General features: G+C 64.4%; 101 protein-coding genes (2 of these 101 cut by a window edge). 45 read left to right on the forward strand and 56 right to left on the reverse strand.

Annotated elements, in window-relative coordinates; translation table 11 throughout:
• Positions 1–150: the 5' end (the start) of a sugar phosphate isomerase/epimerase family protein gene (locus tag AC1DB0_RS18320; protein WP_476757941.1), read on the reverse strand. It extends 906 nt beyond the left edge of the window; only the first 150 of its 1,056 coding nucleotides appear in the window; it begins with the start codon at positions 148–150; its stop codon lies off the left edge, out of view.
• Positions 151–260: 110 nt separating this feature from the next.
• On the opposite strand from AC1DB0_RS18320, the gene AC1DB0_RS18325 reads away from it, so the two are divergent.
• Positions 261–857, forward strand: coding sequence for a TetR/AcrR family transcriptional regulator (locus AC1DB0_RS18325; protein ID WP_175170107.1), 597 nt, complete (start codon positions 261–263; stop codon positions 855–857).
• Between the two features lie 65 nt (positions 858–922).
• Here the strand turns inward: AC1DB0_RS18325 and AC1DB0_RS18330 are convergent, their stop codons facing one another.
• Positions 923–1,867: a Bug family tripartite tricarboxylate transporter substrate binding protein gene (locus AC1DB0_RS18330; RefSeq protein ID WP_245636305.1), complete on the reverse strand. Its 945-nt coding sequence runs from the start codon at positions 1,865–1,867 to the stop codon at positions 923–925.
• 201 nt (positions 1,868–2,068) lie between these two features.
• Here AC1DB0_RS18330 and acnA point away from each other — a divergent pair, with 201 nt between their 5' ends.
• Genes acnA through AC1DB0_RS18345 form a run of 3 tightly spaced genes read left to right on the forward strand, consistent with a single transcriptional unit; the run spans position 2,069 to position 6,682 of the window.
• Positions 2,069–4,729, forward strand: coding sequence for an aconitate hydratase AcnA (gene acnA / locus AC1DB0_RS18335; RefSeq protein ID WP_054422699.1), 2,661 nt, complete (start codon positions 2,069–2,071; stop codon positions 4,727–4,729).
• Positions 4,726–5,622: a GntR family transcriptional regulator gene (locus AC1DB0_RS18340; RefSeq protein ID WP_476757940.1), complete on the forward strand. Its 897-nt coding sequence runs from the start codon at positions 4,726–4,728 to the stop codon at positions 5,620–5,622. Before acnA ends, AC1DB0_RS18340 begins: the two co-directional genes overlap by 4 nt.
• 4 nt (positions 5,623–5,626) lie before the next feature.
• Complete coding sequence (locus AC1DB0_RS18345) at positions 5,627–6,682, forward strand: lactonase family protein (RefSeq protein ID WP_476757939.1); 1,056 nt, start codon at positions 5,627–5,629, stop codon at positions 6,680–6,682.
• A 66-nt stretch (positions 6,683–6,748) separates the two neighbouring features.
• Here AC1DB0_RS18345 and AC1DB0_RS18350 read toward each other — a convergent pair whose 3' ends face one another.
• The 3 genes from AC1DB0_RS18350 to AC1DB0_RS18360 form a co-directional block, all read right to left on the reverse strand.
• On the reverse strand, positions 6,749–9,403 hold the full coding sequence (locus AC1DB0_RS18350) for a TonB-dependent siderophore receptor (protein ID WP_476757938.1): 2,655 nt from the start codon (positions 9,401–9,403) through the stop codon (positions 6,749–6,751).
• A 96-nt stretch (positions 9,404–9,499) separates the two neighbouring features.
• Positions 9,500–10,471: a FecR domain-containing protein gene (locus AC1DB0_RS18355; RefSeq protein WP_441372672.1), complete on the reverse strand. Its 972-nt coding sequence runs from the start codon at positions 10,469–10,471 to the stop codon at positions 9,500–9,502.
• On the reverse strand, positions 10,468–10,989 hold the full coding sequence (locus tag AC1DB0_RS18360) for a sigma-70 family RNA polymerase sigma factor (protein ID WP_175170114.1): 522 nt from the start codon (positions 10,987–10,989) through the stop codon (positions 10,468–10,470). The genes AC1DB0_RS18355 and AC1DB0_RS18360 overlap by 4 nt, the downstream gene beginning before the upstream one ends.
• A 140-nt stretch (positions 10,990–11,129) precedes the next feature.
• Between AC1DB0_RS18360 and AC1DB0_RS18365 the strand changes: the two genes are divergently transcribed.
• Positions 11,130–12,779, forward strand: a complete 1,650-nt coding sequence (locus AC1DB0_RS18365) for an ATP-binding protein (protein WP_476757937.1) — start codon at positions 11,130–11,132, stop codon at positions 12,777–12,779.
• An 87-nt stretch (positions 12,780–12,866) separates the two neighbouring features.
• Here the strand turns inward: AC1DB0_RS18365 and AC1DB0_RS18370 are convergent, their stop codons facing one another.
• The 9 genes from AC1DB0_RS18370 to AC1DB0_RS18410 form a co-directional block, all read right to left on the reverse strand.
• Positions 12,867–15,380 (reverse strand): TonB-dependent siderophore receptor, encoded by a 2,514-nt coding sequence (locus AC1DB0_RS18370; protein ID WP_476757936.1) that lies wholly within the window; start codon positions 15,378–15,380, stop codon positions 12,867–12,869.
• Between the two features lie 141 nt (positions 15,381–15,521).
• Positions 15,522–16,541 (reverse strand): FecR domain-containing protein, encoded by a 1,020-nt coding sequence (locus AC1DB0_RS18375; RefSeq protein ID WP_476757935.1) that lies wholly within the window; start codon positions 16,539–16,541, stop codon positions 15,522–15,524.
• Positions 16,538–17,047, reverse strand: a complete 510-nt coding sequence (locus AC1DB0_RS18380) for a sigma-70 family RNA polymerase sigma factor (RefSeq protein ID WP_054422713.1) — start codon at positions 17,045–17,047, stop codon at positions 16,538–16,540. The genes AC1DB0_RS18375 and AC1DB0_RS18380 overlap by 4 nt, the downstream gene beginning before the upstream one ends.
• 182 nt (positions 17,048–17,229) lie before the next feature.
• Complete coding sequence (gene fhuE, locus AC1DB0_RS18385) at positions 17,230–19,581, reverse strand: ferric-rhodotorulic acid/ferric-coprogen receptor FhuE (RefSeq protein WP_447982933.1); 2,352 nt, start codon at positions 19,579–19,581, stop codon at positions 17,230–17,232.
• Between the two features lie 185 nt (positions 19,582–19,766).
• A complete protein-coding gene (locus AC1DB0_RS18390) occupies positions 19,767–20,843 on the reverse strand; it encodes a FecR family protein (protein WP_476758716.1) in 1,077 nt (358 codons plus the stop codon).
• Positions 20,840–21,343: an RNA polymerase sigma factor gene (locus tag AC1DB0_RS18395; RefSeq protein ID WP_054422716.1), complete on the reverse strand. Its 504-nt coding sequence runs from the start codon at positions 21,341–21,343 to the stop codon at positions 20,840–20,842. Before AC1DB0_RS18395 ends, AC1DB0_RS18390 begins: the two co-directional genes overlap by 4 nt.
• Positions 21,344–21,436: 93 nt before the next feature.
• Positions 21,437–21,679, reverse strand: coding sequence for a hypothetical protein (locus AC1DB0_RS18400; RefSeq protein WP_054422718.1), 243 nt, complete (start codon positions 21,677–21,679; stop codon positions 21,437–21,439).
• 261 nt (positions 21,680–21,940) lie between these two features.
• Complete coding sequence (locus AC1DB0_RS18405) at positions 21,941–22,822, reverse strand: prohibitin family protein (protein WP_156336569.1); 882 nt, start codon at positions 22,820–22,822, stop codon at positions 21,941–21,943.
• Between the two features lie 260 nt (positions 22,823–23,082).
• On the reverse strand, positions 23,083–23,718 hold the full coding sequence (locus AC1DB0_RS18410) for a DMP19 family protein (RefSeq protein ID WP_441372675.1): 636 nt from the start codon (positions 23,716–23,718) through the stop codon (positions 23,083–23,085).
• A 173-nt stretch (positions 23,719–23,891) separates the two neighbouring features.
• On the opposite strand from AC1DB0_RS18410, the gene AC1DB0_RS18415 reads away from it, so the two are divergent.
• On the forward strand, positions 23,892–24,956 hold the full coding sequence (locus AC1DB0_RS18415) for a M4 family metallopeptidase (RefSeq protein ID WP_427946347.1): 1,065 nt from the start codon (positions 23,892–23,894) through the stop codon (positions 24,954–24,956).
• Positions 24,953–25,285 carry a protealysin inhibitor emfourin gene (locus AC1DB0_RS18420; protein ID WP_054422724.1) on the forward strand — a complete coding sequence of 111 codons (333 nt, stop codon included), beginning with the start codon at positions 24,953–24,955 and terminating at the stop codon, positions 25,283–25,285. Before AC1DB0_RS18415 ends, AC1DB0_RS18420 begins: the two co-directional genes overlap by 4 nt.
• A 12-nt stretch (positions 25,286–25,297) precedes the next feature.
• Here the strand turns inward: AC1DB0_RS18420 and AC1DB0_RS18425 are convergent, their stop codons facing one another.
• Positions 25,298–26,506: an MFS transporter gene (locus AC1DB0_RS18425; RefSeq protein WP_054422726.1), complete on the reverse strand. Its 1,209-nt coding sequence runs from the start codon at positions 26,504–26,506 to the stop codon at positions 25,298–25,300.
• 104 nt (positions 26,507–26,610) lie between these two features.
• Here AC1DB0_RS18425 and AC1DB0_RS18430 point away from each other — a divergent pair, with 104 nt between their 5' ends.
• Complete coding sequence (locus AC1DB0_RS18430; RefSeq protein WP_346551233.1) at positions 26,611–27,414, forward strand: AraC family transcriptional regulator; 804 nt, start codon at positions 26,611–26,613, stop codon at positions 27,412–27,414.
• Positions 27,415–27,438: 24 nt separating this feature from the next.
• Here the strand turns inward: AC1DB0_RS18430 and AC1DB0_RS18435 are convergent, their stop codons facing one another.
• The 5 genes from AC1DB0_RS18435 to AC1DB0_RS18455 all read right to left on the reverse strand — a co-directional run bounded on the left by AC1DB0_RS18435 (position 27,439) and on the right by AC1DB0_RS18455 (position 33,465).
• Positions 27,439–29,823 (reverse strand): TonB-dependent siderophore receptor, encoded by a 2,385-nt coding sequence (locus AC1DB0_RS18435; protein WP_476757932.1) that lies wholly within the window; start codon positions 29,821–29,823, stop codon positions 27,439–27,441.
• Positions 29,824–29,882: 59 nt separating this feature from the next.
• The gene (locus AC1DB0_RS18440) at positions 29,883–30,881 is read right to left on the reverse strand and encodes a FecR family protein (RefSeq protein WP_447578580.1); all 999 of its coding nucleotides are present in this window, start codon (positions 30,879–30,881) and stop codon (positions 29,883–29,885) included.
• Positions 30,868–31,419, reverse strand: a complete 552-nt coding sequence (locus AC1DB0_RS18445; RefSeq protein ID WP_476757931.1) for an RNA polymerase sigma factor — start codon at positions 31,417–31,419, stop codon at positions 30,868–30,870. The genes AC1DB0_RS18440 and AC1DB0_RS18445 overlap by 14 nt, the downstream gene beginning before the upstream one ends.
• A 110-nt stretch (positions 31,420–31,529) precedes the next feature.
• Positions 31,530–32,309, reverse strand: a complete 780-nt coding sequence (gene tam / locus AC1DB0_RS18450; protein WP_427946340.1) for a trans-aconitate 2-methyltransferase — start codon at positions 32,307–32,309, stop codon at positions 31,530–31,532.
• 169 nt (positions 32,310–32,478) lie between these two features.
• Entirely contained in the window at positions 32,479–33,465 is a 987-nt protein-coding gene (locus tag AC1DB0_RS18455; RefSeq protein WP_175170124.1) for a TerC family protein, read from the reverse strand.
• Between the two features lie 106 nt (positions 33,466–33,571).
• On the opposite strand from AC1DB0_RS18455, the gene AC1DB0_RS18460 reads away from it, so the two are divergent.
• The 3 genes from AC1DB0_RS18460 (at position 33,572) to AC1DB0_RS18470 (ending at position 35,610) form a co-directional block, all read left to right on the forward strand.
• A complete protein-coding gene (locus AC1DB0_RS18460; protein WP_054423316.1) occupies positions 33,572–34,465 on the forward strand; it encodes a LysR family transcriptional regulator in 894 nt (297 codons plus the stop codon).
• A gap of 83 nt (positions 34,466–34,548) precedes the next feature.
• Positions 34,549–34,950 carry a hypothetical protein gene (locus tag AC1DB0_RS18465; protein WP_054422735.1) on the forward strand — a complete coding sequence of 134 codons (402 nt, stop codon included), beginning with the start codon at positions 34,549–34,551 and terminating at the stop codon, positions 34,948–34,950.
• 51 nt (positions 34,951–35,001) lie between these two features.
• Positions 35,002–35,610, forward strand: a complete 609-nt coding sequence (locus tag AC1DB0_RS18470; RefSeq protein ID WP_054422736.1) for a hypothetical protein — start codon at positions 35,002–35,004, stop codon at positions 35,608–35,610.
• Here AC1DB0_RS18470 and AC1DB0_RS18475 read toward each other — a convergent pair whose 3' ends face one another.
• A complete protein-coding gene (locus tag AC1DB0_RS18475; protein WP_054423317.1) occupies positions 35,611–36,012 on the reverse strand; it encodes a hypothetical protein in 402 nt (133 codons plus the stop codon).
• A 165-nt stretch (positions 36,013–36,177) separates the two neighbouring features.
• On the opposite strand from AC1DB0_RS18475, the gene AC1DB0_RS18480 reads away from it, so the two are divergent.
• The 7 genes from AC1DB0_RS18480 (at position 36,178) to AC1DB0_RS18510 (ending at position 43,096) form a co-directional block, all read left to right on the forward strand.
• Complete coding sequence (locus AC1DB0_RS18480) at positions 36,178–37,461, forward strand: XAC2610-related protein (RefSeq protein WP_476757930.1); 1,284 nt, start codon at positions 36,178–36,180, stop codon at positions 37,459–37,461.
• A 31-nt stretch (positions 37,462–37,492) separates the two neighbouring features.
• Entirely contained in the window at positions 37,493–38,392 is a 900-nt protein-coding gene (locus AC1DB0_RS18485) for a helix-turn-helix domain-containing protein (RefSeq protein ID WP_054422738.1), read from the forward strand.
• A 128-nt stretch (positions 38,393–38,520) separates the two neighbouring features.
• Complete coding sequence (locus tag AC1DB0_RS18490; RefSeq protein WP_441372678.1) at positions 38,521–40,206, forward strand: thiamine pyrophosphate-binding protein; 1,686 nt, start codon at positions 38,521–38,523, stop codon at positions 40,204–40,206.
• 85 nt (positions 40,207–40,291) lie between these two features.
• Positions 40,292–41,293 (forward strand): tripartite tricarboxylate transporter substrate binding protein, encoded by a 1,002-nt coding sequence (locus AC1DB0_RS18495; RefSeq protein ID WP_427946328.1) that lies wholly within the window; start codon positions 40,292–40,294, stop codon positions 41,291–41,293.
• A gap of 35 nt (positions 41,294–41,328) precedes the next feature.
• Positions 41,329–41,646 carry an NIPSNAP family protein gene (locus tag AC1DB0_RS18500; protein ID WP_476757929.1) on the forward strand — a complete coding sequence of 106 codons (318 nt, stop codon included), beginning with the start codon at positions 41,329–41,331 and terminating at the stop codon, positions 41,644–41,646.
• A gap of 205 nt (positions 41,647–41,851) precedes the next feature.
• On the forward strand, positions 41,852–42,331 hold the full coding sequence (locus AC1DB0_RS18505) for a carboxymuconolactone decarboxylase family protein (protein ID WP_054422746.1): 480 nt from the start codon (positions 41,852–41,854) through the stop codon (positions 42,329–42,331).
• A gap of 9 nt (positions 42,332–42,340) precedes the next feature.
• Positions 42,341–43,096: an SDR family oxidoreductase gene (locus AC1DB0_RS18510; RefSeq protein ID WP_476757928.1), complete on the forward strand. Its 756-nt coding sequence runs from the start codon at positions 42,341–42,343 to the stop codon at positions 43,094–43,096.
• Here AC1DB0_RS18510 and AC1DB0_RS18515 read toward each other — a convergent pair.
• From AC1DB0_RS18515 to AC1DB0_RS18525, 3 genes are all read right to left on the reverse strand, one after another.
• Positions 43,071–44,126: a LysR family transcriptional regulator gene (locus tag AC1DB0_RS18515; RefSeq protein ID WP_476757927.1), complete on the reverse strand. Its 1,056-nt coding sequence runs from the start codon at positions 44,124–44,126 to the stop codon at positions 43,071–43,073. The genes AC1DB0_RS18510 and AC1DB0_RS18515 overlap by 26 nt on opposite strands.
• Before the next feature lie 323 nt (positions 44,127–44,449).
• Positions 44,450–44,869 carry a cupin domain-containing protein gene (locus AC1DB0_RS18520; RefSeq protein WP_447982486.1) on the reverse strand — a complete coding sequence of 140 codons (420 nt, stop codon included), beginning with the start codon at positions 44,867–44,869 and terminating at the stop codon, positions 44,450–44,452.
• Between the two features lie 152 nt (positions 44,870–45,021).
• On the reverse strand, positions 45,022–45,900 hold the full coding sequence (locus AC1DB0_RS18525; protein WP_476758443.1) for an RNA polymerase sigma-70 factor: 879 nt from the start codon (positions 45,898–45,900) through the stop codon (positions 45,022–45,024).
• Between the two features lie 220 nt (positions 45,901–46,120).
• On the opposite strand from AC1DB0_RS18525, the gene AC1DB0_RS18530 reads away from it, so the two are divergent.
• Positions 46,121–47,038, forward strand: coding sequence for an MBL fold metallo-hydrolase (locus AC1DB0_RS18530; protein WP_476758444.1), 918 nt, complete (start codon positions 46,121–46,123; stop codon positions 47,036–47,038).
• Here AC1DB0_RS18530 and AC1DB0_RS18535 read toward each other — a convergent pair.
• The gene (locus AC1DB0_RS18535; protein WP_476758445.1) at positions 47,032–47,346 is read right to left on the reverse strand and encodes a hypothetical protein; all 315 of its coding nucleotides are present in this window, start codon (positions 47,344–47,346) and stop codon (positions 47,032–47,034) included. The genes AC1DB0_RS18530 and AC1DB0_RS18535 overlap by 7 nt on opposite strands.
• A complete protein-coding gene (locus tag AC1DB0_RS18540) occupies positions 47,347–48,297 on the reverse strand; it encodes a hypothetical protein (protein WP_476758446.1) in 951 nt (316 codons plus the stop codon).
• 440 nt (positions 48,298–48,737) lie between these two features.
• Between AC1DB0_RS18540 and AC1DB0_RS18545 the strand changes: the two genes are divergently transcribed.
• Entirely contained in the window at positions 48,738–49,325 is a 588-nt protein-coding gene (locus tag AC1DB0_RS18545; RefSeq protein WP_441371919.1) for a YdcF family protein, read from the forward strand.
• A 137-nt stretch (positions 49,326–49,462) separates the two neighbouring features.
• Positions 49,463–50,506, forward strand: a complete 1,044-nt coding sequence (locus tag AC1DB0_RS18550; protein ID WP_054422755.1) for a histone deacetylase family protein — start codon at positions 49,463–49,465, stop codon at positions 50,504–50,506.
• A gap of 68 nt (positions 50,507–50,574) precedes the next feature.
• On the opposite strand, the gene AC1DB0_RS18555 is transcribed toward AC1DB0_RS18550, so the two are convergent.
• A complete protein-coding gene (locus tag AC1DB0_RS18555; RefSeq protein ID WP_054422757.1) occupies positions 50,575–51,909 on the reverse strand; it encodes an MFS transporter in 1,335 nt (444 codons plus the stop codon).
• Positions 51,910–52,041: 132 nt separating this feature from the next.
• Here AC1DB0_RS18555 and cyoA point away from each other — a divergent pair, with 132 nt between their 5' ends.
• From cyoA to AC1DB0_RS18580, 5 genes are all read left to right on the forward strand, one after another.
• A complete protein-coding gene (gene cyoA / locus AC1DB0_RS18560; protein ID WP_054423320.1) occupies positions 52,042–53,085 on the forward strand; it encodes a ubiquinol oxidase subunit II in 1,044 nt (347 codons plus the stop codon).
• Between the two features lie 73 nt (positions 53,086–53,158).
• The gene (gene cyoB, locus AC1DB0_RS18565) at positions 53,159–55,162 is read left to right on the forward strand and encodes a cytochrome o ubiquinol oxidase subunit I (RefSeq protein ID WP_054422758.1); all 2,004 of its coding nucleotides are present in this window, start codon (positions 53,159–53,161) and stop codon (positions 55,160–55,162) included.
• Complete coding sequence (cyoC, locus tag AC1DB0_RS18570) at positions 55,155–55,796, forward strand: cytochrome o ubiquinol oxidase subunit III (RefSeq protein WP_054422759.1); 642 nt, start codon at positions 55,155–55,157, stop codon at positions 55,794–55,796. Before cyoB ends, cyoC begins: the two co-directional genes overlap by 8 nt.
• A complete protein-coding gene (cyoD, locus tag AC1DB0_RS18575) occupies positions 55,793–56,203 on the forward strand; it encodes a cytochrome o ubiquinol oxidase subunit IV (protein ID WP_476758448.1) in 411 nt (136 codons plus the stop codon). The genes cyoC and cyoD overlap by 4 nt, the downstream gene beginning before the upstream one ends.
• Positions 56,203–56,988, forward strand: a complete 786-nt coding sequence (locus tag AC1DB0_RS18580; protein ID WP_346551280.1) for an SURF1 family protein — start codon at positions 56,203–56,205, stop codon at positions 56,986–56,988. Before cyoD ends, AC1DB0_RS18580 begins: the two co-directional genes overlap by 1 nt.
• Here the strand turns inward: AC1DB0_RS18580 and AC1DB0_RS18585 are convergent.
• From AC1DB0_RS18585 to AC1DB0_RS18595, 3 genes are all read right to left on the reverse strand, one after another.
• On the reverse strand, positions 56,985–58,676 hold the full coding sequence (locus AC1DB0_RS18585) for a nicotinate phosphoribosyltransferase (RefSeq protein ID WP_175170141.1): 1,692 nt from the start codon (positions 58,674–58,676) through the stop codon (positions 56,985–56,987). The genes AC1DB0_RS18580 and AC1DB0_RS18585 overlap by 4 nt on opposite strands.
• A gap of 22 nt (positions 58,677–58,698) precedes the next feature.
• Positions 58,699–59,541 (reverse strand): ribose-phosphate diphosphokinase, encoded by an 843-nt coding sequence (gene prs, locus AC1DB0_RS18590; protein ID WP_175170142.1) that lies wholly within the window; start codon positions 59,539–59,541, stop codon positions 58,699–58,701.
• A gap of 96 nt (positions 59,542–59,637) precedes the next feature.
• Positions 59,638–60,318, reverse strand: a complete 681-nt coding sequence (locus AC1DB0_RS18595) for an NUDIX hydrolase (RefSeq protein ID WP_447982491.1) — start codon at positions 60,316–60,318, stop codon at positions 59,638–59,640.
• Between the two features lie 312 nt (positions 60,319–60,630).
• Between AC1DB0_RS18595 and AC1DB0_RS18600 the strand changes: the two genes are divergently transcribed.
• Positions 60,631–61,740 carry a porin gene (locus tag AC1DB0_RS18600; protein WP_175170144.1) on the forward strand — a complete coding sequence of 370 codons (1,110 nt, stop codon included), beginning with the start codon at positions 60,631–60,633 and terminating at the stop codon, positions 61,738–61,740.
• A gap of 121 nt (positions 61,741–61,861) precedes the next feature.
• Here the strand turns inward: AC1DB0_RS18600 and AC1DB0_RS18605 are convergent, their stop codons facing one another.
• Positions 61,862–62,533, reverse strand: a complete 672-nt coding sequence (locus AC1DB0_RS18605) for an ankyrin repeat domain-containing protein (protein ID WP_175170145.1) — start codon at positions 62,531–62,533, stop codon at positions 61,862–61,864.
• Positions 62,534–62,816: 283 nt separating this feature from the next.
• On the opposite strand from AC1DB0_RS18605, the gene AC1DB0_RS18610 reads away from it, so the two are divergent.
• Together AC1DB0_RS18610 and AC1DB0_RS18615 are read left to right on the forward strand one after the other, a co-directional pair.
• Positions 62,817–64,100 (forward strand): ParB/Srx family N-terminal domain-containing protein, encoded by a 1,284-nt coding sequence (locus AC1DB0_RS18610; protein WP_245636311.1) that lies wholly within the window; start codon positions 62,817–62,819, stop codon positions 64,098–64,100.
• Between the two features lie 47 nt (positions 64,101–64,147).
• Positions 64,148–64,594 (forward strand): gas vesicle protein, encoded by a 447-nt coding sequence (locus AC1DB0_RS18615; RefSeq protein WP_175170146.1) that lies wholly within the window; start codon positions 64,148–64,150, stop codon positions 64,592–64,594.
• Between the two features lie 99 nt (positions 64,595–64,693).
• On the opposite strand, the gene AC1DB0_RS18620 is transcribed toward AC1DB0_RS18615, so the two are convergent.
• Positions 64,694–65,503, reverse strand: coding sequence for a hypothetical protein (locus AC1DB0_RS18620; protein ID WP_054422773.1), 810 nt, complete (start codon positions 65,501–65,503; stop codon positions 64,694–64,696).
• A gap of 296 nt (positions 65,504–65,799) precedes the next feature.
• Between AC1DB0_RS18620 and AC1DB0_RS18625 the strand changes: the two genes are divergently transcribed.
• Genes AC1DB0_RS18625 through AC1DB0_RS18640 form a run of 4 tightly spaced genes read left to right on the forward strand, consistent with a single transcriptional unit; the run spans position 65,800 to position 73,874 of the window.
• Positions 65,800–68,625 carry an ATP-binding protein gene (locus AC1DB0_RS18625; protein ID WP_082387029.1) on the forward strand — a complete coding sequence of 942 codons (2,826 nt, stop codon included), beginning with the start codon at positions 65,800–65,802 and terminating at the stop codon, positions 68,623–68,625.
• 2 nt (positions 68,626–68,627) lie between these two features.
• Positions 68,628–69,845, forward strand: coding sequence for an EAL domain-containing response regulator (locus AC1DB0_RS18630; protein WP_054422775.1), 1,218 nt, complete (start codon positions 68,628–68,630; stop codon positions 69,843–69,845).
• 14 nt (positions 69,846–69,859) lie between these two features.
• A complete protein-coding gene (locus AC1DB0_RS18635; protein ID WP_476758717.1) occupies positions 69,860–73,168 on the forward strand; it encodes a hybrid sensor histidine kinase/response regulator in 3,309 nt (1,102 codons plus the stop codon).
• 55 nt (positions 73,169–73,223) lie between these two features.
• Positions 73,224–73,874 carry a response regulator gene (locus AC1DB0_RS18640; protein WP_054422778.1) on the forward strand — a complete coding sequence of 217 codons (651 nt, stop codon included), beginning with the start codon at positions 73,224–73,226 and terminating at the stop codon, positions 73,872–73,874.
• Between the two features lie 18 nt (positions 73,875–73,892).
• Here the strand turns inward: AC1DB0_RS18640 and AC1DB0_RS18645 are convergent, their stop codons facing one another.
• Complete coding sequence (locus tag AC1DB0_RS18645; RefSeq protein ID WP_447578595.1) at positions 73,893–75,038, reverse strand: BamA/TamA family outer membrane protein; 1,146 nt, start codon at positions 75,036–75,038, stop codon at positions 73,893–73,895.
• A gap of 270 nt (positions 75,039–75,308) precedes the next feature.
• On the opposite strand from AC1DB0_RS18645, the gene AC1DB0_RS18650 reads away from it, so the two are divergent.
• On the forward strand, positions 75,309–76,004 hold the full coding sequence (locus AC1DB0_RS18650) for a pentapeptide repeat-containing protein (protein ID WP_175170149.1): 696 nt from the start codon (positions 75,309–75,311) through the stop codon (positions 76,002–76,004).
• 12 nt (positions 76,005–76,016) lie between these two features.
• Here AC1DB0_RS18650 and AC1DB0_RS18655 read toward each other — a convergent pair whose 3' ends face one another.
• The 8 genes from AC1DB0_RS18655 to AC1DB0_RS18690 all read right to left on the reverse strand — a co-directional run bounded on the left by AC1DB0_RS18655 (position 76,017) and on the right by AC1DB0_RS18690 (position 84,095).
• Positions 76,017–78,254 carry a phosphocholine-specific phospholipase C gene (locus tag AC1DB0_RS18655; RefSeq protein WP_476758450.1) on the reverse strand — a complete coding sequence of 746 codons (2,238 nt, stop codon included), beginning with the start codon at positions 78,252–78,254 and terminating at the stop codon, positions 76,017–76,019.
• 49 nt (positions 78,255–78,303) lie between these two features.
• The gene (locus AC1DB0_RS18660) at positions 78,304–78,483 is read right to left on the reverse strand and encodes a hypothetical protein (RefSeq protein WP_082387030.1); all 180 of its coding nucleotides are present in this window, start codon (positions 78,481–78,483) and stop codon (positions 78,304–78,306) included.
• Between the two features lie 172 nt (positions 78,484–78,655).
• Positions 78,656–79,621, reverse strand: a complete 966-nt coding sequence (locus AC1DB0_RS18665; RefSeq protein WP_441371910.1) for a bifunctional helix-turn-helix transcriptional regulator/GNAT family N-acetyltransferase — start codon at positions 79,619–79,621, stop codon at positions 78,656–78,658.
• A 159-nt stretch (positions 79,622–79,780) separates the two neighbouring features.
• A complete protein-coding gene (locus AC1DB0_RS18670; protein ID WP_156336512.1) occupies positions 79,781–80,203 on the reverse strand; it encodes a nuclear transport factor 2 family protein in 423 nt (140 codons plus the stop codon).
• Entirely contained in the window at positions 80,200–81,429 is a 1,230-nt protein-coding gene (locus AC1DB0_RS18675; RefSeq protein ID WP_254600579.1) for an SAM-dependent methyltransferase, read from the reverse strand. The genes AC1DB0_RS18670 and AC1DB0_RS18675 overlap by 4 nt, the downstream gene beginning before the upstream one ends.
• Complete coding sequence (locus tag AC1DB0_RS18680; protein WP_476758451.1) at positions 81,419–82,237, reverse strand: DUF1365 domain-containing protein; 819 nt, start codon at positions 82,235–82,237, stop codon at positions 81,419–81,421. Before AC1DB0_RS18680 ends, AC1DB0_RS18675 begins: the two co-directional genes overlap by 11 nt.
• Complete coding sequence (locus AC1DB0_RS18685; protein ID WP_054422790.1) at positions 82,234–83,523, reverse strand: NAD(P)/FAD-dependent oxidoreductase; 1,290 nt, start codon at positions 83,521–83,523, stop codon at positions 82,234–82,236. The genes AC1DB0_RS18680 and AC1DB0_RS18685 overlap by 4 nt, the downstream gene beginning before the upstream one ends.
• A complete protein-coding gene (locus AC1DB0_RS18690) occupies positions 83,520–84,095 on the reverse strand; it encodes a chalcone isomerase family protein (protein ID WP_476758452.1) in 576 nt (191 codons plus the stop codon). Before AC1DB0_RS18690 ends, AC1DB0_RS18685 begins: the two co-directional genes overlap by 4 nt.
• Positions 84,096–84,211: 116 nt before the next feature.
• On the opposite strand from AC1DB0_RS18690, the gene AC1DB0_RS18695 reads away from it, so the two are divergent.
• The gene (locus AC1DB0_RS18695) at positions 84,212–84,832 is read left to right on the forward strand and encodes a TetR/AcrR family transcriptional regulator (RefSeq protein ID WP_054422794.1); all 621 of its coding nucleotides are present in this window, start codon (positions 84,212–84,214) and stop codon (positions 84,830–84,832) included.
• Positions 84,833–84,962: 130 nt separating this feature from the next.
• On the opposite strand, the gene AC1DB0_RS18700 is transcribed toward AC1DB0_RS18695, so the two are convergent.
• Complete coding sequence (locus AC1DB0_RS18700) at positions 84,963–85,631, reverse strand: DNA-3-methyladenine glycosylase I (RefSeq protein ID WP_476758453.1); 669 nt, start codon at positions 85,629–85,631, stop codon at positions 84,963–84,965.
• On the reverse strand, positions 85,628–86,038 hold the full coding sequence (locus AC1DB0_RS18705; RefSeq protein ID WP_054422797.1) for a lysozyme inhibitor LprI family protein: 411 nt from the start codon (positions 86,036–86,038) through the stop codon (positions 85,628–85,630). Before AC1DB0_RS18705 ends, AC1DB0_RS18700 begins: the two co-directional genes overlap by 4 nt.
• A gap of 163 nt (positions 86,039–86,201) precedes the next feature.
• Here AC1DB0_RS18705 and AC1DB0_RS18710 point away from each other — a divergent pair, with 163 nt between their 5' ends.
• Positions 86,202–87,011, forward strand: coding sequence for a metallophosphoesterase (locus AC1DB0_RS18710; protein WP_447982499.1), 810 nt, complete (start codon positions 86,202–86,204; stop codon positions 87,009–87,011).
• Here AC1DB0_RS18710 and AC1DB0_RS18715 read toward each other — a convergent pair.
• From AC1DB0_RS18715 to AC1DB0_RS18725, 3 genes are all read right to left on the reverse strand, one after another.
• Positions 87,008–89,173 (reverse strand): TonB-dependent siderophore receptor, encoded by a 2,166-nt coding sequence (locus AC1DB0_RS18715; RefSeq protein WP_476758718.1) that lies wholly within the window; start codon positions 89,171–89,173, stop codon positions 87,008–87,010. The genes AC1DB0_RS18710 and AC1DB0_RS18715 overlap by 4 nt on opposite strands.
• A 222-nt stretch (positions 89,174–89,395) precedes the next feature.
• The gene (locus AC1DB0_RS18720; protein ID WP_476758454.1) at positions 89,396–90,004 is read right to left on the reverse strand and encodes a hypothetical protein; all 609 of its coding nucleotides are present in this window, start codon (positions 90,002–90,004) and stop codon (positions 89,396–89,398) included.
• 14 nt (positions 90,005–90,018) lie between these two features.
• Complete coding sequence (locus tag AC1DB0_RS18725; protein WP_175170159.1) at positions 90,019–91,068, reverse strand: NADP(H)-dependent aldo-keto reductase; 1,050 nt, start codon at positions 91,066–91,068, stop codon at positions 90,019–90,021.
• 144 nt (positions 91,069–91,212) lie between these two features.
• On the opposite strand from AC1DB0_RS18725, the gene AC1DB0_RS18730 reads away from it, so the two are divergent.
• Positions 91,213–91,989 (forward strand): bestrophin-like domain, encoded by a 777-nt coding sequence (locus AC1DB0_RS18730; protein ID WP_054422804.1) that lies wholly within the window; start codon positions 91,213–91,215, stop codon positions 91,987–91,989.
• Positions 91,990–92,055: 66 nt separating this feature from the next.
• Here AC1DB0_RS18730 and AC1DB0_RS18735 read toward each other — a convergent pair whose 3' ends face one another.
• From AC1DB0_RS18735 to AC1DB0_RS18755, 5 genes are all read right to left on the reverse strand, one after another.
• Positions 92,056–92,505, reverse strand: coding sequence for a GNAT family N-acetyltransferase (locus AC1DB0_RS18735; RefSeq protein WP_054423325.1), 450 nt, complete (start codon positions 92,503–92,505; stop codon positions 92,056–92,058).
• Between the two features lie 31 nt (positions 92,506–92,536).
• Positions 92,537–95,065: an excinuclease ABC subunit UvrA gene (uvrA, locus tag AC1DB0_RS18740; protein WP_476758455.1), complete on the reverse strand. Its 2,529-nt coding sequence runs from the start codon at positions 95,063–95,065 to the stop codon at positions 92,537–92,539.
• Between the two features lie 52 nt (positions 95,066–95,117).
• Positions 95,118–96,662, reverse strand: coding sequence for a hypothetical protein (locus AC1DB0_RS18745; protein WP_175170162.1), 1,545 nt, complete (start codon positions 96,660–96,662; stop codon positions 95,118–95,120).
• A gap of 92 nt (positions 96,663–96,754) precedes the next feature.
• Positions 96,755–97,561, reverse strand: coding sequence for an alpha/beta fold hydrolase (locus tag AC1DB0_RS18750; RefSeq protein ID WP_476758456.1), 807 nt, complete (start codon positions 97,559–97,561; stop codon positions 96,755–96,757).
• Positions 97,562–97,653: 92 nt separating this feature from the next.
• Entirely contained in the window at positions 97,654–99,513 is a 1,860-nt protein-coding gene (locus tag AC1DB0_RS18755) for a methyl-accepting chemotaxis protein (protein ID WP_054422813.1), read from the reverse strand.
• Between the two features lie 233 nt (positions 99,514–99,746).
• Here AC1DB0_RS18755 and AC1DB0_RS18760 point away from each other — a divergent pair, with 233 nt between their 5' ends.
• From AC1DB0_RS18760 to AC1DB0_RS18770, 3 genes are all read left to right on the forward strand, one after another.
• Complete coding sequence (locus AC1DB0_RS18760; RefSeq protein WP_054422817.1) at positions 99,747–100,430, forward strand: LuxR C-terminal-related transcriptional regulator; 684 nt, start codon at positions 99,747–99,749, stop codon at positions 100,428–100,430.
• 167 nt (positions 100,431–100,597) lie between these two features.
• Complete coding sequence (locus tag AC1DB0_RS18765; protein ID WP_342067732.1) at positions 100,598–102,385, forward strand: sensor histidine kinase; 1,788 nt, start codon at positions 100,598–100,600, stop codon at positions 102,383–102,385.
• Positions 102,386–102,403: 18 nt separating this feature from the next.
• Positions 102,404–104,209, forward strand: coding sequence for an ATP-binding response regulator (locus AC1DB0_RS18770; protein ID WP_476758457.1), 1,806 nt, complete (start codon positions 102,404–102,406; stop codon positions 104,207–104,209).
• A 49-nt stretch (positions 104,210–104,258) separates the two neighbouring features.
• Here AC1DB0_RS18770 and AC1DB0_RS18775 read toward each other — a convergent pair whose 3' ends face one another.
• Positions 104,259–105,287, reverse strand: a complete 1,029-nt coding sequence (locus AC1DB0_RS18775) for a hypothetical protein (protein WP_476758458.1) — start codon at positions 105,285–105,287, stop codon at positions 104,259–104,261.
• A 109-nt stretch (positions 105,288–105,396) separates the two neighbouring features.
• Here AC1DB0_RS18775 and AC1DB0_RS18780 point away from each other — a divergent pair, with 109 nt between their 5' ends.
• Entirely contained in the window at positions 105,397–105,936 is a 540-nt protein-coding gene (locus AC1DB0_RS18780; protein ID WP_245636314.1) for a hypothetical protein, read from the forward strand.
• Positions 105,926–106,573 carry a hypothetical protein gene (locus tag AC1DB0_RS18785; RefSeq protein WP_254600581.1) on the forward strand — a complete coding sequence of 216 codons (648 nt, stop codon included), beginning with the start codon at positions 105,926–105,928 and terminating at the stop codon, positions 106,571–106,573. The genes AC1DB0_RS18780 and AC1DB0_RS18785 overlap by 11 nt, the downstream gene beginning before the upstream one ends.
• A 204-nt stretch (positions 106,574–106,777) precedes the next feature.
• Here the strand turns inward: AC1DB0_RS18785 and AC1DB0_RS18790 are convergent, their stop codons facing one another.
• From AC1DB0_RS18790 to AC1DB0_RS18805, 4 genes are all read right to left on the reverse strand, one after another.
• Positions 106,778–108,109, reverse strand: a complete 1,332-nt coding sequence (locus AC1DB0_RS18790) for an AAA family ATPase (RefSeq protein ID WP_476758460.1) — start codon at positions 108,107–108,109, stop codon at positions 106,778–106,780.
• A 3-nt stretch (positions 108,110–108,112) separates the two neighbouring features.
• Positions 108,113–109,081 carry a reverse transcriptase family protein gene (locus tag AC1DB0_RS18795; protein WP_476758461.1) on the reverse strand — a complete coding sequence of 323 codons (969 nt, stop codon included), beginning with the start codon at positions 109,079–109,081 and terminating at the stop codon, positions 108,113–108,115.
• 305 nt (positions 109,082–109,386) lie between these two features.
• Positions 109,387–110,391, reverse strand: a complete 1,005-nt coding sequence (locus AC1DB0_RS18800; protein ID WP_454669711.1) for a Dyp-type peroxidase — start codon at positions 110,389–110,391, stop codon at positions 109,387–109,389.
• A 100-nt stretch (positions 110,392–110,491) separates the two neighbouring features.
• Complete coding sequence (locus AC1DB0_RS18805; protein WP_175170167.1) at positions 110,492–111,256, reverse strand: MipA/OmpV family protein; 765 nt, start codon at positions 111,254–111,256, stop codon at positions 110,492–110,494.
• Between the two features lie 132 nt (positions 111,257–111,388).
• Here AC1DB0_RS18805 and AC1DB0_RS18810 point away from each other — a divergent pair, with 132 nt between their 5' ends.
• The 3 genes from AC1DB0_RS18810 to AC1DB0_RS18820 form a co-directional block, all read left to right on the forward strand.
• A complete protein-coding gene (locus AC1DB0_RS18810) occupies positions 111,389–112,057 on the forward strand; it encodes a response regulator transcription factor (protein ID WP_082387035.1) in 669 nt (222 codons plus the stop codon).
• Complete coding sequence (locus AC1DB0_RS18815; protein WP_476758462.1) at positions 112,054–113,409, forward strand: ATP-binding protein; 1,356 nt, start codon at positions 112,054–112,056, stop codon at positions 113,407–113,409. Before AC1DB0_RS18810 ends, AC1DB0_RS18815 begins: the two co-directional genes overlap by 4 nt.
• A 101-nt stretch (positions 113,410–113,510) precedes the next feature.
• A protein-coding gene (locus AC1DB0_RS18820; protein WP_476758463.1) for a GntR family transcriptional regulator crosses the window boundary here: on the forward strand, positions 113,511–113,940 show its 5' portion. The gene runs 236 nt beyond the window's last position; 430 of the gene's 666 nt are visible here — the first part of the coding sequence; its start codon is at positions 113,511–113,513; its stop codon lies beyond the right edge, outside the window.

Genomic DNA, 113,940 nt, shown 5'->3' on the forward strand with positions numbered 1-113,940 from the left:
GTCGAAAAAGCGCTTGTCCCACGCGGGAATCTGCAACGCCTTGAAGCCCACGCCCGCCGCCCATTCGGCAATGGCCGGCAGGCTGTTGAACGGCGCGACGGCGTCGCTGAATTGCGCAAGATGCAGGCTGGGTCCTTTGATCGTCTTCACATCGATTCCTTAATTGTTTGTTGATCAACAAAGAATAGGCGATAAATTGCGGCGATGCAAATGCGCGGGCCGGCGTTACACTGCGTGCAGTTCATTTCACCGAGACCGTGATGGCAGGCAGACCCAGGGAATTCGACCGCGACCTCGCACTTCAGCAGGCCATGCTGGCGTTCTGGAAACAGGGATACGAAGGCACGTCGATGGCGGACCTGGTGGCGGCCACGGGCCTGGCCTCGGCGCGGCTATATGCGGCCTTTGGGTCCAAGCAGGAACTGTTTCGCGAAGCGGTGGCGCGCTATGAAGCGGGCGACGGATCGTTCGCGGAAGTGGCGCTGGAAGCGCAGGCGGACGTGCGCGGCGCCATCGAGAAATTGTTGACGGACGCGGTATTGACCTACACCCGCCGCGGCCGGCCCCAAGGATGCATGGTGGTCAGCGCCGCGACCAACTACGCCGCCGAAAATGAAGCCGTGATGGCCTGGCTGACCACACATCGCAAAGCCCGCACGCAAGGCATCATTGACCGCTTGGACACCGCCCTGCAACAGGGAGAACTCAAGCCCGGCACCGATGTGCAGGCCTTGGGCGATTACTACGCCGTCGTGTTGCACGGCCTGTCGGTGCAGGCCCGCGACGGCGTAGGCAAGGCGCGCCTGCTGGCGATGATTCCCCCCGCACTCAGCGCACTGGATGCGGTGTTGCGCTAGGCGCGCTGGGTGCGGTGTTGCGTTGAGCGCACTGGATGCCGTGTTGCGCTAAGCGTGCAGTGTGTTCAGTTCTCGGCCGTGATGTGGCCGTCGGCCACCACTTTCGCAAACACCCCCGTCTGCGCCTTGATGAACGCGCTGAACTCAGCCTGGCTCATCGGCTGCACTTCCCCGCCCAGGTCGCGAATGCTGGCCACGAACTTCTCGTCGCGCAAGGCGCGGTTGATGGCGTCGGCCAGCTTTTGCTGCGCGGCAGGCGGCGTGCCGGCGGCGACGAAGACGCCAAACCAGTTTTCCAGCGCATAGTCCTTCAGCCCTGCGGTTTCGGCGATGGCGGGGATGTCCGGCGCGAATGACGCGCGCTTGGCCGACGTGACCGCCAAGGGTTTGACCTTGCCGCTCTGGATGAAGGGCAACGCGCCCGCCAGGCTCACAAACGTCAGGTCGACGCTGCCCGAGGCCACGTCCACCAACTGCGCCGACGCGCCCTTGTACGGCACATGCACCATCTTGATTCCCGCCAGCGATTGCAGCAATTCGCCGTTCAGATGCTGCGGATTGCCCACGCCGCTGGTCGCGTACGTCAGCTTGTCGGGATGCGCGCGCCCATAGGCCAGCAGTTGCTCCACGTTGGCCACCGGCAGTTTGGGGTTGGCGACCAGCACGTTCGGCACGCGGGCAATCAGCGCTATCGGCACCAGGTCCTTGTCCGGCTGGTACTGCATTTTCCCCTTGAAGACGAGCGGATTGATGGCGGTTTCGCCGGCTGAACCCAGCAGCAGCGTCGTGCCGTCGGGCGCTGACCGCAGCACCGCCTGCGCGCCCAGCATACCGCTGGCGCCGGGCTTGTTTTCAACGACCACGCCTTGCGGCATGTCGGCACGCAAGCGTTCGGCCAGCAAGCGGCCCATGCCGTCCACGCCGCCGCCCGCGGCAAAGGGCACGATGAGCGTGACGGGGCGTCCAGCGTCAGCGGCATGGGCGGGCGACAAGGCCCCAAGCGCCGCCAAGGACAGCGCCGCGGCGGCGGCCAGGGGCCGAAGAAGGGATCGACTAAGAGGCCGCAGAAGGGGCGGAAAAAGAGGCGAAAAAAGAGGCCGAGTGCGGGGTCGGATCTGGGGCATGGTTTGTCTCCTGTGCGGCCTGTTCGAATGACGGCCGGGTTTTTACTTAATTGCATTTTATAGACTCAATATGCAAAACTGGCAGTTATGGAAAACACCAATGCTGGCCTGCGCCCCGCGTTTCAGCCTCTGCCCCAGACCGTTTTGACGCTGGACGGCGATGCTTTCAAGGACGCCCGCTACACCTTTATCGATCTGCCCACGCTGTTCGGCGCCGATTACTTTCGCCTGCCCGTCGTGCTGCGCCTGCTGCTGGAAAACGCGCTGCGCAACATGCAGGGAGATGAACGCGACGCCGCCGTCGCCGCGCTGTTTGCATGGCTGGATCACGGCACCAGTGACGCCGAGATCGCCTTCCAACCCGGGCGCGTGCTGATGCACGACACCACCAGCACGCCCGCGCTGGTCGACATCGCCGCCATGCGTGACGCGTTGGCCGAGGCCGGCATGGACCCCGCCGTCCTCAACCCCGTGCTGCCGGTGGATGTATCGGTAGACCATTCCCTGGCCGTCGAGGCGTATGCGCAGCCCGACGCGGCCACGCTGAACCTGGACCTGGAATTGCGCCGCAACGCCGAGCGCTACCGCTTTCTGCGCTGGGCATCCAAGGCGCTGTCCAATGTGCGCATTCATCCGCCCGGCACCGGCATCATGCACACCATCAACCTGGAGCAGCTGGCCACGGTGGTCTGTGATGACGGCAACGGTGCGCTGCATCCCGACATGATGATCGGCACCGACAGCCACACCCCCATGATCAACGGCATTGGCGTGCTGGGCTGGGGCGTGGGCGGGCTGGAAGCGCAGACGGTGATGTTCGGCATGCCCACCCTGCTGCGCATTCCCGACGTGATCGGCGTGCGGCTGACCGGCGCGCTTGCGCCCGGCGTCACGGCGACCGATCTGGCGCTGACCGTCACGCAACGGCTGCGCGCCATTGGGGTGTCGGGCGAGTTCGTGGAATTCTTCGGCCCCGGCGTCAGCACGCTATCGGCCGGCAGCCGCTGCGTGGTGGCGAACATGGCGCCCGAATACGGCGCCACCACCGGCTACTTTCCCATCGACGGCGAAACGCTGGCCTACCTGCGCCAAACGGGCCGAAGCGAATCCCATATCGCGCGCATTGGCGCGTATGCCAAACGCATCGGCATTGCGCTGGACCCGGACGCATCGCCGCGCTACACCCGCGTCATCGAGATTGCGCTGGATCAGGTGCGGATGCATGTCGCCGGCCCCAAGCGCCCGCAAGACCTGCACCCTTACGCCGACACCAAGGCGATCCTGGCGGCGTTGAACTTCACACCCGCCGGGCAATCCACGCCCGGGCTGCCGCGCCACCCCGTCGCCATCGCCGCCATCACCAGTTGCACCAACACGTCCGACCCGCGCCTGCTGATGGCCGCCGGCCTCCTGGCCCGCAAGGCCCGGCAGGCGGGCTTGCGTGTGCCGGCCTGGGTCAAGACGTCGCTCGGCCCCGGCTCGCCCGCGGCGGCCGGCTACCTGGCCCGCGCCGGTCTGCTGGAAGATTTGGCCGCCGTCGGCTTTGACATCGTGGGCTACGGCTGCACCACCTGCATCGGCAACTCCGGCCCCTTGCCCGCGCCGGTGCGCGCCGCCATGGAGGCAGGCGCGATTCATCCGGTGGCCGTGCTGTCGGGCAATCGCAATTTCACGGGCCGCATTCATCCCGACCTGGACCTGGGCTTTTTGATGTCGCCGCCGCTGGTCATCGCGTTCGCCTTGGCAGGCGATGCCGAGCGCGACCTGAGCCAAGAGCCCGTCCAAATCAACGCCAGCGGCCAGCCCGTTTACCTGCGTGACCTGTGGCCGGATGACGCCGACATCACCGCTGCGCTGACGCAAGGCTTGCAGCCCGGCGACTTCCGCGCGGCGTTCAAAATCGCCAGCGCGAATCCGGCATGGCAAGCCCTGCAATCACCGGACACGCCGCGCTTTCCGTGGGACCCGGCTTCGACCGCGCTGCGCCGTCCGCCTTTTGCATCCACGGATGCCGGCAGCCAACTCGGCCATTACGTGGCGCATCCGCTGCTGGTGCTGGGCGACGACGTCACGACGGATCACCTGTCGCCCGCCAGCGCCATTGCGCCGGACAGTCTTATCGCCGACTTCCTCGTCGCGCGTGGCGACGACCGCAACGATCTGAATGTGTTCGCATCGCGCCGGGGCAATTGGGAAGTGATGATGCGCGCCGCGTTCTACAGCAAGAGCCTGAAGAATCTGCTGTGCCCGGACGCGCCCGTGGGCCACACCCGGCATGCGCCCAGCGGCCGCGTCGAACCCATCTGGGAAGCCGCCGAGCACTATCGGCAAGACGCGCAGCCGGTCGTCTTGCTGGCCGGTGCGCGCTTTGGCACCGGCTCGTCGCGTGATTGGGCCGCCAAGGGCCAACGGCTGCTGGGCATACGCGCCGTGCTGGCCGTGAGCTTCGAACGCATCCATCGGTCGAACCTGATCGGCATGGGCATCTTGCCGTTGCGCCTGCCCGAAGGCGTGACGCCCGACACGCTCAACGTACAGTCAGGCGACCGCATCGAGATCGACGCCCCGGCCGCGACGATGGCGCCGCGCCTGCCTGTCGCGGTGCGAATTTTGCGCGCGGAGGGCACCGTGGAGACCTTGCAAGCCACTGCCGCCGTCGAGACCCAGCTTGAGGTTCGCTTGTTGCGGATGGGCGGCGTCATTCCCGCTATCCTATCGGATACCCTCCGGCCGGCCACGACCCCATGAACGCGCAAACCAATACCGTCACCAAAATTCTGGAACTGATCCGGCAAGACCGCCTGCCAGAAGGCGCGCACCTGACTGCGCAAAAGCTGGCAGACCGCTTGCGGCTGTCGCGCTCGCCCGTCAACGATGCGCTGGGCATTCTGGAGCAGCACGGCATTGTGGCGCGCAAACCCAACCGCGGCTATTTTCTGCAACAGGATTTCGACGCCCTGCCCGGCGCGCCGGCCGAACTGGCCGCGCCGTCCGTGGACGACATCGTCACGCAAAGCTATTTCAAGCTGGCCGATGAATTGCTGCGGGGGGAACTGCCCATGCAATGCAGCGAGGCCCAGTTGCGTGTGCGCTATGCCTTGACCCATGCGCAGACGCAGGCCTTGCTGGCGCGCATTTCGCAGGAAGGCTGGGCGCAGCGCCGCCCAGGGTATGGCTGGGAATTCTCATCGATGATGACCACGCCCGACAGCCTGTTGCAGTCGTACCGGCTGCGCCTGGCGCTGGAACCTGCCGCCTTGCTGGAGCCGACTTTTCGTATTGAAAAGAGCGTGATCGAACGTTGCCGCGCAGCAGAAAAACACTTGCTGGATGGCGGCATCGCCACCGACACGGCCGACCAGCTGCACGATCGCGGCGTGCGGTTTCATGAATCGCTGGTGGAGGCCTCGGGCAACCCGTTTTTCATCGACACGATCAAGCGCGTGAACCGCGTGCGCCGGCTGCTGTCGTACCGCTCCATGCAAGACCGCAGCCGCTATCGCCAGCATTGCGACCAGCACCTGGCCATTCTGGATTTGCTGGAACGTGAACGCAACGAGGACGCGGCCGCCGCGCTGTCCAGCCATCTGCGCAGCACGCTGGATAACCTGGCCCGCATCAGCGGCATCCTGAAAGGCTAGCGTCATGCACGTCTATATCGGTTCGCGCACCACCCGCGAACGCCATGCCAGAGGGGATGGCATCAGCGTTTTCAACTACGCGCCCGACACCGGCGCGCTGACCTTGACGCAAGTCGTCGGCGGCTTGCTGAACCCGTCGTACCTGTTGCCGCATCCCACGCTGCCCGTGCTGTACACCGTGCATGGCGACAGCCATGAAGTCAGCGCCTTGCATCGCGACACGCACAGCGGCGCATTGACGCCGTGGCATCAGCAGCCGTGCGAAGGCCGCAACCCGGTGCATCTGGCGCTGGCGCCGTCGGGCCGCTATCTGATGGTGTCGAACCACCTGACCGGCACGCTCGCCGTGCTGCCCGTTGCCGCCGACGGCGCGCTCGGCCCCGTCACGCAAGCGTTGCCCATGACGGGTGAACCCGGCCCGCACCGCAAGGAGCAGCCTTTCGCCAAGCCGCACTACAACCTGGTGGACCCGTCGGGCCGCTATGTGGTGGTGCCGGACAAGGGCTTGGACCGCGTGTTTCTCTTTGCGCTAAACGCGCATGGGGCGGGCGCAGAACCCGTCAGCGTGGCCGGCACGCGCGAAGGCGCCGGCCCGCGCCATGCGGTGTTTCATCCGGCCGGCCGCTGGTTGTATGTGGTCAATGAGCTGGACAACACCGTGGCCGCGTACACGCTGCAAGACAATGCGTTGCGGCCGTTCCAGGTGCTGCCGACGCTGCCCGACACCTGTACGGGCAACAGCCGCGCAGCCAGCATCACGACGGACGCGCATGGCCGCCACCTGTATGTGTCGAACCGGGGCGATGACAGCATCGCGGTGTTCGGCGTAGACCCCGTCAGCGGCCGCCTGACGCCGGTGCAACACGCCGCCAGCGGCGGCAAGACCCCACGCTTTTTCACGCTATCGCCTGACGGCCGATTCCTGTTCGCGTTGAACGAAGACAGCGACACGCTCGTACGCTTTCGCGTCAATGCGCAAGACGGCACGTTGATGCGCGATGGCTATGAACTGCGCGTGGGCAGCCCCGTCTGCATGGTGTTCGCCCGCCGCCGCGCCTGATGGCGTTGCGGCGGCCGGCGTGCGGCTAGCGGCGTGCGGCTAGCGGCGCGCGGCCAGCGGCCGCGATCAGAAGTCCATCGACGCCGACAGCATCAACGTGCGCGGTACGCCCTGCGATACCGTGCCGTACGACGCCACGCCGGACCAGTACGCGCGGTTGGTCACGTTGACCACATTCGCGCGGAAAGTCACGTCCTTGCCCTGGATCTTGGTGGCGTAGCGTGCGCCCACATCAAACGTCGTCCACGACGGCACTGATTGCGTGTTGGCCTGGTTCACGTATTCGCGGCCGGTGTACATCATGCCGCCCGTCAGCGTCAGGCCTGCCACCCACGGCGTGTCCCATTCCGCGCCGAGATTGGCCGAGAACTTCGGCACGCCCACCGGCTGGTTACCGACGGTGGCGGCGCTGTTGGTGCGCGTGAGTTCGGCGTTCAGATACGTCACGCCGCCCAGCAAGCGCAGCCCGCGCACGGGTTCGCCAGACAGGTTCAATTCCAGGCCGCGGTTGCGCTGTTCGCTGTCGGCGCCGTACACGCCGTTGGTCAGCTGGCCGCTGGGCTTGGTGATTTCAAAGGCGCTGAACGTCAGCATCGCGTCGTCCAGGTCTACCTTGATGCCCACTTCCTTCTGCTTGGCCTTGTAGGGCTTGAACACCTGACCCGCGTTGGACGCCGTTGCCGGGGCCACGTCACCCTTGCTCAAGCCTTCGATGTAGTTCGCGTACAGCGACACATTGCTCCACGGCTTGATGACCAGCCCCGCCAGCGGCGTGGTCGCGCTTTCGTCATAGCTGACGGTGCGCACACCGGTCGTGGCGTTGAAGTTGCGCGACTCGATGCGTTGCTGGCGCACGCCCACAGTCAGCTGCGCGCGTTCATCCAGAATGCTCATCGTGTCCGCCAGCGCCAGGCCGGACAGGTCCGACGACGAGACCTTGGGCACATTGGCCGGCGCCGGAATGTTCTGCTCGGGGCGCGCGATGGGGTGATAGATGTTGGACGTGAGCGGCGTACCGGACACGCTGGCTTGCAGGTTGCGGTCGCTATACATGCTGCCCATGAAACTGATCGCGTGACGCACCGGCCCCGTGTCCAGCTTGGCGCGCAGGCCTGCGTTATAGGTGCTGCGGTTCACCTGAAAGCGGAAGTTGTTGGGCGTGACCACCGTATCGCCCGCGCTGTTGACGATGGTGGGCGTCTGGTCTGACAGGCGCGACACCCTCGTGTCCGATCCGCCCGCGTCGGCGAATACGGTCAGGCGGTCACTGATGTCGTATTCCACGCGCAGCAGCGCCGATTCACCTTCGGACTTCCACCAGCCCCACGCCTGCGTTGCGTTGCGGCGGCCATCGGCCGCGCGTGGCACGTCGATGCCGGAGGCCACCAGGAACGGCCGAGTCGGCGCATCCACCTTTTCGTTCTGCACCAGCAGGTCCAGCGACGCGCGCAGGCGCTCGCCCTGATAGTCCAGCGACAAGGCGCCGATGTCGGTGCGGGAATACAGGTTGTCCAGCGGCGTGTCGCCTTGGCGATGCATGCCGTTCACTCGCACGCCCCATTCGCCGTCGTTGCCAAATCGGCGGCTCAGGTCAACGCGTCCGCCGAATTGCGAATCGCCCACGTAGTCGGCGGACAGGCGCGTCAGGTCTTGCGGCAGCGAACGCTTGGGCACCATGTTGATGACGCCGCCCACGCCGCTGTTGGGCGACATGCCGTAGAGCAATGCCGCCGGCCCTTTCAGCACTTCGACGCGTTCGATGTAGTCGGTGAAGACGTGATAGTTCGGCGCGACGCCGTACACGCCGTCAAACGCGATTTCGCCCAGATTGCCTTCGCCGATGGGAAAGCCGCGGATGTAGAACGAATCGGTCACGCCGCCGATCTGGCCGGTAAAGCGCACCGAGGGTTCGGCGTTCAACGCGTCAGCCAAGGTCACGGCCTGGCGGTTCGCCAGCAATTCCGACGTGTAGCTGGTGATGTTGAACGGCGTGTCCATGACGTCGCGATTACCCAGCAGGCCCAGACGGCCGCCGCGCGCGACCTGGCCGCCTGCGTATTCAGAAGGCAATGCCGACGGGCTGACCCCCGCGCCCGCCACGGTGATGCTGGGCAGCAGGGTCGCGGCATCGCCCTCGCCTGCCGGCAGTTTGCGCAGCGAATATGCGCCCGCGCCCTGCTCGGCCAAGGCGTAGCCCGACCCGGCCAAGAGGCGCGCGAAGCCTTCGCGCACGGTGTAGGCGCCCGACAAGCCCGCGCTGTGTCGCCCCGCCACCAGCGCCGGGTCGAACGACAGCGGCACGCCGGCCGCGGCTGCAAACTGCGCCAGCACGTCACCCAGCGGGCCACCGGCAATGGTGTATGTCTGGCGAGCCGCAGCCGATGGCGCATCCGCCGCAGCACCGGCTGTCGCACCGGCTGCCGCGGCATCGGCCGCAGCACCGGCTGCCGCGGCATCGGCCGCAGCACCGGCTGCCGCGGCATCGGCCGCAGCACCGGCTGCCGCGGCATCGGCCGCAGCACCGGCTGCCGCGGCATCGGCCGCCGCAACATCGGCTGCCGCAGCATCGGCTGCCGGCTTCGCCGCCTCCGCCGTCGCTGGCGCGCCTGCCACCGCCAGCAGTATCAGCCCCATTCCGGTGGCCTGGGTCATCGCCGCTAGCGGCGACAGAATGGCCTTGCTACGGGGCAGGCGCGGCAAATGGGAAAGTCGGGAAACCATGAAACGATCCTTCGTTGATGACGGGGTGACTCGCGTGTTGCGACGATTCACCCGGTACACCGGACGAAGCGAAAAAAAGTATCAGCCAATGGGCAATTAATGTGTAACGGCGGCGCGTGGCGCCACCGTCGTCCAGAACGGCGTGACCCGGCTGATCCGCACCGGCAGCGTTTTTTCCAGCAGGCGCAGGCTGCCATCGATGTCGGCCAGCGGGAACGCGCCCGATACGCGCAGGTCGGCCACCGCCGGATCGCAACGCAAGACGCCCCGGCGATACCGCGCCAACTCGTCCACCAGGTCGGCCAGCCGCCCGTTGCGCACGGCCAGCATGCCTTGCTCCCACGACGCCGCGCCCGCGTCCACCGCCGCCTGCGGCTCCACGGCGTGCGCGTTGAACACCGTCTGCTGCCCGGCCGGCAGCACAACCGCCGCAGCGCCCGCGTCCTGCGGGCGAATCTCTACCGCGCCGTCAAACACCGCCACGCGTATGCTGGCGCTTTCGTCGCGCACCATGAAGCGCGTGCCCAGCGCGCGGATGGTGCCTTGCGTGGTGCGCACGATGAAGGGGCGATAGGTGGGCGACGGGTCGTTGCCTGTCGTCAACAGGATTTCTCCTGCGCGCAGCCACAGCACGCGCTGCTCGGGGGTGAATTGAATGTCGACCGCGCTGGCCGTGTTCAACACCAGCCGCGTGCCGTCGGCCAGCGCCAGGTGGCGCTGTTGCCCGGTGGCCGTGCGCACGTCCGCCGCCCATTCACGCCACGGCAGCGCGCGCCATCCCAGCCAGCCCGCCGGCCCCAGCACCAGCAACGCCCCCAGCGCACGCATGGCTTGCCGGCGGCCCGGGCGGTCCAGCCGGCGCAAGGTATCGCGGCCAATGCCGGGCGGCACCTGCCCGAAGCCGCGCAGCATGGCTTCCACGCGCTGCCAGGCGGCGCCATGTGCGGCGCTGCGATGCCGCCATCGCTCAAACGCCGCTTGGTCGGACGCGGACAGGGTTTCGGACTGGAAGCGCACGAGCCAGCCCGCCGCTTCTTCCAGGATCGCCGGGTCAATGACGCCGCTCATGCATGCACCTGATAGGCGATCAGGCAAGCGGTCAGCGCCTTCTGCATGTGGCGCTTGACGGTAGCCAGCGACACGCGTTGATGCGCCGCGATGTCGGCATAGGCCATGCCGTCGAATTGCGACAGCAGAAAAATCTCGCGGGTCTTGGCGGGCAAGGTGCGCAAGGTCGCGTCAATGGCGTGCAGCGTTTCAAGGATCAGCGCCCGGACTTCGGGCGACGGCGCCTCGGGCGCGGGCAGTTGGGAAACGACGGCCAGATAGGCGTCTTCCACCGCGCGGCGGCGCCAATGGTCTACCACCAGGCCTTTCGCAATATGGGTCAGCAGCGCGCGCGGCTCGGCACCCGCGCCGGCCTTGCGGCGGCCGGTCATCAGGCGGACAAAGGTGTCGTGGGCCAGGTCGGCGGCGTCGAACGAGTTGCCCAATTTCTTGCGCAGCCAGGTCGACAGCCAGCCATGGTGGTCACGATAGAGCGTCGTGACGGTTTCGGCGGGCAGGGAGGAGTCGGGCGGAGACACGGCGCACCAGGCGGGTATTTGTAAATGGGAACGATTTTTATTTTATATGATCGACGGCCTAGCGCCTATCCACGCTACGCGCCCCTTTGCGAACCGCGCTCGGATAAAATCAGTGCCCCCTTTCCCGCCTTGATGACGTCATGCAGAACGAATCCTCGGAGCTTTCCTTTCTCGCTGGCGGCGGCGAGATGGGACGCCGGGTCGCCACCTTTGATTGGGCCTGTACGCCGCTTGGGCCAATCGCCGAATGGTCCAGCGCCTTGCGCGTGGCGACCGGTATGGTGCTGTCGTCCCGTTTCCCCTGTTGCCTGGTCTGGGGCAAGGAACTGATCACGCTGTACAACGACGCGTTCAGGCCCATTCTCGGTACGAAACCCGAGGCGTTGGGCCGGCCCTTCAGCGACGTCTGGAGCGAAGCGTGGCCCATGATCGGCCCCATCGCCGACCGCGCTTTCGCGGGCGAAGCGACGTTCATCGAAGACTATTCGCTGGTCCTCCAGCGGTCGGGCCAGGCCGAGGAAGCCACCTTCACGTTCTGCTACAGCCCCGTGCGCGATGAGCATGGCGTCGTGGTCGGCATGATCGACACCGTCATTGAAACCACGTCGCGCATCCTGGCCGAACGCGCGCAGGCCGAAGCGCTTCGCCAGACCGAAGACAACCTGCGGCAGAGCCAGAAAATGGAAGCCATCGGGCAACTGGCGGGCGGGCTGGCGCACGACTTCAACAACCTGCTGATGGGAATCGCCGGCAGCCTTGAGCTGCTAAACCTGCGGCTGTCCCAGCACCGGCTGGGGGAACTGGAACGGCACATCGACACCGCCCGGCGCAATACCGACCGCGCCGCGGCGCTGACGCAGCGCCTGCTGGTATTTGCGCGCAACCAGCCGCTGAATCCCCAGGCGGTGGACATCAATCAGCTGGTGCGCGGCATGGACGATCTGGTGCGCCGAAGCGTCGGCCCGCGCATCATCGTCGACCTGGACTGCGAGCCCAACCTATGGCCCGCCTGGGTCGACCCCCATCAGGTTGAAAACGCGCTGCTCAACCTGTGCCTGAACGCGCGTGACGCGATGGCCGGCCAAGGCAGGCTGGGCATCGAAACCGCCAAGGTCACGCTGGCCGACGCCCAGGCGCACGAGCGCGGGCTGCCGGCGGGCGACTATCTGCGCCTGACCGTGACGGACACGGGTTGCGGCATGACGCCGCAGACCGTGGATCGTATTTTCGAACCCTTCTTCACCACCAAGTCGGCGGGGCAAGGCACCGGGCTGGGCCTGTCATTGCTATACGGATTCGTGCGGCAATCGGGCGGCCAGGTGCAGGTGACGTCGCGCCCGGGCATGGGAACGGCGATGAGCCTGTACTTTCCGCGGGGGGAATCCGCGTTAGCGCCCATCGAGCCCGGCGTACCACGCCAAACTCCGCGCGCCGCATCCGGCTTGACGGTGCTGGTGGCGGAAGACGATGTGGCGGTGATGGCCGTCGTCAGCGAAACGTTGAGCGAACTGGGCTACATCGTCTTAAGCGCCGTGGATGGGGCCAGCGCGCTGCGCCTGCTATCCGCGCCCGCCCCGATCCATCTGCTGATTTGCGACATTGGCCTGCCCGGTGGCATGGACGGCCGCCAGGTCGCCGACGCGGGGCGCATGCTGCGTCCGGATCTGAAGGTGCTCTTCATCACCGGATCGGGCGCCCGCGCAGGCGACGAGCCCGGCGCGCCGACGCTGCCCAAGCCTTTCTCTCTGGACGAGCTGGCGCGCCAGGTGCACGCGCTGATCCCCGCCTGACCCGTCCGCAGGGTCACGGCTGCGTTTGCGTTTGCCTCTGCGTTTGCCTCTGCGTCGGCGTCTGCCCCCCCGCGGCGGCCACCGCGTTCACAGCTTCGGCGCGTAGCGGAACGTCAGCATGAAGTTGCGCGGCTGGCCGTAGTAGTTATTGCTGCTCAACGTGTTGTAGGACGGCACGTAGTACTTTTTGTCGAACACGTTGTTGACGTTCAGGCCGATGCTCAGTTCCGGCGTAGCCTGATAGCCCACGCGCGCATTCCAGATCGTGAAGCCCGCCAGCTTGAACTCGCGGTCCGAGCTGATCGTGTCGGTCTGCGTGTTGACGCCCGCGCCCACGCTCAGGCGGTTCATCATGCCCGGCAACTTGTAGTTGGCCCACAGGCGCAGCATGTGCTTGGGCGTCCAGGTGTTGAAGACCTTGCCCTGGTTGTCGGGGTCGCTCAGATACTTGGTGGTGTTGTAGGTGTAGCCCGCGTACAGCTCCAGGCCCTTGACCACTTCACCCGACACTTCGGCTTCCACGCCCTGGCTGCGCACCTTGCCCGATGCGCGTGAGCAGTACCAGCCGTCGCACGCAAAGCCGGCGGCGTAGTCGTTGACCGCACGGTTCTTGTGGTCGTAGCGGAACAGCGCCAGCATCGTGTTGATGCGGCCATCGGCCAGTTCACCCTTGATGCCGACTTCGTAGTTGTTGCCTTCGATGGGCTTGAGCAGGCTGCCGTCCAGGCTGCGTTCGGTCTGCGGCTCAAACACGGTGGTGTAGCTGGTGTAGGCGGACCAGTTATCGGTCAGCGCATACACGATGCCGGCGTAGGGAATGAACTTGCCCGACGTGCTGGACGTCGTGGAGCTGCCGCCGCCGGTGTACGTGTAGTCGAACCAGCCGACGCGGCCGCCCGCGATCAGCGCCAGGGACTCGGTGGGCTTGACGCGCCACGTGCCGTAGATGCCCTTCTGGCGGATGTCGTAGCTGCTGCGCGAGTCATAGCCGCTGGCGGCGGCGATGGAGTCGATGTCCTGCCACGGGCGATGGTGATCCAGGTCGAAGATGTTGCCACCGTCTTCCCACGCCCGCGTGAAGCGGTCGTTCGTGGTCAGCTTCGAATAGTTGGCGCCCAGCACCACTTCCTGCTGCATGCCCAGCGCGGTGAAGTTGCCGTTTACCGACATGTCCAGCCCGCGCTGCTTGCTGTTGAAGTCCACCCCGAAATTGCCGTACGACAAACCACTGCCGTCCGGCTCCACTTCTCCGGCCACGCGCTGGTGCACCGTCGTGTTCTTTTCGTTCATGGCCACGCCAGCCAGCTTGAAGCGCCACGCGTCGTTGAAGCGGTGCGTGACGTCGGCGTTGAAGATGGTCTGATCGTTCTTCGCGCGGTTCCAGGTGGAGCCGGTGAAGGTGGAGCGCGGCAGGTCGATGTCGCCGCCATCCGCATAGCGCGGGTAGCCCACGAACATCGGACGCGAGCGGCTGTACCGGTTGCTGATGCCGATGCCCACCGTCGTGTCTTCGGTAACGTCAAAGTCCAGCGCGGCGTACAGGTTGCGCGTCTTGTCCCACACGTAGTCAACGAAGGAATGGCTTTGGTCTTCGTCCACCACGACGCGGCCGCGCAAGGTGCCCGCCGCGTTCAGCGGGCCGCCCGCATCCAGCGTCAAGCCGTAGTGGTCCCACGAACCGGCCTTGCCCGACAGCACTACCGACGGTTCCGCGCCGCCGCGCTTGCGCACCAGGTTGATTGCGCCGCCAGGGCTGCCCGCGCCTTGCAGCAGGCCGGCCGCGCCGCGCAGAATTTCCACGCGGTCATAGAACACCAGCGAGTCCTGCTCCCAGTTGCCCAGGCTGTAGCTGTTGCGCAGCAAGGCCACGCCGTCGTATTGCAGCAGGTCCACCGGGAAGCCGCGCGCATTGATCGCCACCCCCGGCCCCACGCCCTGCACGCCCACCATGCCGGCCGTGTTGTTCACGGCGTCCGGCAGGCTCGTCATGATCTGGTCGTCCATGCGCTGGCGCGTCAACACGGTGATCGACTGCGGAATGTCCTTCAGCGCCTGCGTGCTCTTGCCAATGGTGACGGCGGGCGTCGTGTACGAACCCGTGCCATCAGTGGTGGCGTTGTAGCTGCCCGTCACCGTCACGGGCGCCAGCGTGGCCGCCTGGCCCGGCGTGGACGCTTGCCGCAAGCGATACCCGCCATCGGGCCGCGCCACGGCTTGCAGGCCGGTGCCGACCAGCAAACGCTCAAGCGCCGCGTCCACCGCATACGTGCCCGACACGCCTTCGGTGCGCGCGTTGGCCGTCAACGCCGGGTCGGACGCCACCATGACGCCCGCCTGCACACCAAACGCGCCCAGCGCGGCGCTGAGCGGGCCGGCCGGAATGTTGAAGCTCACCGATTGCCGAAGCGCCCCGGCTGCCTGCGCGTGCACGGCGGACGGCCACGGCGCCGCCAGCACAACGGCGGGCAGCGCCAGATGCAGCGCAATGCTCAACCGGGTACGCGGCAACATGCGGGCAGGCAACATGCGGGCAGGCAAAAAACGGACAGGCGATGAAGGCAGGCGGGCAAGCGACGCCGCGCGTACAGGGCGAGAAGACATCAAGGGATTCCTGGCTCAAGAAGGAGGGGCGCAGGCTCGGGTGTTGGGAGGCATCCGGGCTGCTTTCCTTACATGAAGCGCGAGATCGGGAGTTCCGCCGTTTCGGTTACACATTCATTGCTTGCGGGCGGGGCCGCCGGGTCAGGCCAGGCCCACCCGCACCCAATAGCGGGTGATTTGGCGCACACGCACGGGCAGCACGTCTTGCAGCATGGCCAGCACCTTGTCGCTGTCCGCCAATGGGAACGCGCCCACCACGCGCAACGCCCCCGCCTCGTCCGAACAGCTCAGCCGGCCCGGCCGATAGCGCGAGAGGTCTTGCAGGAACGATGCCAGCGGCATTTCATTGGCGATCAACATGCCGGTGATCCACGCGGACGTGGCGGGCTCCAGCGCTTGCAACGCAAAGCCGCCTGCCGCCGAGTAGTCGGCCTGCTCGCCGGCCCGCACGCGCCGGAGCGCATCAGCGGCGTCCAGGCCGCGCACATCCACCGCGCCTTCCAGCACCGCCACGCGCACGGCGCGGCCGTCGTCCAGATCCCGCACCACAAACCGCGTGCCCACCGGCGTCAGGATGCCGCTGCGCGTGCGCACCGTGAAGGGCCGGCCCTGCCGGTCTTGCGCGGTGGTGACAAGAATTTCACCTTCGCGCAGCACCACTTCGCGCTGGCTGGCGGTGTAGCGAAAGTCAACGGCGCTGGCGGTGTTCAGTTCCAGCCGCGTGCCGTCTGGCAAGGTCAACGCCCGCCGTTCGCCGGTGCCCGTGCGCAAGTCGGCCGACAGGCGGCGGATCGTGCCGCGTTCGCCCACCGCCCAGGCGCCCAAGCCCAGACCGGCCGCCGACACCATCCAGCGGATGGCGTTGCGGCGCGACTGGATCAGCGGCGCCTGCCGCAAGGTGCGGCCCGCGACGTCTTGGCCCGCTTCGGCCACGCCCGCATCCACATCGCGCGTCAATGCCACCAGCCGCAGCCAGGCCAGCTCGTGCGCCGGCTGCGCGTGCCGCCAGCGTTCGAAATTTGCGCGGTCGTCGTCGCTGGCATCTTCGCGCAGACGCGCCCACCAGTCGGCGGCCTGACGCACGATCTTGGGATCAATCCGGCCGGCTTCCGGCGCATGTGGGCGCAGCAGCTTGGCGCCTTCCATCAAACCGTGGCTCACCCGTACACCGCCGTGTAGCAATGCACCAGCGCGCGCGCCAGCGACTTCTGCACCGCGTTGGGCGTCAGGCCCAATTGCTGGCCGATTTCGGCATAAGACATGCCATCCACCTGCGCCATCAGGAAGATGCGGCGGCTGGTCATGGGCAGGGTGTCGAGCAATTCGCAGACTTGTTCCAGCGCTTCCAGGATCAAGGCGCGCGCTTCAACAGAAGGTTCCACCGCCACCGGTTGCAACGCCAGGGATTCCGCATAGGCGGTTTCCAGCGCGGCGCGGCGGGCGCGGCCTATCAGGAGACGCGTGGCGATGGTGCGCAGATAGGCGCGCGGTTCGGCGAGCGGTTCGCGCACATTGGCGCGGATCAGCCGTTCGAACGTGTCGTGCGCCACGTCAGCCGCATCGGACGCATTACCCAGCTTGCGTTGCAGCATGCCGCGCAGCCACTGGTGATGCGCCTGATAGACGGTTTGCACCTCGGCATGCGGGGCGTAGGAAGGAGAAGACATGGCGGGTGCGCCCCCGGCGTCGCCGCCAGATGCTCAAACAAAATGAAAATGATTCGCAATTATAGATATCTTCGAATCGTTTTCAAGGGCAGGATTTCGTGCCCGCCGTAGCCGCCTGACGCCCGCCCCCTCCCGCTGACGGCGGCGTGATCCGGCCCCGAATCACGCCGCCCCGCGCATCGTCAGAACTTCGCGGTCAGGTTCACGAACACGCTGCGGGGTTCGCCGTAGTAGACCTGGTTGGCCACGCCGCCCAGGTAGTACTTCTTGTCGAACAGGTTGTTCAGGTTCACCTGCGCGGACAAGGTCGAGTTGAAGTCGTAGCGCGCCATCAGGTTGTAGATGGCGTAGGCCTTTTGCTTGGCGGTGACGGTGCCGCCGGCCGCGCTGACTTCGCTGTAGGTCGATATCTGCCAGTTCACGCCGCCGCCCACGGTCAGCTTGTTCCAGTCGCCCGGCAAGCGGTAAGTGGTGAACAGCTTGGCCATGGCGCGCGGGCGCTCGGTGTTGACCGACACGCCGTCGGCATCGCGGCTGGTGTAGTACGTGCCGCCCGCGTAGGCGTTCCAGCCCGGCGCCAACTGCCCGCTCACTTCCAGCTCGACGCCTTTGGTCGTGACGCCATCGGCGGTGGTGTAGGCCTGTTCGAACGAGCCAGGCACCAGCGCATCGCCATCCAGCACCGCGACCTTGCTCTGTTTGACCTTGAACAGCGCGATGGACGTGTTCAACCTGCCGTCCAGGTATTCGCCCTTGACGCCGATTTCATAGTTCTTGCCTTGCACCGGGTCCAGGTACGTGCCGTTGCGGTCGCGGTTGTCTTGCGGCTGGAAGATGTCGGTGTAGCTGACGTAGGTGGAGTACGTGTCGTTGATGTCGTAGACCACGCCCGCGTAGGGAATGAACTGCGAGTCTTTCTGGTCGCGCGTGTCCGACTTGGACTTCCACGTGGCGTACCGGCCGCCCGTGATCGCCGTCAGGTTATCCGTCAGCGACCAGCGCACCGCGCCATAGGTGCCCGTTTGATGCGTGACCGTGTCGCGCAGCGTAGAGGCCGTCCATGTGGGCTGCGCGAACGAGCCGTCCCATTGGTAGAAGTTGCCGGTGCTGGCCAGTGTGGAGCTATCGAAACCGTAGCGGTAGAAGTCTTCGCCGTAGCGGCTGCGCATCGCGCCCACCACCACTTCGTGCTTACGGCCCAGCAGATTGAACGGGCCCTTCACCTGAAGGTCCAGCGACGTTTGCTGCGCGTAGGAATTCCAGTAGCCCGGCAGCGCACGCAGGCCCGTGCCGGTCTCGCGGTCCAGCGCGCCGTACAGGTACAAGAGCTTGGCGTCGTACTTGCTCTTGCGTTGCGACCAGTCGGCCTTCACTTCCCAATCGTTTTCAAAGCGGTGCGACAGCGTGGCGAACATCGTCTGGTTGGTGGTGTGCCAATAGGTCCAGTCGGCCGCCGTGGTCTTTGACCGGCGCCAGTCCGTCTGCGTGCCGTCGCTGAACACCACAGGCAAGCTGCCCCAGGTGGACCCGCGCGGGCGCTTGTCTTGGTAGTCTGCACCCACGCTCAGCCGCGTGTTCGGCGTCAGGTCGGCGTCGATCACGCCGTAGAACACTTTCTTGTTGGCGTGATACAGGTCGATGTAGGAATCGCGGCCCTGGTACAGCGCCACCATGCGCGCGCGCACCGTGCCTTCCTCGTTTAACGGCGTCGACATATCGACCGTGCCGCGGTACTGATTCCACGAGCCAAAGCCGGCGCTGACCGAGCCCGTGAACGTCTTGCTGTTGGCGTGTTTGCGCACCAGGTTGATCGACGCGCCGGGGTTGCCTGCGCCGGTCATCAGGCCCGTTGCGCCGCGCACGACTTCGATGCGGTCGTAGATGAAGGAATCGTTGTCCGACTCGCCATACATCGACAGGCCAATGGTGGTGGGCACGCCGTCGTATTGCAGGCTGTCGATGTAGAAGCCGCGCGACCAGAAGTCGGTGCGGTCCGAGTCTTCACTGACCACCTGCACGCCCACCACGTTGCCCATCACTTCGTCGAGCGAACGCAGGTTCTGGTCTTCGATGCGCTGGCGCGTCACCACGCTGACCGACTGCGGCGTTTCGCGCAGCGACAGCGTCAGCCCGGTGGCCGCCGACGATGCGGGCGTGGTGTACGAGCCCGTGCCTTCGGTCACCGACGGATCGGAATTGCCCAGCACCGTCACGGGCGCCAGGCTGGTGACGCCGCCGTCGCGCGTCAGGATGATGCTGTCGCCCTGCCAGCGGTACGCCACGCCCGTGCCTTGCAGCAGGCCGCGCAAGGCTTCCTCGGGGGCCAGGCTGCCGCGCAGGCCGCGCGTGCTCAAGCCCGCGACCACGTCGGGCGCATAGAAGACGCGCACCTTGGTCTGCGCCGCCCATTGCATCAGCGCATCGCCCAGCGGCTGCGCGCCGATGTTGATCGACACGGCAGCGCTTTGCGCAATGGCCGCATCGGGGGCCGCGCTCAAGGCGCACGCCAGCGCCAACGCCAGCGAAGAGAGCATGAAGCGCGGGGCTGCGCTGGCGCGGCGGGTCACCGCCTGGGGGGTCTTGTCTGCTGAGAGAGTCACAACTACCTGCTGTTTGGGTTCGACGTTGGGAGCGGCGCGGGCCAATCAATCACATACGGCGCCAGGGCCTTCCTTCGTAGAACGCTTCAAACGCAGATAAACCTGAATCTCATTTTCATTTATTTTGTAACAGCGCTGGGGTCGTCCTGACGCCGCTGGATGTCGATCGGGCCGCCAGGGTGCGGCGTCAGGCGCACCGGGGCAATCGACGGCAAGGCGTCGACCAGCGCCTCGGGGCKGTCCAGCGTAAAGGAGGCCGACACCCGCAAGCGGCCGGCCTTGTCATCGGCCAGACGCAGCGGCGTGGCCAGATAGCGGTTCATCTCGGACACGACTTCCGTCAGCGTGGCGTTCTTGAACACCACGCGGCCGTCGCGCCAGGCGGTGGCGGTTTGCACATCGGCGGGCGCCGGCACGCCGATTGCCCCGCTGCCCGGCACGCGGATGCCATGCCCCGCGCGCAGCACCGCGTGGCCCAGGTTCCACCAATGCCCGCCCGACACCTGCACGGTGCCAGACTCCACCAGCACCGCCACTTGATTCGCATCGCGGCGCACGTCGAACACCGTGCCCGTCACGCGCACCACGCCGCTGCCGGCATCAACAATGAAGGGGCGCGCCGCATCGGGGCTGACGGTGAAGTTGATTTCGCCGCTGTCCAGCACCACGTCGCGGCGGGCGGCGTACAGCAAGACCCGCGCCTGCGTGCCGCCATTGATGTCCAGCACGGAGCCGTCGGGCAAGGTCAGCTGGCGGCGTTCACCCCGCTCGGTGCTGATCGCGGCGGTGAAGGTTGGCGCTTCCACCGGCAGGCTCCACCACACGCCTAACCCCACGGCGGCCAAGCCCGCACAGGCGAACGCGGCGCGCAGGGCGAACTGACGCTGGCTGCGCCTGACGCCTGCGCGCAACCCCTCGCGAGCCCCCGATCGCCAGCCCGACCGCAACCCCGGCCGCGCCGGCACCGGGCCGCCCAGCAAAGATTCGACCTGATCGCGCGGCAAACCGGCAGCCGCCGCCCCCAACTGCTGCATGCGGTCGAACTCACGCGCGCGCTCGGGATGGTCGCGACGCCACCGGGCAAACGCGCGCCGGTCGCGGCGCGTCAGTTCACCCGAATGCCAGCGCGCAAACCACCACGCGGCGGTGGCGGGGTCGCGCGGATCATCGCGGTCGTTGAAGGAAGACATCGTCATGGAGTGTATTCACGCAGCCGGTCGCGCACATGTTCAATGGCGCGCATGACGTAGCGCTCGATCATATTTTTGGACAGGCCCATATGCACCGCCACCTCGGCCTGCGTCCAGCCTTCGATGCGGTTCAGCACAAAGGCCTCGCGGCACTTGGGGGGCAATTCTGCCAGGACTTTGGCCAGGTCGTCGGCCAGCCGCGCCGCGCGTACGGGCGCATCGGGGTCATCCACGATCAATTGATCGGCGTCGTTCAGCTCGTCCAGCGGCACGTGTTCGGCGCGGTCCTGCCGCCGCCAGCGGTCAATCAAGCGATGCCCGGCCGCCTGGAATAAATAGCCGCGCGCCTTGAGCGCCACGCTGGCGTCCGCCTTCAGCAGGCGTTCAATGGCGTCATGCGCGGCGTCTTCGGCGTCGTGCCGGTTGCCCGTGCGGCGGCTCCATACGCCCACCAGCTCGTCGTAATAGGCGAGCCAGCCACTGCGAGGCGAGGAAGAGCGGGACATGTTCCGGACGGAGGGCGCGAAAGGACAGGGTTGCGAATTTTACAAATAATTCTCATTATCGCAACTGCTGTTTTCCAGCCCCGGTGGGTCCGGCTAGTAATCCATCGGGATATGGCTCTGCGCCGCGCGCAGTTCCTGGATATGGCGCTCGGCCTCTTCCCTCTCGGCCGCGGGCGGCAACGGCCGCCATCCCACCATGTTGCCGGGCGTCTTCACCGGCATCCAGCCCAGCACGCTGTATAGCGTGATGGCCGTGCGTCCCGTATCGAAGCGTGTTTCGTAGTAGCCCTGCCGATCCGGCGCGGTATCGCCAGACGTCCAATCCAACTGAGACATCCATGTCTCCCTATGCTGAAGCTTATTGGCAAGCGCGCCAGCCCCGCGATATCGTCCGGCGCTGCTTGATCGTAAAGCGTGCTCCGTGTGCTTATGCATTCACCATGCTCCCGCTTTGCGATTCTTGACAGAGGGAAATCCCTAGGGTGATCGCGCCGGGCGCGAATCAGGCCGGGAAAGCAAGGCAAAAGCAGCGGGAAAGCAACGGCGGGCAGATAGGGATGCGGCAAGACGGGACCAGGTCCCGTCTGCGCGAATGGCTTACTTGATGCCGATGAACGGCAGCGCGGCGCCCGGCACTTGCGTGGCTGGCAGCACGCCGTCCCACTTCTCAACGGCGTTCAGGCTCACCAGATTGGTGTTGGCGGCCAGCGCTTCGGCCTTGGCGCGAATCGAGGCTGCTTCGGCTTCACCGCGCATGCGGATGCCATCGGCTTCGGCCGTGAATTGCTGGCGGCGCGCATCGGCTTCGGCCTTCGCCTTCACCACCTGGATCTCGGCGGTGATCATCGCCGTTTCTTTTTGCTGGCGCGTGGTTTCAATCTGCACCTGGGCCAGCATGCGCTGTTCAATCGAATGCTCATAGGCTTGCGAGAAACCCACTTCTTCGATCTGCACGCCCACCACTTGCACGGGCGCGCCGTCCATGGCCTTGAGCACCGCGCTGTTCACATCCAGGCCCAGCTTCTGGCGTTCCTGAATGGCGCGCACGGCGGTGTACTGGCCGAACACGTTCTTCACGGCGTCGGGCGTCTTGCGTTCCAGCACGCGCATTTGCAGATTGTCGATGGTGCCGTATTCCGAATAGAGCTCGGCCACGTGCTCCGGCGGCACGCGGTACGTGACCGACACGCGCAGGTGCGCGGGCTGTTGGTCATAGCTATAGGCTTCGAGCTTTTCGAACACAAAGGTGTGGTCGCGCACCGATACCGTGCGCACGTCATCGATGAAGGGCGTCTTGAAATCCAGGCCCGGGTCCGACACGCGCACGAGCTTGCCATTGCGCAGCACCACGCCGCGCTCGCCCTGGTCCACCTGGAACCACGAACCGAACGCCATGAACAAGATCAGGAAAAACAGAATGACGGCCACAATGGCGACCTTCACGTTGCGCGGTTTGACCGCGCCGATCGTCTTGACCATCTGGATATCTGTCGGCTTCACTTTGAGTCCCTGTCTGATTTTGTACGTTTACGGTCCGAGAACACGGCCGCGATGCCACGAGCGAGCAAATAGGCGACCACGGCCGCCCCCACCAAGATCAGGAAATAACGCATCGCGAGTCCCCCCCGGGAAAGAAGCACCGGATTCTATCCCGTGATCGGGACGGAATCCGCATTGAAAACGCCACCATTGTTGCCAGACTTTTCCGAACGTTGCGAGGCATGCAAAAAGCGGTGTTTTCAGGCTCCGTAATGCCGCAACCCCAGGCGCGACAAGGCGTCGGGATAGTCCCAAAACGCGTGGTCCAACGTCTCCATTTCCTCTTGCTCCGCCTCGGTCATGGCGCCGTAGATATCGTTCAATTCGATGACGTCGGGCGAGGCTTCAAAGCGGTCGATCAGCCCGCGCATGCGTGACAGCACGGCCAGCATATGCGTGGCGCCGATCTTCGTTAATGCCTGCAACGCCAGTTGGCACGTCGGGTCGCCCCAGTTGCACAGAAACTGCATGAAGCCGCCATTGTTGATGTCGGCCTCCATGCGCCACAGCGCCACCAGCTCCTGCTCGATCAAGGGCAGGCGGTCGAGCTTCCAGTCGGCCGCCTGCAATGCGGCCATCGCTTTTTCATAGCGCTGGTCCCATAAGATGTCGAGCACATTCAGCATGCCCTGGGGCGACGGTTCCCACAGCGCGGGCCACACCACGCCATGGCCGTCATCCACCAACTGCCATTGCTCGCGTTCGGCGGGCGTGGCTTTCTCAAGGCGGATGTAGCGCTGGATGGGCTCTGACAAGGTCTGGCCATTAGCCAGCGTCAATTGCAGATGCGTGGGCGTCAGCGTGATGGTGTGGATGCGGTAATCAGGGGTTTGCATGGGTAGGGCCGGCATGGGAACGCCCGCGAAAGTACCGGAAGGCGGCCCCGCTGTCGAGGCGCACGCTTTGCTCGCATCAGGCCGCAGACTGTTACGTCATCGCCCTTCTTTGATCTGCTACCGTCAAGTTTCGCGCGCCGGCATGGCGCCGGCGCTGAAAGACGGAGACCCGAATGCCACGTCCTTCCGAGTCCACCCCCTTGATCGGCGTGATCCCCCCGTATGTGCTGGACCGCCTGGCGCAGCATACCGACGCCCGTGTCAGCATGCCCGCCGTCAAGACCCTGATCATTGACCAGCAACAGCGCGGCTTGCGCGAAATGGCCACGCAGCCGCCGCGTGCAACGCTCGCGCCCACGACTCCGCCCTCGCCCCCAGGCACGCCGCAGCGCGCCGTCCACGATGCAAACAACAGCACCACGCTGCCCGGCACACTGATCCGCGCCGAAGGCCGCCCCGCCAGCGGCGACGTCGCGGTAGACGAGGCCTATGCGCATCTGGGCGCTACCTACAAGCTTTTCTGGGACATCTACAAACGCCATTCCATCGACGGCCACGGCCTGCCGCTGGTGGGCACCGTGCATTACGGCGATGACTACGACAACGCGTTCTGGAACGGCGCGCAGATGGTGTTTGGCGATGGCGACGGTGAAGTGTTCAACCGCTTCACCGTTGCGGTGGACATCATCGGCCACGAACTCACGCACGGCGTCATCGACGCCGAAGCCGCCTTGCTCTATCAAGGCCAGTCTGGCGCGCTGAACGAATCGCTGTGCGATGTCTTCGGCGCACTGGTCAAGCAATATTCCCTGGGGCAATCCGCGCGCCAGGCAGACTGGCTGGTGGGCGCGGGGCTCTTCACAGAAAAAGTCAGCGCCCGCGCGCTGCGCTCCATGTCAGAACCCGGCAGCGCGTATGACGACCCGGTGCTGGGTAAAGACCCGCAGCCCGCGCACATGCGCGACTACGTCGACACGCCACGCGATAACGGCGGCGTCCACATCAATTCCGGCATCCCCAACCGCGCGTTTTTCCTGGCCGCCACAACGCTGGACGGCCCCGCGTGGAAAAGCGCGGGGCGCGTCTGGTACGACACCTTGTGCGACAAGCGGTTGCGTCACGACGCCGACTTCAAGACCTTCGCCGCGCTGACCGTCACCGTGGCCACCGAACGCTTTGACGCCGCCATGCAGCGCGCGGTCAAACAAGCCTGGGCCGCCGTAGGAGTCCTGACATGATCGAACTGCCCTCCTTGGATCTTGCGCTGCTGGTGCGGCTGACACGCGAAGGCGGCGTGGCGTATCTGCCTGGCCTGACGCAGCCGCGCAGCATCAATCTGGCCACCTGCCCGCCCGGCGTGCGCCAGGAAGTGTGCGATGTGCTGCAACGCGCGGCCCCGTTGGCGGTGCCTGAATGCGGGCAGGCTGGCGGCGACCAGCGCTACTTTCATATCGAGATCGTGATGGACCGCGACGAAGGAACGGCCATCAGTTTCGATGTACCTGAAGCCGTTGCGCCCGACACGCTGGTACAGCTATGGAAGGCGCATGCGGAGCCGGGGCCGTAATCACCGCCCGCATCAATGCGCGCGGAACCCGCCGATCTGAATCGCGCGGCCCGCGTACAGGCCGATGATGGCCATCGCCACGCACAAGGCCGCGCACACGCCCAACGCCACGCCCCATCCGCCCAGGCGGTCATGCATGGCCCCCACCAGCGCGGGGCCCGTGGCGGCGAACAGATAGCCGACACATTGCGCCATCCCCGACAACGCGGCCGCCTGCTGCGCATGGCTGGCGCGCAGGCCCACAAACGCCAAGCCCAGAATGATGCCGCCGCCCGTGCCCAAGCCCAGCAGCACGATCCACAACGTGGCCCAGCCGGGCGCGACGATCAAGCCGGTGAATGCAACGACTGACGCCGCGGCCGAGCAGAACGCCGCACCGCGCTGATCCTTCATGCGGCGCACCACGGGCGCCATAAACAGCGCCGGACCCGCCGACATCAATTGCAGCAGCCCATGCAGCGACCCCGCGCGTTCCGCCGAATAGCCCGCGTCGCGCAAGATGGCGGGCAGCCAGCTCACGCCCACATAGAACACAAACGAGTTGATGCCCAGGTACAAGGTCACCTGCCACGCCAGCGGCGAATGCCACAGACGGCCGCCGTGCGGCGCGTGCGTGGTGGTGGACGCAGGCGCCGTGTGCTGCGCCAGCTGCGGCAGCCACAGCAGCATGCTTACTACCGGCACCACCAACAAGCACAGCGTTGAAAAGCGCCAGCCGTCCGCCGACAAATTGGCCAGCGGAATCGCGATAGCCGACGCCACGCCCGCCGCGATGCCCATCGTCAACACATAGGCCGACGTCATGCCGGCCACGCGTTGCGGAAAATCGCGCTTGACCAGGCTGGGCAGCAACACGTTGCCAATGGCGATGCCCGCACCGATGATCGCCGTGCCCGCATACAAGCCCCACGCCGCGCCCTGTATGCGCACAACGATGCCGGCGGCAATCAGCAGCAGCGCGCCGAACAAGGTGCGCTCCAGCCCGAAGCGGCGCGCAAGCCCCGCAGCAAACAGCGAGACCACCGCAAACGCCAACAGCGGCAAGGTAATCAACATGCCTGCCGCCGTCGAAGACAGGCCGAGCTGTTCGCGGATCATGCTGATCAGCGGCGCCACGCCTGTCACCGGCGCGCGCAACGCCATCGCGATGCAAAGAATGCCCAGCAGGAGCCACACCAGCCGGCTGCCGGAACGTAAAGAGGGAGAGGGATTTCGAGTCATGCCGCCGAGCTTACCCACGCGCGGCTTTACCGAATTTCGAGACAATGACAAACTATCCTTAAATCCTGCCAACCCTAAGCGTGGCTCACTACGCGCGGCTTCCGATGCGCCTGAACCCCATCCCGTCCACTCCTTTCAATACCGATTCCCCCACGCAGCGCACCTTCGCCATGCCGGTGAATGCGGCGGATCGGGACAACGAATCCCCCACGCATCACCACAACATGGGTCAGCTGGTGCTGGCGCTGCGCGGCGGCGTGACGTGCTCGGTGCCGCAAGGGTTGTGGATGGTGCCGCCGCAATGTGGCGTGTGGATTCCGGGCGGCATGCCGCACAGCAATCGCGTCACCGCCAATGCCAGCGTGTGCTTTCTGTTTGTGCCGGCCGACGTGGCCGGCCTGCCGGACCACTGCTGCACGCTGACGATCACGCCGCTGGTGCGCGAGCTGATCGTGCACTTGTCCGCGCTGTCTGAACCCGACATGGAAACGCCCGCCAACCGCCAGCTGGCCGATGTGCTGATCGAACAATTGCGGCGCATGCCCGCAGAACATCTGCATCTGCCGCTTTCCGATCACCCCCGCCTGCGCGAAATCGCCAGCGCGTTGAACGCCGACCCCGCCGACCGCAGCACGGTGGCGCAATGGGGCAAGCGCGTCGCAATGAGCGAACGCACGCTGGCGCGGCTGGTGCAGCAGGAAGTCGGCATGAGCTTCGGACGCTGGCGCCAGCAGTTGCACCTGATCCTGGCCTTGCAGCGCTTGTCGGCGGGCGTGTCGGTGCAGCGCACCGCCGACGACCTGGGCTATGAATCCGTCAGCGCCTTCATCACGATGTTCAAGAAGACGCTGGGCAAGACACCCGCGCGATACTTCGCGGACAAGTCCGAAGGGCCGGCAGCCGCCTGACAGCGCCGCCCCTTCGGCCCCGCGTTACCAGCGATACGTCAGCGTTGCCATGACCGTGCGCGGCGCGCCGAAGTAGCAGCGCGTGTTGCTCAGGCAAACGCCGACGTAATCCTTGTCGAACAGGTTGTTCACATTCAGCGCCACGGACGCGTTGCGCCACTGGCCGCCGAAGGTGCGCAGGTCATAGCGCAAGGCGGCGTCCACCAGCGTGTAGGACGACAGTTCGATGGTGTTGGATGCGTTGCCGTAGCGCTTGCCCACATAGCGCACGCCTGCGCCCGCGGACAGGCCCGCCAGCGCATCCGTGAACGCGTAGTCCACCCACGCAGACGCTTGCTGGCGCGGCGTGATGCTGACCTGGTTGCCCTCGTAGCCATCGTTGCTGCGCTTGTATTCGGCATCGGTGTAGGTGTAGGACGCCAGCACGCTCAGTTGGCGGCTGAGCGCAAGCTTGCCTTCCAGCTCGACGCCCCGCACGCGGGTTTCGGCGGACTGCACGATGTAGCCCGGATTCACCGGATCGGTCGTCGCCATGTTCCGTTGCGCCACGTCAAACAGCGCGATGCCGACAAAGCTGTTGTGGCCAGCCGGTTCGTATTTGATGCCCACTTCGTACTGGCGGCCAGTCGTCGGCTTGGCGGGCGAGCTGGGATAGATCAGGCCCGATGTCGGCTGGAATGATTCCGTATAGCTGGCGTAAGGCGTGACGCCGTTGTCGAACAGGTACGCCGCCCCCACGCGCGCCGTGAATGCGTGATCGGCGCTACGCGTGTTGGTGTCGGACAAGCGGTCCATCATGCTTTGGCGCACGCGGTCCCAGCGCCCGCCCAGCGTGTACGCCCAACGGCCCAGACGGATCTGGTCTTGCGCATAGACGCCAAAGCGTTCCTGATGCTGCAAGGCGTCGGTCACGGGCAAGTCGGGGCGTTGGATGGTCTGCCCGTAAACCGGGTTGAACAGGTCGATGGGCGGCGCGCATTCGGCGGTGCCGCAAATCCAGTTCAAGCTGTCATAGCGTTGACGCGAATAATCGACGCCGGTCAGCAGCGTGTGCGTGAGCGGGCCGGTGGCAAAACGCGAGGTCAGCATCGTGTCGAGGGTGATGTCGTAAGACGTCTGGTCGGCATCGAACAGCCGGCGGCGCAGCGTGCGGCGGTCGGCCAGCAAGCCGTTGCCGGTGACGGTATCGAACTCCTGATGCACCCGCGCATAACGCGCGTTCTGCGTGAACGCGAACGTGTCGTTGAACGTGTGCTCAAGCGTGTAGCCCACCGCCGTCTGGTCACGCAGATAGTGTTCGCGGTCGGGCTCGCCCACATAGCGGTTGCGCGGCACGCTGCCATGGGGGTTGTCGCGCAGCGTGCCATCGGCCGGCAGGTACTGCGGCAAGAATCCGATCTTGTCGCGCTGGTACTGCGTCAGCAAGGTCAGGCGCGTGGCGGCGCTGGGCTGCCACGTCAAAGACGGCGCGATGAACACGCGGTCGTTCTTCACGTAGTCCACGGCGGTATTGCTGTCGCGCTGCAAGGCCACCACGCGATACAGCCATTCATCGGTTTCGCCGATCGGGCCCGTCAGGTCCACCGCGCCTTGAAAGCGGTCTTGATTGCCGGCCTGCAATTGCACTTCGCCCGCGCGCTCGGCGGATGGCCGCTTGCTGACCATGCCCGTCAGGCCACCCGGGCCGCTTTCGCCGTACAGCACGGACGCCGGCCCGCGCAGCACTTCCACCCGTTCCAGCCCGAAGGGTTCGCTTTGCCAGATGGGCCCCAGACGCAGCCCATCCAGATACGACGACGGCGAACTGAAGCCGCGCAGCGAGATCCATTCGATCTGGTTGTCCATGCCCAGTTGGTCCACCGAGACGCCCGGCGTGTACTGGATGGCTTCGGTCACCGTCTGCACATTGCGCGCGTCCATTTCCTTGCGCGTGATGACGCTGACCGATTGCGGGTTCTCAAGAATCGAGGTGTCGGTCTTGGTGCCGGTGGCGCTGCGCGAGGCCACCAGCCCCGGCGCCGGTCCCCAGGCGTTTTCGCCCAAGCCCGCGCCCGTGACCGTCACGGGTTCCAAGGTGGCGGCCTCATCGGCGGCGGGCCGGACCACAATGGCGCCGCTCTGCTCCAGCGCGTTCAGGCGGGTGCCGGCCAGCAAGGCCTGAACCGCTTGCAGCGCGGTCATGCGGCCGGAGACAGCGCCCGCCGTCTTGCCGGCCACGGCGCTGGCATCCACCAGAATCGGCGTGCCCGACTGCCGGGCCAAGGTGTTCAGCGATTGCGATAACGCCCCTGCCGGCAGGTTCACGTCAACCGCTGCGCCCTGGGCGGCCGCGGCGGCGCTGGCCACGCCGATGGCCGCAGCGAACAGCGTGCGGATCAAGGCGTGGGAAGGGGAATGAAGGTGGCTCATGGTCAGTCCTAGGGAAGGTTCTGACCATGAAAACGAACGAGCCGCGCGCAACCGGACAATTATTTTTCGCCGGCGCGAATACGGCGAACGATGCGCGTGCCGCCTTCGGCGAGCGCCTGCACGGACACCGGCAACACACTGGGCAGCACGGCCAGGAATTGGCCCGGTTCGCGCGCGGGGAAACTGCCCGTCACGCGCATCGTTTGCAATGCCGGGTCGGCGGCCAGCACGATCGGCTCATCGCGCCACGCGTTCCACTGCGCCACGGCCTCGGGTAGCGGCGTGGCGTCGAACATCAGCCAGCCCTGCCGCCAGGCGTCATGCGTGCCGTCCGGCACATTTCGCACCGGTTCCAGACCGGCTGGCGACGTGCGCACCGTCTGGCCGGGCTGCAACAGCACGCCATCGCCCGAACCGTCGCGCCCCCACACCCGCACCAGCCCGCGTTCCACCTGCACGCGCATGACGCCCGCGCGCGCGCTGACGCTGAACGCGGTGCCCACCACCCTGACCGTGCCCCACGGCGTGCGCGCCACGAACGGCCGGCCGGCATCGTTGCGCACGTCCAGATAGACCTGCCCCTGCGTCAGCATCAATTCGCGCGCGTCGGGGTAGTAAGCGACGTTGGCATGCGTGCCGGCGTCCACGTCCACCCGCGTGCCATCCGGCAAGCCCAACGAGCGCACTTCGCGCCGCGCAGTCTGAATGCCCAGCCGATACAGCGGCTGCGGCTCTTGCCAGCGCAGCAACGCGCCCAGCCCCACGGCCAGCCCACCGCCCACAAAGGCGCGCAGCACGGCGCGGCGGCCGGGTGACACTGCATCGGGCTTCGGCAGCAAGGCTTGCAACGCATCCCGAACGGCGCCATCGGCGGCCCACAATCGTTCGGCGCGTACCCAGGCGGCTTGATGGCGGACGTCTTGCGTCAACCAGGCATCCCGATGCCGGCGCGCCTTGTCGGCCGTGGCCGCATCGCCACCCGCCATGCGGGTGAGATAGATCACGGCCCGTTCGACCATTGCCGGCGTGGGGTCTAGCAAGCTGTCAGGACGATGCATGGCCCGCCCCGTCGTGCTGGCTTCGCGCTTCCTGCGTATGCGGCACGGGCGGCTTGTTGCGCCCTTCCTGCTTTTCCTGCCACCCCGCGCAGCCCATCACCGCGCGCACCACGTGCTTTTCGACGGCGGCAATGCTCAAGTCCAGATGCTGGGCGGTTTCGGCGTGCGTGTGGCCATAAACGCGGACCATCAGAAAAACCTCGCGCCGCTTGCGGGGCATGACGGCCAGGCGCGCCAACAAGCGTTCGGCTTCCTGGCGCGCGCTGACGACGCGGTCGGCGCCCGGCGCGATGGCCGGCGCCACCACCGCCAGCGTGTCCAACATGGCTTGTTCGGCGCGCTTGCGGCGCGCGTCATCGATGATCAGGTTCTTGCCCACCCGGTACAACAACGCCCGAGGCTCGGCCAGCAGGCCCGCCCGCAGTTGCAGGCCCAGCACGCGGGCATAGCTTTCCTGGACCACATCGGACGCATTGTCGCGGCAGCGCAAGGCACGCGTGAAAAAGCCGATCAACTCTTGGTAGTAGCGTTCAAGCACGGGGGCACGGCTCAGTCGGGGCGTGCGCGGGGCACTGGCTAATTATTAATGGTTCGCATTATCACACAAGCCAAACGCCCCTGCCCCGCGCCCGTCCCCCCACTGCGCACTTACGCCTGCTTCGGCCCCGCCACGATGAAAAGGCGCGGGAATGGCAGCAGCACCGTGCCGTCGGCCAACGCGGGATAGGCCTCGGCGATCAACGCCTGATAGCGCGCCAGAAAGCTGGCCTGCTCGGCGGTGTCCAGCGTGTCCAGGTATGGCCGCAGGGCGGTGCCCTTGAACCATTCAACGACGGCCGCAGCGCCCGCCAGCGGGTGGTGATACGTGGTGCGCCACACGTCCAGCACGCCGCAATGCGGCTTCAGCAGCTCGTAGTACCAGGCGGCGCTGTGGCGCGGCGGGTGCTTCACGCCGCCCGTTTTCGCGGCCCACGGCGCTTCACCCGCCACCTGGCGTGCGAGGCGATGCGCGGGTTCTTCCATGTTGTCGGGCGTTTGTACGGCCAGGATGCCGCCCGGCGTCAGCTTGCTGACCAGCCGGGGATACAGCGTGGCGTGGTCAGGCACCCATTGCAACGCGGCGTTCGCCAGAATCACGTCGTATTGTTGCGGCGGATTCCAGGTGGCGATATCGGCCAGTTCGAACTCCAGCGCGGGCAGGCGCTTGCGGGCGGCCAGGACCATGTCTTCCGAGCTGTCCATACCCGTGACCTTCGCGTCCGGGTAGCGGCTGGCCAGCACCTCAGTGGAATTGCCCGGGCCACACCCCAGGTCCACCGCAACCTTGACCGCGTCATTCGGCACGGCCGCCACCAGATCGCGCACCGGCCGGGTGCGTTCGTTTTCAAAAGCGGAGTACTGCTTGGCGGACCAACTGTTGTTGCTCATGACGGCTCCTTGCCGGACGACGATGTACGGCTGAACTCTACGCCTGGCTTATCCATATTACAAATATAGAAATAGGTGCCTATTCATATTCAATAAATATGTCTTTCACAGAAAGAAAAAACCCGCCGGGGCCAAGCCGGCGGGTTTCGGGTTGCAGGTTCAAGCAGGATTACTGGGTCTTCAGTTCCGCCGAGCGGGTTTTCCACAGCGAGAACAACACCCCGCCCAGGATCAGGCTGAACGTCACGCCCAGAGAGATCACGGCAGGCACCTTGCCGATAAAGCCCACCAGGAAAATCTTCGTACCGATGAACACCAGGACAAGCGCCAGGGCGTACTTCAGGTAATGGAAGCGGTGAATCATGGCAGCCAGGGCAAAGTACAGCGCACGCAAACCCAGGATGGCGAAGATGTTGCTGGTGTAGACGATGAACGGGTCGGTCGTGATGGCGAAGATGGCCGGCACGGAGTCCACCGCAAACACCAGGTCCACAAACTCGATCAGCACCAGGGCCAGCAGCAGCGGCGTCGCAAAACGCACCTTCTTCGACGTGGCCGGGTCGGTCTCGGTCACTACGAACGCGTTACCGCGCAGGCCTTCCGTCACACGCATATGGCGCTTCAGGAACTTCAGGATCGGGTTGGTGGCGATGTCGGGCGTTTGGTCGGCAATCATCCACATCTTGATGCCCGTGAACACCAGGAACGCGCCAAACAGATACAGCAGCCAGCCGAAGTTGCTAACCAGCGCAGCGCCCAAACCAATCATGATGGCGCGCAGCACGATCACGCCCAGGATGCCCCAGAACAACACGCGATGCTGGTACTGACGCGGAATCGCGAAGAAGCTGAAGATCAGCGCAATCACGAAAACGTTGTCCATCGACAGCGATTTTTCAATCATGAAGCCGGTGTAGTACGCCATGCCGCTCGTGGCGCCCAGCTGCCACCAGACCCAGGCGCCGAACAACAGCGCGGCGCTGATGTAACCGGCAGACAGCAGCAGGCTTTCGCGCACGCCGATTTCGCGGTCTTCCTTGTGCAGCACGCCCAGGTCAAAGACCAGCAAGCTCACGACGATGCCGATGAATAGCAGCCAACTCCAGGTCGGTGTCCCCAGAAAATCGGCCATGAAGAAGGTGATCAAAGTGTCCATGAATGCCCCGCTGTGTTCGAAGGTGCCCATCATCCGGATCTTGGACTAACCGAAAAATCAGCCTGAAAGTGAGTTAAGGTTCGGAAAAACCGAAGTGAGCCCCATCGTGCTGAACTACCGACACCTGTATTACTTCTGGATGGTCGCCAAGGAAGGCGGCTTTTCCCGGGCCGCTGAACGGCTGGACATGGCCATCCAGACCATCAGCGCGCAAGTGCGTGAATTGGAAAAAAACCTGGGCCATCAACTGCTCAAGCCGGCGGGCCGGGGCGTGGCGCTGACGGATGCCGGCAAGGCGGCCTTTGCGCGCGCCGAAGAAATATTTCAGATCGGCCACACGCTGCCGCAGGAAGTGCGCGCGGCGGCCACGAAACCGGTCATCCGGCTGTCGGTGGGCTTGTCGGACGGGATATCCAAGCTGGCCGCGCACGCGCTGCTGGGGCCGGTGCTCGACACGCCCGACCTGCGCCTGACCTGCCATGAAGGCGAAGTGGAAGAACTGCTGGGCGAATTGGCCCAGCACCACCTGGACTTGGTGCTGGCTGGCCAGGGCGCGCCCGCCAACCCCAACCTGCGCTTAACCAGCGACCGGCTGGTGTCGTCCCCCGTGGACTGGTACGGCCCGGCCAAGCTCGTGCGCAAGTCCGACACGCAGGACTTCCCGCGCTGCCTGGAGCGCCTGCCCGTGTTGTTGCCCACCGGGCACTCGGTGCTGCGCCAGACGCTGGACCGCTGGTTCAACGAACGCGGCGTGCTGCCCAATGTGGTGGGAGAATTCGAAGACAGCGCGCTGATGTCGGTATTTGCCGCGCGCGGACTGGGCGTTTTCCCGCTTAGCCGGCTGGGCGGCGACGATATCGGCCTGCTGCGCGGTTTGCGTCCGCTGGCCCGGTGCGACGACGTGCAGGAAGAGATTCACGCCATCCGCAACCGCCGCGGCCAGCACCATCCCTTGGTCCAAACCATCCTCGCCCACGCTAAGACTTCGGTTTTTTCTTAATGTTTGTCACACCCACTCTGGTTTTTCGGAAATAGAATCCGCTTTATCGTGGACCCTCTTTTGAATCTCGGAGTACCACTGCAATGAAAAAATTCATCTGGCTCGCTTTCGCCGTGCTTGCTGCACTCTGGACCGGGCTGGTGGCGCTGACGCTGCAACTGACCAACTGGGTCCTGTCAACCATCTCCACGGCGCAGGTGCCGGGCGCTGCGCTGGACACGTCCCAATGGGTCGCGCCCGCGTGGGCCGCAGGCTGGTTCGACCCGGCCTGGCTGCAAGGTTTGCAAGGCGCTCTGGTGTGGGCCGCCCAAAGCCTGAACCAAGTCCTGCCGTTCGCGGGTGGCCTGGGCACACTGATCTCGGTGCTGGGCTGGATCGTCTGGGGCTTTGTCATCGCTGGCCTGCTGGTGCTGGCGCTGATCCTGAGCTGGCTGAACGGCAAGCGCGAGCAGGCCGCTGCGGCCCAATCCCGCCAAGTGGTGTAATAACGCAGGCAACGCGCCACCCGGCACGCTGCCTCCCAAGAGGAGCGTGCCGTGCCCACCCGAACTGTCCCTGCCCTGACCTTGTCTTTGGCGGCCCTGCTATCCGCAGGGCCTGCGCAGGCTTCCCCCAGCGCTTCCGGCGTGGAAGTCTGCACCGTCACGGGCACATCGGGGCAGTACAGCGTGCGGGTGCGCAACACGGGCGAGGCCACACTTGCCCGCGTCGACGTCATGGGTGTCCGCCTGGACACCGCAGGCCAGGCGACCGATACGCTAACCGTCAGCCTGACGGACATCCCCCACGGCAAATACAAAACCGCCATCCTGGCGCGGCACGAGGAATCGGCCGCGTTGGACCGCATCGTCACCTACGCCGTCGTGGACGGCACGGAAACCCCGCAGCAGGAACTGTTCGCCGGCAAGGTCGCGCATGTGACGCACGGCACGACCCTGCAATACACGCTGGCGCCGCTGGCTGTGCGCGGCTGGACGGTGGCTTATGGATCGGCCACGTCTCCCAAGCTGGAAACCGGCGCCGCCGTCTTGCTGAGCTACCCCGTGCGCGGGGCCAAAAAACTGGCGACCCGGCCCGAAGCGGGCCGCACACCCACCGCCGTCACACCGCTTGTGCCGTGCCGGGAACCTGGCAAGACGTCCTGATCAGGTACCGCTCAGCAGGTCGCGTTCGTTCAGCAGCGCGTAGACAATTTCCGGGGTGTTATCGAAGCCGCGCCGAATGGCGGCGGGCAGCGCGGTGCGCGTCTTGCGGCATAGGCCGGGCGCCTCTTCCAGCTGAATTGAAATGCCGCGCGACGTGCGCACCTCGTTGTCGCTGGGCGTAATCACAATCACGATACCCAGCTGATCTTGAATACGGCCCTGCATGGCGCGCAGGTCTTCCAGGCTGCGGATGTTTTCCAGCCGCGCAACCAGGCGCTTTTCCTCTTCCTTCGTCAGCCGCAGGATGCGCACGTCGGCCGCCGGATCAGCCAGCAGCCGGTCGCGGTCGCACAGACAGGCGCCCGGCGGACATTCTTGGCGAATAGGAAAGGGAAGGTTCATGGCGGACTGACGCGCCAAGGCTCGGCGCAAATTCGATAAGCGTGGACAACAGCCAACGATCAATTCTACTCAGGATGCCGGCCCGCCCCGCGCCAAGCACTACTCGTTTTCCCGCAATGGGCTGCGGTATATTGCCCCACTCAAATCGAAGCGTGGGAGAAGCGGGTGAAACGAATTTTGCTTGCGGCCGCTCTGGCCGCGCTGGGCGCAGCAAGCCAGGTCGCGCTTGCCCAATCAGCCCCGCGCGAGTTTCCCTACCCCATCAAGGCCGGCCTGTCGGCGGTCGTCAAGATCAGCGGCGGCGACGCGCCACACGCCACCGTGCGCGTGGGCAATGGCCCCGATCAAACGCTGGGCAGCTTCGACGAGGCCGTCGACCAGATGCAATCCGTGGACATCAACCACGACGGTTACCGCGACCTGGTGCTGGGGCAAAGCGGCGGCAGCACGCAAATCTTCGCCCGCCTGTTCCTGTATCGGCCCGACAGCGGCACCTTCCAGGAAATTGCGCATCCCGACCCGACGAGCCCTTGCCGGGGCTTCGTGAACCCGGTGATCGACGACAAGCAGGCCGTGATCCACGTGGCGTGCCGCTATGGAGCCGCCAGCAATGGCTTCGAGGAATACGTGTTGCGTCCTAACGGCACGGTGCGCGCCACGTCATGGACCACCCAAGCGCTGTTCGGTCTGGAGAGCGAAGCCGCCGAACTCACTTACCGCTTCAATGAAGACGGTTCCACCGCGCGCATCGAGATCGAAGGCGAAGGCTCGCCGCTGGAAGGCGGCACCGTGCCGGTCAGCAAGCTGGACTTGTACGACACGCCCGACGTCAACGCCCGGCCCGCCATGACTGCCGCCGAAGGCGAACACCTGGACGTCGTGGCCATCCGTGCGCCCGACTGGCTGCAAGTGCGCTACGCCACCAAGACGGCGGGCGACGTACTGAAATGGGTGCGCTACAGCGACCTGCGCGTGGACAAGCATACGCTTGCCGCGCCATCATCCCCAGGCGGCCTGGCGCTGGATCTTGCCGACACGCTGGCCGACTGGAAGGGCGAAGACGGCGGCCTGTTCATGGTGAGCGTGGCCAACAACGGTGACGCCCCCGTCGCCCTGAACGCGCCACGCATCTGGCTGCTGCTGACCAATGCGCAGGGCGACCGCATCGTGCACCCGCTCTACCAACGCGAGGGCGACACCCTGCACCCGGCCAACCCGCTGGGCTTTGCCCGCGACCCGATCGTCTGGGCCACGGGCGAAGACGGCAAGCCGGCCTACCTGGTGAACGACAACGGCTACAGCAACGTTCCGTTCCTGCCTGCGCTTGCGCCCGGCAAGTACCGCGCGGCGGCCGTGCTGACCGACCCCGGCAATCTTGCCCAGCCGATCGTCTCGAACGACATCACGTTCGACTATCCGCTGCCGAAACGGCCGCCTGCGCCGCAATAAGCGCCCCGCGCGCCGTCAAGGAGACTCCAGCTTGTCCGCAGGCACGCATACGTCCTACCCGGAACCGTTTCCCACCTTGGAATCAACCGATTTTTCGGGCGAGGGTTCGTTCTATTTCGATCTCGTGCGCCTGCAGGATCGCGACGATATTCCGCGCGGCTTTCTACACCGGCACAGCTACTACCACCTGCTCTGGATGAGCGAGGCCAGCGGCACCCACATGCTGGATTTCGAGCAGCACGAGGTGCGCGACCACTCAGTCTTCTTCCTGTCGCCCGGCCAGATCCACGCCTGGACGTCTTCCGTGAAGCCGCGCGGCTATGTGCTGAACATCAGCACGGATTTCTTCGCGCATATGTTCCCGCGCGCAGACGACATCGCCAAGTTTCCCTTCTTCCACCTGGCGGGCGGCACGCCCGCCATTTATCTGTCACGCGAGCAGCACGACGGCATGCTGCCGCTGCTTAATGAAATCGAACGCGAAACGCGCCACCGCCAGACCGGGCGCTTCGACGTGGTTCGCTCTTACCTGCTGATCCTGCTGACGCAGCTACGGCGCCTTTACCCGGCCGACGAGCGCGAGACCGCCGCCGGCCCCAGCTATTCGCTGGCCAAGCGGTTCACCATGCTGATCGAGGAACACTACCTGACGTTCGGCGCCATCCGCCAATACGCCGACGCGCTATGCGTAAGCGAACGCCAGCTCAACGAGGCCGTCAAGCGCAGCATGGGGCGCACCGCCAGCCAGCTGGTGCAAGAGCGCATAGCGCTCGAGGCCAAACGCCTGCTGAGCAATACGGGCTTGAGCATCGCCGAAATCGCATTCCAACTGAACTTCGAAGACCCCTCCTACTTTGCTCGCTTCTTCAAGAAGCACACCGGCTGCACCGCCGGCGATTTCCGCAAGAAGTACGACCGGCCCATCGGCTGACGGCCGCACCGTGCGTATCCGCGGAAAAGTGCAAGACAAGCTCTGATCTGTCCTAACGTGCCCGGCATTGGGCTGCGTAAAGTTCATCCAGACCCAACCCGCCGCTTTGCGGCCTGATTGAAACTGCGATGAACGACACTCCAACATTGATGACGGGCGGCCAACATGTGGTGCGCGCGCTGCTGGAACACGGCGTGGACACCGTATTCGGCGTTCCTGGCGAAAGCTATCTGGACGTGCTGAACGCGCTGTACACGGAACGCGAGCGAATCCGCCTGGTGTCCTGCCGCCACGAGGGCGCAGCGTCATTCATGGCCGAAGCGCACGGCAAGCTGACGGGCCGGCCTGGCATCTGCATGGTCACGCGCGGCCCCGGCGCCACCAATGCCAGCATCGGCGTACAGACGGCTTTTCAAGATTCCACGCCGCTGATCGTGCTGGTGGGCCAGGTGGGCAACGACATGGTGGAGCGCGAGGCGTTCCAGGAAATCGACTACCGGCGCATGTTTGGGCAGTTCACGAAATGGGTGGCGCAGATCGACAGCGCCGCGCGTGTCACCGAATACATGAACCGCGCCTTCTCGGTGGCGATGTCAGGCCGGCCCGGTCCGGTGGTGCTGGCGCTGCCCGAAGACATGCTGACCGAATTGGCCGCGTCCCAGGACTGCGGGACGATCCAGTTTCCGCAGGCGCACCCGGCGCCCGATGCCATGGCCAGCATGCGCGCCCTGCTGGCCGGCGCGCGGCGGCCGCTGATGATCGTGGGCGGTTCGGGCTGGACTGGCGCGGGTCTGGACAGCTTGGCCCGCTTTGCCAATTTGAACGGCTTGCCCGTGGCGTGCTCGTTCCGCCGCCAGGACCTGTACGACAATCACCATCCGCAGTACGTGGGCGAAGTGGGCATCGGCATCAATCCGGAATTGGCCGACGCCGTGCGCAACGCCGACGTGATCCTGGCGGTGGGCGCGCGCCTGGGCGAAATGGTGACGGGCGGCTATACGCTGCTGCAATCTCCCGTGCCCAAGCAGACGTTGATCCATGTGCTGGCCAGCCCGGAAGAGCTGGGCCGGGTGTATCAGCCCACCTTGAAGATACCGTCGGGTCTGGACGCCTTCGCGGATGCGGCCGCCGGACAGGCGCCGCTGGACGCGGCCCCGTGGCGAGGCTGGCTCGACGCGCTGCGGCAAAGCTACCTGCGCTACACGGAACCGCCCGCAAACTCTCTGCGTATGGACCCGGCACGTGTCATCGTCGCCCTGCGCGAGGCGCTGGATGCGCGCGCCATCCTCACCAACGGCGCGGGCAACTACAGCGCCTGGGCGCATCGCTACTACCGTTTCAGCCATCCCCGCACCCAGCTTGCGCCCACCAGCGGCGCCATGGGCTACGGCGTGCCAGCCGCCATTGCGGCCAAGCTGCGCCACCCCGAACGGCAGGTCGTCTGCCTGGCCGGCGATGGCTGCTTCCTGATGACCTCGCAGGAGCTGGCCACCGTCAAACAACACCGCCTGGCCATCGTCTTCATCGTGTTCAACAACGGCATGTACGGCACGATCCGCATGCACCAGGAAGTGAACTACCCGGGCCGGACCATCGGCACGGACCTCTGCAACCCCGACTTCGTGGCCTATGCGGAATCGTTCGGCGTACCCGCCGAACGGGTGGACAGCCACGAGAGCTTCGCGCCCGCCTTGACGCGGGCGCTGGACAGCGGTTCTCCCTATCTGATCGAACTCAGCCTGGACCCCGAGGTGATCACGCCTCGGTCCACCCTGACCAGCTTGCGCGAAAAGGCGCAACTTGCCGCATCCTGAAGTCCAGGATCGGACTGCCGCGCGCCAGCCGCAAGCACGGCGCGCGGCGCCCACATAAAAAAATATCCAATACTGGAGAGAGACTATGAATACCCCCCTGCCGCCCCTGCGGCGGCTGGCCGCTGCCGCGATGCTGGCCACCGCGACCCTTAGCGCCGCATCGTTCGCGGCATCGCCCGCCGCCACCGCCAGCTATCCCGAACGCCCCCTGCGCATCATCGTGCCCTTCGCCGCGGGCGGCGCCACCGACGTCATCGCGCGCACCGTGGCGCAATCCATGGCAACCCGCCTGGGCCAGCCGGTGGTGGTGGAGAACAAAGCCGGCGCCAACGGCAACATCGGCGCCGTCATGGCGGCGCGCGCTGAACCCGACGGCTACACCCTGCTGATGGCCACGTCCAGCCACGCCATCAATTCCACGCTGTATCACAAGCTGGACTACAGCCTGACAGGCGACTTCGCTGGCCTGTCGAACCTGGCGTCGGTGCCCTTGCTGCTGGTGGTGAACCCGTCGGTGCCGGCCAAGACGCCCGAAGAGCTGGCCGCGTACGCCAAGGCCAACGGCAACCGCGTGAACTACGCCTCGGGCGGCACCGGTACGGCGTCGCACCTGGCGGGCGCGCAGTTCAATTCGCTGGCCGGCGCGCAGATGACGCATGTGCCCTACAAAGGGGGTTCGCAAGCGCTCAATGACCTGATGGGCGGCCAAGTCCAGATCATGTTCGCGAACCTGCCCGAAGTGCTGTCGCAGGTGCAAGCCGGCCGCCTGACGCCCATCGCCGTCACGGGCCAGCAGCGCCACGCCTCTCTGCCCAACGTGCCGGCGTTTTCCGAAACGTCTTACCCGGCCATGAACGCCCGCTCCTGGTTCGGCCTCTTTGTGCCCGCGGCCACGCCGGCGCCCGTGGTGGAAAAGCTGTCGCAGGCCATCACCCAGGGCGTGGCCGACCCCGCCGTGCAGGACAAGCTGAAAGGGCTGGGCGCCGACCCCGTCGGCGACGGCCATGCCGCATTCCAGCAATACGTGAACCAGGAAGTGGCGCGCTGGAGCGTGCTGGTGAAACAGTCCGGGGCCACGGCCGAATGACGATCCCCCTTCGCAACACTCATTAAGGAAACCCCATGCTTTACGACGTACGTACCTACACCTGCCGCGCCGGCACCATCCGGAAGCATCTGGCGCTTTATGCGGAGCACGGCTATGAAGTGCAAAACCGTCACCTCGGCAAACCCCTGGCCTATATGCAGACCGAGACGGGCGACGTCAACAGCTACATGCACATCTGGGTCTATGACAGCGCCGCCGACCGCGAAGCCAAGCGCCAGGCGCTGCAGAAAGACCCCGACTGGGCCACCTACCTGACCAAGAGCGCCGACGCCGGCTATCTGATCCGCCAGGAAAACCGGCTCATGACGCCCACGGCGTTCTTCCGGCCGTAAAGCCCATCCGCGTCGGCGCAACGCGTGCTTGAACCGCTGCGGGCCGACGCCTTCCCGACGATTGTTGCCAATGCGGCAACATCATGGTCCCTTGGCCGGGCCTACTCCTGATTTCCCTGCGCACCTACGATTTGGGCGTTGTTCAAACACGCGCCGCGCCCGGCCCAGCTTTGCCGGGACACGCAAATCCATCGAGGGAGTCACCATGAGTCAACGTCTAAACGCTTTCGCGCAATCGCCCGAGCTGTTCAAGAAATTCATCGAATTCGGCATGCTCTTGAAGTCGGGCACCATCGAGCAGCCCATCCTGGACTTGGTCGAGATCCGCGCCTCGCAGATCAACGGCTGCGGCTTCTGCCTGGACATGCATGTGAAGCAGGCCAAGATCCACGGTGAACGCGAACTGCGCCTGCACCATGTTGCGATCTGGCGTGAATCCACCGAGTTCTCGCCGCGCGAACGCGCCTGCCTGGCGTGGACCGAGGCGCTGACCACCCTGGGCGCGCAGGGCGTGCCCGACGACATCTATGAGCGCGTCCGGACCCAGCTATCCGAAAAGGAAATCTCGGACCTCAGCTTCGCCGTCATGGCGATCAATGGCTGGAATCGCCTGAACGTCGCATTCCGGACCGTCCCCGGATCGGCCGACAAGGCGTACGGCCTGGACAAGGCCACGTTCAACTAAGGACGCATCATGAAAATCCTGGTTATCGGCGGGACGGGCCTGATCGGCTCCAAACTCGTCAAGCTGCTCACTGCGCGCGGCCACGACGCCACGGCTGCGTCGCCGGCCACTGGCGTCAATACGATCACCGGCGAAGGCCTGGATGAAGCGCTCGCGGGCGTGGACACGGTGGTCGACGTGGCCAACTCGCCCTCGTTCGAAGACAAGGCCGTGCTGGAATTCTTTCAGGTTTCGGGGCGCAATCTGTTGGCGGCAGAAGCCCGGGCCGGCGTGCGGCACCACGTCGCGCTATCGGTGGTTGGCACGCACCGCCTGGCTGAAAGCGGATACTTCCGCGGCAAGATCGCACAGGAAGCGCTGATCGTCGCGGCCGGCATTCCGTACACCATCGTCCACAGCACGCAATTCTTTGAATTCCTGGGCGGCATCGTGCAATCGGGCACGCAGGGCGACGACGTGCTGCTGTCACCCGCCTTCGTGCAGCCGATCGCATCCGACGACGTGGCCCTGGCCATGGCTGACGCCACGCTGGCAGCGCCGGTGAACGGCACGGTGGAAATCGCCGGGCCCGAGCGGGTGCGCCTGGCCGAGCTGGCCCAGCGCTACCTGCGTAAAACCGGCGACGCGCGCAACGTGCGGGCAGACCCGGGCGCCCGTTATTTCGGCGCCTTGCTCGACGACGACACGCTAGTGCCAGGCCCCGATCCGTGGCTGGGCAAGATCAACTTCGAAACCTGGTTCAGCCGGTCGGGCGCAAAAAAGTAGTGTCAGGCACGCGCCCCGTCATGCCCAAGGCAGTGGCCGAGGAACTGATCTGCGTGTCCTGCGCACGGATACCGTCAGTCATGTAATCGATGAAGACGCGCATGCGCGCCGGCAAGTGCTCGCGGCTGAGGAAGCACAGGTAATGTCCGCGGTCATCCGGCGCGTATTGCGGCAGGCAGGCGACCAGGCTGCCCGCGCGCAAGTGATCGCAGACCTGGTAGCCCGCCATTTGCGCAATGCCGTGGCCGTCCAGCACCGATTGCAGCACCAGATCGGCATCATTGAACGTCAGCACGGCGGGCGGCGTCACCTTGCGCAGCTGGCCGCCCACCTTGAATTCCCATTCGTAGACTCGCCCCGACGCGAACAGAAAGTTCACGCCATGATGGCCGGCGATGGCTTCGACGCTGTCTGGCAGACCGTGCCTGGCCACATAGGCGGGCGACGCGCACAACATCATTGGCATCGGAATCACCTTCTTGGCGATCACGCGACTGTCTTCCATCCGGCCGTTGCGGAACGACACGTCGACGCGGTCGGTGGTGAAGTCGGTTGGCCCATCGTCAAGCAACAGCTCGACCGAGATGTTCGGGTAGGCCTGCCGGAATCCGTGAAGCAGCGGCGCAACAACTTTGCGGCCGAAGCCCACCGTGGCGCACACGCGCAATTGCCCCGAGGGCGGCCCCTCACGCAGGTCGCGCATGTCGTCCAGCGCCCGGATGATCCGGCCCACGCCCGGATGGCACTCGTCATAGAAACGTTGGCCCTCGGCAGTCAACGACGTGCTGCGCGTCGTGCGCACGAAGAGCCGGATGCCCAGTTGATCTTCCAGCTTTTGCACACTGCGGCTGACGGCCGACCGGCCGATGCCCAGCCGGTCGCCGGCCTTGGCGAAGTTGCCTTCCACGGCGACGGCGATGAACGCCATGACGCCGGCATAGCTGGTGGCGAAGCTGTCGGCCAGGGAATCCGGGCCATTGGCCGGAATGGCCGGGCGGATGGCGGGGGAGTCGGAGAGGGGTGGCGGCATTTGGGCGGCGTCGCAAGTAGGTTGATCCTACTGTTAAGACGGCGCACCGGACCATTCTGTGACATTGAACGCAAAAAAAGTGGCGCCCCCTGGAGAAAAGCCGCGCTTGCCGCGCAAGCGCGGCCAGGCGTCGCGAGCCGGGGGCTGGGGGCTGGGGGCTGGGGGCTGGGGGCTGGGGGCTGAGGCCGGGGCCGCGAGCCGGGGCCGAGGGCCGAGGGCCGAGGGCCGAGGGCCGGGGGCTGAGGCCGGGGCCGCGAGCCGGGGCCGCGAGCCGGGGCCGAGGGCCGGGGGCCGGGGGGCCGCAAATCGCCGTCGTTCGTCCCCTATTTCACCAACGTCAGGACAGGCGCCCCCTGCTTCTTGATCAGGACAACCAGAAACTTGGCGGGCTGCGTCTGACTGGCGTTGCGGCCCACGGTGTGAACGTCGTGCGGGCCTTCGTAGAATGTCTGGCCCGGGGTCAGCGTCACTTCCTTGCCGCCCTTGACCTGCATCACGATGCTGCCCTCAAGCACATAGACGAAGCTATAGGCGTCGTGGCGGTGGATCGGGTCGGCCGCGCCGGGCGGGTAATCGACGACGATCATCAGCGCGTCCTTGCCCGGAATGTCCGGCAAGTCCTTGCTCATCAACTCAGTGACGATGGCGTCGGCCGGTGCGGCACCGGACGCGGCGTGGGCAAACGGGCTTAACAGCACGCCTGCGGCGAGAAAGGGCAACGCGAACTTCGTGATCTTTGACATGGCCAGTCCTTGGCAACGAGTAGGGCCCCCCATCGTAGGAATACCGGCCACGCGGCGGTAGGTCCGCGCAGGGGATCACCATGTTGCCGCGCAGGCACCAACGCCCGCGCACAATGCCGGTATCAGCCTTGCGCAAGCCCAGAATGCCGGTATCAGCCTTGCGCAAGCGCCGCCGACATGCGCGCGAGCTTGTCCGGATTGCGCTGCACCAAGACTCGCGTCAGACGCTCACCATCGGTTTCGAAGGCCATCACCGATTCAAGGTGACCATCGATGAAACGCAACAGGGTCCATTGGCCATTTACCTGAACGACTTCGGCGCGCAGGCCGTCGCGGAAGCGGCGCTTGCCAGCGTAGAACAGCTGCGCCAGGCGTTTTCCGCCCACCAGACTGGCAAAGCTGGATACCTTGCCGCCGCCGTCGCCAATCAGTTCGGCGTCGTCGCTCAATAGCGCATGCAGGCCATGGAAATCGCTGCGCTGCATCGCGTCGGCAAATGCGTGCAGCAGGCGTTGCAATGTCGCGCGTGGCACGGCCTGACGAGGAGCGCCCTGGCTCAACTGCTGCTTGGCCCGCCGCACGAGTTGACGCACGGCAGGCTGCGTCTTGTCCAGCGTCTGCGCGATGTCTTCATAGTCGGCGTCAAAGACTTCCCGCATCAGGAAAGCCGCGCGGGCGTCCGGCGACAAGCGCTCCAGCATGTACAGAAAAGCCACCGACACGTCGTCGGCTTGCTCATGGATCTGTTCGGGCGTGGCTGGCGCGGCCATCAGCATCGGCTCGGGCAGCCAGACCCCCACGTAATTCTCCCGCTCGGCCTTGGCCGCACGCAGGCGGTCGACGGACAAGCGAGTGGTGACGGTGACCAGCCACGCTTCGGCGTTCCGAACCGCCGAACGGTCTGTGCCATCCCAACGCAACCAGGCTTCCTGCACAACGTCCTCTGCCTCGGCGACGGCACCAAGCATGCGGTAGGCAATCGCGTACAGGCGAGGACGGTGACGCTCGAAGAGGAGCACGGAGTCGGTCATGGAGGGGGGCAACGCCACGCAAGGCGGCACAGGAAGAAAAGTATTTTGCCGTAGCAGTGTGGCGGCGACAAGGACGATGCGCCGGCGCCGCGCCGCTGCGTATCCCTGCGTATTGGTGCGCGCTGCACAACAGCGTGCTTCCCGCTGAGGATCTACCGCGTGGCGGGGGGCAGACCTAGGATGCCCACTCCAGTACGGCCCTCAATCAGGAGAACTCGCTATGCTTTCCACAGACCACACGTTGCATCCCAGCCCCCTCAAGCCCATCGACATGGTCCCCTCCCGCTACGCTGTGCAGGTGGGTGATATCGACGCGCTGGTGGTCAGCGATGGCGTGCTGCCGTTGCCCACCGCCACGATGGCCACCAATGCCGACCCGGCCGACTTGGCCGATTGGCTGAGCCACATGTTCATGCCGCCCGACGCGTTCGACTGGCCCCTGAACGTGATGGTGGCCCGTAGCGCGGGTCAGACGATCCTTATCGACGCAGGGCTCGGCGGGCAGTTCCCGGGCTTTCCGCGCGCCGGCCAATTCCCCCAGCGCCTGGCGTCCGCCGGCATCGCCCTGGAGTCCGTGACGGACGTGATCATCACCCACATGCACATGGACCACGTCGGCGGGTTGCTGGTCGCCGGCGTGAAAGAACGCTTGCGTCCGGACGTGCGCATCCACGTGTCGGCAACCGAAGTCGCGTTCTGGACGTCGCCCGATTTCACGCACACCGTCATGCCCAAGCCGGTGCCCGACGTGCTCCGATCCACCGCCACGGCCTTCTACAACGAATACCGCGACCGGCTGTGCATCTTCGAAGACACGCATGAAGTCGCACCCGGTGTGATCGTGCGCCTGACAGGCGGCCATACCCCGGGGCACAGCGTGGTCGACCTGGTGTCAGGCGGCGAGCGCCTGACCTTTGCCGGCGACGCCATGTTCCCGGTGGGGTTTGACCACCCCGACTGGCACAACGGCTTCGAGCATGACCCCGAAGAGGCAGCGCGCGTCCGCATCGGCCTCTTTCAAGAGTTGGCCGAAAACGGCGGGCTGCTGGTCGCTGCCCATTTGCCGTTCCCGTCCGTCGGCCGGGTCGCCGTCAATGGCGACGCCTTCCGCTGGGTTCCGGTCATTTGGGATTACTGACCCGAGCCACCTGACACCGGGCGCGGGGCTTCACGGCTGCCGATTTCCATGACGGGACGCGGCCGCTCACCGGCTGGCTCCAGAACGGCCTCCAGCGCCGCGCGCGTGGTTGAAGCCGCCTCCCGTTGCAACAAGGGCGCATCCTGCAGCGCCGACAGCGGCACGCTGTGATCTGCCAACGCCGCAGGCACGGTCTCCGTTTGGTAAGGAATGGTCGAATTTGAGCCGAGCGCGGTTACGTGGTGGCGACGATTTCCTAGGAGTTGATCGTCTTTACTGCCGGTTTTTTCGGAAGATCCCCTGATCACTCAGTGATTCAATGCGAGCTTTCCCGATGGGGGGTAAAGCGCCCGCTTTCCCACCATGCAGCCCAACACCAGAAGCGCGGCATACACCAGCAGCGTCACAACGACCGCCACGTTGGATTCCGCAATACGCGTCGGCGGGCCCCAGGGCATCGCTAGATCGGCCAAAATGCCCACGCCGATTCCCAGCACCTGCGCCAGCCAGAAGGCCAGCGTGCCGTGGGCCAGCGCACGCCCTTGGCGCGCGTCGCCTATCGGGCGCGGCAGGATTTTCAGGCAGACGCGCGTGCACAGCACCAGGATGAGGGCGGGCAGAACCAGGTAGCCCAGCACGTGTGCCAGCCAGCCCATCTTGGGTGACTGCATTTGCAGGTAACAGCCCACGCCGACGACTACGCTCAATTGCCAGCCCAGCATCATGAGTCCCGCGTTCCAGGCGGCATGGCGCTGTTCATAGACCGGACCACCGGCCGGACCCGCAGGCTGCACTGTCCCCGTAGCAATGCGCAAGGCGAGATACGCGCCAAGAATTTCCAGCGTAATGGTCAGGGCGCTGATGATCAGCGCCACGGCAATGAAATGGCCCGTCTGGCCCGCCTGGATCGCCGCGCCGGCGTGCTCCAGGACGTACCGTATCAGCGCTTTGTGCAAGTAAATCGTGGCGACCGACACAGTTAACGAGAAGATCAACAGCAAGGCGATGAACGTGCCGAAGAGCTTGCGGGGTTGGTCCACGGCCTGCGTGTTGTGCTGACGCAGCCAGCGGTGCATGGCGCCCCACACCGTCAAGCCGACGAAGACGGTCCACGTTGCAATGGTGGCCAGCAGCGGCATCAGGTATTTCGGCTGGCTGTAGACCTCGCGTAATTGCGCAGACTGGGGTAACGCGATCAGCTGGTAGCTTTGCGCCAGCGCCGCGTAGATCACGCACAGGATCACGGCGGTCAATGCCATGCGCCAGGCAAGCGAGGGGGAGGAGCGAGCGTGGTTGATCATCAGCGTAGAGCGAAGCGTATCGGGTATCGAATACAAGCCGGTGGCAGAGGCGTTGCAAGCCCTTCATGCCAAGCCACTGCGGCGACGAGTATTCAGGATGACTGGACCATCGTTGAAGAGCCAGCGAACTATACGCTTTCGTTGCAAATTCCACCCTTAACGCGGCGCCCGCACCCTGCTCCCATTCGCCGGATACCGCACGCCCCGATCAGCTCGCGACAATGGGCGGGCCAACCTTTTCCGGAGGGAGGGCGGCGGGACAGGGCCAGGCGCACAAGGCAACACGGAAGAAGGCCGGCAGTTTCAATCATGAATCTCATTACTACAAACACACTTTCAGCAACGTCATGGCCAAGTTCGTGCAGAATGCCGGCCAACCCCTGCTCCGAGCCCCGCTTGTGACTTCCGCTACGCGCTCCCTTCGAACCCGCCTGCTGCGTGCCCTGGCCGCTGTGATCGTGCTGATCTTGCTGGCCGCCATCGCCTTGGCCGCAACCGGCCTGCTTACCCGCGCCCGGCCCGCCGACGTGGCCATCGTGCTGGGCAACACCGTGCTGCCCAGCGGCAAGCCCTCGCCGCGCTTGGCCGCGCGCCTTGAGCGGGCGTATGACTGCTTTGCCGCCAAGCAATGCCGCATCCTGTTTGTCAGCGGCGGCGTGGACCCGGCCGGCGCCGACGAAGCCGCTGTGATGCGCGACTATTTGCTGGCGCGCGGCGTGCCGGCCGACCGCATCGTGACCGACAGCGCGGGTGTGGACTCCTGGTCTACCGCCCGCCATGCCAGCGCCTACATGCGGGAACATGGCTATGTCAGCGCGCTGGCCGTCACACAGTACTTCCATGTGCCGCGCACGCTGCTGGCGTTGCGCCGGCACGGCGTTGCGGACGTCAGCGGCGGCTATCCCAGATTTTTTGAATGGCGCGACCTGTATTCCACGTTTCGCGAGCTGCCCGCCGTAGCGTGGTACGGCTTGCGGCCGCTATAGTGACGCCCGTCACCCGTCATTGCCTGCGCCTTCATTGCCTGCCCCTTCATTGCCTGCCCCTTCATTGCCTGCCCCCTTATTGCCTGCCCCCTTATTGCCCGCCCCCCTATTGCCCGCCCCATCAAGGACCCGACGCCGTGCAGATCTTCCATAACCCCGTCCACGACAAACATGCAGGCCGCCAGGAAATGTTCCGCGGCAAACTCGTGCCTTGCCACGAAACGCCGGCGCGTCTGGAGTACGTGCTGGACGCGTTGCGTCAGCGCGGCATCGGCGAGCTGCGCGCGCCGTCGGCCCCGGACATGGATGTGATCAAGCGCGTGCACACCCCGCGCTATGTAGATTTTCTGGCCAGCGCCTGGCAAGACTGGGTGGCGCTGGACCCGGCGAACGCAGACATCGACATCCTGCCGTCCGTCTGGCCCGTGCGCGGCTTCCGCCACGATATCGAACCCACCAACTTCGCCGCCCGCGTTGGCCTGTTTTCGTTTGATAGCGGTTGTCCGTTGACGGCCGGCACGTGGGAAGCCGCAACCGCCGGCGCAGCCTGCGCGATTGATGCGGCGCGCGCCGTCACCACCGCAGGCGGCCCGCGCGCGGCCATGGCGTTGACGCGACCGCCCGGTCACCATGCCGGCGCCGATTTCTTCGGCGGCTACTGCTTCCTGAACAACGCCGCGCTGGCCGCGCAAGCGTTGCGCGATGCGGGCGCTGCGCGCGTGGCGATTCTTGATGTCGACTATCACCACGGCAACGGCACGCAAAGCATCTTCTACGAACGCGGCGACGTGTTGACGGTGTCGATCCATGGCGACCCCACCACCGAATATCCCTTCTTCCTGGGCTACGCCGACGAGCACGGCGAAGGCGCGGGCCTGGGCGCGAACCTGAACTTGCCGCTGCCCGCCGGCACCGATTTCGCAACGTGGACGCAAGCGCTGCAACAAGGCTTGGCCGCCATCCAGGCCTTCAAGGCCGACGCCGTCGTCATCGCGCTGGGCGTGGACACCTATGAAGGCGACCCGATCTCGAAGTTCAAGCTGAAAAGCGTGGACTATCTTGAAGTGGGCCGCGCGCTGGCCAGCCTGGGCTTGCCCACGGTGTTCACGATGGAAGGCGGCTATGCCGTGGCTGACGTGGGCATCAATGTGGCGAACGTGCTGGAAGGCTACGGCGGCTGACGCGGCCAGCGCTACGGCTACGCGTCACAGGCATCCGCCAACGGCCGTCGACCCACGGCGGGTAACGCTCAATCCCGCGTTTCCAGCACTTTGTTGATGCGCAGCGCAATCAATGTGCAGGCGGTGCCGGACAGCAGGTAGATGCTGACGGCCACCAGCCCGAAGCGTGCCGACAAGCCCAGCGCCACCACCGGCGCGAAGGCCGCGCCGACGAGCCAGGCCATGTCGGACGTCAACGCCGCGCCCGTGTAGCGGAAGCGCCGCGTGAAGTTGGCGGTGACGGTGCCGGAGGCTTGTCCGTACGACAAGCCCAGCAGCGTGAAGCCCACCAGGATGAAGGCGTCTTGCCCCACCGGCCCGCCGCCCAACAGCCACGGCGTGAACAGCGCGAAGATGCCGATCAGCACGGCCAGCAAGCCCAGCGTGGTGCGCCTGCCGATGCGGTCAGCCAGCCAGCCCGAGGCAACCGTGCCCAAGATGCCCAGTATTGCGCCGAAGATCTGCACGATGAGCACATCGGTGATTTGCTGCGTGGCGCTGATGGCAATCCACGACAACGGAAACACCGTGACCAGGTGGAACAGCGCATAGCTCGCCAACGCGGCGAACGCGCCGATGAACAGGTTGTAGCCTTGTGAGCGCACCATCTCGGCAATGCTGATGGGTTCGAGTTCGCCCTCTTCGAGCAGCTGCGTGTATTCCTCGGTGACGACCAGGCGCAGCCGCGCGAACAGCGCCACCACGTTGATGGCGAAGGCGACGAAGAACGGATAGCGCCAGCCCCATTCCAGGAAGTCGGCCTGCGTCAGCGTGACGTGCAAGTACAGGAACAAGGCGCTGGCCACCAGGAAACCGACCGGCGCGCCCAACTGCCCCATCATCGAATACCAGCCGCGCCGGTTGGGCGGCGCATTCAATGCCAGCAACGACGGCAGGCCGTCCCACGACCCGCCAAACGCCAGGCCCTGCAAACAACGGAAAACTGCCAACAATGTAATGGCGTGCGCGCCGATGGATTCGTAGCTGGGCAGAAACGCCATGCCCACCGTCGCCGTGCCAAGCACGAACAACGCAACCGTCAGCTTTGTGGCGCGGCCCCAACGCCGCTGAATCGCCATCGACAACGCCGTGCCGATGGGCCGCATGATGAACGCAAAAGAGAAGATGACGAAGGCCCAGAGCGTGCCTTCCAGCGGGGCTTCGAAGGGGAAGAACACCTTCGGAAAAACCAGCACGCAAGCGATGCCGAATACGAAAAAGTCGAAGTATTCGGAGGCTCGTCCGACGACCACACCGACGGCGATTTCACCGGGGGCCACCTTGGCATGACTCGCGCCTCCGGCCGTCGCCCCCGGGCCGGGAACGGAGGGGGTATGACCGGGGTACCGCGTGGTGGTCGACATGGGTTTGCTCACTGTAGGAGGTCCGAAATACGCCACTGCCTTGCAGACTTTTGTTCTTTTTACCCTAGATTTTTCGCGGCTTCCAGCGTAGTGTTGCGTTTACCTCCCACGGTTACGTTTCGAGGTATGGCCATGTTGTCCATCACCAGGTTCCGCGGATTGATCCTGATTGCCGCTCTGCCATTGCTGGCAGGATGCAATGCGGTGCTGCTGTCGCCATCGGGCGATGTGGCGCTTCAGCAGCGGAATCTGATCATCATTTCAACCGGCTTGATGTTGTTGATCATCGTGCCGGTGATCTTCCTGACCTTTCTGTTTGCGTGGCGCTATCGGGCCAGCAACAAAGAGGCTCACTACGATCCGGAATGGAACCACTCCACGATGCTGGAGCTTCTGATCTGGGCCGCCCCGCTGCTGATCATCATCGCCTTGGGCGCGCTGACCTGGGTCAGCACCCATCAGCTTGATCCCTACCGCCCGCTTGCCCGCTTGTCTGAAGGCCGCGAGGTGCCTCCCGGCACCAAGCCGCTCGTGGTGGAAGTGGTGGCGCTGGATTGGAAATGGCTGTTCCTGTACCCCGAGCAAGGGGTGGCCACGGTGAACGAATTGGCCGCGCCTGTCGACCGCCCCATCCAGTTCAAGATCACGTCTTCGACCGTGATGAATTCTTTCTTCGTTCCCGCGTTGGCTGGCCAGATCTACGCCATGCCCGGCATGCAGACCACACTGCACGCGGTGATCAACCACCCCGGTGAATACGAAGGCCTGTCCGCCAACTACAGCGGCTCGGGCTTCTCGGGCATGCGCTTCAAGTTCCACGGCCTGGATCAGCAAGGCTTTGACAAGTGGGTGGCCGACGCCCGCGCGTCCAGCGCCACGCTCAGCCGCGACGTCTATCTGAAGCTTGAACAGCCCAGCGAACGCAACCCGGTCCAGCGCTACGCCTCCGTTGCGCCCGGCCTGTTCGACGCCATCGTGAACCGCTGCGTCGAAGGCAACCGCATGTGCATGAAAGACGCGATGGCCATCGATTCGCAAGGCGGCATGGGCATCCCGGGCGCACTCAACATCACCACGCTCGACCCGGAAACGCGCGAGCGTCTGGGCCTGACCGGTACGCCGCCGCGCAAGTACGTCGGCGCCATGTGCACCTCTACCGAGGGTCTGGTGTTGTAGCGCCGCGCGTCGGCCGTCCGCAAGGGATGACGCAGGGGCAACATGAAATTGTGGTCTTTACGCTGGAATCGAGATGCCTGATCAACCAGACCTCATCAAGCTGTTCTTTGGCCGCCTGACCTGGGACGCCATCCCCTTTCACGAACCGATCCTGCTCGCCACCTTCTTCATGGTGGCAGTCGGCGGCATCGTGGTGCTGGGCTCCATCACTTACTACAAGAAGTGGGGCTATCTGTGGCACGAATGGTTCACCAGCATCGACCATAAGAAGATCGGGATCATGTATGTGATTCTGGGCATCGTGATGCTGCTGCGCGGCTTTGCCGACGCCATCATGATGCGCTTGCAGCAGGCGGTGGCCTTTGGGGATTCAACGGGCTATTTGCCGCCGCACCATTACGACCAGATCTTTACCGCGCACGGCGTGATCATGATTTTCTTCGTGGCCATGCCGCTGGTCACGGGCTTGATGAACTACATCGTGCCGCTACAGATCGGCGCGCGCGACGTGGCGTTTCCCTTCCTGAACAACTTCAGTTTCTGGATGACGACGGGTGGCGTCGTGCTGGTGATGATGTCGCTCTTCGTGGGCGAATTCGCGCGCACCGGCTGGCTGGCGTATCCACCGTTATCAGGGATCATGCAAAGCCCGGATGTGGGGGTGGATTACTACATATGGGCCTTGCAGATAGCGGGGGTGGGAACGCTGCTATCCGGCGTGAATCTGCTGGTCACCATTGTGAAGATGCGCGCGCCCGGCATGACGATGATGCGCATGCCCATCTTCACGTGGACGGCGCTGTGCACCAACGTGCTGATCGTGGCGGCCTTCCCTGTGCTGACCGCGGTGCTGGCGCTGTTGTCGATGGACCGCTACGTGGGCACCAACTTCTTCACCGCGGACTTTGGCGGCAACGCCATGATGTACGTGAACCTGATCTGGATCTGGGGCCACCCCGAGGTCTACATCCTGATCCTGCCCGCCTTCGGCATCTTTTCCGAAGTGGTGTCCACGTTCTGCCGCAAGCGCCTGTTCGGCTACGCGTCCATGGTGTACGCCACGGTTGTGATCACGGTGCTGTCGTATCTGGTCTGGCTGCATCACTTCTTCACCATGGGGTCCGGCGCCAGTGTGAACTCGTTCTTCGGGATCACAACAATGATCATCTCGATCCCGACCGGGGCGAAGATCTTCAACTGGCTGTTCACCATGTACCGCGGCCGCATCCGCTTTGAAGTGCCGATGCTGTGGACGCTGGGCTTCATGGTCACCTTCGTGATCGGCGGCATGACGGGTGTGCTGCTGGCGGTGCCGCCCGCTGACTTTGCGCTGCACAACAGCCTGTTCCTGATTGCCCACTTTCACAACGTGATCATCGGCGGCGTGCTGTTCGGGCTGATGGCCGGCATCACCTACTGGTTCCCCAAGGCCTTCGGCTACAAACTTGATCCCTTCTGGGGCAAGTGCTCGTTCTGGTTCTGGCTGGTGGGCTTCTACGTGGCCTTCATGCCGCTGTACGTGCTGGGCCTGATGGGCGTCACGCGCCGCGTGAATCACTTCGAAGACATGTCGCTGCAAATCTGGTTCCAGATAGCGGCGTTTGGCGCCTTGCTGATTGCCTGCGGCATCGCCAGCTTCATCATCCAGCTGGTCGTCAGCTACCGCCGCCGCGACCAGCTGCGCGACGACTCGGGCGACCCCTGGGATGGCCGCACGCTGGAATGGTCGACGTCGTCACCCCCGCCCAACTACAACTTTGCCTTCACGCCACGCGTGCATGACCTGGACGCCTGGTGGCAGATGAAGCAGCACGGCTACGAGCGGCCGCAGCAAGGCTTCATTCCCATCCACATGCCGAAGAACACCTGGGCCGGCATCGTGCTGGCGGGGATCAGCGTGGTGATGGGGTTTGCGCTGATCTGGCACATGTGGCCGCTGGCCGTGCTGTCGTTCGCGGCGCTGATCCTGGTGTCCATCATCCATACCTTCAACTACAAGCGCGACTACTACGTGCCGGCCAATGAGGTCGTAAGCGTAGAAGACGCCCGCACGAGGTTGTTAGCGAAACATGTCTGATACCTTGGCCCCCACCCTGCCCGGCGGCACCGCGCCGCCCCCGGAGCCCGTGTTCTACGTCGCGGGCGAACACCATCCCCAGAACGGCACCCTGCTCGGGTTCTGGGTCTACCTGATGAGCGACTGCCTCATCTTCGCGTGCCTGTTCGCCACCTACGGCGTGCTGGGCCGCAGCTATGCGGCGGGGCCGTCGGGCGCCGACCTGTTCGACCTGCCGCTGGTGGCGGTGAACACATCGCTGCTGCTGCTGTCATCCATCACGTATGGCTTCGCCATGCTGGAGATGCGGCGCAACCGTATCGGCGCGACCCAGCTGTGGCTGGCGGTGACCGGCATTCTGGGCCTGGGCTTTCTGTCGCTGGAACTGTATGAATTTGCGCACCTGATCCACCAGGGCGCCGGCCCGCAACGCAGCGCTTTCCTGTCGTCGTTCTTCACGCTGGTTGGCACGCACGGCCTGCACGTCACCTTCGGCATCGTCTGGCTGGTGACGATGATGATCCAGGTGCAGATGCACGGCCTGATCCCTGAAAACCGCCGCCGCCTGATGTGCCTGTCGATGTTCTGGCACTTCCTGGACCTGATCTGGGTGGGTGTGTTCACCTTCGTGTATCTGATGGGAGTGCTGCCATGAGCTCGCACATGGATAACCTGGCGGATCATGGCCATGGCGGCCATGGCCCCGGCCACGACGACCATGACGACGGCGCCGGCCACGGCACTCTGAAAAGCTACATCACCGGCTTCGTGCTGGCGGCCATTCTGACGGCCATTCCGTTCTGGCTGGTGATGGACCGCGTCTTCGCCAATTCGCGTACGACGGCGTTGGTGATCCTGGCTTTTGCCGTGGTGCAGATCGTGGTCCACATCGTCTACTTCCTGCACATGGACGCCAAGTCCGAAAGCGGCTGGAATATGTTGGCGTTAATATTCACGCTGGTGCTGGTCGTAATCACGCTCAGCGGGTCAATCTGGATCATGTATCACTTGAACTCCAATATGATGCCCATGTCCACACACGACATGCGGAAAATGCCCTGATGGCTGCAGTAAAAAACACTCAACAACACCCCGGCGACACCCCCCGTAGTCCGCGCAGCAAAACCACCCTGGTCATTCTGGGGGTGGTTGCTGTTGCGCTGTTCGCGGGCCTGTGCGCCCTGGGCACCTGGCAGGTGCACCGTCTGGCCTGGAAGCGTGATCTGATCGCGCAAGTGAACCAGCGGGCGCATGCGCCCACCACGCCGGCCCCGGGCAAGCGCGACTGGCGCACGCTGAGCTTCAACAATGCCGAATACCGCCATGTGTCGGCCACGGGCAAGTACCTGTACGACCAGCAGACGCTGGTGCAGGCCGCCACCGAACTGGGCAGCGGCTACTGGGTCATGACGCCGCTGCAATTGCCCGAGGGCGGCACGGTGCTGGTCAACCGCGGCTTCGTGCTGCCGGAATGGCGCAAGAGCCAGGTCAACACTGCGCAACCGCCCGCCGAAGGCAGCGTGACCGGGCTGCTTCGCATGGGAGAACCGGGCAGCGGCTTTTTGCGCAACAACGATCCCGCGTCAAACCTTTGGTATTCGCGCGACCTGCCGGCCATTGCCACCGCGCGCGGGCTGACGGACGTGGCGCCGTACTTCATCGACGCCGACGCCGCGTCCAGCCCCAGCCGGGACCCGGCCCGCGACCCAGTCGGCGGCCTGACGGTGCTGACCTTCCCGAACAACCACCTGGTCTATGCCATTACCTGGTACGCGCTGGCGCTGATGATCATCGTCGGCGTGGTGATTTTCGTGCGCGAAGAAAAGCGCGCACGGGGCAAAGCCTAAACGGGCCAGTGAATGCTGCCGGGCTCGGGGCACGTCCACGAGCCTTGCAGCCGTTCACGGATTTGCGCCAGGCTTTGCTCAACCAGCAACTGGCCGTCGCGAAACACCGGCACGAGCGCGCCGCCTGCGGCCGCATCCGCCGTCTGCTGATCGTGCAGCACGTAGCCCGTGGCGGTTTCTTCTACGCGCAACAAGCCCTTGGCCGAACGCTTGACGCCGGAATCCGTCACCGGGTCTTTCACCAGCTCCTGCGGTTCGCCGTTGACTTCCGCGTAAGTGGCCTTCAAGGCCCAGCCGAAGGTGTCGCGCGTCAGGTATTGGTAGGTGTAGGAACCAATGCCCAACACCACGTTGCCCGAGGCGAAGCCCTTCTTTTCCAGGCGGACCAGAATGTCGCGGCCGCGCGTCAACGTGATGGAGTCGCCGTAGATCAGGCCAACGTGCGGGTCCAGCAGCTTGTAGCCGCGGTCGGTGACGACGCCGCCGAAAATATCCCACAGGCATTGCACCGCGCCCTTCACTTCTGGCTCGCGCAGAGTTTGGCTGGCACGGCCGTTGTCATCCAGCAGCCAGTACGTGCCGGTTGCTGCATCACGCACCGCTTCGAAACCCTCGCGACGGGCGGCGGCCAGGGCGGCGCTGTCTTCCACGCGGGACACGTCGGTGCAGAAATAGCCGGTCAGAATCTTCACGGGGTCGCCGGAGTCGGGGCGGAACACCACCTTGGCGTTGCCGAATGCATCCGGCTGACGCGCCAGGATTTCGCCCTTCAATGCTGACGCGAAATCGGTCACCACTTGCCAGAAGTCCCAGGTGTCCGACACCACCGACACGATGCCCGCCGGGTACACCTGCGTGACCAGACGGCGGATCGTTTCGATTTCACCTTCCTTGCTGCCCAGGCACATCACCGAGTGTTCCGTCGCCGGGACGGAACCGCCGATCAATTCGCGGTCGGAATCGGCGCCGTAGATGTCTTCCAGATAATCGATGGCGGGAATGGTGTCGGTGCCGGTGAACGACAGCAAGTGACCCGCACCGCTCTTGCGGGCGTCATACAGGCCCGACATGCCGCGCATGGAGAAGTCGTGGCCCTGCCAGTTCACGAAGTCCATCGGGCTGCCCGTCAGGCGCGCGAAGTAGGTCAGCAGCTTGCGGTATTCGAAGGCGATGGTCGCCACCGTCGACGGCTTCCACGATTCGCAGCTGAACAGGGTTTCTATGTACGTCACCAGCCACGCGAAGTCGGGATGCGTGTTGATGAAGGTGACGGGCGGCACGCGGATATCCACACGTGCGCCTTCCGGCACCGAACGGATTTCCAGCGGCAGATAGCCCAGCTCATACAAGGCCTGCAAGTGGTCCACGGTGACCGCGCCCTTGCCCAACGCGTTATCCACACGGCGCTGATATTGGCGCACGGCGGCGCCTGCCGGCTTGCCGAAGAATTCGCGGTCGAAGAGATCGATCAGGATTTCCTTGATGAAGCCTTGCAGGCCAAACCAGACGATCTTGTCGTCGAACAGTTCAGGCAGCACCGGGGCCAGGCGAGCCGAGCGCGGCGTGAAGTTGGCCAGGATCTTGTTGGTGCCCTTGGGGTACTGGAACGGGTGGCCCGTCTTGTAGAAATCGGCTTGCAGGAAGGGATTGATGCCGTTCTTGACGGTAAGGCTATCGGGGGCATTCATGGTGCAGGTTCCTTCTTGGCTTTCAGTTTTCAATATTGACGAGCACCGGCGCATTCGCGCCTGTCGCATCCGTCCAGTCATAGGCAGTGAAGATGCCGGCGTAGCGGGCGTTCAGTTCGGCCAGCCCCTTGCTGAAGATGCCGTGCGTGACATACAGGTAGAGCGGCTGGCGGGTCTTGTCGCCCAAGGCGGCGGCCAGTTCCAGGAAGGTGCGGCCGCCGTCGCAGATGTCGTCGACCACCAACACGGGCTGATCGGGGATATCGTCCGGCACGCGCGTTTCAGTGATGCGTCCGGTTTGCGTATCGCGCACCTTTTCGGCGTAGCGCACGTCTGCCACGCCCAGCGTCTTGGCCAGAGCCTGCACGCGCTTGCGGGCGCCTGCGTCAGGCGCCATCAGGGTCACGCCCTGGGCAAAGGCGGGTGCGGCCAGCGCGTTCTTCAGGAACGCGGCGGCGTCCACCACGCGCAGACGTTGCAGCAGCGCCGGGGTCACGTCGCTGTGCGGTTCCACGACCGTCACGGTGGCGTACTGCTGGTCATTGATCAGCTTGCAGAACACGGCAGCGCCAAGCGCCTCGCCGGGATTGCAGACGCGGTCTTGGCGCGCGTACGGCACGTAAGGCATGTCCAGGTGCACCGGCACGCCCGGGTTCAGGCGGCGCAGCGCGTCGGTCAGCATCAGCAATTGCATGACATCGTCGGCCGACTTCAGCAATGCGTGGATACGGAAGGCGCTGGCGGCATCGGCTTGGGCCTGCAAGTTGGCCGGCACCGTAACCTGGCTTTCGCCCCCGGGAAATACAAACGCGGCCGGCGTGCCGGTGATGCGTTGCCCTTCTACTACCGCAGTGATGGTGAACATGATCAGCCCTTAGTGGCATTTCAAAACTAAGTGAAGCGAGTATAAACCTACTTATTGTTTGTTTGCAACTAAGTAGTGAATGGACGTCGCCCGGTGCTATCCGACGCTGCGGTCGAACAAGGTGAAGTCCTTCAGGCGATACAGGCGCGCGGGCCGTTGCGCGCCCCCGACTTGCTCTCCGGTATCTTCCAGCACGCCCCAGGCGTCCATCTTGCGGCGGAAGTTGGATTTTTCGAGCCGAGTCTGCAAGATCGCTTCGTAGGTGTGTTGCAGTTCCGTCAGCGTGAAACGTTCGGGCAGCAGGAAGAACGGCAAGGTGGAATAGCTGGACTTGTTGCGCAGCCGGGCGACGGCCGCGGTGACGATGCTGGCGTGGTCAAACGCCAGCGGCGGCAGCGCGTCCACGCTGACGAAACGGAAACCCTGGAAACCCCGGCCCCCCTGGAAACCGGCCTGGCTTGCGGCTTCCAATTCCGCCGCCGGGACCAGCGCCACGTACGACACCGACAGCGACCATTGCCGCGGGTCACGGTCTTTGCCGGAGAACACCTGCAACTGTTCCAGGTAGCGGGGTTCAAAGCCGGTCTTTTCCCGCAGGACGCGGCGAATGCTGGCTTCGGTGTGGTCGTCTTCGTCCGCATGCACCACGCCGCCCGGCAAGGCCATCGCATTTTTGAAAGGCGCGCGGTCGCGCTGATGCAGGGCAATTTCCAGCGCGCCTGCCCGCAAGGTGAGCAAGACGGCGTCAACAGTGACAAGAGGCAGTGGATAGTCCACGGGCGGGTTCCATGAATGCGGGTTCGGGGCAAGATGCCACTATGGCGTGCAGCCGTCAAATGACACGCATCGGGCACGTTATGAGGCACGCCATCAGGCACATCATCAGTCCGGGATTCAGCCGCCACGAATTAGACGAAATAGACGGAACATCCCAGGCAATAGACAGCAAATGACCCAGAAAATGACCCAGAAAATGACGCAGAAAATAACGTAATTGTTTATACTGCTGGCCGGGAACACCGTTCGGCTCACTGCCGAATGTGCTGTTCCCTTTGTTTTTTCCAACCCAAATTCCCAGGAGATCCCCGGATGAAAAAGACGCTGCTCGCCGCTGCGATGCTGACCGCTTTTACAGGCATTGCTCAGGCAGAACCGTCAGTCACCCTCTATGGTGTCATCGACACCGGCCTCGGCTACAACAAGATCAAGGGCGATGGCTACAGTGGTAGCAAGCTCGGCATGATCAACGGCATCCAGGCCGGCTCCCGCTGGGGCGTGCGTGGTTCCGAAGATCTGGGCGACGGCCTGCGCGCCGTCTTCAAGCTGGAAAGCGGGTTCGACTCCGCAAACGGCCAGCGCGGACAATCGGGCCGCCTGTTCGGCCGCCAAGCCACCATCGGCCTGGCCAACGACGCCTGGGGCCAGTTGGACTTCGGCCGCCAAGCCACGATCGGCTCGAACTACCTGGCCGACATCGATCCCTTCTACACCAGCTACACCCAATCCAACCTGGGCCTGGGTTTCAGCGCGGCCAACACCATGCGCTGGGACAACATGGTCATGTACCGCACCCCTTCGGTGAACGGATTTGAATTCGGCATCGGCTACTCGTTCAACGCCGACGACACGACCGCTGATCAAACGGGCTTCCGCACCGCCGACAACACGCGCGGCATCACCGCTGGCTTGCGCTATGTGCAAGGCCCGCTGAACGTTGCGCTGACGTACGACCAACTGAACGGTTCCAACCGCAGCGCCACCATCGACAGCAACGCCACGCCGCGCCAGTACGCGTTGGGCGTGTCGTATGACCTGGAAGTCGTGAAGCTGGCCGCCGCCTATGGCCGCACCACCGACGGCTGGTTCGTCGGCCAGGACCTGCCCGCCGGCACCCCGTTCAGCGACGAGTTCGGCACCAACCGCTTCGTGAACGGCTTCAAGGCCAACTCCTACATGCTGGGCGCGACCTTGCCGGTTGGCGGCGCCAGCAGCGTGTTCGCCTCGTGGCAGCACGTGGCTCCGTCCAACGACAAGCTGACGGGCGGCGACGCCAACATGAACGTGTACAGCGTGGGCTACACCTACGACCTGTCCAAGCGCACCAACCTGTACGCCTACGGTTCGTACGGCACGGACTACGCGTTCATCGACGGCCTGAAGAGCACCGCCGCAGGCCTGGGCATCCGCCACCAGTTCTAAGCGGATAACGAAACGGGGCCCGCCGGTGTATGGCGGGCCCCGTTTCCGTGGGCCCGTTTCCGTTGGCCAGTTTCCGTTGGCCCGTTTCCGTGGGCCCCGTTTCCATGGGCCCCGTTTCCGTTCAACGCGCTTGCGCGCGCTCAAGCATTTGCACGATTTCAGCCTGCCCGCGTTGCCGGGCATGCTGAAGCGGCGTCCGGCCATCGCGGTCGGCCAGGTTCACATCGGCGCCCGCCGCGATCAGCAGCGCGACAATCGCCTGATGCCGTGGCCCGCCGTCGCTCAGGATGATGGCCTCCAGCAAGCCCGTCCACCCCAGCCGGTTCACGTGATCCGGGTCAACGCCCGCTTGCAGCAGCGTCTTCACCACTTCCACATGCCCGCGTTCGCACGCCGGGATCAGCGCCGTGCCGCCATAGCGGTTGGTGCTTTTCAAGTCAGCGCCATGCCGCAAGGCCAGGTCCAGGATCTCGCGGTAGCCTTCGGCTCCCGCTAGCAGATAGGCGCTGTCCTGCATCCGGTTCTGCGCATTCACATCCGCGCCGGCTTCGATCAGCGCACGCGCGGCGTCCACCTGATTCGCTTGCGTCGCCCGCAGCAAAGCCGTATTGCCCTGCACGTCCCGCCCTTCCAACGGCACACCTTGCGCCAGCAATTCGCGCACCCGCGCCGTTTCCCCTTGCGCGGCGGCATCCCGCAATTGCGCGGCCGGGTCCACCGCCGCCTCAGCGCCTGCCCCCAGCGCGCTGACCGCCAACACAAAACACGCCCGCCAGAATTTGATGATCGCCATAGCCGGTATCCTCCTGACTGAATCGACCGATGATTATGGACAAGCCTGTCAGTAATGGGAAATCGGCGCGCAGTCTTGCCCGTGCAATACGGGGGAAACACGCGGCAGTCATGATTGGATACCTTTAGAACGCAGACCCACACGGCCCATGACTCCTGAATTCCACCCTCCGAAGCCCGCCCTTTCGCCCCGCCCTTGCGTATCTCCGCTGGAGTGTCCGCTGGAGTCTTCGGTGGGATCGCCGGGAGTTTCCGCGCGGGTATTACCGCTGAGGTCCCCGCTGGTGCGCTTGCTGGCCGCCGCCCTGCTGCCGCTGGCGCTTGCCGCGTGCAATGGCGGTGGCAGCGATGACGATAAAGACTCCCCCATCGTCACACCGCCGCCCGCAGTCGTGGACCCGGCGCCGGAACCGGAGCCCCAACCTGAAACGCCGTCGCGCAACACGGCCTACCTGAGCGCCAAGCCGGGCGACGTCATTCAGGTGCGCATCGAAGAACTGCACCCCACGCAAGCCGCCATCGGCTACGACCAGATCTATTACAAGCTGGGCCGCTGGCAAGGCGACTTCAACCGCCCCACCTGGTCGGCCGATGCGGTCTTGCAGCTGGACTATCTGGACCGCACCGTCGGCAAGAAATTCGACGACTACTGCGAAGACATGGGTGGCACCGAACGGGCGCAAAAATTCGCTGACATCGCCGCCGCCCGCGCCGCCCGCCTGGACCAGCCCGCCACCTTCGCCTGCAAGGACGCGCCCGGCACGCATACCGAAAACCTGAAGACCGTCGTGGTCGGCTGGGATGGCAATCTGTACCTGACAGACGGCCATCACACGTTCTCGTCGCTGCGGGAAATTTTCGACGGCGGCCCGAAGCTGCCGGTCTGGGTCAAGGTAGACGCGAATTACAGCGACCTCACCACCGCCGCCGCCTTCTGGCAACGCATGGTCGACGAACGCCGCGCCTGGCTGCGTGATGGACAGAACCAGCCGATCACCGTTGACCAACTGCCCAGCCGCCTGGGTCTGGCCAGCACCGACGAAGCCGGCGGCATGCAGGAAGACCGCTATCGCTCGCTGGTGTATTTCACGCGCGACGTCGCTTACAAGAACGGCAGCCTGCCGGAGTTCGCGGAATTCCTGTGGGGCGACTGGCTGCGGCGCCAAGTGGCCAGCAGCCAACTGCCCGCGCTGGACCAGTACAAGATGGTGGCGCCCGCAACGCCCGCGCAAATTCTGGCGGTCAGCACCATGAACGCGGCGCTGGTGCCCGGCGGCGCCAACGACAGCTACGCCGCTGCCGTGCGCGATGCCGCATTGAAGATGGGCGCGCTGGCCCCAGCGGACGTCGTGTTCGATGACCGTACCGCCGCCAGCCTGGGCGGCATTCCGTTAACCGCCAACGTGGCCAATGGCGTCTCGGTGAAGGATTCACGCGACGCGCTGGAAGAGCTGCCGCGCGTGGACCGCAAAAGCGATGGCTCGCCGCGCAACGCCGGCAAACTGTGGTTCGCCGTCAACTACCGCGCCTGCGGCAAACCGGCAGCCGGCACCTGCTGGGGCTGGTAATCGAGTATCTTGTCGCTCTTTCCGCCCCTTTTTCAGAGACGTCACCCATGAGCATCGACTCCCCCATCGCCGCCTCCAGCGCCAACTCGAACGCTGCGCCCAGCGCGGACGCCTTTCTTCAGTTTCTGGTCAACCTGGTGAATAACGGCAGCCAGCTCGAGAGCATCGGCGTGACGTTGCAGATGGGCGGCATGCTGGTGTCGGGGTCGATTGTGTCGGGCGCTGATTACTTTGACCGCTTCGCCGCCAACTTTACCGAATCGTTGGACACCCTGGATGCGGATACGCGCAACGGCGTGCGCGCATCGCTGGCGGAATTGGGCGATGTCTTCCGCGTGCCGCAGCCCGTGGACCCGCTGCCCAATTACATCCACCTTGCCGACGCGTTGTTCTTCTCGGCAGACGGTTCACCCATCGCCGGTCAGCCCACGCTGTGGCGCGGCCGTACGAGCTCGGTGGACGGCTTCATCCTGGGCCGCCTGCAAGCGGGCTAAGGCTGGCGGCGGGCTGGTGGCGGGCTGGTGGCTGGCTGGCTGGCTGGCTGGCGGCTGGCGGCTGGCGGCTGGCGGCTGGCGGCTGGCGGGCTAAGCGGCTTACAAGCCGTCTGCGCCGGCATAGCGCGTGGTGCATGCGTTGAAGGTGCGCCACGCGCTGCTGTCGGCTTGCAGCCAGGAATCCAGGCATTCCGCGCTAAGCGGCGCAGATAACGCGTGGCCGCGGAACAGCAGATCGCTGTGCAGGCGCATCCAGGCAAAGTCGCGGATGTCATCGACGCCGCCCGCCACGACGTGCAGCTTGGCGTTCCATGCGCGCTCCATCAGCGTGAAGAAGCGGCCTTGCAAGGAACGGTTTTCGGACAAGCCCAAAGGAATCTGCACTTGCAAGCCGTCGGGGCGCAATGTGCCACATTCCAGAACCCTGCCATTGATACTGGCAGGCACCAGACGCGCGCGCAGGCGAGCCTGAAATTCGGGGTAGCGCGCCAGCACGTCCGCGCGTTCCGATAGCCGTTCGGTCAGCGGCAATGTGAACATGAGGCGCTTGCTCGCCAGCATCAATGGCATGGCGTCATCGTGGTGGGCCGTCTTGTTGATCCAGATGCGATCGCCTTCCAGGCCTATGCCCAGTTCCGCACACAAGCGTTCGGCAAGATCGCCTGTGCCTGTGACATCAAGCGGATGTTCGAACGAGATGTCGATTGGGGTGCTGAATTTCTTGAAGAAGGCCGCGCCAGCCTGAAGGCCGGCTCCCAAGCCGGAGGGATTCAATCCGCTCCAGGGGGATGGGCGGCTGCGCCCCAGCACGGCATATTCGTAGACCTGCCCTTGCGCGGTGAACACGGGCTGAAAGCGCAACAACACAGATTCGCTGCAACGAGACCAGAATCGAGCGTCGTCTCTCATGGCGTCACCCGGGCGTGGCGATGCGCGGAAGGTCGGGTCCGGGACAATTTCATTCAGTTCTCGATTAACGTATACCCGCCGTAGGCAGTGGCGGCGCGGCGCCTGAGCCCGGTGCGCAGCTGGATCGTGGCGGAGTCCGATATCTTGGGAATGGTGCCTAAGGCCGCCCGCAGAATGAACAAGAAGATTCTTAATCCCCGCGCAATATCGACCTTGCCAGGGGCGGCATCAACGCCTCACCCACTTTGAGATTCTTCTTATTCTCTGGGTAAGCAGGTGTTTCTACCATGCGTCAAATGCTGGTAGAAGACCGTGGCGCACTCGCCCTAGAACCTCAGGCCGCGCCGCGCGCCGCCTCTTTGCTGCTGCACTTTCTTGCAGTGGCGCTGCTCGTCTGCATTGCGGCGGGCGCGACCTTCTATCTGTACTGGACCTTCAGCAACGTCGTCTCCACGTATCGCCGCCATATGAATGCCGCGGCTTACGAGGCGCAGTTGTTCTTTGATCAGCGCGAAGCCTTGCTGCGGTCCGTCGCCGCTGCCGCCGTGCGCAACACCAACCACGCGCCCATCAGCGAAACCCCCACGTATTTCGGCAAGACCGGCCAGATTGAAGTCCTGCCGTTGCAAGACGCGCCCGACACCTTCGACTGGGCGCTGATCCTGACCCCTCGCGACTTGCGCCGCCTGGCGCTGGCCAACACCAAAGTGGTGTACAGCTCGTTGCGCAATGCCACCACCACGCGTGTCGCCGCACACGGCCAGATCGTCGTGTCAACGATTCCCCCGGCCATCCAGCAATGGCTGGCGCTGACGCTGACCGATATCGAAACCCGCCCCGCTCCGCACGGACAGGCGCCCATCGTCTGGCTGCATCCGCCGCAAGATACGGTCAAGCGCCTGTTCCTGTTCACGCCGCTCGACCCCGTTCACCCCGAAACCGGCTGGATCGGGCTTGAAGTCCACGGCGTGGAAACCGCCGTGAATGCGCCGCGCTTCGGCGCGGGAAATTATGTGTTGTTTGACGAGCAAAGCCGGCCCGTGCTGCATAGCCCGGACGGCAGCGCCGTTGAACACACGCTGACGAAAACGATGCGTGAAGACGCCTTCGGCCTTCAAGGCCGGGGCTGGCTGCCCGAGTATCTTGTCCTGAGCAAATCGGTGGGCGACGACGGCTGGCGCCTTGTTTACTACACGCCCATCCTGCACGTCCTGCGCGACAACGCGTTCGCGTTGCAGATGGCTTCGATCACGTCATTGCTGCTGATCATTACGGTGGTCTTGCGGGTGCGCTACATCCGCCGCAGGCTGGTGTTGCCGGCGCTGCGCCAATATGAAGCGCTGGCCGACAGTGTGTCGCTCAACCTCAAGCTGATCGAAGTTGCGCCGGTGGGCCTGTGCCTGCTGCGGCGCTCCGACGGCGCGGTGGTCTTGTCCAACGACATGGCGCGCCGCTGGTTCCAAGGCACGCCCGGCTGGCGCGCCGAAATCCTGTCTCATCAGGGCGATGAAATGGGCCGCGAGCACAAGTTGAAGGATGGGCGCACGGCGTACCTGACGTTCGCTCCTACCACCTACCGCGGCGAAGCCGTTGTGCTGTGCGGCATCAGCGACATCTCGGCATTGAAGCGTATCGAGTATTCGCTGCTGCAAGCCAAGCGCGACGCCGAGGCCGCCAATCAGGCCAAGACCGTATTCCTCACGACCATGAGCCACGAAATCCGCACGCCGCTCTATGGCATTCTTGGCACGCTTGAACTGTTCTCGCTGACCCGTGTGAACGGCCAGCAATCGCAATACCTTGAGACCATCCAGCAGTCTTCTTCCACGTTGTTGCGCACCATCAACGACACGCTGGACTTGTCTCGCATCGAGGCCGGCCACACCGTACTGGAACGCGCGGCGTTCTCGCCCGTCGAACTGCTGAACAATGTGGTCGCCAGCTTCTCGGCGCGCGCACACGCCAAGGGCTTGCGCAGCTATGCCGTGGCCGACCCCGACACGCCCCCCTCCGTCCTGGGCGACGCCACCCGCATCCGGCAGATTCTTGACAACCTTGTCAGCAACGCCATCAAGTTCACGGATTCCGGGCAGATCGTCCTGCGCCTGAAACTCAACAGCCGTTGCCGCGACGACGTCGACCTGTGCTTCCAGATTGCCGACACCGGCGCCGGCATTGCGCCTGAACATCAAGCGCGCTTGTTTGAACCGTATTACCAGGTGGATGCCGACAACGGCGTATCGGCGCCGGGCACGGGGCTGGGCTTGTCCATCTGCCGCCGCTTGTCCGACATGATGAATGGCCGCTTGAACGCCGTCAGCGAACCCGGCCTGGGCACCAGCATCACCTTCGAAGTCCGCCTGCCGCTGGCCCCTGACACACCTGAGGCCGCCAGCCCGGGCCTGGACAACACCACCGTCTACGTGCAAGGGGCCGTTCCCGAGATCGTCAACAACCTGTGCGACTGGCTACGCCGGTGGGGCGCGGTGGCGCTGCCATTCACGGGCGAAAGCACGCCATCGGCGGAACCCTCGGTGCTGGTGCAGGCCTGGCCGCACGCGCAGAAGATCAGTAACTGGACGGGCCCGCAGGTCATCATTCATCCGCCCGGATTGCGCCCGCGTATTGACGACAGCCATCGCAATTGGTTCGCTACCGCCTACAACCAGGCCAGCATCCATCATGCCGTTCGTATGGCGCAAGGCGGCGCGGCGCGCTCGGCTTCCCTGGACGCCAAGGCCAAACCGGAACTCCTGGGCTTGCGCGTGCTGGTCACGGAAGACAACCCCATCAGCCAATTGATCCTGCGCGAGCAGCTCGAGCACCTGGGCTGCACCGTCACGCTGGCGGGCAACGGCCAGGAAGCGTTGAACCTGCCTGACCTGATGGGCTTTGACGCAGTGCTGACCGACTTGAACATGCCCTTGGTCGACGGCTACGAGTTCACGCGCATCCTGCGAAAGCGCGGATACGACAAGCCCATCCTCGGGGTCACCGCGAACGCATTTCCCAATGAACAGCGGCGCGGCATGAATGCGGGCATGACCAGCCTGTTGGTCAAGCCCTTGCCCCTAGCCGTTCTGCGTCAAACCCTGCAAACGGTCAAAGAACCCCGGAGTTAACGATGCTTTCCGTTTACAAGGTACTGGTCCTTGACGACCACCCATTCCAATGCGCGCAGATGCGCGGCCTGCTTGAAGACGCCGGCTTCGAACAGGTGGACATGGCAAGCACCGCAGAAGAAGCGCTGGAAAAAGCGCGTTTGCATTCCTATGAGCTGATTCTGATGGAGCTGAACATGCCCGGCATGGATGGCGTGCAGTTCATCCACGAGTTGGCCCGGCAGCACTTGAGCCCGATGTTGGCGATTACCACCGCGTGCTCGCGCCGCATCATGAACAGCGTCAGCCTGATGGCCAAGGAAAAGGGGCTGGCCGTCATCGGTGCGTACACCAAACCCGTCACCCGGGAAAACGCGCAAGCGCTGGCCAACCGCCTGCGCCAGGCTCGTCCGGACCCTGTCGCGCACCTGGCGCCCATTCTGGACCCTGCCCGGCTCTTCGAACGCCAGACCTTGGAAAAGGCGCTGAACACCGGCCAGATCCAAGCCTGGTTCCAACCCAAGAAGGCATTGGCCACCGGCAATATTGTTGGGGCGGAAGCCTTGGCGCGCTGGCATCACGAAGAGTTCGGGTTCATGCTGCCCGCGTCTTTCCTGGGTGCGGTCCGGCATCATGGCCTGGACCACGCCTTACTGATGCGGATGCTGGAAGACGCGCTGACGGCCTACCGCCGCTGGCGCCACATGGGATTCAAGATGCCGGTTTCGGTCAATCTGCCCACGCGGTTACTTGATGAACCTGATCTGCCCGACCAGCTTTACAATCTTGTCGCGGAACAAGACGTCCCCTTCGAGGACGTCACCTTTGAACTGCTGGAAGACGACACCGCAACGCTTCCTGGCCAGTACTACATGGGGGCAAGCCGCCTGCGCTTGAAGGGCTTTGGTCTGGCGCAGGACGATTTCGGCAAAGGATACAACTCCATGTACACCTTGATTTCCACCCCCTTCACCGAATTGAAGATCGACCGCGCCTTCGTCAGTGGCGTCGTCGAAGATGGAGTCCGCGCCGCGGCGTTGTTATCCTCGGTGCAACTCGGCCGCCAGTTAGGCTTGCTGATTACCGCCGAAGGGGTGGAAACAACGAAAGAACTGGAGTTTTTACGCGATATCGGCTGTGATTTCGCCCAGGGCTTTCTGATATCCGCCGCCGTCAACGCCCACGACTTCACCGATTTGCTGGCTAACGAACCCCGCCCGTACGCCACCCATCCGCTATAGGACTACTGCCGCGCATGCAGGAAACGCCGTTAAGCAGGATCGCTCGCACCTCTCGCCGCCTGAATACCGCACTGTTCGGCATTCTGCCCGTTGCCTTGATCCTGATCGGCGCTCTGCTGTGGGGCGCACAACGCATCATCAAGCAGGAAGAAGACCGTTTGCTGATGGATTTCGCCGTCCTCGTGGGCTATATCCACGAACAGGAAGGCTTCCTGATCCAGTTCAGCAAGGAAAACCAACGCTTGGATGGCCGGCCGCCGATCGAACACGTTGAGCTTGGCGCCCCGATGGCGGCTTCGCGCCCCGATTTTCGGCTCTATCGCGGACAGCATGCGTTTGTGGCCATGCCGTTTTCGCTGCTTTGCCGCTACGCCGCCGAATGTCCGGCAGCGGGCAGCCCCGTCCCAGCAGCGTCCGGCTACTTCGCCGATTTCTACAGCACGTTCTGGGCCAACTCGTACTTTCCTTCGGCCGCCGCCTTTTTGGTGAACCGCACCGACAGCGTCACGGTCGCCGTGCCTGCCATCAACGTGAAGCCCGGCTATGGCGTCCCGCTCAGCGAAGGCACCTTGCTGCTGGTCGATGACGGCGTGCGCGCCTGGCTGAACAAGCCCCAACCCGTTACCACGCCCCCTTCAGCCGCTGCCTCCGACACGGAAATCATCGACGAACAACCCGACCGAACGGTGCAGTGGTTCCGCGCGCCGGGGCTGAACAACCGCATGATCGGCATCATGGCCGCCGGCCTGCCTGACGCCGCCTGGAGCAACCGCGACGGCAAGCGTGCCGAGCTCTTTGCCGTCACGCTGCTCAGCCGCAACCGCATCAACATCTACGATAAGGCGCTGCCCTCCATCCAATACGACGCCTTCTGGCTGAGCCACCGTGATGAAGGCCTGATGATCGGCGACGGCCCCGCGCCCGTGGGCGGCCACGATGGCCTGAACTACATGGCCGATGGCCTGGTCATGCAGGTGACGGACCCGGCCGGGCGCTGGACGGCGCATTACCGCGTCAGCTATGGCAACTTCTTTCAAGACAATCTCTGGCTGCCGGTCAGCGCCCTGCTGGCGCTACTGCTGAGTCTGGCAGGGGGCATCGGCTATCAGCGGTGGTACAGCCGCCGCGTGATCGAGCCCGCGCAGATCGCGCACCGCGATATCGCCGAAAGCGAAGAATTCAATCGAACGCTGATCCAGACGGCGCCCATCGCGCTGTGCGTGTTGGCGCGAGCCGATGGCGATGTGCTGTTCGCCAACAGCCTGGCGTTGGAATGGCTGGGCGCCGCAGCCGGACAGGGGCTGCGTGATTCGCCCGCCGCGCAGCCCCTGCTGGACCAGGTGCTGCACGCCGCGGAACCCGGCACCATCGAGACCTTCCACGCCGACGACGGCCGCCCGCTATACGTGGCCTATTCGCCCACCCGCTACAAGAAGCAGAGCGTGGTGCTGTGCGCCTTCGCCGACATCAGTGCGCGCGCCGAAATCGAGCGCACGCTGGCGCAGGCCAAGCGCGACGCCGACAAAGCCAGCGAGGCCAAATCCACCTTTCTTGCCACGATGAGCCACGAAATCCGCACGCCGCTGTATGGCGTGCTGGGAACGTTGGAACTGATGGGCATGACCGAACTGAACACCGAACAACGTCAGCATCTGGAACGCATCCAGAACTCGTCGGTGATTCTGCTGCAATTGATCAGCGACATCCTGGACATCACCAAGATCGAGTCGGGTCAGCTGGCGCTGGAGTCCAGTGTGTTCAGCCCGCGCGACCTGGTGGAAAGCTGCACCCGCTCGTTTGCCGCCATGGCAGGGCAAAAGGGGCTGCTGCTGTTCGCCTGCGTGGACGGTTCCGTGGCGCCCTGGGTAATGGGGGACGCTGTGCGCATCCGGCAGATTCTCAGCAACCTGCTCAGCAACGCCATCAAGTTCACCGAGTCCGGCCACGTCATCGTGCGGCTGCGCGGGGCGAATCTGCAAGACGGCGCGCAACGGCTGACATTGCAGGTGGTGGACACCGGCATCGGTATCGGCAAGTCCGAACAAAGCCAGCTGTTCAGCCCGTTCTACCAAATCGACAGCGCCAGCCACACCGTGCGCGGCGCGGGCATCGGCCTGTCGATCTGCGCCCGCCTGGCCAAGTTGATGGACAGCCAGATCCGCGTGACCAGCGAACTGGGCCTGGGCAGCAGCTTCGCGCTGGACCTCGTCTTGCAGCCGGCCGACGGCCCCGCCATCGAACTGCCTGATCTGCACGGCATTCGCATCCAGGTGCGCAGCCCGCATCGCGAACTGACCGACAACGTCTGCCTCTGGCTGAACCGCTGGGGCGCGACAGCGGACCCTGCCACCGGCTCGCAGCCCCGCGGCGAACGCGATGATGTCTTCCTGGACCTGCTGGGCGCCAACGATGCCCGGCCCGTCAACTGGGCCGGGCATTACCTGGCGGCGGGCGACCCCTGGGCCAGCGCCCCCGGCGCGCCGGAACAGATCGATGGCCACGACCTGGACAGCATCGGGTTCGCCATCGCGCGCCTGGTGCGGGGCGATCCGGTCGTGCCGCCCGCGGTCAGCGCCGATGCCGTCCTGGACCCACTCGACTTGCAGGTGCTGGTGGCGGAAGACAACCCGATCAACCAGGCCACGCTGCGCCATCAGCTTGAGCAGTTGGGCTGTACGGTGACGGTGGCGGCAGACGGGGCGGAAGCGCTGTCGCTGTGGGAACTGGGCGCCTACGACCTGCTGCTGACCGACGTCAACATGCCCAAGATGAATGGCTACGAGCTGACCGGCACGCTGCGCGAGCGCGGATTCACGCAACCCATCATCGGCGTCACCGCCAACGCCATGCGCGACGAAGAAGCGCGCTGCATGGCGGCGGGCATGAACGCGTGGCTGGTCAAGCCAATTGAACTCAGCACCTTGCGCCGCCACCTGGGCAATGTGGCGCCGCGGCGCCACGACAAGGCGGCCCCCCCTTCGGACACGCCCCCGGCCGCTGCCGCTACGCCCAACGCTGATACCCCCACCAACTCCGATGCGCTGTCTCCGCTCGTCCCCGCCCAGTACCGCCGCCTGTTCCGGGAAACCATGGAGTCGGATCTGGCCAAACTGGAAGCCGCCATCGCCCAGCGCGACGTGCGGGTAGCGCTGCAAACCATGCACCGCATGCGCGGCGCGCTGGTAATGGTAAAAATGACGCCACTGTCATCTCAGCTCGAAGCCATCGAATCCCGGCTCAAGCGCAATGACCGGGACGAACAAGCCTTGCAGGACACCTTGACGCTGATAGTTGAACTCAAAGACCTTCTGGTCCAAGTCTGATTCTTGGTGCAGAATGGTCCCGATAATTCATCCCATCAATACTCCGCGTCCCCGCATGGAACGACTTCGAATAGTCTTGGCAGACGATCACCCGCTTGTGCTTATGGGCATGCGCGATCTGCTCGATAAGGATCTCAGCTTTGAGGTCACGGCAACATTGGCCAGCCCGACCGAGCTGGTCGAACACCTGACACAAGATCTGCCGAATGTAGTCATCACCGATTACTCCATGCCCGGCGATGAAACCTATGGCGACGGCATCCGGCTGGTGAAATACCTGACCCGGCATTTTCCGCGCGCGCAGGTCGTTGTGCTGACGATGGTGTCGAACCCGATGATCATTTCAGCACTGTATGACGCAGGGGTTGCGGCGGTGGTGCTCAAGCGCGACAACCTGGCCGAAATTGTCACGGCATTGCAGACGCTGCAAGCCGGGCGCAAATACTATCCCCCCGGGTTTCAACGCGACGGCACGGTAGATTCCCGCACCAAGTTCATCGGCGAACGCATCAACAGCCTGTCCCCCAAGGAATTCGAAGTGCTGCGCCACTTCATTCGGGGTGAATCCATGATGCAAGTGGCCGAGACGCTCAAGCGCAGCGTCAAGACCGTGAGCGGACAAAAGATATCCGCCATGCGAAAACTGAACGTGCAGACGGACCAGGAACTGGTGGCGTTCTGCGTGGAAACCGAGATTTTCCAGTAACGCCGTCGGCCCCTGGCCTTAGCGCCAGGCGCTGCCCACCTGGATATAGAACGCGTTCTGATCCTTGCTGTGGGCCACGTCGATACCGACGGACAAGCCCATTTTCTTAGCGATCAAATAGCGAAAACCCGTCCCCACGCTGACCACGTTGGGCGCTTCACTGAATGAATTCCAGCGGCCGTAGGCTTTGCCCAGCCCCGAAAACGCCAGCAGCGACCAACGCGGCGTGACGTTCCACCGCAACTCCAGCTCGGACACCAGCGCAGTCTTATCCTGATAGCGGCCGCGCGACACGCCGCGCAAATCGATGGACGGCTGCGCGTAAAACGGCACCGCGCCACTGGTGGTCTGGCCGTCCAGACGAACGCCCAGGTTCCACTCTGGATTCAACGGCATCCACGTGTAGCCGCGCGCGCTGTAGGTATCGAACGACTGCGAACTGCCCAGCCAGCCCCGCGCAAACTGCGCCTCAATTTCCGCATAGCTGCCCTTCGTGGGGTAGAACATGTTGTCGCGGCTGTCGTAATCGACCACCAGGCCCAGCTTGCCGATGCGCCCCTGCTGGTCAGCCGAGCTAAGTTCGCTGGCGGCGTCCCCCGTGAAGCGTGTCGTGGAATTGAAGTAGGTGTAGCGCGGCCCGATGTACCAGCGCGAATCCCCTACGCGCGCCAGCAGCTGCTGCACCAGAAACGTGCCCTTGAGCTCGTAACTTCGTCCGACATTCAGCTTGCCGTAGTAATCCAGGTTCATCCGGCCGTGGGCCAGCGCGCCCAGATAGCGGTAGCGGTCGCCGTCCCAAGTATGAAAGTGGAACAGCCCGCCAAAGCGGCTGCCGTTTTCGGTCAGCGCGCCACCGATGCCGGTGACGTTCGGCGGCGCCTTTTCGCCCTCTTCGCGAGGCGCGCTGCCGGCCTCTTCCAGTGACTCCGAAAAGTACAGCAGCATCGCCCCGCCGCCGTACCCCACCGCGGGTTCGGTGATGACGATGGGAATCGGCATGACACCTTTGCGGTGCAACAGGAAATCACTGGTGTCGAAGTCCCCATCCTGCGTGTCTGTGAACGAGGCGGAATCTGCGGCGTGCGCATTGAAGGCCAGCGCCGTGAAGGCCAAAACGGTGATCGCCCAACCCGTGATCGCCCGGGCGCATCGGCCCCGACGCATCGCTTTCATCCGGGGACCTGCTTCAAGCCGATGGCTGCCCCCCCCTTCCTGCACCTGCATAGACGGTTCCTTTCAACACGACTTGACTTGCGTGAACGGGAGGAAGCCGGCCTGCGGACGTCAAACCGGCTGACGAAACAGTAAAGAAATACAGGCTGTTTCACAAGCGCGGAAGCGGCGCTTCTGGCTTGGTATCCTTTGGGGCTTGCCCGAGCGGACGCCGCGCCTTTGCGTCTACATTGCTCGGGCGCATCAAACCGAGACCGTGGCATGACGCAAGACGCATTTGAATCCATTACCGACCAGGAAGTGAACCGCAGCGCCATGCAGGCGCTGCTTGAACAAGCGGCGGGCCGCCCGTTGTTCTTCCAGGACTGCGATTTCCAGAACGCTGACTTTTCCCGGCTGGATCTGCGCGGCGCGCAATTCACCGCCTGCGCCATCGCCGACGCCTCGTTTCAGGGCGCCACGCTGGCCGACACCACCTGGGTGCGTTGCCGGGGCGGCCGTGCCAATTTTGCGTCGGTAGATGCCAGCGACGCGGTCTTCCAGAACTGCGATCTGAACAACGCCAACTGGCGCCGTGCGCGCCTGGCCGCCGCCCGGTTCCAGGGATGCAAACTGACCGGTTCCGACTTCGACGGCATCGCCTGCCTGGGCTGGACGGTTGAAGAATGTTTGCTGGTCGGTGCGCTCTTGCGCGGCGTATCGTTCCGCAAAACCGCCCTCATGCAGCTGGACTTTTCAGATGCGGATCTTGCGGGCAGTGATTTCCGCGACACCGTCTTTCACGGCGGCAGCCTGCGCAACGCCAACCTGAAAAACGTGCGCTTTGAAGGCGCCGACCTGCGCGAAGTGGATTTAAGCGGCATCGACCTGACCGCCGCCGCGCGGCTGGCCGGCGCCACCATTTCCAAGACGCAGGCCGCCGCGCTGCTGGCCGAGCTGCGCATCAGTGTGATCTGACGCGCACGGGCGTCAGCCTTCGGCGCCCATCGCCGGGTCGCTCACCGTGTGCTTGCCCGTCTCGACCCGCCCGGCGAAGCGGCGATAGAAAGCCGGGTCGCTGGCGCACGTGACGGCGAAGTCATACCACTGTCCGCTTTCGGCAAGCGCCCAGTGCAACGATGCCGTCGCGCCGCCCGCCACGGATTGCTTCCACGGGCCATCCTGCCGATAGGCCAGCGCCGTCACCGTGAAGTCACCGGCATTGGCGCCCGCGTTCATGAGCTCGGCATAGACGTCGCCATTGGCGATGTCGTAGCAAACGCGGATCTCGGGTGCGACCCCCGAGTCCGCGATGCGGCTGGTATCGCCCTTGAAGTGGCGATGCAGGCCGTTCGGCCCCAGCACCCACAAGTCATACCGGCCAAGATTGTCCTGGAACGCATTCCAGGTATCCGACAAGGACTTCCCCGCTTCCACCACATAGCGGCGCGGCACGCGGTCCAGGTTCAGCCGGTCATACACATGGAACACCGCCGCCTGCGTGCCGGTATTGGAGAACAGCAGTTCCACCGTACCCACCGCGCTGCAACGCGCACTGGCGTGCAGTTCATACGGCAAGGCGCGCGACGGACGCGTGCCGCTGGCCTGAATGGGCAACTGCATATCCGTGGGCAAAGGCATGGCGGGTAACGCTTCCTGTGCGCTGCGCAACTGGTCGGCGGCGCTGCGGGTGCTGCGCCCGGCCAGCGTGGGCAAGGCCTCGGTGTTGGGCGTCTGGAAGTTGAACGCGCTGGTCAGGTCGCCGCACACGGCACGGCGGAATGGGCTGATGTTGGGTTCCTGCACGCCGAAACGCGCTTCCAGAAAGCGCAGCACCGAGGTGTGGTCGAACACCTGCGAATTGACCCAACCGCCACGGCTCCAGGGAGAGATGACGAACATCGGCACACGCGGGCCAGGGCCATAGACGCGGCCATCCGGCGCGGGCTGGCTGCTGCTGCCGGCGGGCGCGGGATGCGAGAAATACTCAAACGCCATGTCCGTATCGCTTAGCGTGGACTTGCCCGCTTTGCCCAAACCCGAATCGGGCGACGGCGCAGACGGCGACGGCACGTGATCGAAGTAGCCGTCGTTCTCGTCGAAGTTCACCAGCACCACCGTCTTGCTCCAGACTTCGGGCACGGCGGTCAGCGCGTCCAGCACTTCTTGCAGGAACCACGCGCCTTGCACCGGGCTGGACGGGCCGGGGTGTTCGCAATAGATCGACGGCGCGTTCATCCAGCTGACTTGCGGCAGCTTGCCTTCGCGGATGTCGCGCTTGAAGGCGTCCAGATAGTTCTCGGGCGCGGTGCCGGGCAAGGTGTTCGCCACACCCTTGTATAGCGGGTTATGCGCGTTGTCGCTGGCGGCGTCGTAGGCGTGATACGGCAATGCCTGGCCGGTGTTGGCGTACGGCACGCCGGGCTCGCCCCCGCTGGATACCGGAAAGCCGGACGCGATGTTCGCGCGGCGGAATTGCTGGAAAGCGCCCAGCATGTTGTCGCCCCATTCGTCCGGCATGTTCTGGTACGAAATCCAGCTGACGCCAGCGGCTTCCAGCCGTTCGGCATAAGTCGTCCAGGTGTAGCCGGTGTTCTGCGACGCCGGCCGGCCGTCGATCCAATCCCACTCATTGTTCACGAACGACGCGCCGCCTGCGGTCGCGCCATTGGTGCCCGTCAGGTGGAACGCGCGGTTGGCGTCGGTGCCAGTGTGCATCGAACAGTGATAGGCGTCGCACAAAGTGAACGCGTTGGCCAGCGCGAACTGGAACGGAATCTCGCGTTCCTTGAAGTAGCCCATCGCGATGTCGGTCTTGTGCGTGGGCCATTGCGTCATACGGCCGTGGTCCCACGCGGCCTGGCTATCCACCCAGGTGTGGTGCGCGCCATCCGCGCGCTGCGCGTTGTGGGTGTTGCCATCCAGATGGTAAGGCGTGAGCACGGCGCCGTTGGCGCGCTCTTGCTGCCAGACGCGGCGCCCGTTGGCCAGGGGAATGGTGAAGCGGTCGCCAAAGCCGCGCACGCCTTTGAGCGTGCCGAAGTAATGGTCGAACGATCGGTTCTCTTGCATCAGGATGATGACGTGCTCCACATCCTTGATGGTGCCCGTGGCGTTGTTGGCCGGAATGGCCAGCGCGCGGCGGATGCTGGGCGGAAATGCGGCCAGCGCGGCGGCGGCAAAGCCTGCGCCCGTGGCGGTCTGTAGAAAATTGCGGCGTGAATTCATCTCGAGGCTTCTGGGTCGTTAAGGTCAGGGCAAGTCAGCGCGACGGCGTTCAAGGCGCGCATCGCAGCAGCGGCGCAGGCGCGGGCGGCTGAGGCTGGGGCTGCTCGGTGACAGGAGGCTCGGGAGTGGGCGATGACGGCTCGTCGTCGTCATCACCGCCACAGGCGGACAAGGTGACGGCCACGAGCAAGGCGGCCGCAAGCGTTCGTGCAATGCGTTTGGGAGGCATGGGGAGTCGGTGGGGTGAGGAAAACTTTCATGCCGCTTTCAAGCGGCAAGACCCCAGCGAGTCTAGGAACGCGACGTGACAACCCCGTGAATCCTCACGGGGTGATTCAGGCCGCGTTGTATCGGCGTATGTCCACGCGGACATCCGCGTGTCATGTGCGTAAGACGAGCGGTCAGCGGCGGCGCAGGAAGCGCTGTTCGACGACGACGCTGCCCCACTGCTGGCCTTCGGATTCGTCGGTCAGCACAAAGCCCGCTGACTCATACAAGTGGCGCGCGGCGTCCAGCCCCTTGAAGGTCCACAGATAGGTCTCGTCGTAGTGCGCGTCGGCAAAGGCCAGGGCGCGCTCAAGCAGTGCGCGGCCCACGCCCATGCCACGCAAGGCGTCGTCCACAATGAACCAGCGCAGGTGCGCCTGGCGCTTCGCAAGATCGCCGTCGATCACGATGCTGGCCAACACCCTGCCCCCGTCCACATACAGCCATATGCCTTTGCCCTGTGCGGGCAGGCCTTCCGCGAAGGCAGCCAGCTCGCTGGCGACCTTGCGTTCGAAGTACACGCCGAAGCCCGACGTTTGTGCGTAGTAGCGCGCGTGCAGGCTGGCGACATCGCCAATGCAGCCGGGCACATAGCCGTCGTGAATCGAATCGCTGATGGATGTGGCGGGCGGCGCCAGGTTGGGATTTTCGCGTGACAGCGCATCGGCATACAGCGACATGAAGCGGATCAGCGATTGCTGATCGTCAGGCGCCAGTTTGCGCAATGCCCGCGACACCTGATCGGTGGCGAACTGGTCGATGCGCGCACGAAGCTCCAGACCGGCTGCGGTCAAGGTCAAGCGGGATGCGCGCGCATCGTCGGTATCGGTTTCACGCGTCACCAGGCCGGCTGATTCCAGCTTGGCCAATTGGCGGCTGGTGTTGGATTTATCCAGCCTGAGAATCCCCGCCAGGTCGCGCGCCTGAATGCCGGGCTGCAAACCGATTTCGATGATGGCGTGTACGGCGGAAGGGGCGAGATCGCTGCCGGCCAGCGACGTGCGCATGAAGCCAAGTTCGCGTACCAGCTTGCGGGAAAATTCCCGCAAATCCCGGATGGTCTGCTCACGGGACTGAGGAGGAAAATCGATGAGATCCATGGGGCGCCCCAATAAGTTGCGGTTCGCAACCAATATAATTGCGAGCCGCAACCAAATCAAGGAATTTTCAGCGTCGCCGCTACCCGGCCCCCCCGCTGCCCGGCTACCTCGCTACCTCGCTACGGCGCTTCAGCGCTACGGCGCCACCGCGCTACCGCTCTACCGAGCGGACATTTTGCGCCGTAACCGGCGCAGCACGGCGCCCAGCACCGGAATGCGTTCGTAAATATGCGCCGCCGGGTCCCAGAAATCCTGGTGGTCGATGATCAAGCCTTGCGAGTCCAACACCAGCGCGCTGGCCCCTTCGAAGTCGAACGCGTGGCCTCGGAACGCGCCGTCAAACCGCCACACCAGAAAGGCGTCCACGCCCTGTCCGCCCTGCCGCAAGATATGAAAACGCGGCTGCTCCAGATTCTGGAACATGTGGGCGTAAACATGCGCGATGCCGGGCAGGCCGTGCACATCGTTGAACGGATCAGCAAAGTGCGCATCGGGCGCGTAGACGGTATCAATGCTGGGCAGTGTTTGCGGCGTCAGCGCTTCAAACCAGGCCGCGATTTCTTGCAGGCGTGCGTTCATCATTGCGTCCTTTTCTCTAAAACCCAATGCCGGACATCCGTGCGGCCTTCTCGAAAGCCGGCTTCGCAATAGCACAGATACATGCGCCACAAGCGGATGAAGGCGTCGTCGAAACCTTGCGCGCGCACCGCCTGCACCTGCGCGTCAAACGCGTGGCGCCAGCGCAGCAGCGTATCGGCGTAGTCCAGGCCGAACGCGTGTTCGTCGATGATGTCGAGCCCGGCGCGTGCAGATTGTTCACGGATCACGCGTGGGCAGGGCAGCATGCCGCCGGGAAAAATGTATTGCTGAATAAAATCCGTACCGCGCCGGTAGGTGCCGAACGCTGCGTCGGCGATGTCGATGGATTGCAGCGCAACCCGGCCGCCGCTGCGCAGGTTCCGGGCCAAGGTATCGAAGTACACGGGCCAGCGGCGCTCGCCCACGGCTTCGACCATCTCAATGGAGACGATGTGGTCGTACTGTCTGGCGCCCAGGTCGCGGTAGTCGCGCAGTTCCAGCGTGACGCGGCCGTCCAGCCCTTGCGTTTGCATGCGCGCGCGGGCCCATTGCAATTGCGCGTCGGACAAGGTGATGCCGTGCACGTGCAAGCCGCGTTGCGCGGCGCGCTCGGCAAAGCCGCCCCACCCGCAACCGATCTCCAGCACGTGCTGGCCGGGCCGGGCGTTCAAGGCATCCAGCAGCCGGTCGATCTTGCGGTGTTGCGCGGCCTGGAGCGATTCCGTGCGATCCGCGCCGAACAGCGCGGCGGAATAGCTCATCGACGGGTCCAGCCACAAACGATAGAAGTCGTTGCCCAGGTCGTAGTGGGAAAGAATATTGCGGCGGCTGCCTTTGCGGGTGTTGTCGCGCAGAAACAGATGCGACAAGCGCCGCGCCAGCAACGCCCACCACTTGCCTGCCACAGCTTGAGACAATGCGGCCTCGTTGCGCAAGGCCAGGGTGAACAGCGCAAGCAGATCGGGGCTGTCCACCCAACCCCGGCGCAGGCTTTCCGCAAAGCCGATGTCGCCCTGTCGCAAGATGGCCGGCGCCGCCCGCCAATCGCGGATGATCAGTTCGGCATGCGGCCCGCCGCCGGGCTCGCCGTACAGCGCGTGCCCGCCCGATGGGTCCGTCAAGGCCAGCGTGCCGACGCGCAAGCGCGCCGCCATCGCCATCAATCCACGCGCGGCCCAGCCGGGCCTGGCGGCAGCGCATTCAACGCTGAGTTCGTCTTCACTCATCATGGCCCTCGCGCGGGTAGGTCACTTCGCTTGGCGGCGCAGCGGGTTTGCGTTGGTATGGCACCTTGCGCAAGAACAGGCGCAAGGCTTGGAGATGAATGCGCGCCACCACGCCCAGCGTCATGAAGGGCATGGCGAGCAGCGCGCGCAGCAAGGCCGCGGAGGACAGCGGCGTGCCGACGCTTTGAATGGCGGTGTGCAGCAACGGCGCGGGCAACGCGGGATCATCGAAGTAGTCGATGGCGACGCGATGCGTATCGCCCTGCTCATGCACGCGAAAGCGGTACACGCCTACCACGCGGCAGAACGGCGACACATGAAATTCCTTCGTGGTTTGCAGGGCTTCGCCATCATGAATGGCCCCGCCGTCTGGCGCTCGCAACACGTATTGATGGCGTTCGCCAAAGGTGTTGTTGACCTCGGCCACCAGCACCCGCAGCACGCCATCGGCGTCATGCACGTACCAGAAGCTGACGGGGTTGAAGACATAACCGAACACGCGCGGAAAGCTCTGCAGCCACACGGCGCCCACGTCCATACGGATGCCGGCGATGTCCAGCCGGGAACGCAGCCAGTCCATCGGATTGCCGCCACTGCGGTCGCCGTGGTCGGCAAAATGAAACGCCACGGGGCGGCGGCGGTTGACGCCGAACAGCCATGACGACCGTCCATCCATCTCTGCCGCCTGGTCGACGCGCACGCGCAGGCAAAACACGGGGTACGTGAAGCGATGCACAACGGGTCGGGTGCGCGCATGCACCACGCGCGCGCGAGCGAGTTCGATCGGGGCGGTGGTGAGCGCCGCTGTCATGGCGCGGTGCTCCACGGTGGCGACACGCCGAAGTCAGCCGCAACGCGGATGGCGGATGCCAAGCCGTCCTCATGAAACCCGTAACCCGTCCACGCGCCGCAGAACCACGTGCGCGCGCGGCCCTGGATGCCGGCCAACTGGCCTTGCGCCACAACGGTGTCGGCGTCCAGGACGGGGTGCTCGTAGTCGAACCGGCCCAACACGCTGCTGGCCGCCGGTTCCTGCTGCGGGTTCAGCGTGACGATCACCGGCTGCTTGAACGGCAGCGGTTGCAAGTGGTTGAGCAGATAGCTGACCGACATGGGCGCATCCGCCGTGGGGCCGGCCAGATAATTCCACGCCGACCACACGGCGCGCCGGCGCGGCAGCAAGGCCGTGTCGGTGTGCAGCACGGCCACGTTGGGCTGATAGCGCACGCGCGACAGCACGTCGCGTTCGTCTTCGCTGGCATCCAGCATGGCAAGCGATGTTGGCGCATGGCAGGCCAGCACCACGGCATCGTAGCGGTCAACATGCCCGGCCGACCGCACTTCCACGCCGTCGGCCAGCCGCTTGACGGTGTGCACCGCGCTGGACACGCGCACGTCTGCAATGCGCGGCAGCATCGCATTCACATACTGGCGCGCGCCGCCCTTGACCGTTTTCCATTGCGGGCGGCCGGCCACTTGCAGCAGGCGGTGGTTCAGGCAGAAGGACAGAAACGTGCGGGCCGGTTGCTGCAACACCATGCTGGGCGGCGTGGACCAGATGGCGCCCGCCATCGGCAGCAAATACCAATCGCGCATGGCCTGGCCGTAGCCTTCGTCATCCAGCAGATCGCCCAAGAGCGCATAGGGGCCGCAACGCGCCAGATAACGCGCGGCGTGGCGATTGAAGCGGAGGATGTCGCGCAGCATGCCCAGGAACGCGGGGCGCATCAGGTTGCGGCGTTGCGCGAACACGGTGCCTAGGCTTGTGCCAGCCCATTCCAGATCGGGCTGCGCGAGCGACACACTGAACGTCATGTCGCTGGCGTGTACGGGAATGTTCAGATGCCGGAACAACTGCACCAGGTTGGGATAGGTCAGGTCGTTATGCACCAGAAAACCGGTGTCGACCGGGTGGCGTATGCCGTCGACCTCGGCGTCTACGGTGTTCGTGTGGCCGCCCACATAGGAGCCGGCTTCAAACAAGGTCACGCTGTATTTTTCAGACAGCAGCCACGCCGCGCTCAAGCCCGACACGCCGCCACCGACCACCGCAATGCGGCCGCCCGGCGGGATCGGCGCGGACAGGGCGCGGTTCATGCGGCGTCCTGACGATTCAGGCCCAGCAGATTCGCGCGCAAGGCCGGGCTGCGGGTACGGGGGTCGAGCCAGATGGCAGCGAACGCGCGGGCGAAGGCGGGGCTGTCGATATCGCCCGCCGGCGTGTCGCCACGGAAAAAGCGCACGCCCTCGCCGCGGCGAAACCAGCCGGTCAGGCGGTCGCCCGCGGCCACATCAGGAAAGCGTTCGCGCATGGCCTGCGTCCAGGCGGCCAATTCGTCGGCGGGCGTGTCGGTCAACCGGGCGATTTCTTCGGTAGAGGTGGAGACGATCTGCTCGCCCGGAATGTTGCGCAGGTAGCGCAGCATCAAGACGAAGTCACCATCGGGATCAAACGATGTGGACGTGTCGGGCGCCGTTGCGTCGGGCGCCGATGCGTCGGGCGCCGCTGCGTCGGGCGCCGCTGCGGGCACATAGAGATAGGCGTGATACAGCCGGAACACGCTCCACGTGAGCAAGCCATGGCCGATCAGCCGCCAATCGGCGGGATGCGCCGTCAGCAACGCGGACGGCAACGCAACTTCCAGGGGTTTCGACGTCGGGGTGGCCATGTCGCCGCCTTGTTGTGAACCGATTAGTCACGATTAAACCATCAAGTTTAAAAAAATACTATGCAGTTTAGATTTAGACTATGCAGGCAAATTTCTGCCTGAATGGTCTGTCCCCCATGCCCGCTGCCGCCCCCGTCAAGAAACTGTCCTTCAAACAACAGCAACTGTTGCTGCGCGAAGATGCCATCCTGGATTCGGTCAACCGAATGCTGGCGGTGAAGGGCTATGACCTGATGACGATGGACGAAGTCGCGGCCGATGTCGGGATTTCCAAGGCCAGCCTGTACAAGCATTTCGCGTCAAAGGACGCGTTGGCGGCGGCGTCGATGACGCGGCTGCTGGACCGCACGCTGGCGGTGATTGCGGCGCTGCCGGAATCGCTGGGGCCGGTAGACCGGCTGAAGGAAGTGGTGCGCTGGGCCGTGCGGACGCACCTGGACGACGAAATGCCGCTCTTGCCGTCCACCCGGTCGACGATCCAGCAGGCGCTGATCACGCACACGCCCTACCTGGAACGCTTGAGCCAGGTCACCGAAACGCTGGGCGGCTGGATTCTGGCGGCGCAGGAAAGCGGTGAGCTGTCGTCAGACTTGCCGGGCGAAGTGATCCTCTACACGATCTACGCGCGGTCGTGCGACCCGGTGGGCAACTTCCTGAAAATGGGCGGCGCGTTCCAGCCCGACGAGATCGTCGAATATTTGATCACCACCACGTTTAACGGACTGGCCGCGCGCTGACGTCCGATGCCACCCCGGGGCGCAAACCCAGCACGCAAACCCCAGGCGTGAATCGGGCGCTGGTCCCGGCGCTGATCCCGGCGTGAATCCGGCGCTGGTCCCGGCGCTGATCCCGGCGCGGATTCGGCGCTTACCCCGGCCGCTTGAATCCGGCGCGCGCCTGTTCAATGGCGGCGTGGCAGACGCAGCCGCTCATGTGGTCATTGACCATGCCCACGGCCTGCATGAAGGCGTACATGGTGGTGGGCCCCACGAACGTCCAGCCACGCTTTTTCAACGCACGCGATAGCGCCGTGGATGCCGCGGAAGTCGGGTTGTTGTTCCAGTAATCCAGGTCAATTGCCGGGGGCCGCTCAGCAGGCTGCGGTTCGTGCCGCCATAACCAGCCCGCCAACGAACCGGTTTCCTCGGCCAGCGCCACGGCGCGGCGCGCGTTGTTGATGGCGGACACGATCTTCGCGCGGTTGCGCACAATGCCCGGATTGCCCATCAGGCGGTCCACATCGTGCTCGGTATAGCGCGCCACGCGTTCGAAATCGAAATCATCAAAGGCTTCGCGAAACGCCTCGCGCTTGCGCAAGATGGTGATCCACGCCATGCCCGCCTGAAACCCTTCCAGGCAGATCTTCTCGTACAGCCGGCGGTCGCCGCCGACGGGCCGCCCCCATTCGTGATCGTGATATGCCGGCATTGACGGCTGCCAGAAGCAGCGCGGCGCGCCCGCTGCATCAAGAATCAGGCCAGCCTTGCCGGGCGCGGGTGGCGTGCCCGCGGCGTCTTCAAGCGCTGGCATCGTCATTGCTTACCGGGTACGGGGCAGCTCATGTCGCCTTCTTCGCACTTCAGGTACGCGCGCAGTTCTTTCGTGCGGGCCTGCGTCAGCTTGTCCAGGCACTGGCTCAGCACCATGGGATAGGCGCTGCCGCCCGTGGTGCCGGCTGACGAGAACGCACATTCCGCATCGCGAAAAAACAGCCATGCCTTTTGCGCGGCCTGCAATTGGGTCAGCTTGGTCTTATCGTCTTTCAGCCGTTGCGTGACGTCTTTGTACGCCGCGTTCAAGTCGGCGTCGGACGTTCGATAGGCCTGGTCGGCGCACAGGTTCATGTCGGTCTGCGTTTCGGCATTGCTGCAATTTTTCAGCGGCTGCGCCTGTGCGCTGGCCGCCAGGATCAGCGCGGCAGCCGTGGCGATTGCGATACGCATAAACGTTTCTCCTGTTGAAGGGTTGAGTCGGTAAAAGGGTTGAGTCGGTAAAGGGTTGAGTCGGTAAGTAATGGCGCCCGAAGCGTCCGTCTGATGGGAAAGTGTCGCATGGATGGGCACGGTGGCGCATGCCGCAGCCGGCCCATCGCCTAAGATATCGGCCATGAAGATTCAATTGCTCTCTGATCTGCACCTGGAATCCGACCCGACCTTTCTGGCGCGGCCCACCCCTGGCGCCGACCTGCTGGTGCTGGCGGGCGACATCGGCTCGTACCGTGAAGGTTCGAAACTTTCCAGCACCGACTTCGGCCTGGGCAGCTACGCGCCACGCAACGGCTGGCCCACGCCTGTGGTGTTCGTGCCTGGCAACCATGAATACGACAACCTGGATTTCGACGACACGCATGATCGCCTGCGCGAGCTCTGCCACGCCCTGGGCATCCAATGGCTGGAACGCGACACCTGCGTCATCGACGGCGTGCGCCTGGTCGGCACCACGCTGTGGACGGATTTCGATGCGCTGGCGTCAGACAGCGACGCGCTAGGCGTGGCGCTTGCCAAGCGAGCCAAGGCGTTTCGCGCGGCCGACTTCTATCTGGAAAAGGCGCAGATGCGCCGCCAGGGCGCGCCCTTCATGGCGGAACAAATGCGCGAGCAAGGGCTCGTCTGCCAGCAATGGCTGGACGCCGCGCTGCGCGTGCCGTTTGACGGCCCGACGGTGGCCATCACCCACTTCGCGCCGACGCTTGCCAGCGCCGACCCGCGCTACGGCGTCACACCCGGCACGGCCGGCTTCTGCAATACGTTGGACGCGTTGCTGCCGCTGGCGAACATGTGGATGCACGGCCATCTGCATTGCGCACATGACTACGTGAAAGACGGCTGCCGGGTCGTGGCCAACCCGCTGGGCTATGCCAAAAAAGGCGAACAGGCTGACTTTTCGCCTGATCGCCTTTGGGAAGTGAACGCTTAGAACTTCAGGCTGGCGCTCAAGCCGTAGGTGCGCGGGTCGCCGGCCTTCACGTAATCCGACGATTGGAACAGCCAGTAGCGCTTGTCCGCCAGGTTGTTGATCCCGGCGCGGAACGTCGTCTCGTAGCCATAGATGCGCGTGTCGTAGGTGGCGCCGATGTTGATGATGGCGTAGTCATCCACGCGCACATTGTTCGACGCGCCCAGCATGGTGTTGCCGGTGTATTTCACATCGGCGCGCAGCTTCAGGCCCGGCAATTGCGGCACCGAATACGACACCTGCGCCGCCGCCACCAGCTTCGGCGCGCCCGCCACGCGGTTGCCCGTGTAGGCATTGCCCTTCTTGTATTCCGAATCCAGGAACATCAGGCTGCCGCCTACGTTCCAGTTCGCGGCCACACGCGCCGACGCGCCCAGCTCCAGGCCCTGATAAATCGACTTGCCGTCTTKGGTCAGTTCATTGGCAGCGTTTGCGTACTCGGCCTTTTTCTCGATACGGAACAGCGCCGCGGTGGCCGCCCAGTCATCCTGGTTGGTCTTCAAACCCAATTCGTACTGCTTGCTCTTGAGCGGGTTCAGCAAGGCGCCGTAGTTGGCATAGGTGTTGCCCACCGACGAACCCGGCTCCAACGATTCGATGTAGCTGGCGTAGGCCATCGTCTGCGGCGTGATCTTGTACATCAACGCCACGGTCGGCGTCAGCACGCCGTTCTTGTCGTAGCGTGACGACTGCGCGCCCGTCGCATCAAAGCCCACCTGCTCGTAATTCGTATAGCGCAGGCCGCCCAGCAGCGACCAGCCGCCGGTGAGGTCGATGGTGTCGCTGGCGAACATCGCCTTTTGCGTGATCTCGGCCGCGCGGTACAAGTCCAGGCTGCCTTCGCTGTAGTACGTGTTGGTGTTCTGCGACCGCAGGTTGCCCGTGCCTTGCAGTTGGTACACGCCATTGACGCTGTAGTCGTTCTTCTGCTTCTGCCACGACGCCCCCGCCACCACGTGATGCTTCAGCGGCCCGGTTGCGAACTTGCCTTCGACCATGCCCTGCCATTGGTTGTAGCCGTAGGCCTCGCCGTAATCGGAACGGTAGTCGTCGTAGTCGCCTGCCTGGTTTTGCAGGAACAGCACAGATTCATTGCGGCGCGTGCGCGTCGAGCTGTAGCTGTAATCGGTGCGCACGCTCCAGTCGGACGACAGCTGGTACTTCAGGCCCGTGGAGTAGTAGCGGAATGCGTTGTCGGCGTACGGGCCTTCGCCCACGAGTTTGCCGTTGTCATTGCGTACGGGCGACGGCAACTCGCTGCCCGCCAATTGGCCCGCGTAAATGGTGGGTTCCTGGCCGATCGCCTTGCGGTCCTGGTAGATGGACTGGAAGTCCCAGGTCAGCTTGTCGGTCAAGCGCGCGTCCAGCGCCAGCGAGACGGAGTCGCGATACAAGGAGCCGCCGTTGTACGTGTTGCCTTCTTCGTGCGTCGCGTTCAGGCGGTAGCCGAATGTGCCGCTTTGGCCCACGCGCCCGCCCAGGTCCACCTGTTCACGCAGCAAGCCTTTGGACACATAGCCCAGTTCGATGCTGCGCACCGGCTCGTCCGTCGGCTTCTTCGTCACGTAATTGACCAGGCCGCCCGGCGATCCAAAGCCGTACATGAAGCCCGAGGCGCCCTTCAACAAATCAATCTGCTCGAACTGTTCGAACGGCAGCGTCGTCACATAGCTCAGAAACGGCTTGCCATCGATGCGGTAAGAATTCTGCCAATCCAGCGGCAGGCCGCGCACCGTCAGGTAGCTGGCCCACGCGCCGTAAGACGCGCTGTTGTCACTGACGGACGCGTCCAGTGCGAACACGTCGCCCAGCTTGTTGACCTGCCGGTCCTGGATGTCTGCCGCGGTCACGACCGTGGTCGAAAACGGCGTTTCCAGTTGGCTGCGATTGCCCAGCGCGCCGGTGTTCACGGGTGCGGACAGATGCTCCAAGGTGTCGTCGATTGATGTCGCGTTGACGGTCACCGCCGGCAATTGCGCCACGCCCTGCGAGTCGGCGGCGGATTGGGCCTGTGCTCCGCCTGAGAAAACCATGCCCAACGCCAGGGCAAGAACAGAAGGCGTAACAGCAGACCGTGCAAGCTTGCGCGCACGGCACTTCCGGTTGGAAGTCGGACGGACCACGTTGAATTCTCCAGAGCAGACGGGCAGAAAGATTGGATTTTTATTATTAACGATACTGATTCGCAATAATATTTACGATTCCGCACAACGCTGACTGCTACCTGGATAGCGTGACGCTTTCAAAACGTTTGATGGATCAATCACTTGCGCCGAATTGCCCCATGGCGGGGCATGTCGCGCGGGGACAACAGCGGAAGCTGCTGCCCCGCGATGCTCGAAGACTTAAGGCTCCAGCCCCGCCACCGGCAAGGCGAACAGCACAATCGCCGGATTCGCCACCACGAACCCCGTGCCCGCCAGGAACATCACGGGCGACAGCGCGCGCGCCATGTCCGCGCTGCCTTGCGAGTCTTGCACCGTGACCTGGTACGACTGGTCCAGCGCCGTCTGCTTGCCCCCGGCCGCCTGCGCCACGCTGGGCGTGCCCGGCCGGGCCAGGTAGCGCTTGCCCTTGATGTGATGCGTGTAATAAACCATGCCTTCCTTCGTGGTCTGGAAGTGCATGGCCAGCGCCTGTTCACGATCACGCGGCGTCGCGTTGCCCATCAGCTGCAAACGCACATAGCCCCAGGTGAAGCCATCGGCCCCAACATAAAAATCGCGCGGAATCCCGGCGGTCAGCCGGGTTCGGAAGTCAGCTTGCATCGCCTGCGCCATTGCAGGCGGCATGTCGAACAGATAGTGATACTGCGGGCCCAGCACCGCAAACGTCTTGCCGTCCGACGACACCATCAACGTGGAGACGTTTTCGGTGTACGTCTTGGTCGACGCGCAGCCCGCCATCAGGAGGGCAAGCGCGGCGAGAAGCAGCGTGGTCAGGAAGCGTTGCATGGGCCGGGTTTCGATCAAGGCGCCGGATTCGGATAGCGCGTGTGGATCGCGTCAATCGCCTTCAGCACGTCCGGCGACAAGGTGACGTCGACGCTGTCGATGTTTTCTTTCAGCTGTTCCAGCGTCGTCGCACCGATCAGATTGCTGGTGACGAACGGGCGCTGGTTCACCCAGGCCAGCGCCAGGTGCGTCGGCGAGATGCCGTGTTCGCGCGCCAGCGCCACGTACTCGCTGGTGGCCGCTTCCGCCTGCGGATTGCTGTAGCGCGTGAATCGCGTGTAGCGCGTCAGGCGGGCGCCTTCGGGACGTGCACCGTTCAGGTACTTGCCGCAAAGCATGCCCATCGCCAGCGGCGAGTACGCCAGCAGGCCCACGCCTTCGTGGTGCGTGAATTCCGACAGGCCGATTTCGAACACGCGGTTCAACAGGCTGTACGCGTTCTGAATCGACACCACGCGCGGCAGGTTCTGGGTATCCGAATGACGCAGGAACTGCGACAGGCCCCACGGCGTTTCATTGGACACGCCCACGTGGCGCACCTTGCCGGCACGCACGAAATCCTGCAATACCGACAGGGTCTCTTCGATCGGCACGGTGTGCTCGTCTTCGACCCACGGGTAATTCAGCTGGCCAAACGTGGCGGTGGTGCGGTCGGGCCAGTGCAGCTGATACAGGTCCAGGTAATCCGTCTGCAAGCGCTTCAGGCTGGCGTCCAGCGCTTCGGTCAGGTTCTTGCGGTCCAGGAAGGTCTTGCCATCGCGGATGTGGCCGGGGCGTTTGGGGTCGCGCACCGGGCCGGCCACCTTGCTGGCCAGCACGATGTCCTGGCGGCGCTTGCGCTTCGCGAGCCACGTGCCGATATAGGTTTCGGTCAGGCCCTGGGTTTCGGGCTTGGGCGGCACCGGGTACATTTCGGCCACGTCGACCAGGTTGACGCCGCGCGACAGCGCGTAGTCCAGTTGTTGATGAGCGTCGGCCTCGGTATTTTGTTCGCCCCAGGTCATGGTGCCCAATCCAATCAGGCTGACATCCAGGTCGGTACGGCCGAGTTTGCGGGTTTTCAAGTTCTGCTCCGTGCGGGGTCTTTAGAGAGGAACCGACACCTTACCGCAAGTACTTGGCGTTTCGCTGACAGAATCAGGGCATCCGGCAGCTTGCCACCCGCCCGCAAATCCGCATACGCTGGCCTCTTCGCGACGGGGAGCGCCATGCTCAGGAACTTCGACGAGTCTTATCTCTTCTTCATCGGCGTCATCGTTTTCCTGGGCATCATCGAGCTCTGCTTCCGGCTGGGCCTGCACCAGCGCAAGCCCGGCGATGAAACGCACCGCACGCACATCACGGCCCTGCAAACCGCCCTGCTCGGCCTGCTGGCCTTGCTGCTGGGCTTTACCTTTGCGATGTCGGTCACGCGCTTCGAGGCGCGCAAGAACCTGGTGCTGGAAGAAGCCAACGCCGTGGGCAACGCGTACTGGCGTTCGCAGCTGATTGCGCCGTCCGCACGGGCGCAGGTGCCGAAGCTGCTGCTGGAATACACGAAGGCGGCGCTGGAACTGCATGACGCGGAAAACGACGCTCCGCGCTTTGACGCCGCCAGCGCCACGTCACGCCGCATCGAACGCCAGATTCGCGCCCTGGCCGCCGCCACCGCCGACAACCCGCCCGCCGTGTCGACCATCATGTTCATTCAGGCCATCAACGAGATGGCGCAGATCAACGAGAAGCGCCGCGTGGCGCTTGAAAACCACGTGCCCGAGCCGGTGTTCTATTTGCTGTTCATCGTCAGCGGGGGAGCCGTGGCGTTCATTGCCTACGGCACGGGCTTGCATGGGCGCAGGCGCTTGATTTCAACCGGTCTGTTTGCCGCGCTGATCGCCTTGGTGCTGACGTTTATCGTCGACATCGATCAGCCGGGAACCGGCGTGATCCAGGTCAATCAGGAAAGCATGGAGCGCATGCAGAAGACGCTGGAGCAGGAAATGTAGCGAAGGGTTCCGGGCGTGCGGCGAGTCCAAGGCGTAGGGAATTGGCGCTTCCGGCTCGTCCGGCCTTCAGAACACGTACTCCAGCACCTCGTCGCCCGCAGCGTCGAACGTACCCGTCGAGCGCCATCCCAAGTGGCGATAGAAACCGTAAGACCGCACGGCAGGGTCCGTGGCGCACCCCAGGAACAATCGCTTGAAACCCAGCTGACGCAGCGCGTCGCGGGTCATGTGCAAGACGGTCTTCCCCACCCCGCGCCCTTCGTATTCCGGCAACAGCGCCAGCACAACGATTTCCCCGGTGTCGCGATGCCCGAAGCAATAGCCGGCAAGCCTGCCGCCGTCCAGCGCGACAAAGCCGGGATACAAGCCCGCTTCAATCCCCGCACTCCACGTTTCGCACGTGATGCCGGCGTCGGCGAGCTGCGCTTCGGTGACGGCGTTCTCGCGAGTTCGGGTGCGCAGCGCGATGCAGTCGGCGGCGTCTTCGGGAATGGCGGGGCGGTAGGTGATGGTCATGTTGGCAAGGATACGGCTAAAGAAAAACGCGTCAACCGCCCCCCAGAATCCGCTTCAAAAACGGCGCCGTCACGCCCTTGCCTTGACGGCTGACGGACTCGGGGGGTCCTTCGGCGACGATGTGTCCGCCCTCTTCGCCTGCGCCAGGGCCGACGTCGATCATCCAGTCGCTGCCGGCGACCACGCGCAGGTCGTGTTCGACGACGACGACGGTGTTGCCGGCGTCGACCAGGCCGTGCAGTTGCGCCATCAGCTTATCCACATCCGCCGCGTGCAGGCCGGTGGTGGGTTCGTCCAGGACGTACAGCGTGTTGCCACGCTGGCTGCGTTGCAGCTCGGTCGCCAGCTTGATGCGCTGCGCTTCGCCGCCAGACAATTCGGTGGCGGGCTGACCCAGGCGCAGATAGCCCAGGCCGATCTCGTGCAGCAGCGTCAGCGGACGGTGCACCACGGGTTCTTCTTTGAAGAAGGCCAGCGCCTCGTCGACCGTCATCGCCAGCACTTGCGCGATGTTGCGGCCGTTCCATTCGATCTCAAGCGTCTTGGCGTTGTAGCGGCTGCCGTGGCACGTTGGGCATGGCGCGTAGACACTCGGCATGAACAGCAGTTCGACGTGGACGAAGCCTTCGCCCTCGCAGGTTTCGCAGCGGCCTTGCGTCACGTTGAACGAGAAGCGGCCGGCGCTGTAGCGGCGCGACTTGGCTTTCTTCGTCTCGGCGAACAGTTTGCGGACGTGGTCGAACAGGCCCGTGTAGGTCGCCAGATTCGAACGCGGCGTGCGGCCGATGGGCTTCTGATCCACGTTCACCAGCCGCTTGATCGCGTCAACGCCCGCGTCGATCCGGCCCGTCGTGCGCGCCACGCTGCCCGGTTGCGGCATGTCGCCTTCGGCGTCTTCGGCCACCGGTTCGTGGCCCAGATGTTCACCCACCAGTTCCACCAGCGCCTGGCTGACCAAGCTGGATTTGCCCGAGCCCGACACCCCCGTCACCGCCGTGAAAGCGCCCAACGGAAAACGCGCGTCGATGCCATGCAGGTTGTTGCGATGGATGCCACGCAACGACAGCCATCCTGCGGGTTCGCGCGGCGTCTTGCGCACAGGAGCCGGCGCGCCAAACAGATAGCGCGCCGTGAGCGACGCGCCCACCTTGCGCAGGCCATCAGGTGGGCCGCTGTACAGCACTTGACCGCCGTGCTGGCCCGCGCCGGGGCCCACGTCCACCAGCCAGTCCGCGCGGCGCAGCGTCTCCAGGTCGTGTTCGACGACAAAGAGCGTATTGCCCGCGGCCTTCAATTGATCCAGCGCGCGATGCAAGGCCTGCCCATCGGCAGGATGCAAGCCGGCCGAGGGTTCATCCAGCACATACACCACGCCAAACAGATTCGAGCGGATCTGCGTAGCCAGCCGCAAGCGTTGCAGTTCGCCCGGCGACAAGGTGGGCGTGGACCTGTCCATCGCCAGATAGCCCAGACCCAGCGCCTGCAAGGTGCCGATGCGCTCAACCAGATCTTGCGACAGCCGTTGCGCGGCGATGCGCTTTTCTGGCGACATATCCGGCTGATCGACGCTGCCTTGGGCGGCCGGCGTCAGGGCCTCTGCGATGCGGGTAAGCGGCAGTTGCGTCAGCGTGCCGATGTCCATGCCAGCGAAGGTCACCGACAAGGCCTCGCGTTTCAAGCGCCGCCCGCCACACACGGGGCAAGGCGTGCCCGTCAGAAAACGCGCCACGCGCTTTTTCATCATGGCGCTTTGCGTCGTCGCGAAGGTGTGCATCACATACCGGCGCGCACCTGTGTAGGTGCCCATGTAGCTGGGTTCCTGCTTGGCGCGCACGGCCGCGCGGGTCTCGGCGGGCGTGAAGCCGGCATAGACAGGCGCCGTCGGCTGCTCGTCGGTGTACAGAATCCAGTCGCGGTCTTTCTTGGGCAGGTCGCGCCACGGCTTGTCCACGTCGTAGCCCAGCGTGACCAGGATGTCGCGCAGGTTCTGTCCGTGCCAGGCGGGCGGCCAGGACGCAATGGCGCGCTCGCGGATGGTCAGCGACGGGTCGGGCACCATGGATTGCTCGGTCACGTCATACACATGGCCCAAGCCGTGGCAATTCGGGCAGGCGCCCTGCGGCGTGTTGGGCGAGAAGTCTTCCGCGTACAGCATGGGCTGGCGCGCCGGGTAGGTGCCGGCGCGGGAATACAGCATGCGCAACATGCTGGACAGCGTCGTGATGCTGCCCACCGTCGACCGCACATTCGGCGTGCCGCGCTGCTGCTGCAAGGCCACGGCGGGCGGCAAGCCCTCGATGGCGTCAACGTCTGGCACACCCACCTGATCGATCAGGCGGCGAGCATACGGGGACAGGGACTCCAGGTAGCGCCGTTGCGCTTCGGCGTACAGCGTGCCGAACGCCAACGACGATTTGCCCGACCCGGATACCCCAGAGAACACGACGAGCGCGTCTCTCGGGATATCCACATCGACGTTCTTCAGGTTGTGTTCACGCGCGCCCCGAACGCGAATACAAGCGTCGGCGCGCAGTTTGGCGGAGTTCTTTCGCTGGCTCATGGAGCCATGATAATGGACGCGCCAGGGGCCGCTTTATGGCCGATTGCCGGCCTTACCCCTGCCTCAGCGCCGCCACCGACTCCGCCAGGTCCAGATACCGGCGGCGCATCAGGGCATCGACCTGGTCGCGCGGGTCGCGGCTGTTCTTGTCAGGTTCGTCCAGATTCGCCGCTTTGAACAGCGGCAACAAATCACGCGTGAACGAATCCACCGTTGGGTTAACGGTGTGGTCCACCAGCTCGCCTTGCACATACTTCGACACTTGCATGGACAGGTTGCGCGTCTGGCTCAACGTTGCCGACGCCAGCACGCCACGCTCAAAGCGAAGGTCCGTCTGACTGCGGGTAGTGTCATCGATCTGATAGTAAAGATAGTTCTGTGAAGACTTGTCCGTCGTTAGCGCCAACTTCACATCGGGTGTCAATGATCGATGAAAACTGGCCTTCAGCGATGACTGCTGATCCTGCGACACGACCTGATTCCAACGGGCCTGGCCCGCGACACGGCTATTCTGCGATACCTGGAACGAGAATCCGTCGACCTCTTCGCGGCGCCCCGGATTGATCGCTTGCGTGACCTGCTTGATGGACGCCGAAAAGTCCGCCAGCCCGGACAACAGGCTGCGATGCGCATCCGACGACGGCACGCGAACGACAGTGCCCTCCGGTTGCGAACGCTGCGCCTGCGCCGCGCCGTAGCTGCTGTGCACGGTGGCAAACGCGTCCTTGAACAACGACATCAACGCGGCGTCGCCGTCGCCACGGCTGCGGGCGGCGTCGAATTGCTGCAGATATTTGTTGACCGCCGCCGCCTGTTGTTCCGCCGTGCCGAAGGTGGCGGCCTTGGTCAGGTCTGCGCTGACCTTGATGTCTCCGTCTGGCCCCGACACCATCAGCGACCGTTGCGTGCTGTCAGCCAGAAATTCAATGGTCTGCACCGCCAAGCCGTTGGCTTGCGTGGTCGCGCGCAGATTGACCGACGACAGCAAGGACGTATCCATGTCCGCCAGACCCGCCAGCGCCAGACGGGGAGGCACCAGGGCCAAGCCGTCCAGCGCGTCCTGGAACGCGCCGGACAAATCCGCGATCGCATTGCGCTCATCTTCGGTCAGCGCGCCTTCGGTCACGTCGATCTGCACCGCCATGCCTTCGGCTCCGCTCTTGAGCGTGATATCGACCTTGGCGCCGCTGGCCGTGGTCATTTGAAGCGACACAGTATTGGTTGCCTGCAACGACGCCGCCGAAGCCGTGCCCGATACGCCTTGCGCCTGCACGTCCTGGCGCGCCGGCGCCCATTGAGAATAGTTGCCGCCTTCAGTGCGAAACCGGCTCAGCAGCGCCACGCCCACACCCGAGAATGGGTTGCCGGCGCCGCGCGACGCCACATTCCTGGCCATCACCACCGAGACGGCGTCGTTGACCGCCCCCGTCTCCGTATACGTCGACGCGCTGGCGCCCGACGGGCTCTGGCCCAGCAACACCGAGGTAGATGCGGGCGCGATGCTCGGCACCTGAGGGGAGGCTGCGCGCGAAATGAGGGTGTCCGTACTGAGCGGGGTGACGCTCTGCACGCCTCCCAGTGAGCTGATGGTAGTCATGGCGGCGATGGAATCCTGGCGCTTGATGCAGTGCCCGGTTTAACGGCACGAAAGCCGAAAAGTTAAGGGGCGAGCGGGTTACGCCGATCCGATCAAACGCCGCGCTGATCCAAAAACGCGCCCACCGCCTCCAGCACAACGTCCTCGCGCTCGCGATGCGGCACGTGGCCGCATCCGGGCAACGGCAACATCGCCGACGAGCCGCCCGCCAGCGCCACCAGCTTTTCGGGATGGCGCATGGACCCGTACTCATCGTTTTCGCCATGGATGGCCAACAGCGGCACGGTCAGGCGCGGCAAGGTCGTGTCCAGATTCCAGCCGGCGAATTCCGCCGACAGCCAGGTCTGCACCCAGGCGTCCAGCACCCATTGCGCTTTCTCGCCGTGGTAACGCTTCAAGCGGTCCAGTTGGGCGGGGTCGCGGAACTGCTCGCCGGCCACGCGGATGCCTTGCAGCGTGCGGTCTTCGACGAATTCCTGGGCAGATTCCGTAATGACGCCGATGCAGCGGCCGGGATACGCTGCCGCAATGGATACCGACATGCCGCCGCCCACGCTATGGCCGAAGACGATAAAGCGGGTCAGCTTGAAATGGTCGACAAGCGCGGCGAAGGCGTCTTGCGCTTCGCGGGCGACAAAGTCCGGTAGCAGGCGGTGGGGGTTCGGGTCAGACTGGCCGAAGCCCAGCCGGTCATAGGCGATGACGGTGCGGCCGGTGGCCTGCGCCAGCTTGGCGGGAAAGTCGCGCCACAAGTCCACACTGCCCAGCGAGTCATGCAGCAGGATGATCGGGGCGCCCTCGCCTTGCGGCGAACCCGGCCAGCGCCGGGCGTGGACCCGGCCGTGGGCGGTCGGGATCAGCGTGTCTTCAGGCGCGCGAGCGGCGGGGTCGGCCATCATTCATCCTCTGTTCAGTCCATGGGCTTCGCAGATTCTGCTGCCTTCCGGGCCGGCAGGCAACTGCCGCCCGGATGACGCGATGGCCGCGCCGGTCAGTACGCCGAGGCGGTCTGCGGCAGGGCCAGCATTTTCTGGCCCGCCGCGTGCGTGTCGCCACGCAGCTTGAACAGGCCCACCGTGTCGGCCAGCACACGCGCCTGGTCGCTCAGCATGGCGGACGCCGCAGCAGATTCCTCCACCAGCGCCGCGTTCTGCTGCGTGGCCTGGTCCATGTCGGCCACGCTGCGGTCGATCTGGCTGATGCCCACGCTTTGCTCCGTCATCGCGCCGTGGATTTCGGTGACCAGGCGCTGCACGCGGGCGATGCCGTCCACGATCTCGCCCATGGTCGAACCCGCAGCCTGCACGCGTTCAGTACCGCTCTTGACGTTCTCGACCGACGCCTGGATCAGCGTGCGGATTTCCTGCGCGGACGCCGCGCTGCGTTGGGCCAGCGTGCGCACCTCGCCCGCCACCACCGCAAAGCCGCGGCCCTGCTCACCCGCGCGCGCGGCTTCCACCGCGGCGTTCAGCGCCAGGATGTTGGTCTGGAAGGCGATGCTGTCGATCACGCTGATGATTTCGGTGATGCGTTGCGACGACTGCGAAATGGCGCTCATCGTCGTCACGGCATCCGTCACCACCTTGCCGCCTCGTTCAGCAGCCGAGCTGGCTTCGGTGGCCAGACGCGTGGCGTGTTCGGCGGCTTCTTCGGTCTGGCGCACGCTGGAGGTCAGCTGCGTCAACGCAGATGACGTTTCCTGCAAGGAGCCTGCCGACGTTTCGGTACGCTGCGACAAGTCGCGGTTGCCCATGTCGATTTCGCTGGTAGCGGCCGACATCGAGTGCACGCCCGACCGCACTTCCAACATCACATGGCTGATTTTGTCGACAAACGCGTTGAACGACGCTGAGATCTGCGCCACTTCGTCATGGCCCACCACCTCCAGCCGGTGCGTCATGTCGCCGTCACCCGAGCCGATGGTGTCCATGGCGTCGCGCACGGCCGACAGGCGCTTGAAGGCGCGAGACGTCGCGACGCTAGAAATCGCCACAGCGGCCAGCGTCAGCACCACCAGCGAAATCAGCGTGGCGTTCAGCACTTGCGTGAGGCCGGCCGTGGCTTCAGCGCGGTCCAGCGCAATCACGAGCGACCAGTCGGTGCCGGGAATCTGGCGCGCCTTGATCAGTTTCGGCACGCCATCCAGCGCCACCGTGATCGGTTCCGCGCCGTCATGCGCCATGGCGGCAAGCGCGGCGGGCGTGAGCTCCGGGGCCACGTCGGTGGACGGCTTCAACGCCAGCTTGTCGTTCACATGCGAAATGACCTGCCCGTCGGTCGCCACCACAAACGCCAGGCTGGACGGCGTGGGACGAATGGCGCGGATGATGCTCTGGATGCCGTCCAGCGGCACGGCGCCGCTCAGCACGCCGGTCGTCTGGCCGCCACGAATCATCGGCGCGGTGAAGGCCACATAGAGCTTGCCCGAGGCGGAATCGCCATAGGGCTTGGTGACGGTGAGCTTGCCCGCGGCCACCGCGCTCTTGTACCAGGGGCGGGCCGTGGGGTCATAGTCGGCTGCGACCTGCGTGGTCGAGAAAAACGTCTTGTCAGACCAGCCGACGGTGGAAATCGGGAAGCCGTTGGTTTCGCCCATCAGCTTGGTGAAGCCGCGGGGGTCACCCTTTTCAATGGCGGCGGCGGTGGCGGAGACCGCTTGGGCCTTGTCCGCCGACCAGCGTTCGATCGCGCTGGCATTGCCGGCGGCGATGGCGTCCAGGTTGCCGGAAATCGTCGCCATCATATTGCTGCGCACGATCTGGTAGGTGGTTATCCCCGAAAGAACCAGCGCGCCCACCACGGTAAAGCACGAGATCAATAGAATTCGGTTGCGCAACGACGTAATTTTCATGCCTGCCTTCTTAACCTGCTTTCGTACAGCCCCCGCCCACGCCGAACGGCGCGGGTATCTGGTCCGCCCAGAAAACCGGCGGCCACGATGGACTTACGGCATACGCGGCGCGGACTTTAGGGGTAAACACCAATTCCGGGCGTCAAATACCCAGTTCAAGGGATATCCGGGCGCGCGCGCCGACGGCACAATTAGAATCGGTCAATCCTGGCCCTCTTTCCGCCTTATCTCCTATGTCCGCCTCTCCCCTTGCCTCCGAATTGACGCTGCCCGCTCCGGTGCTGCTGGTGGAGGACGAACCGCTGGTCTGCCGCCGGCTAGAAGGGCTGCTGCTGCAGCTGGGCTATCAGGCTGACGCCTTGATCTTCGCGGGTTCGCTGGCCGAAGCGCGCGCCTGCCTGGCCAGCCAGCCGGTCGCCTTGGCGCTGGTGGACCTGGGGCTGCCCGACGGCAGCGGCATCGAACTCATCGCCGACATGCACGCCGCCGACCCCGGCTTGGCCATCCTGGTCATTTCCGCCTGGTGCACCGAAGACGCCATCCTGGCCGCGCTGCGGGCCGGCGCCACGGGGTATGTGTTGAAGGAACGCGACGACATGGAGGTCTCGCTGTCGCTGCGCAGCGTGCTGCGCGGCGGTGCCCCTATCGACCCCTTCGTGGCCCGCCGCATCATCGACGAGTTGCGGCCCCGGCCCACGGAGCAGACTGGCACGGCAAGCGGTGAGATACTTAGCCCCCGCGAAAGCCAGATTCTTCGTCTGGTGGCTGAAGGTCTGGCCAACCGCGAAATCGCCGAACAGCTGTTCCTGTCGCGCTACACCGTCGAATGCCACATCAAGCACATCTACCGCAAACTGGCTGTCTCCTCGCGCACGCGAGCGATCCACGCCGCGCGTACGCGTGGCTTGCTGGACTAAGCGCAACGGCGCGGTTTGCTGGACGATGCACTACTGCGTGGCTTGCTGGACTGAAATGGTGGCTGGCCTGCTGGCTGATGTTGTGCGTGGCACCGGCCTTTGCTTCCGCTTCAAGCCCCGCCTCAGCGCCCACACTTGATCCCACTTCCGCCGCCTGCACCGTTCAGGTGCTGTCGGTCTCGGCTGCAAAGCCCGCCCCCGATGGCGGCCGGCCGCCTTCCGCCGACTGGGTGCCGGTCACGTTACCGGACGACTGGAACCTGCGCTGGCCTGGCTATAGCGGATCGGTCTGGTATCGCATCGACTGGCAGCAGGCCTGCGCGGGCGGCCGCCCCGGCCCCGTCGGCCTGACGCTGAAATCGGTTGTGATGGCGGGTGAAGTCTTCGTGAACGATGACTTGATCTGGAGCGACCCTCAGCTGGTGGAACCGCTGACGCGCAGCTGGAACATGCCGCGTTACTGGCGCCTGCCAGACAGCATCGTGCGCGACGGCGTGAACACGTTGTGGGTGCGCGTGACGGGCCTTGCGCAGCAGACGCCCGGGCTGGGCCCGGTGTATCTGGGCGATGCACGCGCCATGCAGGCCATTCAGGAAGATTTGTGGTGGCGCAACCGTTCGCTGTTCATCCTGAACGTGATTGTTTCGAGCGTGTTGGGCGGGTTGTTCTTCTGCATCTGGGTGGTCCGGCGCGAACAGACGACGTATGGCTGGTACGCGCTGATGTCACTGTTCTGGGTGCTGTTCATCTGCAATGTGCTGTTGACCAGCCCCTGGCCCTTTCCGGACACGCTGTCGCTGGCGCGCGCCAACATCATGGCGCTGGTGATGTACGTGCCGTGTTTCTGCCTGTTTACCTGGCGCTTTGGCGAACAACGGTTGCCGCGCATCGAACGGGCGCTGTGGGTGCTGACCGCAGCACTGCTGGTCATGATGGTGGTCACGCCCGACGACGCGCTGCCCACCGCGCTAAGCGTAGGCGTGCTGGTGCCCGCCGCCATCTTCCTGATCAACTGCCTGCAATTTCCCGTGCATGCGTGGCGGACGCGCCGCCCCGAACACATCATGCTGGCCGCCTGCTTGCTGGTGTTTTTTGTGCTCTGCCTGCACGATCTGCTGCAGATGCTGAACCTGACCGCTCCGAGCCAGTCCTCCACGCCCTACTCCAGCGTCGTGGTCACGCTGTGCATGTCGGCCATCCTGGGCTTGCGTCACGCGCGCAACGTGCGGCAAATCGAACGCTTCAACCAGGAGCTGGCCGACGCCATCTTCCAGGCGCGCCATGAACTGGCCACCACGCTGGAACGCGAACACACGCTGGCCATGGCCAACACGCGCCTGCACGAACGGCTGCAAATTGCGCACGATCTGCATGACGGGCTGGGCGGCTCGCTGGTGCGCATGATGGCCATGGTGGAGCAGGCCGACCGGCCGTTGCAAGGCCAACAATTCCTGTCCATGTTGAAGCTGCTGCGCGATGACTTGCGCCAGACCATCGACAGCGGTTCCAGCGCAGGCGTCAAGGTGCCGGCGACGCCACAGGAATGGGCCGCGCCCCTGCGCCACCGTTTCGTGCAGCTGTTCGACGAGCTCGACCTGGATTCCCGCTGGCAATTCCCGCCGCAATGGCGCACGCCCCCGAATCCGCTGCAATGCCTGGCGTTGACGCGCCTGGTGGAAGAAGCGCTGACCAACGTCGTCAAGCACAGCCGCGCCCGCCGCGTGGCGCTGCACCTGCATCAACCCGAACCCGACCGTCTGGAACTGCGCATTGAAGACGATGGCGCGGGCTTCGATGTGGCGGCGGTGCGGCAGGCGGGCGTCAGCGTGGGCATGCGCAGCATGCACGCCCGCATCGCTCGCGTACACGGCACGCTGGACATCGTGTCGGCGCCGGGCCGGACGGTACTGACCGCCGTATTGCAACTGCGTCCCGCCGCAGCGCAATCGGCCTGAACGGAGCCCCATAGACCTGTGCAGACCGACCTCGGCTCGTCTTCTTCCGCGCCCCCGCCCGCCTCAACCTACGGCGCCCGCATCTTGCAGGTGCAGATTGATGCGCTGCGCCGAAGCTTTCCCTTTGCGCTGGCGGGCTCGCTGATCACCGCCTGCTTTTCGGCCTATGCGCTGCACGACGTATTGCCCTTGCACGAAGTGCTGTGGTGGATCGGCGCCACGCTGGCCGTCGGCATCCTGCGCACGGCGGCTGTAATCGCCTACGACCGCCACCGCACCGACCCCACGGCCGCAGCGCGCTGGGTGCGGCGCATGCTGATCGGCAACCTGTGCTCGGGCATCCTCTGGGGCCTGCCGTTTGCGTACTGGACCTTCTTCGTCCCGCTGGAATATCAGCTGTTCTTCATCGTGCTGTTGTTTGGCCTGGGCACGGGCGCCATCTATTCGAACTACATGCTGCTGCCGGTCATGTACGCATTCGAGATCCCCGCCTTTGCGCCCATGTTCATTGCGCTGGCGGTGCAACCGTCGGCCATCCACCTGGCGTTGGTGACGAGCGGGCTGGCGTATCTGGTCGCCACGCTGGCCTTCATCCACCGCATGAATCGCACGCACCTGGACGCGTTGCGGCTGGGCTACGAAAACCTGGCGCTGCTGGATCAGGTGCGGCAAGAAAAGACCGCGGCCGAACGCAGCGACCTGGAAAAATCCCGCTTCCTGGCCGCCGCCAGCCACGATCTGCGCCAGCCCGTGCACGCCGTCAATCTGTTTCTGGGCCTGCTGACGAGCGAGCCGCTGTCGCGCCACGGCCGCTATCTGGTGGACAACATCGCCAGCGCAATTTCCGCGATGGGCCATCTGTTTGACGCGCTGTTGAACCTGTCGCGGCTGGACGCAGGGGTGATTGAAGCGCGCCGGGAAGCATTTCCGTTGAACCCGCTGCTGGATCAGCTGCGCGCGGAATATGCGCCGCAAGCCCGCGAAAAAGGCATGTCGCTGCGGGTGCGCGGCAGCGCGGCCTATGTGTGGTCAGACCCAGTGCTGCTGGAACGCGTGCTGCGCAACCTGATCAGCAACGCCATCACGCATGCGTCCGGCAGCCGCGTGCTGGTCGGCTGCCGCCGCGTGGCCGGCCAGTTGCGGCTGGAGGTGTGGGACAACGGCAAAGGCATCCCCAACGCGGAACGTGAACGCGTGTTCTGGGAATTCCATCAGCTGGGTAACCCCGAGCGCGACCGCAGCAAGGGCCTGGGGCTGGGGCTGGCCATCGTGCGCCGCACCGCGCGGCTGCTGGGCCATGCGCTGGCGATGCGCTCTGAAGACGGCCGGGGCACCGTGTTCACGGTGACTGTGCCGCTTGCCAACGCCGATCAGGCCGGCGTGCCGGACGCGGCCGCATTGCCCGCCCACCCGCACGTGAAAGGCGACGGCGCCAGCCTGCACGGCCATCTGGCGCTGCTGGTGGACGACGATGCGCAGAACCTTGCCGGTTTGACGATGTTGTTCGAAAGCTGGGGCTGCCGCGTCATTGCCGCCACCAGCGGCAACGCCTTGTTCGATAGCGTGCTGCCGCTGGCCGAACGCCCGGCGCTGATCGTCAGCGACTACCGCTTGCGCGACCACGAAACCGGCATCCACGTCATCGAACGGCTGCGCGAGGAATACAACGACCCGGAGCTGCCTGCGCTGCTGGTCAGCGGCGACACCGACCCGGCGCGCCTTGCCGAAGCCGCCGCGCGCGGCATTCCGCTGCTGCACAAGCCGGTGTCCGTGCCGGCATTGCGTGAGCGCGTGGCCAGCCTGTTGCAGGCCGCACGCACGTAATGGAGGTGTGCAAAGAAGGGGGGTGCAAAGAAGGGGCGCGCCGAGCGGATCACCTGTCTAGCGGCCCTTGACTGGCCCGATCCGCTGGCGCACGCAGCGCCACGCGCAAACACCCGTAGGCGATGGACGCCAACAACAGCACGCCGAAGATTTCGATGGCCACGTTGACGGAATACCAGACGGGTTCTTCCGCCACGCGCGCGACGTTCGTACTATGCGAAAAGCGGCTGCCACTGGTGACCAGGCGCCCGCTGAACAAGCCGCTTAACACCGCAAGCACGTTGTTGACCGCCACCAGGCCGAAGAACACGCCGACCAGACCCAGCGTGACACGCAGCGGCATCGAGATCGGCGGCGGCTCGGACGCCAATGCGGATTCGGCCGATGGCGGCAACGCCTGGTGCTTCGTGGTCTGCGTGCGGGATTTTCCGGCAACCATTCCGGGGGATTTTCCGCGCGGCTTCTGCTTTTGCATCAGCTGTTGCCACGCCGCCGGGTCCGCGACCGCCTCCGGCCAGGGCTTGCCGAAATAGTCCGACAGCGCGGCAAGATAATCATCGGCCCGCTTCGACCCGGGCTTGAGCAGCCCCGATTGAAAGCTAAGCGGGTGCGGCTCGCCGTGCTGATCCACCAGCACTGGCTCAAGATGAACCTGCTCGCCAGCCTTGCCCCGCCGCAAGAACAAGCCGCGCACGCCTTCCAGCGAAAACGTATCGGCAACGCGCCGGCGCAGGCCAAAGACATTTCGGGTGATCCGCCAGCCGCGTTGGTCCGGCTGCGACAGCAACAACGATTCACGCACCGGCCACAACCACAGGCCCGCAGGCCCCGCAATGCTCAGCATGGCCAGACCCAGCATCGCAATGGCTTGCGCCAGGGCGGGCTTGCCATTCAGATTGGCAAAGGGATGGCTGCCCGCCAACAGGTCAGCGGCAAAACCCGCCGGTATGCCCATCAGCGTCACACAGACGATGACCAGCAGCGCGATCATGGGCCGTTGCCGCAGGTGCACGCGCATCACACCCGGGGCGGGCGCATCGATTCGATAAGAGATCAGCGTGTCGGTCATCGAAGACAAAGCCGGTTCGGCGCAAACGGAAACCCTGTTTTTACACTAGTTCAGGTGACCTGATTTTGGCGCTGCACGCATTACACTCAAGCTCTTTTCCTACAGACAGGCCGCCCCTTTGCGCGCATCCGCTGACATCATCGAAGGCCCCATCGACAAGCTGCGCGTGGCGGTGCCCGCCATTCGCGGCAATGTTCACTTGCGCGTGAACGGTGTGCCCGTGTTTGGCGTCATCCAGGAAGCGCCCGTGGTCCATACGCTGCGCCGGGTGCACGAAACAGGCCGGCCGGCGTTTGTTGGCGTCATTCAGGATGAACATGGCAAGCGCCATTTCAGCTGGCTGATCACGCCGCAAGGCCCTGGCGTGCCGCCGCGTTATTACCGCGACGAGTGGCGCCGTGGCGGCCGTCAGATCGGTATCGGGGCGCTTGTCACCGCGGTTGCGCTGGCAAGCGCGTGGCTGCTGGGCGTGTCTTCGTTTCCGCGCACCTTGCTGATGACGCTGGCGCTGGCGGTGGCGCTGGTCGCGCTGCTGTTGTCGGGCCTGACCGCCTATGGCCTGTGGAGCGCCCTGCGCCATCGCCGCGCCATTTTGCAAAGCGAAGCGCAATACCGTCAATGCGCGCAGACCTATTCGCCAGGAAGCCATGTCCGCTGACCTGCCGTCCATCCAACGCATCAGCGGCACGCTGCATGCCTTGACGCACGAGGCGCACGTCGGCGCCAACAAACGGCCCAGCTACGGCATCTACCGCTTTTTGATCGGGCATCAGCCCTATGTGATGTACGCGGGCGAGAACTTTGGCAATGCGTTGCCTTTTCTGGCCGAAGGCGACCAGGTCGACATCGCCGCACACGACGCGCCGCTTGCCAGCGACGATCCGCACCGGCTCGTCTATGCGATGCGCAATCTGGAAGACGACCGGGTCTATGTCAGCCACCGTGTCTTCCGATTCATGCATACCGACATCGGACCGGTGGGCGTGGGGCCGGGCCAGCGCACGCCGATGCTGAAACTGATCGGCTGGCTGCTGCTGATTACGTGGCTGATCTTCGTGGGCATCGTCTACACCACAGGCACGCCGCAGACGCTGGCGGAACTGCCCGAACTGGCCACCGTCATTGGCGGCGGCATGCTGATCGTGTGGCTCGTCTTCGCCCTGCCCTTGCTGTTCCTGGACACGCGCTGGCGGCTGGGCAAGCCCACGCGGCGCCAGCGCATCCTGGACCGCGTGTACGCCACCTTGAACCTGGGCACGCCGTTCGCGCCCACTGCGCGCATCGAAGAACTGTAGACGTTCAGAAGTCGAACAGCGCTGGCAACGGCAGCGTCGGCATATTGGCGGCGTTGAACGCCACTGCCAGGAAGATCAACGCTTTCAGCGCGCGCCGCAATACAGAGTCTCGATGAGGAGGTGGAGGGCTTTGTCAAATGGCCCCCGGCCCTTCCTCCCCACCGCTGAGGACACTCTATTGCGGGAAGCCGAACCCTTCTTGGATCACCCCTCCGGCCGGCACAGGAACGCCTGCAATGTCTTTGAAAAGTCGAGCATGGCTGCATCATGACGGTCACACAGCAATGCGAATATTTCCTCAGACGAAAGGATCTTTTCGCGAATGACATATTTGTACAGCGCTTTTGGCCCTTGCATTTTCACCGCGACACTTGGCAGGCAAGCGAATCTCTCATGCTCTGTCCAAAGCGCCTTCTCCACGCTCTCCAAGGGGATGCAGTACACATTTTTCGATTGAGAGAACTTGGTTGAGTGCTGGTCTCCGTCCAGAATGGAAATCACATCCTGTGACGGCCCAAGAAATTCCTCTTGCTCGTTTCGGATCATGAGGTCCACGACCTGATAAGCACCACCGACATCGATCAGGTGATAGCTATAAAACGAAGGCGGACAATACCTGCGAATCAGATATTCCAGGAACGCTTTCAAGACAGGGTCTTCCGTCAGGATGTATCGATCACGTCCCGAGAAGCCGAACATCAGGCTCTTCACATAGCTGAAAGACGTCTTCGAAAAAGTAACCTCGTGGGCCGCCCGATCCATATACAGCAACTCATCGCTTCCCAGCGTTTGCATCATCGCAAGCGAATGGCTGGTGACCACAATATTCACACCGTGCTGTGCGCACAGCTCTCGAAGCTCTGCGGCAAGTCTCGCCTGCGCCCGGGCATCCAGGGAAATGTCGATCTCATCCACTACAAGAAGCCGCGCGCCCTTCCTTACCTTGCGAAAAAGGCTGATCAGGAAGTACTCCCCGGAACTGAAATAGTCCTCCCGCAAATAGCGCCCATCGGGCAAGAGCACACAACAGCAGGACCCGCCCCGCAATTCGATTTCAACGAACGCATCAAAGCGCCGTTCGCCGTAGATCCTCGTCAGAAATGCGATAAGTTCCACGGGGACTCGATAGTCTCCCAAAATTATCGCTCTTCGGATCTCATGGTCCGACTCACTGAGTGTGCGAAAGAAATTGAAGCGGTGCCCGTAGGGCATTGGCAACTCTACTAAAACCTGGGCCTTCAGCGCAGCCGGCACGGGTACCCTGGTGTTCAACATGCGCAGGCTTTCATCGTAGGTAAACAGAAACTCCTGTTCACCAAAGCGATAGAGCACCCTACTATCGCGTTGCACGATGCCTTCAGGGGCCGTCCTGGCGAGCGTGTCCGACAGCGTGAAATTGAGGATCGATTTGACTAAGGTGGTTTTTCCCGAACCGTTTTTCCCGACGATGCACAACAGTTGATTGCGTTCAAGGTCGATCTCAAATCGAAGCGCTTTAATTGGGCGAACTTCCACCATCTCCACGACGAACTGCATGACTCAGCCAAAGGATCGGTGTAGAAACAAATCGACGACGGCTGCGCCAAATTTCTTGCGCAGCTTTTGCAGGTAAGCTCGGTCCACGGTGTTCACATAATTCAGCAATCCCGCCAGCCGGGCCTCTGCCTTTTGCGCATCGCCTTCGACTCTATCCGCAAACTTACGTCTGTCTCGAATGTAGAAATGGATGAGCACTTCGATCTCGGATTTGACGCTGGCGTCGACGGAAACAGTTCCGTTCGGCAGCAGCACCATGCCCAATATTCGGATCTTTCCTCCGGTATGCAGTAGCTTGGATTTGGCAGGATTCAGCGCTATATCCCCTGCCATGTGCTCGGCGAAACAGGTCGCAAGCACACCTTCCACGCCACGTAACCGCTCTGCGTCTACCGCCGACACCACGATATCGTCTGAATAGCGCGTGTAGATAAGATCATGGGCGACACAATGCCGCTGGATGGCATCATCCAAAGGCAATAGCGCTGAATTGCTAATGGAGGGTGAAGTGGAGAACCCTAGTGGCAGCGCATCTTCAACGCTTACAAGATCGAGGACTCGATCAACCCATTGATCAATGTCCAAAATCGGAGTTGAATTCCCGCCTGCGACGATCGTCCTTCGAATCCGATCTCGACTGATGCTGGGAAAGAAATCCGCGATATCGCAGACGAAAAAGTGCTTGCTTCCAGCATGCTTAATGACGGCATCGTAGGCGCTGACACCTTTACGATAAGAGAAGACAACGTCGCGCCTGACAGGAAGAAAGTCGAACAGAAAAAGACGCAAAAACTCGTGATACGCGCGCAATTTCTCGTTGGGATTCAGGACTACCCTCGTTTTGCCCTGCTTGCGAAACTCATGCCGAACATAGTTCGGCTCAACCTGACAACTGGCGAAATCCGAAAAATCCCGTTTGCCATGGTGCATGGCGTCGAACAGAGCTTCAAGAGACTGCTTTATCGTATGCATCGTCTTTCCGGATGGACCACGCGCTGTACACCAGCCCCGCAGCGGGGGTACACTTTCCCGCATGCTAGCTGACTAGGAGCAGCTCCAGTCGCAAAGGCTAGCCTCTAGGCCGTCTGATCTACCTGTGTGGAGGCTGCGTATGAATACGGGCCTCCGCACAGGGCGTAGAAGTTGGGCGGCAAGACATCCTGATTAAATGCCCCGCTTGGCACAACCTCCGTATTCAAGCACATACCGGGGTGGCCAAAAGCCAATATCAGACGAATCGCCGCCCATTTGCGCGGCGAACGCAAGCCGATGAAATTTCAAGCCGTCCTCACGGACTGAGCCACGTGCTCGGTGGCCGCCGTCAACTGGCTTTGCCCTACCTCGCGCCCCGCCAGTTCTTCCAGCAGATCCGCCGACGGCACAAAAAACAGGCTGCCCGTCACCGCGCGGCTGTAGTCCAGCAAGCGGTCGTAGTTGCCGGCGGGGCGGCCCACGAACATGTTTTCAAGCATCTGTTCGATCGGGGCGGGGTTGCGCGCGTAGCCGATGAAGTACGTACCGAATTCGCCCATGCCCGCGCGGCCAAAGGGCATGTTGTCCCGCAGGATCTTCACTTCTTCGCCGTTCTCTTCCAGCGTGGTCAGCGCGCTGTGCGACGACGCGGGTTTGATGTCGTCGTCCAGTTCCACGTTCGACAGCTTGTGGCGGCCGATGATGCCTTCCTGGCTTTCGACGCTAAGCGAATTCCAGCCCGCCATATCGTGCAAGTACTTCTGCACCAGCACGTAGCTGCCGCCGGTAAAGCCGGGGTCTTCGTCGCCGATCATCGTGAAGTGCACGGCCTCTCGCCCTTCGGGGTTCTCGGTGCCATCCACAAAACCGATGATGGCGCGGCGGTCAAAGTAGCGAAAGCCATGCGTCTCGTCGACGACAGTCACCGCATCGCCCAGGCCATTCATCAGCAAGGTGGCCAGTTCAAAGCACATGTCCATGGATTCGGCGCGAATGTGCAGCAGGATGTCGCCCGGGGTGGACACCGCCTGGCGCGTGCCTTCGCCGAACACCCGGAACGGGTGCAGCGCGGCGGGCCGCGGCTGCCCGAACAGCGTGTCCCATGCCTGGGAGCCGAATGCGCAAATACAGGACAGGTTTTCCGACGGCGAACGCGTGCTGACCGTGCGGGTCAGCGTGGCGACGTCTTCACACCACGCGCGCACCGTGGCGGCCGCGTCGGCGCCCGGGTTGAGCGTGGCGACGAGAAAGATCGCGTGGCGCGTGTTGGGGCTGTGGACGGCTTGGGGTTCAGGCGGGAAGTCGGACATGGGGTCTAAGGCTCAAGACGTGTTGACGGATGACAGGCGGAAATTGTATCCGCCTGCCCGTGTTTGCCAACGGCCCTGGCCTGTGCCTGTGCGCCGGACCTTAGAAGCGGTACGCGACGCCCACCGAACCAAACAGGTTCGTCTTGCGTTCGGTCAGCGGGCTGTCGCGCGCGTCACCCAACAAGGTCGACACACCAATGGACGACACAGTGCTCCAACTGGGGTTGATGCGATACGACCACGTTGTGAACAGCGCAGCCGACTTGAAGCCCGAGGACGGGCTGTAGGTGGACAGGCCCGCCTTGCTGCGCGCCGCCTGCGACGACGTCACGCCGTACCAGGTCTGCATGGCGTCCTGGTTGGCCCATTCCGTGCGCACGCCGACCTGCACCGTGTGCTTCTCGGTCATCAGCGCGGCGTAGGACGCACGCAATTCGATGTTGCCGCCGTAGCCGCTGCGTGCCGCCTGCTTGTAGCCCGCGCCCAGCGAATACCGGCCCGGCCGCCATTCCACATAGGCGCCGTAGGCGCCATGGAACTTGATGTCGTCCAACCCCTTGGTAAGGTCGGCGTCGTCGGCCTTGCGGCCCAGGCTCATGCCCACGAAGACGCCCGCGTCCAGGTCGGACGCCAGCGACGTCTTCAAGCCCATCGCCGGCAAACCCATGCGCGGCGTAATGAAGAAATTGCCCGAGTGGTAATTGATGAGCGGCACGGGCAAGGCCCGGTACTCGCTCGACCCTTCATAAACCGGGACCACTCCGACCCCTAATCCGATGAAGTTTGTGCTCTGCGCGTGCGCGGCGCCTGCGCCGCTGATTGCCACGCCTGCCGCGAGGCCGCTTGCTACTATACCCATCCGCATCCGGACTTCCTTCCGTTCTATTCACTGGCCGTGGGGCGACCGCCCCCGGGAATGGGCAGCATTGTCCCGAGCAACTTTTAATAATTCTTTAAGACTCCGCCGCCACGCGCCGGAGACGGCGTTGGAGTGTGTTTGCGTATCCTGCTTGTAGAAGATGACCCCATGCTGGGCGACGCCTTGCGCGCGGGCCTGATTCAAGATGGCGCCGACGTGGACTGGGCGCGCGACATGCCCCAGGCGCACCTGGCGCTGGTGGACCACGGCTACCACGCCGTGCTGCTGGACCTGGGGCTGCCCGAGGGCAGCGGCCTGACCTTGCTCAAGACCTTGCGCGCCCGTTTCGATACCACGCCCGTGCTGATCATCACGGCGCGCGACCGCTTAAGCGAACGCATCCAGGGCCTGGACGCAGGCGCCGATGACTATCTGGTGAAACCGTTTCAGCTGGATGAACTGCTGGCGCGCCTGCGCGCCGTGCTTCGGCGCAGCAGCAACAGCGTGGTGTCCGCACTGCGCTGCCGCGACGTGGTGCTGGAACCCGCGCGCCGCATCGTGACGCAAGGCGGTGACGAAGTCTCGTTGAGCGCACACGAATATCACACGCTGCTGGCGCTGATGCAGCGCATGGGCCACACCGTCAGCCGCGATCAGCTGGAAGTGGCCGTGTATGGCAGCAGCGGCACCATCGAAAGCAATACCGTTGCGGTCTATATCCATCAACTGCGGCGCAAGCTGGGCGACGGGCTGATCGAAACGCAGCACGGTCTGGGTTACCGCATCGTGCCGGACAGCGCGCCATGACCACCCTGCGCCGGCGCGTCGCCATCACCTTGCTGCTGGCCATGCTGGCCACATGGGCCACGGTGTTTACGCTGATCTACCTTGAACAGACGCGCGCCGAGACCGGCATGTCGGACCAGAACCTGCGCGACGGCGCGCAGAAAGCGCTGATGTCGCTGCCCACCAGCCTGATGCAGACCGGGCGTTCTGGCGAAGACCGCTTTGAACTGCCGGTGTCGACGCCTTTTGATGGCGAGTCCCTGAGCTTCCAGGTCTGGTCCCTGGATGACAAGCGGCGGCTGGTGCAATCCCCCTGGGCGCCCGACGAGCCGCTGGTGCCCAGCTTTGTCGATGGCTTTCACGACGTCACGCTGGCCGGCGCACCGTGGCGCGCCTATGCGGTGTCAGACGCCGATGGCCGCGTGCAAGTGCAGTTCGCCAAGTCAGCCGCGAAATTGCGGCGTGACACCGCCACACGCATGGGTAGCGGCCTGGCGTTCCTGAGCGTGCTGTTTGTAGTGCTGACCGGGCTGACGTGGCTCGTGATACGCCGCGCCTTCCGCCCCGTGGACCGCGCGCGCGAGGCGATACTCAGCCGCACGGGCATGGACCTGACGCCCCTGCCCACGCACGGCATGCCCGGAGAATTGCAGCCCTTCATCGCATCCATCAATGATCTGCTGGGGCGCTTGTCGGCGTCTTTGGAACGCGAGCGGCGCTTTCTGGCCGACGCCGCGCACGAGCTTCGAACACCGCTTGCCGCACTTAGCGCCTATGCCGAGCTGGCGGCGCGCAGCGATACCGCAGCAGCACGCGAACAGGCCGTGCTGAAACTGCGCGACGTCGCCACCCGCACGACCCGTCTGGCCGAACAGCTGCTGGATCAGGCGCGCATGGAAGCCCAGGTCGAAGGCGCTGCCGAACCCGTTGCGCTGGACCGCCTGGCCGAAATGATTGTGCGCGACAACGAAGGGCTGGCGCATCGCAAACGCCAGCGCATCAGCCTGGACACGCAAGCGGCAGAGGTGCGCGGCGGCGTCGACGCGCTGGGCGTGCTGGTGCGAAATCTGCTGGACAACGCGTTGCGCTACACGCCCGACGGCGGCCGCGTGTCGGTCGCGTGCGGGCCGTTGGACAACGGCGGCGCCTGGTTGACGGTGCAAGACAACGGGCCGGGCATCGCACCCGCCGAACGCGAACGCGTGTTCGACCGCTTCTACCGCAAGCCCGGCACAGCGGAACGCGGCAGCGGCATCGGCCTGTCGTTGGTGGCGCAAATTGCCGCCAGCCACAATGCGCGCATCGAATGGGGGCCAGGCCTGGATGGGCGTGGTGTAGGCATCACGATCACGTTCGCAAGCGGCGGCGCCTGACAAAGCACGCCGCCACGACGTGCAGCTGCACGGGTGATTGGGGCGACCTCCTTCGGGTATAGTCTGGAACTCTTCGCGCCCTCCAGGAAAGCTTCGCCACCATGACCAGCGCCCGCGACCTTGTCTACGGGGAACTCCGCCGACGGCTGATGTCCGGCGTGTTCCTGCCTGGCGAGCGCTTGCGTGAAGAGCATATTGCGGCGGAGCTTTCGGTTAGCCGGACGCCGGTGCGCAGCGCCATTGAACGCTTGATTGCCGATGGGCTGGTCAAGCGTGAAGGGCGGCGCGGCGCGGAAGTATTGGGCTGGGTGGATCGTGACATCAACGAAGCGTTCGAGCTGCGTCTGCTGCTTGAACCCTATGCCGCCCGCAGCGCCGCCGAGCGCGCCACGCCCGAACAGATCGACCATCTGGAACAGATCAACCAGCGCATGATGGACGCGATTCTTTCCGACGACACCGACAAGGTCGCCCGCGTGCAGCATTGCAATAATCTTTTCCATCACGCCTTGCTGGATGCGGCGCAATCGG

It is taken from the genome of Achromobacter sp. 10T422, from assembly GCF_056394065.1.

What these genes read in the sequence shown, in the direction of transcription:
- AC1DB0_RS18710 (WP_447982499.1), top strand. Translation starts at nt 86,202, where the DNA reads ATGAAGATTCAATTGCTCTCTGATCTGCACCTGGAATCCGACCCGACC.
- AC1DB0_RS18785 (WP_254600581.1), top strand. Translation starts at nt 105,926, where the DNA reads ATGTCCGCTGACCTGCCGTCCATCCAACGCATCAGCGGCACGCTGCAT.
- AC1DB0_RS18660 (WP_082387030.1), bottom strand. Translation starts at nt 78,483, where the DNA reads ATGCCTCCCAAACGCATTGCACGAACGCTTGCGGCCGCCTTGCTCGTG.
- AC1DB0_RS18665 (WP_441371910.1), bottom strand. Translation starts at nt 79,621, where the DNA reads ATGGATCTCATCGATTTTCCTCCTCAGTCCCGTGAGCAGACCATCCGG.
- AC1DB0_RS18400 (WP_054422718.1), bottom strand. Translation starts at nt 21,679, where the DNA reads ATGTCTCAGTTGGATTGGACGTCTGGCGATACCGCGCCGGATCGGCAG.
- AC1DB0_RS18405 (WP_156336569.1), bottom strand. Translation starts at nt 22,822, where the DNA reads ATGGTCAAGACGATCGGCGCGGTCAAACCGCGCAACGTGAAGGTCGCC.
- AC1DB0_RS18755 (WP_054422813.1), bottom strand. Translation starts at nt 99,513, where the DNA reads ATGAAAATTACGTCGTTGCGCAACCGAATTCTATTGATCTCGTGCTTT.
- cyoA (WP_054423320.1), top strand. Translation starts at nt 52,042, where the DNA reads ATGTTGTCCATCACCAGGTTCCGCGGATTGATCCTGATTGCCGCTCTG.
- acnA (WP_054422699.1), top strand. Translation starts at nt 2,069, where the DNA reads ATGGAAAACACCAATGCTGGCCTGCGCCCCGCGTTTCAGCCTCTGCCC.
- AC1DB0_RS18645 (WP_447578595.1), bottom strand. Translation starts at nt 75,038, where the DNA reads ATGCGTCGGGGCCGATGCGCCCGGGCGATCACGGGTTGGGCGATCACC.
- AC1DB0_RS18495 (WP_427946328.1), top strand. Translation starts at nt 40,292, where the DNA reads ATGAATACCCCCCTGCCGCCCCTGCGGCGGCTGGCCGCTGCCGCGATG.
- AC1DB0_RS18555 (WP_054422757.1), bottom strand. Translation starts at nt 51,909, where the DNA reads ATGTCGACCACCACGCGGTACCCCGGTCATACCCCCTCCGTTCCCGGC.
- AC1DB0_RS18620 (WP_054422773.1), bottom strand. Translation starts at nt 65,503, where the DNA reads ATGAGAGACGACGCTCGATTCTGGTCTCGTTGCAGCGAATCTGTGTTG.
- AC1DB0_RS18530 (WP_476758444.1), top strand. Translation starts at nt 46,121, where the DNA reads ATGCTTTCCACAGACCACACGTTGCATCCCAGCCCCCTCAAGCCCATC.
- AC1DB0_RS18705 (WP_054422797.1), bottom strand. Translation starts at nt 86,038, where the DNA reads ATGCGTATCGCAATCGCCACGGCTGCCGCGCTGATCCTGGCGGCCAGC.
- AC1DB0_RS18730 (WP_054422804.1), top strand. Translation starts at nt 91,213, where the DNA reads ATGCTCAGGAACTTCGACGAGTCTTATCTCTTCTTCATCGGCGTCATC.
- AC1DB0_RS18640 (WP_054422778.1), top strand. Translation starts at nt 73,224, where the DNA reads ATGGAACGACTTCGAATAGTCTTGGCAGACGATCACCCGCTTGTGCTT.
- AC1DB0_RS18350 (WP_476757938.1), bottom strand. Translation starts at nt 9,403, where the DNA reads ATGGTTTCCCGACTTTCCCATTTGCCGCGCCTGCCCCGTAGCAAGGCC.
- AC1DB0_RS18520 (WP_447982486.1), bottom strand. Translation starts at nt 44,869, where the DNA reads ATGTCAAAGATCACGAAGTTCGCGTTGCCCTTTCTCGCCGCAGGCGTG.
- AC1DB0_RS18540 (WP_476758446.1), bottom strand. Translation starts at nt 48,297, where the DNA reads ATGGCATTGACCGCCGTGATCCTGTGCGTGATCTACGCGGCGCTGGCG.
- AC1DB0_RS18380 (WP_054422713.1), bottom strand. Translation starts at nt 17,047, where the DNA reads ATGTCTTCTCCTTCCTACGCCCCGCATGCCGAGGTGCAAACCGTCTAT.
- AC1DB0_RS18735 (WP_054423325.1), bottom strand. Translation starts at nt 92,505, where the DNA reads ATGACCATCACCTACCGCCCCGCCATTCCCGAAGACGCCGCCGACTGC.
- AC1DB0_RS18425 (WP_054422726.1), bottom strand. Translation starts at nt 26,506, where the DNA reads ATGACTCGAAATCCCTCTCCCTCTTTACGTTCCGGCAGCCGGCTGGTG.
- AC1DB0_RS18440 (WP_447578580.1), bottom strand. Translation starts at nt 30,881, where the DNA reads ATGCATCGTCCTGACAGCTTGCTAGACCCCACGCCGGCAATGGTCGAA.
- AC1DB0_RS18430 (WP_346551233.1), top strand. Translation starts at nt 26,611, where the DNA reads ATGCGCCTGAACCCCATCCCGTCCACTCCTTTCAATACCGATTCCCCC.
- AC1DB0_RS18585 (WP_175170141.1), bottom strand. Translation starts at nt 58,676, where the DNA reads ATGAATGCCCCCGATAGCCTTACCGTCAAGAACGGCATCAATCCCTTC.
- fhuE (WP_447982933.1), bottom strand. Translation starts at nt 19,581, where the DNA reads ATGCTCTCTTCGCTGGCGTTGGCGCTGGCGTGCGCCTTGAGCGCGGCC.
- tam (WP_427946340.1), bottom strand. Translation starts at nt 32,309, where the DNA reads ATGAGCAACAACAGTTGGTCCGCCAAGCAGTACTCCGCTTTTGAAAAC.
- AC1DB0_RS18615 (WP_175170146.1), top strand. Translation starts at nt 64,148, where the DNA reads ATGAGCATCGACTCCCCCATCGCCGCCTCCAGCGCCAACTCGAACGCT.
- AC1DB0_RS18355 (WP_441372672.1), bottom strand. Translation starts at nt 10,471, where the DNA reads ATGAGCGGCGTCATTGACCCGGCGATCCTGGAAGAAGCGGCGGGCTGG.
- AC1DB0_RS18475 (WP_054423317.1), bottom strand. Translation starts at nt 36,012, where the DNA reads ATGAACCTTCCCTTTCCTATTCGCCAAGAATGTCCGCCGGGCGCCTGT.
- AC1DB0_RS18340 (WP_476757940.1), top strand. Translation starts at nt 4,726, where the DNA reads ATGAACGCGCAAACCAATACCGTCACCAAAATTCTGGAACTGATCCGG.
- cyoD (WP_476758448.1), top strand. Translation starts at nt 55,793, where the DNA reads ATGAGCTCGCACATGGATAACCTGGCGGATCATGGCCATGGCGGCCAT.
- uvrA (WP_476758455.1), bottom strand. Translation starts at nt 95,065, where the DNA reads ATGAGCCAGCGAAAGAACTCCGCCAAACTGCGCGCCGACGCTTGTATT.
- AC1DB0_RS18325 (WP_175170107.1), top strand. Translation starts at nt 261, where the DNA reads ATGGCAGGCAGACCCAGGGAATTCGACCGCGACCTCGCACTTCAGCAG.
- AC1DB0_RS18600 (WP_175170144.1), top strand. Translation starts at nt 60,631, where the DNA reads ATGAAAAAGACGCTGCTCGCCGCTGCGATGCTGACCGCTTTTACAGGC.
- AC1DB0_RS18515 (WP_476757927.1), bottom strand. Translation starts at nt 44,126, where the DNA reads ATGCCGCCACCCCTCTCCGACTCCCCCGCCATCCGCCCGGCCATTCCG.
- AC1DB0_RS18815 (WP_476758462.1), top strand. Translation starts at nt 112,054, where the DNA reads ATGACCACCCTGCGCCGGCGCGTCGCCATCACCTTGCTGCTGGCCATG.
- prs (WP_175170142.1), bottom strand. Translation starts at nt 59,541, where the DNA reads ATGTTCACCATCACTGCGGTAGTAGAAGGGCAACGCATCACCGGCACG.
- AC1DB0_RS18455 (WP_175170124.1), bottom strand. Translation starts at nt 33,465, where the DNA reads ATGGACACTTTGATCACCTTCTTCATGGCCGATTTTCTGGGGACACCG.
- AC1DB0_RS18525 (WP_476758443.1), bottom strand. Translation starts at nt 45,900, where the DNA reads ATGACCGACTCCGTGCTCCTCTTCGAGCGTCACCGTCCTCGCCTGTAC.
- AC1DB0_RS18655 (WP_476758450.1), bottom strand. Translation starts at nt 78,254, where the DNA reads ATGAATTCACGCCGCAATTTTCTACAGACCGCCACGGGCGCAGGCTTT.
- AC1DB0_RS18680 (WP_476758451.1), bottom strand. Translation starts at nt 82,237, where the DNA reads ATGACAGCGGCGCTCACCACCGCCCCGATCGAACTCGCTCGCGCGCGC.
- AC1DB0_RS18630 (WP_054422775.1), top strand. Translation starts at nt 68,628, where the DNA reads ATGCTTTCCGTTTACAAGGTACTGGTCCTTGACGACCACCCATTCCAA.
- AC1DB0_RS18745 (WP_175170162.1), bottom strand. Translation starts at nt 96,662, where the DNA reads ATGACTACCATCAGCTCACTGGGAGGCGTGCAGAGCGTCACCCCGCTC.
- AC1DB0_RS18700 (WP_476758453.1), bottom strand. Translation starts at nt 85,631, where the DNA reads ATGACGATGCCAGCGCTTGAAGACGCCGCGGGCACGCCACCCGCGCCC.
- AC1DB0_RS18675 (WP_254600579.1), bottom strand. Translation starts at nt 81,429, where the DNA reads ATGATGAGTGAAGACGAACTCAGCGTTGAATGCGCTGCCGCCAGGCCC.
- AC1DB0_RS18635 (WP_476758717.1), top strand. Translation starts at nt 69,860, where the DNA reads ATGCAGGAAACGCCGTTAAGCAGGATCGCTCGCACCTCTCGCCGCCTG.
- AC1DB0_RS18465 (WP_054422735.1), top strand. Translation starts at nt 34,549, where the DNA reads ATGAAAAAATTCATCTGGCTCGCTTTCGCCGTGCTTGCTGCACTCTGG.
- AC1DB0_RS18420 (WP_054422724.1), top strand. Translation starts at nt 24,953, where the DNA reads ATGATCGAACTGCCCTCCTTGGATCTTGCGCTGCTGGTGCGGCTGACA.
- AC1DB0_RS18510 (WP_476757928.1), top strand. Translation starts at nt 42,341, where the DNA reads ATGAAAATCCTGGTTATCGGCGGGACGGGCCTGATCGGCTCCAAACTC.
- cyoC (WP_054422759.1), top strand. Translation starts at nt 55,155, where the DNA reads ATGTCTGATACCTTGGCCCCCACCCTGCCCGGCGGCACCGCGCCGCCC.
- AC1DB0_RS18760 (WP_054422817.1), top strand. Translation starts at nt 99,747, where the DNA reads ATGTCCGCCTCTCCCCTTGCCTCCGAATTGACGCTGCCCGCTCCGGTG.
- AC1DB0_RS18500 (WP_476757929.1), top strand. Translation starts at nt 41,329, where the DNA reads ATGCTTTACGACGTACGTACCTACACCTGCCGCGCCGGCACCATCCGG.
- AC1DB0_RS18805 (WP_175170167.1), bottom strand. Translation starts at nt 111,256, where the DNA reads ATGCGGATGGGTATAGTAGCAAGCGGCCTCGCGGCAGGCGTGGCAATC.
- AC1DB0_RS18690 (WP_476758452.1), bottom strand. Translation starts at nt 84,095, where the DNA reads ATGGCCACCCCGACGTCGAAACCCCTGGAAGTTGCGTTGCCGTCCGCG.
- AC1DB0_RS18720 (WP_476758454.1), bottom strand. Translation starts at nt 90,004, where the DNA reads ATGCAACGCTTCCTGACCACGCTGCTTCTCGCCGCGCTTGCCCTCCTG.
- AC1DB0_RS18415 (WP_427946347.1), top strand. Translation starts at nt 23,892, where the DNA reads ATGCCACGTCCTTCCGAGTCCACCCCCTTGATCGGCGTGATCCCCCCG.
- cyoB (WP_054422758.1), top strand. Translation starts at nt 53,159, where the DNA reads ATGCCTGATCAACCAGACCTCATCAAGCTGTTCTTTGGCCGCCTGACC.
- AC1DB0_RS18685 (WP_054422790.1), bottom strand. Translation starts at nt 83,523, where the DNA reads ATGAACCGCGCCCTGTCCGCGCCGATCCCGCCGGGCGGCCGCATTGCG.
- AC1DB0_RS18365 (WP_476757937.1), top strand. Translation starts at nt 11,130, where the DNA reads ATGCAGAACGAATCCTCGGAGCTTTCCTTTCTCGCTGGCGGCGGCGAG.
- AC1DB0_RS18670 (WP_156336512.1), bottom strand. Translation starts at nt 80,203, where the DNA reads ATGATGAACGCACGCCTGCAAGAAATCGCGGCCTGGTTTGAAGCGCTG.
- AC1DB0_RS18695 (WP_054422794.1), top strand. Translation starts at nt 84,212, where the DNA reads ATGCCCGCTGCCGCCCCCGTCAAGAAACTGTCCTTCAAACAACAGCAA.
- AC1DB0_RS18345 (WP_476757939.1), top strand. Translation starts at nt 5,627, where the DNA reads ATGCACGTCTATATCGGTTCGCGCACCACCCGCGAACGCCATGCCAGA.
- AC1DB0_RS18580 (WP_346551280.1), top strand. Translation starts at nt 56,203, where the DNA reads ATGGCTGCAGTAAAAAACACTCAACAACACCCCGGCGACACCCCCCGT.
- AC1DB0_RS18490 (WP_441372678.1), top strand. Translation starts at nt 38,521, where the DNA reads ATGAACGACACTCCAACATTGATGACGGGCGGCCAACATGTGGTGCGC.
- AC1DB0_RS18505 (WP_054422746.1), top strand. Translation starts at nt 41,852, where the DNA reads ATGAGTCAACGTCTAAACGCTTTCGCGCAATCGCCCGAGCTGTTCAAG.
- AC1DB0_RS18650 (WP_175170149.1), top strand. Translation starts at nt 75,309, where the DNA reads ATGACGCAAGACGCATTTGAATCCATTACCGACCAGGAAGTGAACCGC.
- AC1DB0_RS18795 (WP_476758461.1), bottom strand. Translation starts at nt 109,081, where the DNA reads ATGCATACGATAAAGCAGTCTCTTGAAGCTCTGTTCGACGCCATGCAC.
- AC1DB0_RS18750 (WP_476758456.1), bottom strand. Translation starts at nt 97,561, where the DNA reads ATGATGGCCGACCCCGCCGCTCGCGCGCCTGAAGACACGCTGATCCCG.
- AC1DB0_RS18605 (WP_175170145.1), bottom strand. Translation starts at nt 62,533, where the DNA reads ATGGCGATCATCAAATTCTGGCGGGCGTGTTTTGTGTTGGCGGTCAGC.
- AC1DB0_RS18395 (WP_054422716.1), bottom strand. Translation starts at nt 21,343, where the DNA reads ATGTCCCGCTCTTCCTCGCCTCGCAGTGGCTGGCTCGCCTATTACGAC.
- AC1DB0_RS18410 (WP_441372675.1), bottom strand. Translation starts at nt 23,718, where the DNA reads ATGCAAACCCCTGATTACCGCATCCACACCATCACGCTGACGCCCACG.
- AC1DB0_RS18800 (WP_454669711.1), bottom strand. Translation starts at nt 110,391, where the DNA reads ATGTCCGACTTCCCGCCTGAACCCCAAGCCGTCCACAGCCCCAACACG.
- AC1DB0_RS18435 (WP_476757932.1), bottom strand. Translation starts at nt 29,823, where the DNA reads ATGAGCCACCTTCATTCCCCTTCCCACGCCTTGATCCGCACGCTGTTC.
- AC1DB0_RS18370 (WP_476757936.1), bottom strand. Translation starts at nt 15,380, where the DNA reads ATGTCTTCTCGCCCTGTACGCGCGGCGTCGCTTGCCCGCCTGCCTTCA.
- AC1DB0_RS18790 (WP_476758460.1), bottom strand. Translation starts at nt 108,109, where the DNA reads ATGCAGTTCGTCGTGGAGATGGTGGAAGTTCGCCCAATTAAAGCGCTT.
- AC1DB0_RS18625 (WP_082387029.1), top strand. Translation starts at nt 65,800, where the DNA reads ATGCTGGTAGAAGACCGTGGCGCACTCGCCCTAGAACCTCAGGCCGCG.